Raw genomic sequence first — 115,343 nt, 5'->3', positions numbered from 1 at the left:
GTCATAAGTTTCATTACTGTATGTTCGATCTTTGGTCTCCTTTGTATGATGAAAATGGAAAAGCTTCTCTCTTTCGGAAACATACCATTTCAACTCATATTGGAGGAGATCGATTTGCGCGAAGGGCAATTGACTTTTTTTGGCGGGGCAGGCAAGTCGGGAGGCGTGCAGGTTTTATACGGCAAAGGTAAGCAGGCGGTTTTATTCGATTTCGGCGTAGAGCACAGCTCTCTGCTGTTCCCAAAGCAAACGACGCTTTACGAACCTGTTGGCGCAACATCCGGGCGTGAAATTCGTCAATTTTTGCTTGGCGGCATGACTGCGCCGCTGCTCAAGTTGTACGATCCTGAACAAATCAAAGGGATTGACCCGGCGATTGTGCGCCGTGTCTGGAATAATCGCGAGTTCCCGCAATATGAGCGAATCAACCTGTTTATCGGACATATGCATACCGATCATATCGGTGTGCTTCCTTATGCGCATCCGGATCTTCCGGTGTACATGAACCATGATTCCTATGCGTTATACCGCGGCATCGTGGCTGGCGGACATTATCCGGATACAGCGGCGCGCATTGAAGCATGCGAAGATCTAAGCGTCATCGATTTCGGCGAATTTACGATCCAGATTGTTGAGATGGACCATAACGCTACGGGAGCGGCGGGTCTTATTATCGAAAGCGGCGATCACAAAATCGCCTATACGGGAGACTGGCGGCGCCAGGGCAAGCATCCGGAGAAGATCGACCGGTTCATCGAGCTTTGCCGAAGCAAGCAGATCGACGTGCTCATTACGGAAGGGACGCGCCTACCGGCAGATCCCGCTGCCGTTCCTGCCTATCAGCAGCCGGAAGACGCATTGCTGAATGATTTTTCACAATTAGTAGGCGAAGCGGAAGGGTTTGTATATTTGCAAATGTCGCCGAGGGACCTCGAGCGCATGGCCAACATGATCGCCATCGCCATGGAGAAGGGGCGTAAGATCGTCATGGAATCGTCCCACGCGTTGATCTGGCATGCTGCCAATCGCGAAGGATTGCGCATTCTGGAAGGTCATCCGGCGCTGAACGCGACGATAAAAGTAATGGATGCTACGGTGACGGACGGCATGACGGTGCCTTACGAAACAGTCGCGCTGGAGGAAGTGGCTGAGCATAAAGACCAGTATTTGTACTTCTTCAAATTCCCGGATCTGGCCCAAATGATTGAGCTGGAGACGCTCGGCGGGCTGCAAGGCTGCTCGCATTTCATTCAATCCGACTACAGTGTGAAAGTAGATCACAAGGATGTCGCCAAATTTTTGAAATCGTTCGGCATTACCGGACATACCTTGAACAACGGGGGTCATGCTCATCCCGACGCGATCTCTGATTTAGTCGAGCGGATCGCGCCGAAAGCGGTTATTACGCTGCATAGTCCTCATCCGAGATCGCTTAATACGAGAGGAATCAAGGCCTATTTCCCGGAAAAAGGAGAGACGGTCTCCGTAGCCTCCATCATTGAAGCCGCATCCGTCGGTGCTGCGCAATAAGATCACGGCAGACAAGAAGTTCTTCTATAAGTAAGATTGCTGCTTATGCAATACATCGTTACTTTCATGCCCCTCAGAGGTTTCCTCTGAGGGTAATTGCTGTTGGACAATGCGGCATGGAGCCGGATCGTTCATTGGCGCCGAAATCGAAAAAACGGTTGACCTTAAAGTAACTTGAAGGTGTATGATATTTCCATCTTGATACATCATGGAGGCGAATATCATTGGACACACCTTATTTTAAATTTGACGGCGGATTTATTATGGTACCTTGGGACCGGTTTGACGAAGCAGTCGAGTGGTATCGCGACACCATGGGATGGCGATTGAACGGCACCGCTACGGGTCCGGTAGGGAGGAAAGCATTTTTTAAGCTGCCAGGCATGGGACAAGCGAACTTAAAGTCGTTTGAAAGCGGCATGGATCATTTTACAATGGAAGATTACGCCGAAGGCCATTGCCGTTTCTGTTTTCGAACAGCGAATTTGGAGCAAACGCTGCTTTATTTTACACAGCAAGGGGTCGAGATTTCAGAACCGGTTAATATGCCCGACGGAACCTGGGCTGCCGATATACAAGCATTTGGCGGGTCACGACTTACTTTATGTGAAGATCGCAAGCTAGAGGGCAAATATCCTGACTCACGCATCATCCAATATGCTGCGAAACCGCTATGGTTGGGAGTTCGTAATCTGGAGGCGGCGACGGTGTGGTACGAGCGCGTGTTAGGTTTTGCCCAATCCGATCACAATTTCAAAGACCGAGGGTTTGTATTGATGCGGGATGTAAAAGACGAATGGGACTTTGCATGGCTGGAACAAATTCCTTCAACATCAAAGTTTGTAAAAGCGAATCCCGGGGCCAGACTATACTTTCAAATTGAAGAACGAGCGGACTTTGAACAGACCCATTCGTGGTTGAAGGAACAAGCATTAGAAGTTTCCGAGATCGTCGGGGAACGTTGGCAAGGGTTTCATTTTTACGATCCGGACGGTAATCGGTTGAACGTTTGGAATTATTATTAATTTTGAAGGGGAGCGCCTATGCCAAAAAAATGACGATTCAAGTCTTCGCTGACCGGACCGGTCTCCCCTCCAGTACATTGCGTTATTATGAGAAGGAACGATTGCTGCTGGCGGACGTTCGTTCGCCCAACGGATATCGTCTGTACCGTGAAGACCAGATCCCCACTGCAGTAAAAATACATTCTTTGCGTCAAGCGGGCATTCAGCTGGCCGAGATTCGGGAGTTTCTTCATGCGGATACCGCACAGCAATGGGTGTGGATGAACAAATGGCGCAGTGATATTGACGCTAAACTATCGTTGCTCCACGCTGCCAAACAGTTTTTGTATGGTGTCGGCCCAAGGGATGAACATGTACGATTGGTGAAATGGGACGCTCCGGTCCAAATGGTATGGTTTCGTCATCAAGTGCAGCGGCAGTTGAATCCTTTTGCGCAAGTGATGGAACAGAGAGCGGCACAGATGAGAAATATAGGACTGCACGTGCAGGAGGCATTTGTTAAGCAAGAGCAGGTGACTGGCGACAATATGATCGGGAAAGTCGGTTTTCGACTTCGCGGAAAGGTTTCTTTTCCAGATGAAGAATTCAAATCTGCAGAGATTGAAACCATTGAGCCTACCCTGTTTGTTGTGTTGGATTGCTTGTCTAACGATCCGTACGCATGCTTTAGTACTATGCTTGTGTTGCAATCATTTGGCTATAAGCAGGTCGGCCCTAACATGGAACGCTATCAATTGCACGATAAATCGCATTATGAATGGATGATTCCAGTAGTTCATGGTTCAGCCGTACCGCCAAAAGAATCCGGTCGCAGGAGTGATGATGGAAATGGATGCAGGTAAGACGGTTTGTATAACGGGAACGGACAGAGGCATTGGATTGGCCTTGTCCAAAGGATTGCTGCTTGAGGGATATACGGTGTTTGCCGGCGGCATTCAGCAGGAGAACAAGGAACTCGACGACTTCGCGGTAGCGTTCCCGGGACGACTGCGGCGGTTCGTATTGGACGTGGGGAGCGATACGAGCGTTGGCGAAGCGGCGGAATTTATCCAAAGCGATACCGAGAAGCTCGACTTTCTCATCAACAACGCAGCGATTCTCGGTGATACGAAGAAAACGATCGCGGACGAACTCGATTTTGACGAAATACAACGTGTGTACAACGTATCGGCTCTTGGCGCAATCCGAATGTCGAGTGCATTGATTGGGCCAGTGATGAACGGCGGAAAGCTGATCGTGAATATTTCTTCGGAAGCGGGAAGCATCGGGAACAGCTTCCGTGAAAGCTGGTTCGGTTATTGCATGGCCAAATCCGCGCTGAACATGGGGTCCACCATCATCCATAACAGCATTTGCAAGGATGGCGGACGGGTATTGCTGATCCATCCGGGGTGGGTAAAAACGTCGATGAGCGGTACATGGAACGATGCCGGCACTTATACGCCGGAGGAAGCGGGAGCGAACATTTTGAAACGCATCGATGAATATAAGGATGAGATCGGGCCGCAGCCGATGTACATCGAAGCGGATACCGGAAAGTCATTGCCTTGGTAGCATGCATCCCGTTCGTTTAAGCAGGCACTCGCATCGGATCTCGAAATAGCAATTCAAAAGAAATGATGTATTCTAATGCATGATATACTAGAGAAGCAATCTATGGCTACTAATAATGACATCATAAGGTAAAAGAAAGGAGCAATACAGCAATGAACCAAGAGGTCGTCTCATTTATCGAAAGCCTTAATCAGCCATGGCAGGTTGAAGTTTCCAAACAACTTCGACAAATGGTCCATGAATCCATCCCGGGGGTGGAAGAACGGATTCAATACAAGAAACCGCATTTCCTGAAAAACGGGCATTACGCTGCAGTGATATCCCCATCGAAGGACGCTATTGCGTTTATGATTATGAATGCTACCGGTTTGGAAGTCCCGAAAAATTTCGAAGGTCCTGCCGAGCGAAAATGGCTCAAAATCCGTGAAGGGGACTCGCCTGACTACGGCTTGCTGACCCAACTTCTTGTACAAGCTTCCAATTCTCTTTAAACATAATAATGAGGTGCGGCAAGGCAATCGAAAGCATCCGGAGATGGCGGTAGTCATTCTCAGCGGTGCTTTTTTTGTTGTCAAAATGCGACATTAAAGCTCGGTGAAGGGTTGACTTTCGGCGCATATGTGATTAAAATCACAAAGGTAGACAGAAATTACAGAATGAAGGGATACTTGTGCCTTATTTGCGTTTCAAAGGATTTCAAAGTGAAGTATTGGAGAAACTGGCGCCGCTGGTTGTAGACGAATTTGCTTACATCGTCAAAATTCCGAAAGAAAAAGTCAAGATTGAGCTGCTTCCGATCAGGCAGATCACTAACTCGCCATTATCCGTGGAGATTCAAATGTTTCAAAGGGAGCAGGAGACCCATGATGCCCTCGCTTCGAGCATGAATCGCATTTTCCATGAGTTTGACTGCCAGCATGTTCATATTTATTTCGTTATTCTTTCTCCCACCCTTTATTATAAAGAAGGAAAACCTCTTAAAGTCATTCCGGATCATAACGATGAATGAAATTCCCCACTGCATCTGAACCCATATTGAACCCGACAATGGCGCCGCGGCCAAGTCGGGTTTTACGATCCCGGCACATGAACTGGCTGTAACACAGCCAGTTTGTTGCATTTAACTGCACAGTCACTAAGTTATCGTTTACAAATAAATATTCCTGATCCTTTGCTGATGTGGATCTTGCCATCGGATAGCTCCATTTTCCTATCGAGAAAATCTTTAAACTTTTCAGCACAACCCGGGTCCAGTATCATCTGACCGGAATCCATTCCATTCAAAGATAATACGTAATCGACAATGGCCTGAGCGTCCGTAACCAACAAAGCATCCTCGTACAGTGCAAGTTGAACATCCCCGAAAGCTTCCAGCAACTGTTCTTTGCCATTCTCCAAGGAAAAATGAGATTCAAGCGTACCAAGCACTTTATCGTATTTTGAATGAGGATCAAATTCGTTGACCATTTCCTTCAGCTCGAGCATATTGCGCTTACCTACCGTACTTGCGTAAAATGTCCCGTCAGGTTTGAGAATACGCTTGATCTCGAATAAAGCTTTCCCCCTGTTCTCAACATGATAAAGCATGTGGTTTGCGATTACGATATCGAATGTAGAGTCTGAATAGAGGATCTGTTCGGCATCTATTACCTCGTAATGAAAGTTCCTGTTTAGATTGGCAAGATTCATTTCAGCATCCTTTAGCATGCCCGATGATATATCTGTAATGGTAATGTTCCAATGCTCCGGAATTCGGTGGGCATTCGCCATCCACAGCAACCCATTGCCTCCGCCCAGTTCCAACACCTTGGCATGACCTGCTTGGTTTAGCTGGTCAAAAACCCAAAAAGGCCAAGGGTATTTGTTTGTACCAAAAGATTTGTGCAGGTGGATTCGAGCGTTGAAATTACCCGAGTTCGCATATTGATTTTGTTTAAGCTTTTCTTTATTCTCTGACATCATTAGGAGACACTCCTTCCGTTTTATCTGCTGCAATCCGCCAATCACTCATTGAGTCCGCCAAACGCAATATTTTGTCAGCAAGAACCTTGATTTCATCATCATTCCAATCCTTTAAAATGTGTTCTAATCCGTCGATACTTTTTTCGAGAAAATGCAACAGCGCTCCCTCACCAATCTCAGTTAAACGAATCAAACTGGATCGAAGATCTTTAGGGTCCGAGATAACGGCAATATATCCCGATTGTTTTAAAGATTGGATTCGCCGGGTGATGGAGGAAGGATTGAAGTCAAGCTCATTAGCTATGTCTGTTAGTCGAACTTGCTCCTTTTGCCTTATTAGCATAAGAATTTCAAACGTTACTCGATCCAAATCGGATCTTCGATTCTGTGCATGTTTAAATTCCTTTACTAGCCTTAACGTTCCATACGCTAACTTTTGAAGTTCATTGCGGTCTTTCGTCAAAGGGTTCACTTCCTAACAAAATTTTCAAATTATGATCTCATTTTATTATATTTGCTTGCACAAAGCAAATAAAAAAGTAGGGCTAATCGTTCAGGTAAACACGCAAGCCACGATTTCCCTTAGTCATCGCAAAATCTTATTCTTGCAAGCGGTTAACGCCACAAAATTGGATAATTTACCAATAATTTTTATTCTGTTATTATGTACGGTATACCGTACATTCCGGAATTCGCGCTGACGGCATTGTGAAATCATAATGGAAAGGTGGGATTCAAATGACAACAACCAAGAAATTACCAAGGACAACTGCCACGGAATCTATCAAACAGTCGGGTCATGAACAGGTGGTTGAATATTTGAGCAATCTCGACCATCCGCTGAAAATGGAAATAGAGGAAGTACGTCAAATCATTTTAAGCGCAAATACACAGCTTAGCGAGCATATTAAATGGAATGCACCGAGTTTCTGCTATAAAAATGAAGACAGAATCACATTTAATTTGCATGGCAAAGGATTTTTTCGGATCATTTTTCACTGCGGAGCCAAGGTAAAGGAAAACAGACGAGAAGGACCGTTATTTGACGATCACACCGGGCTACTTGCGTGGGTTGCCGTTGACAGGGCCGTTGTCAAGATTGTTGATATGAACGATGTACAAGCAAAAAAAGATAGGCTCACCGAACTTGTAACGAAGTGGATCGAAGCGACGGGGTTGTAGAAGGAGATCGATGAATTGCAATTGTTAGCGAAAGAAATCAGCAGTTATAACGAGATTTCAGTGTATGAAACGACAGAGTTGTATGGGGAGATGGGAAAGTTTCGCTTCTTGCAGTTTGCAGACGGTGCCGTACAAGGCGCCTTGGACATAAAACATCCGGATCGTATCGTGCTCGAATACCCGAGGGCTATCATTCATTTACTGGAGAAAAACAATCCGTCCCTTGAGAATGTATTTGTCATCGGGCATGGGACGGGAACGATCGCCGGACATTTCCCGGACAAGCGATTTACCGTTGCCGAGATTGATGCACAAGTGGTGGAGTTGAGCAGGCGATTTTTTAACTACAGCCAAAATAACGTCGTTACTGGAGACGGCCGCCAGCTTTTGGAGAAGGAAGCGCCGAATACGTTTGATTTCATCATATTGGATGCTTTCTCCGCGAAAGGGACGCCGATGCATCTGGTAACAATAGATTTTTTTACTATGGCGAAGGAAAAGCTCAACGCCCGCGGAGCCGTCGTCATGAATCTAATGGGCAAGAGCAGAAACGATAAGCTAATTAACGCGATCCATACGACGCTTAAAGCCGTATTTGCGGAAACGAAAGCGTTTTCTCCTGAGAGCGCAGGTGCGTCCGACTTGCGAAACATTATTCTCATCGGCAGCGATCGTGCGATTGATTTAGAAATTAAACAGATGGCCGGGTTCATAGAGATCGGATTGGAACAGGGTCATACGATCGTAGACCGGGACAACGGACTACATGGATAGGCCAGTGGTTACACGGATTTTGCCTGTGCCGCATTTCCAAAGAGGATTGAAGTCGACTTATGTCGAAGTCATTGAATCATACCTATTATTTCCAAGATGGAGAGTGAAGTTCATGAACGTTCGAGGCATAGCCCATCGCGGCTACCCGACATTATTTCCGGAAAATACGTTATCCTCATTCCAGGCCGCATTGGATGCGAATTATACGCATCTGGAATTGGATGTGCATCTGAGCAAGGACGGCATTCCTGTCGTTATCCATGACCCAACCGTTAACCGGATGTGCAATGACAAAGGCAGGGTTAAAGAATATACTTTGGAGGAGCTGAAGCGTTTCACCGTTGGAGAACGGGAGACGATTCCGACGCTTGATGAGGCGCTTGCGCTGTGCAAGGGCCGTATTTCGGTTTTTCTGGAGCTGAAGCAAATCGGGAAAGCTTATGAGGGCATAGAAGAAAAAGTGCTGGATGTGATCCGCCGCCACGATATAACGGATCAGATCATCGTCACCTCCTTCGACCATTATTCGTTGATGAAAATGCGAGAGCTTGATTCCGGTATCGACATCGGTCTAATCATGGGCTGCTTGTCCCCAAGCGTATTCCCTTTCATGAAGCAGCTTCGTTCGCGATACCTCTGGATGTCACACAAGCATTTGACAAAAGAGTATGTGCAAGAGTGCCTGGTAAATAACATTCAAGTGATCGCGAACCCCATCGACACGGAAGAAGTAATGGATAAATTGCTGCGGCAATTTCCATCTGCTTTAGCTTCGACGAACATGCTGGAGCAATGGCAGCAATTTTATATGCAGAACCGGGACACGCTTGGGTAGTTTTGTATCCTTACGGAACGGATTTAGTAATAATCGTTCTTTGCATGCAAAGTGAAAGCTTTAAGAGATTGTACTGCTACGATGACCAAGGGGGCCGTATGCCCCTTGACATCAAAATCTAACAATGTTATATTTCTGAATGTGAGTAAAATATGGAAAGGAGGTTGATCCGATTTGAATCGCCGCGAGCGGCACAAGCAGGAGCTTCGGCAGCGAATCATTGCAGCGACGAAGGAGATTGCCGACAGGGACGGATGGAAGGGCATAACGATCCGGAAAGTCGCAGAACAGATCGAGTACAGCCCGCCGACGATTTACGAGTATTTCGAGAACAAGGATGCGCTGCTATTCCAACTGCTGAAGGACGGCTTTCACCTGCTCTATCTCGATTTGGCAAAGGCGAAGGCGGAAAACAACGAGACGCCGCAGCAAACGCTGTACGCGATGGCCAAAGCGTATTGGGCTTTCGCTTTCCGGGAACGTGAGTTGTACGAAATCATGCACGGACTTGCGGGCATTTCGTTTGGGACGCAAAATACACCTGAAGAGCCGGTGAGGGTATTTTTCATTCTGCGAGATGCCATTGAAGCGTGCATGAACGTGGAAACGAAGGATCTGGATGGCGAAGTCGATTTATTTTGGAGCAACTTGCACGGTATGATTTCGCTGACGATTCAGGGGCGGATGAAAGGCGGACAGGAACGCGCCGAAATGCTCATCGACCGGATGGTGGAACTGTATGTAAAGGCGTGGGGGTAAACCCCCGTTTTTTTAGAAGTTAAATCTAACAACGTTATATAATTGAACAAAATAGAAATTCCACAAACAATAACTTAAAAGGTGGTTATGAACATGAATGTTTTCATCGTTAACGCACACCCAAATCCATATAGTTTCAACGCTGCTGTCCGCAGCGTACTGGTCGACAGCCATACGAAAGCTGGACATCTAGTGCAGCATTCCGATCTGTACGAATCCGCCTTCGATCCGACGCTTACGGGGCAAGAGCTGCTTGGCTCATTCCAAGGAGGAGAGGCGCCTCGTCATCCAAACGGCGGGACGGAGTGAGCGCAACCTGGCTTCCCGAAGGTTGGAGCAGGCGATGAAGCTGATCGTCAAAGAAGGCATTCTGGATGTCGGCATCGATGTCGTAGACCATGTATTCCTTTATTTGGTGAATACGGCAGATGAAGTTGCACGGGAATCGATGCTTCGGCAGGTCGCCGGACTTGCCGAAAAGCTGGACTTCCCTAAGAGCGGATCTATTCATAATTAAAGGTCAGGCATTCTCAAAATCAGAAGGGGGCGTAACCATGAATTTGTATATTACTTTGTAATTCATCCACATCATCTCCGCCGTAATTGCGATTAGCTCCATCGTCGGTTCTCCATTGATCATGAGTGGCGTGCGTACCGCAGAGCAGGCCAAGTTTGGGTTAGCAATGCAGAACAAATTGGCCATTTTGCCGAAGATCGGCGGCTCGCTACTGCTGTTGAGCGGGCTGGCGCTCGGCTTGATGAATACGAGCCTGTTTCGGGAGCTGTGGTATGTGGCCTCGATTGCGATATTCTTCCTCATTCTGATCATCCTCGCCGTCTTCCTTCCTGCAGGCATCAAGCACCAGCTAGCGCTGCTGCAGCAGCAGACGTATGGCGATGCGCTGCCCGACTCGTACCGGCAGAGCCGCAAGCGGTCCGCGAGGTTGGAAGGCATTGCGAATTTTGCCGTTTTCCTCTCGCTTATACTAATGGTGTTCAAGCCGTTCTAACCTGACACGGGTACTCGGGCTAAATATCTGGATCACATGAAAGGGTTATGAAAGAGGAAACTTTTTTGATATATTAAAAAAATTATAGAATTACGGTGTATTGAAACATCAGGTTTAGTTGAACTTGATGTTTTTAATTTTTGGCTATGTTAAACTAAACTGTCAGCTGATCGGAAAATTGAAGAGGAGTGCTCTAAACAATCCAAAACTTGAGAGTCTAGGTGGGGATTGCCCGGCGGCGGAATGCATGCAGGCGAGTCGATCGAGGAGACTATGATTCGGGAAGTGTACGAGGAAACCGGGTTGGAAGTGAAGCAAAAAGAGCTATATACGGTGTACAGCGGCTCACGAATGAAGTACAAGTACCCGGATGGAAACGAAGTCGTATTTGTTATGTTCATTTTTCATGCTGAGGCAGACTTAACGGGAAAGCTTGCGGCGGACAATAAAACGCTTATTTATGTTGATGAAAGCCGGGAATCGTTAAAGCTGGAATTTAAATTTATTGAGGAAATCAATATCGAGGAGATCAGTACGGTACAAAGACCGGTGTTCGAAGACTTGAAAAAGGGAGTCACGACACTATTAAGAACTTGATTTTTTTCACCAATTTTAATCCAAGAAGGGGACGGAAACATGACGATTTCGATTAAGCTGCCAAAAGAAGAGAAGGAACAAATAATTAACAGCGTAAAGAATTATTTTGAAGAAGAACGATCCGAAACGATCGGTGATTTAGGGGCGGAACAGATCATTGATTTTATGATGAAGGAGCTTGGACCGTACATCTACAACAAGGCAATAAGTGACGCTCGGGCGTTAGTAAATGAAAAAATGAATCAGATGGATGACGAGCTATATATGTTTGAAAAGCCGATTCAAAATCGCAGAAGATAGCGCTGCCTTCCAACATGATGCATTGTGCAAGCTATATCGCGACGGACGATTGCAAGCAAAATAATGATCGGTTATAATTAATAAACCGACCGGTCAGTATATTTAAATTATCATTTCGAACAACGGAGCAGATCAAATGGCAAGACCTGTGGGTCAAGGTGAAAAAACGAAAAAGCTCATTGCGGAAAGAGCGAAAGTTCTTTTCGAACAAAAAGGGTACGCGGCCACTTCAATGGAAGAAATTCGAGAATGTACCCAGACCAGCAAAGGCAGCATCTACTACCATTTTAAGAGCAAGGAAGAGTTGTTCTTGTATGCGGTTGAGGAATCCTCCAAAGCATGGCGGAGCTTATGGGAGGAACAAGCGAATAAGGTAGCGACAGTGCGAGAAAAGCTGTATTTGCTTGCGCGCTACTATGCTACGGATATGCAAAATCCGCTGTCGAAAATCGTTCCCGAATATATAGCCTCGGAGAAGATTGAACATATGATGAAGGAGAAAATCATTCGTCTCATTCAGCCTGAGTACGACGTCTTTCATCAACTCATCGAAGAGGGCATACGTAAGCAAGAGTTTGAAAGCAGTAAAAATGTAGAGGACTTATCCTACATTCTGTATGGTACACTTACGGGATTGAGTATTACGCAATTTTTCGGATATAGCGAAGAAAGGTTTTATTTCCTCTACGAGCAAGCGATCGATGTGTTCCTTCACGGGATTTCCAGACAGTAACCCCTGAATTGCGGTAGGGGTTATATTTTCAAACATTAATAGACCGAACAGTCGGTTTACTAATTCAATTGAACCGTTCCTGCCGGATAATAATTGACAGTGGAGAGGAAGATATTCGATGTACTTGTTGCCCAAGCATCAATACGAAAATGTAAGGCCGCTCTTTGAACCGTTCACGCATCAGCTCATTTCGAAATCAATAATGGCCGGCAATACGATCGGAACGATTTACGTCGATCATGTTGAGGAACCGAAGTCTGCGGTCATGAACGGAATCGACTTTGAAATGCTGTTTGCAGGCGATCCGGGGAACGAAGATTTCAATAGAACGTTCGGGGATATGCTGGAGCGGGAAACGATTTCCGCAATGAAGGGAAGACGAGTACCATACATGAATATGTATTATGAATCCAAACAATGGAAGCAAGCTATCCAGCTCGTGATTGCGAGCAAGCAAAAATTAAGCACGGTGAAGAAGCGCTTCTATACGATGGATTCGACAAGCAATGTGTCGCCAAAACAATCGCTGAACGAGAATGCTTCATTGAGGCTCATTGACGGTTCGCTGTTAAACGATCCATCGATAAACAATGTAGACCAAGTTATGCAATGGATCCATGTGGCTTGGCCATCGAAGGAACGATTTTTGGAGAAAGGAATCGGTTACTGCATCGTAGAGGGGAATACAATTGCCAGTTGGTGCTTGTCGTTATTTGTAGACTCAAAGCATCATGAACTTGGATTGATGACCGATGAAGCGTATCGAAGAAAGGGCTATGCCAAAGCTGCAGCTTCAGCATGTGCCCGTCGCTGTCTCGATGACGGTAAGATTCCGCACTGGAATTGCGATGATCATAATAAGGGCTCCATCCATGTAGCCGAGTCGATTGGATTTAAAAAGGAGCGAGAATATGACGTCTTTCAAATCAACGTTGATTCAGAAGACGAGTAAATCGAAGTAACTCATATCGCTGCGGTTAAACAACGGTGTCATCGAACGGATCAATGCAGCATTCGAATCATAATTACCATAAACCGTTCGGGAGGGCTGGACGGTTTTTTTTCATGGGTATAATTTGTTTGAGCTTCCGGATCAAGGTATTTCAACCGAAAGACCCAAAATATTCCTGTCGGTCGAAGAATATGGTAAGGTAAATTATCACTTATGTTCACGATAACGAACATGATCTGGGGAGATCGGAGCAGCTAAAACCATCTGTCGCGTTGACTATCAAGAGAACGTCGCTTCTGCACGGGGCCAGATTCATAGGAGGTGACGTATCTGAATACGATTTGGACCATTCGTACCAAGCAGTGGGCCTCTAGCCAATCCGGAGGTGATCGAATGGAAAAATTGGCGAGCCGCATTGATATTCTGCAGTCGGAGTTGCCCAAGATGCTGCAGCGGGACGGAGCCGTTGTATATATTGGGTGAGGAGTAAAGTATAGCAAGGTCCATACTTGCGATTTGCTGCTGAACGAATATTACCATTACCAATATTTGTAGGTAATGGTATATTTATTTTACGAGCTGGGACGTATCCTCAGCTTGTCCGCTGGTCAGAATGTCGTATCAGTTGGACAACATCAAGCACCACCAGCTAATTTGTATACACATGAAGGAAGAATTCTAGATGCTGATTAAAAGAGGTCAGGGTCTAGGATCGCAATTAATAAATTATTTGATTAGACATGTAACCGAAATAGGATTTAAACGGGTGTCATTATTAACAGTCCCGCCTGAAGTAAAGCCGCTATATGAACATACCGTCAAGTTTTATGAGAAACACGGATTTATCGTTAGTAAACGATACAGCGAAATATGGGGTAGTGGAGCGATTGAGATGTCCAAGAATCTATAGCATACAATTCAAGCTACTAGAAAAAGGATGGACGACATATGATCTTGGATAAACCATGATAAAGGGAGGATCTTATGGGACTCCACCAAAAACCATTTGTAATAACCATTGCCGCCGTCTCAGGTGGCGGAAAGACAACGGTAACGAAACGCTTAGCAGAGACATTAAGCCATTCGAAAGCTCTATATTTTGATGCGTATGAATTTGAGGGTGAGCCCGATGATATATGTGAGTGGGTTGAGCAAGGGTCAGATACCAGTGTGTGGAATTTGTCGCCGTTAATTAACGATTTACAGTTTTTGCTTTCACGCCATGAACCGTCACTGGACTACATCATCGTTGACTATCCATTTGGCTATTTGCATGAAGGAATGAAAAAATTTATCGACTTCACAATCTTTATCGATACTCCGTTAGATATGGCTATGGCAAGGCGGATCCTGAGAGATTATACCGACAGTTCTAGTGAGAATATTAGAAACCATATGAAGCATTACTTAGCTCGAGGAAGGTTTGCATACTTAGATATGTTAAGAACGACTAAGCCTAATTCAGACTTCGTTATTGATGGTTCTTTACCGCTTGATGCCATTGTAAATACGATATCAGAGGAAATAAAAAGCAAGTGTAAACCATAATAAGAGGGAAGTGCCCAAATGGAAAATAATTTAGCTGAGCAGAACATTCAAGAACGCCCGCTAGGCGTTGTAGGACTTGGCGGATGGATGGTATTAGTTCAAATAGGTATATATGGTAGTTTATTGTTGTTGCTTGTTCAAATTTATAATTATTCCATCCCGTCCGTAAGTCCCGAGATATGGAAAAATGTAACTTCGAAAACCTCCGAATTGTATCATCCGTTGTGGGGAGCATTGATTATATTTGAATTAGCGTTTAATGTATTATTTTTTCTATATACTATCATTATCCTTATAAATCTTTATCAAAAGAAATTGATACTACCCAAGTTAATGATCATTTATTATAGTACTTCTCTTGTTGTTGGAATCATTGACTATTTGCTTGTACTTCAAATTCCTATGGCTAGTGAAATGCAAGATGCAGGCCAATTAAAAGATATCTTTAGATCAATCGTTACTTGTTTAATCTGGATACCGTATTTCGTTAAGTCTGAGCGAGTGAAAAATACTTTTGTAAGATAATAGCTGCCGTTTGGATGGTCGTTATTATGGTTGAAATCAATAGGTGTACGCCGAACCCCTAATGAGTAGAACTCATAGGGGTTTTTGCATGGCGAAACGGATGGCCTGACTGATCAATACAGGCAGTACGGAAATATGGTTTTCATGCTCATACTCTCGATACTCAACAGACAGATGCTCATTTCCTATCTCAGACAGCCGGCCTGCAAGAGCCTTGGCCTTCATATTGACCTAACTTTCATGCGATTTCTCGAGCTCTCCTGCCGTGAGCAATAGCCGTATGGTCTTATTGTCCTTCAGCAATTTTCTCAAATGATTGCCTTGGAACAGCATGATTCTTTTTTGCGTACGGGGGATGACGACGGATTGGAATGCAGAACGATCCATGAATAAACTCCCAACCAATAACTAGTAATATCTATTATTATACTTAGTAGATCTTGAGATTTACAACGAACTGTTCTCGAAATTAGAACGATTATGCTCGAACATTGAAAAATGAGTATTAAGCATTTGAAAACAATTTAACTCAATGCCGCGTTAAAATGGTATAATGTACCTTGCTTTTGTGCCGGCTAGCCCGAATTATGTGCATATGTTGCTAATCTACACCAAAGGACGTGAGCTGTATTTTGCTGCTATCATCGGATTCTATGCTCAGGCAGCCGTCTTTCGCGAAATTTTGGACCTCGCGAATATTGTCTTCCACCTCATTCCAGATGCTCTCCGTTGCGATCGGCTGGCAAATGTACGATTTGACCCGCGATGCGTTCAGTCTGGGTCTCGTGGGTCTCGCCCAGTTTGCGCCGATGGTGCTGCTTACGTTAGTTGTCGGCCATGTTGCGGATCGCTTCGACCGCCGGAAGATTGTTTTTTTGTGTCAACTCATTGAGGGCTTGGTCGCTGCTATTTTGCTGTTAGGCAATTTGGCCGGCTGGCTTGGTCGTGAACAAATACTGCTGGCTGCGGCGATTATCGGGGCTTGCCGTGCATTCGAAGGCCCTTCTTCCTCTGCGCTATTACCGCAATTGGTGCCAAAGGCGATCCTTCAGCAAGCCATTTCATGGAGTACTTCGGCTGGACAAACCGCCCAAATATTAGGTCCTGCCCTGGGCGGGCTGCTTTTTTCGTTAGGCGCCGGGTTCGTATACGTTACAGCAACGGTTGCGCTGCTGGTCGCGGCCACGCTCAGTATCTTCATTCGCATGGAGCAGAGCGTACGAAAGCTGGAACCGGTATCCCTGCGTTCCCTGTTTTCAGGTCTCGTCTTTGTTTACCGCAATCCGGTCATTTTAGGGACGATTTCGCTAGATCTTTTCGCTGTTCTGCTTGGCGGAGCGACGGCGCTATTGCCCATTTTTGCGCAAGATATTTTGCATACCGGTCCATGGGGGCTAGGGTTCATGCGGACGGCGCCGGCCGTCGGTGCATTGATGATGACGATTATTTTTGCGTATTATCCGTTAAAAAGAGCTTTTGGACCTACGCTCTTCGGGGCGCTCGGCGTATTTGGCATAGCGACGATGATCTTCGCCGTGTCCACGAACCTGATCGTATCGCTTATTGCATTGCTGCTCGTCGGGGCGTCGGATGTAGTCAGTGTTGTGATCCGGTCAACCCTTGTGCAAATGCAAACACCGGATGAAATGCGCGGACGCGTGAACGCTGTGAATTCACTGTTTATCGGGACTTCCAATCAATTGGGCGAGTTCGAATCGGGTACGCTGGCCGGATTTGTTGGAGCGTCTCGGGCTGCTTTCATTGGCGGTGTCGGTACGATCGTCGTGGCCGGATTATGGATGTATTTATTTCCATCGCTCAGGCGATTACGGTCTTTATCCGAGAAGCAGTAAGCCCGGGGTTGTACATAATTATATAACTTGACGGAAATATAACTGAAGGGTAATATAATTGCATGAACGAAGATAAACTGTTTGAAATATTGGCTGAACCGAATCGTAGGAAGATCCTTGATTATTTGCGTGCTCGTGAACGCTCTGTCGGGGAGCTTGTTGCTTTGTTGTCGCTTAGTCAGCCGGGGATATCGAAGCATTTGCGCATTTTGCGGCAAGCGGAGCTTGTAACAGTAAGGAAAGATGCACAGCAGCATTTGTATCGCTTAAACGCAGAGCCTTTGCAAGGAATTCACGATTGGTTTGAACCGTATCGGCAATATTGGACGAATAAACTGGATGATTTGGAAAAGCAGCTTGACGAAGAGGAGCAGTAGTACAATCCAGACCACTTGAACGGAGGAGAATCATATGTTAGCTGTAATACAACCAACCCCAGACGGATATTCGGCCCGTTTCGAGCGCCATCTGAAGCACCCCGTCGAGAAAGTTTGGTCTTATTTGACAGAGAACGATAAGTTGGCCAAATGGTTCTCTGAGTTAAAGGTCGATGATCTCCGGGAAGGAGGCGTAATTAAGTTCGATATGCAGGATGGTACATTCGAGGAACTTGCGATCATCGAGCTCAAGCCGCACTCCGTATTGGAGTATACATGGGGAGAAGGCCGCGTCCGGTTCGAGCTTTATCCGGAATCCGACGGGTGCCGGCTCATCCTTATCGAGAAGATCAACAAAATTACCGATCATACTTCCAAAGATCTTGCCGGCTGGCATGTATGCTTGGAGGTCGTCAGCGCATTGATGGATGGAAAAACAATCGAATGGCGGAAAAGCGAATGGAGTAAATGGCACGAAAAGTATATACAAGCTACCGGGGAACTTGCGAAAAGCTAATGATACCACTGTAACATGAATCCGCAATGCTTACTTCCAAATGTCCTAAAGCTACTAGGCACCGATCATTATAATACTTATCAGACGCAGAAGGGCTACCGACCGAAGTCGGCAGCCCTTCTGTGCGTTTCGCGAACTTACGGGTTCGGAAAGCGTTTCTTTTACAGACATGGTCGATACGAAGGCTTTGAGACTTATAGAATCGGTTGATCATTCAAAATGATGATAAAACGTATCTTTCATAGGATAATAAACAATGGTTCAGGCCGTATGAAAAGTTCAACATGAGCCGGCTTATGCATTTGTAACATCCTGAACATCCTCAATCGACCAAATGGGTTTGCGCTATGGATAATAATTTTCTTTGCATATATTTTATTGGTAACCATGAATTTAACGATTTCATATCCACTTGGTTTCCCAAAACCCAAATCATGATCAAGCGAGAGTGTATCGACTTTTGCCGAACTTATTAATTTAATACATGATTCAACAGATCTTGCTATTTTAAAGCCCTTCGGACATGGACGTACATCGTCTAAGTAAACATTAATCATTATTTTATCGCCTCTTCTCGGTTTACTTTATGAAGAGACAGTAAATAATTCTTGGACACAATTGATTGTCTGTATGTATGTCCAGTTCGGCAGATCGGCTTCGAGTGCTTAAAGATTTCGCAAATGCATTGACATAATCACCGTTTTAATGAATACTATTCCCATAGGAATTAAAAAGAAGGGCTGGGATACGATGCTTTTGCTGAAAGAGATTGTATGCAGCGTACTTATTTGCATCTCGATATATTGCTTCTGGAAGCAATTTGAACAGGACAAAGATGCTTTATTCGGCGACGGAATGCATTGAAACAAAGAAAAGAGCCGAACTCGTCGTTTCGAACGATTTCAGCTCCTGCCTTGGTCCGCACATCGATGCAGGACTAGTATAGTAAGAAAATAAGCAATTGACCTAATCCCGCCAATGCAATAAATCCAACGACGGCTACAATAACCGTATTTTTGCCGATTTTTTTGAAATCGCCGAGACTGATCGTTAATCCGAGCCCGGCCATCGCCACGGATAGCAAAAATACACTGAGATCGGTAAAAAGCTTCACGGCGAAAGAAGGCAGCACCCCGGTAGTGTTGACTAAACTCATGGCAAGAAAACCAAAAATAAACCAAGGCACCGGAAATTTATTCCATCGCTTGATACCGTCCCCATCGGCATTTGCGCTTCGATACAAATAACCGAGGATCAGGGAGACTGGGATCAGAAGGGCGACTCGTCCGAGCTTAACCAGTATGGCGGTTGAGCTGCCGACATCGCCGGCGGGGGAGCCTGCCGCTATGACATGTGCCAGTTCATGCAGCGTAGCCCCGGCCAATACGCCGTACGTATAAGGATCCAGAAGCATGTATGGATACAGGAAAATGTAAGCGATCGCCCCGATCGTTCCCAGGATGGCAATGCAAGCGACCGAGAGGGCGGTCTGCTCTTTTTTGGCTCCGATCAACGGTGCTACGGCAACGATGGCGGCTGCTCCGCATATTGCACTTCCAACGGCGACCAGTGCGGCTAGTGTTCGGTCCACCGACAAGCGCTTCCCCAGAAAAATCATAAAAGCCAATGTAAAGACAATAACGATGACATCCACCAGAACAACCTTCAGCCCGGCATCCGCAATTTGCGTCAGATTCAGCCGTATCCCCATCAGTATGATTCCGGCCCGAAGCAGAAATTTGCTGCTGAATGTAATGCCGGGCGCCGCATCCTTGGGCAAATCCATGACGGATTTCCAAACGACGCCGAGCATGATGGAAATGATCATAATCCCCATAATGGAGAACAACGGTAATTGAGCAATTCGGCCGGCCAAAACGGCGAGCGTGACGGTCAAGATGATTCCCTTGGGGAGCAGCTTCCATCCTTGAGGAGCATCGTTCATCTTCGGCACCGTAATCGATCCTGACGGAATATTGTGCAACTCAAACATCTCCCGGCTAGCGTTTATTTTGTTCCTTCTTTCCGAAGCCTCACTTGTCAGCCGCTTCAAAATTTCCGGAACGTTGAATATCAAGTAATAAAGCTTTCTCGACGCTCGTAAGATGGTCGAACATCCGCGTACGGGCAAGCTCGGCGTTCCTGTCCTTTAATGCCTCTGCGATAAGCATGTGTTCCTTCAGCGATTGCTCGACCCGGCCGGGAATTTTCATCGATTGCATCCGGCTCTGACGGAGTAGATCGATCAGATGGTTCATGATCCGAATGACCACTTCGTTGCCGGCCGCTTCCGCAATCATCAGATGAAACTGTTGATCCGAGTCGGACAGGAACGATTCGCGCTCCTCCGCAGTTGCAAATGACTGACGGACAACGGCTTTGTCGTAACCGTCTTGCGTCATGAAGCAGATCTGTTCCAGATAGGCGGAAGTCCCCTTAACGGCCGCTTTTGCGGCGCTTTCCGTTTCGATCATTTTACGGACGTCAAACAGCTCGTAAATCGTATCGGTTTGCAAAAATAACAATGCCGCCAAATTGTCCAAACGGTCGCTTTGCTCGGCGACAAAGACGCCGTTGCCTTGCCGAATATGGATAAAGCCCGTTGCGGATAAGATTTTGAGAGCTTCCCGGATCGTCGGCCGGCTGACATTCATCAGATCTGCGAGCTCGCGCTCGGACGGAAGCTTGTCGCCCGGTTTAAGCTGCTCGGAGACAATAAGTTCCCGAATCCGATCGACCACTTTGCGGGAAAATGTTTTGCGTTCTTCGTTGACGGACTTAAACATGGTTACGATTCCTACCTTCCGACATTGCCCGACATTCCCCGCGCTTGCCATCGCATTCGGCTGGCAGAAGAGGGGACCGGCTTCCATCCAATAGTCGGATGCGCAATAACGGCATCCAACTACTGATGATAGCATAGGACCGCCCGAAGAACATTAACATTATGCGCTGCGATACAATTTCGTCATGACAAACTCTTTGTGACCCAGCGCTTCAGCGGACGTCAGTCGTCCGTTTACGACACGGCACAGGTAGTCCATCAGCATGTCTCCGGCTTGCGCAAGATTGATTTCGCGCGAGAGCAGTCCGCTGCAGTCGACGTCGATATGCTCGCTCATGGCACTTACCGTCTTCGGATTCGCGCTGATTTTAATGACCGGCTCGATCGGATTGCCAATAATATTACCTTGTCCGGTAGGGAAGAAGTGGAGCACGGCTCCTCCGGCAGCCATGAGCGTAATGCATTCCGCAGCTGCGGACGAGGTGTCCATAAAATAGAGACCCGGCCCGTTTTGCGGCGCCTCGGCAGGCTCTAACGCACCGATCACCGGCTTGGTACCCGTCTTTTCGATGTTTCCGAGCGCTTTCTCCTCGATAGTCGACAAACCGCCGGCGATGTTGCCTTGCGTCGGCTGGGAACCAAGCAGATCGACGCCTTGCGATTTGATTTCGCTGATGTAGTCATCGTACATGCCCATAAATTTCTGCCGCACATCCGGGTTGATGCAGCGGTCGGCGATCAGATGTTCGCCGCCGGTAAGCTCGGACGTTTCGCCGAAAAAGACGGTAGCGCCCGCATCGACGAGCCGGTCGACCGCTTGCGCTACGGTCGGGCAGGAGCCGAGGCCGGTCGTCGTGTCGGATTCCCCGCATTTGATGCTGACCGTAAGCTCCTTAAATTCAATCGGCTCGCGCTGCAGCTCGGACGCCCATTGCACGAATTCCTTCGCTTTCCAGGAAGCTTGACGAATAATTTCGAGATCGCCCGTGCCTTCGATGGAAAAAGACGCCACCGGCTTGCCGGTCTGAGCAATACCGTCGGCAATGATTTTCGTCCAGTTGGGCTCAATTCCGATAATGATGCACGCTGCAACGTTCGGGTTGGAGCCGGTGCCGATCATGGTGCGAAAGTGCAGCTCGAGATCTTTGCCGTATTGAAGGCGGCCGTATGCGTGGGGGAGTGCCATAACCCCATGTATATTGCGGGCAACCGCCTCGCATGCCGCATTGGAAATATCGTCCACCGAAAGAATGATCACATGATTGCGGATGCCGACTTTACCGTTTTCCCGGCGATACCCGTAAAGTTGTTTCATCGTTACCACCTCAATGTTTTAATATTGTGCGTGTGAACATAGTCTCCGATTTGAATCCCGTCCGGCGCATAGCCGATCGGCAGGCCGTACTCCAGAACGGAACCGTTCGGTTCCAGACCGGCAATTGCAATTTTGTGGCCGAGCGGGATGGCGCGATTGGCCGTCACTTCAATGATCGAGTCGTCATCCATGTAGACGCCGATCACTTTTTCACCGATTTCGATATCTCTGGTAGCGACCCCGACATGGTCTCCCTTCTTGTGAATCAAAAACTTGTGCATCGCAAGAGCCTCCTTTTGTGCAGTTTATTGGTAAGTGGTATTACCAATTTGACCTGATTATAAAACATCATGATGAATTTTGACAACAATAATTTTCCAAATAAAATATTTAAAAAAATGTGAGCCAAAGCTATTGTCGATAATAGATCATGATGTTATTATATTTGTGATTTTCCTTTCCGAGAGGAGCTGAGCCCATTGAACTACTAGCATTCCAAATCATAATTCCATGGAGATGAAATGGTTCAAGGCGCGTTAAGTTCGTAAAGCAAGGTTTAATGATCGTTAAGGCTCGTAAAACAAAAGGGGGTTGAACGATGAACAAAAGGTTCAATGTTGGCGTGCTTTCGCTCCTGGCGGTTCTTGCATTAAACGGATGTTCGGGCGGAACGAAGGGAGCGGACGCGGGAGAACAAGTGGAGAAGCATGACCCGGTCACCGTAACCGTCGGCATACCGAATTCTTTCTTGAAGGTCGAAGAAATTAACCGCTACATCACGGAGCCGGTAAAAAAGAAATACCCGTGGATCACGGTTCAACAAGTGACGTTTGAGAAGGGAAGCAGCTTGACCGAGCTGGTCTCGGCCGGAAAAACGCCCGACATCGTCATTCACCACAACCTCGGCGGAATGCAGGAATATTTTGACATGGAACTCACGTACTCTTTAAGCGAGCTGATCCAAAAACATAAAATGGATTTAAGCAAGTTTGAACCGGAGGCGCTTGACGCGATCAAGGCGGCCGCACAGCGGGACGATCTTGTCGGAATCCCTTATACCCGACATTTTCCCGCCTTGTATTACAACAAAGACATATTCGATAAGTTGGGCGTTTCTTACCCCAAGGATGGCATGACGTGGGATCAAGTGTATGAGTTGGCCAAAAAGGTAACGCGCAAAGAGGACAATGTTCAGTTTCGCGGACTGGAGCCCAACGTGACGGAAAGACCGGCATCTCAGCTTTCCCTGCCTTATGTGGACCCTAAGACACACAAAGCGCTGATCAATACGGATCCATGGAAAAGAGTATTGGAATTTATGGTAAAGATCCATCAAATTCCGGGCAACCAGCAGATTACGTTCCACAAAGATGCCAACAGTTTATTCGTAAAAGATCGGACGCTAGCGATGCTGACGACGAACAATATTTTGTTTGACGGAAATTTACACCTCAATCCGGATTTGAACTGGGATATGGTTTCGTATCCGACTTGGCCGGAAGCGCCGGGTATCGGTTTTCGGAATGATGAGCACTTGATGATGATTACAAACACGAGCAAAAATAAGGACGCCGCCTTCATGGTCATTTCCACGGTCGTTTCCGACGAAGTACAGACGGATCTGATCAAGCAAGGACGGCTCAGCATTTTGAAAGACAAGAAAATCAGGGATGCCTTCGGGGCCAATCTGGACTTCATTAAAGGGAAAAATATGCAAGCCATTTACAAAACGATACCGGCCAAATCGTTCACTCCTACGAAGTACGATGTCACTGGCATGAACGCCATCAACGACGCGTTGAAAGATGTGGTAACGAACGGAAAAGACGTGAATACCGCATTGAGACAGGCGGAAGAGAAATTGAATCAGAAAATCGAACAGCAAGAAAAGAACAAATGAATGGAACGCTCGGAGGGGTTCTGCGCTGTACCTTCGAACAACAATGGCAGGTGCCGAATGGTTCCCGAAAAATTGGTGCTTGCGATAAAACAATGATCGAGTTGCTCAACAAGGAGGCTAACACACATGGCATCATATAACAAGGAACCTTTTGTAGAGATTGAAGGCTGGGAACATGCGGCATGGGACGGGTACGATTGCATTGCTCATGAGCTGCTGCGCAAACTGAACTCCCTTCAGGGGAAGTCGGATCGCGTGCTTGCGGTCGAGTGCTACCCTGGCGTAAGAATAGATGAAATCGTGAATGCGCTGAGTCCCGTTTTGCAGCCGGCGAGAATCATCTATGCCGAGCATGCGGCGAAAGAGAGGCTGCGGATCGATCGCATGTTGAGCCGGTACTTGACGGAGGATCGCGTATTCGGTTATATGGCCCCGTTTACGGTTCAAGACTTTTATGACGCTGACCGGTTAAGGCACATGCAGCAGCAGCTTCTATCCGATCGGGCAGGGCTGACGATGATCATAGGTACGGGAGCGGCACTTGTCGCCGAAGCGGATGTGACGGTCTACGCTGACTTGACCCGCTGGGAAATTCAGCAGAGGTACCGGTCGCAAGAGATCGGCAATTGGCTGGCGTCCAATCATGGCGAGGACATTCTTCGGAAATATAAAAGAGGATTTTTTGTCGAGTGGAGAGCTGCCGACCGGTTTAAGCGATCCATTATGCATCAATGTGATTATTATTTGGATACGAATACCAAAAACGACCCCAAGATGATCACCGTTGAGGCGCTAATGGACGGCTTAAAACAAACCAGTCGCAGACCGTTCCGGCTGGTGCCGTACTTTGATCCCGGCGTTTGGGGCGGACGATGGCTTGAGGAGCATATCGGGCTGAGTCCGCAAGAACATCCGTACGCTTGGGGATTCGACGGCGTGCCGGAAGAAAATAGTGTTTATTTCCGTTACGGTTCGATTCGCGTAGAGATACCCTCCATGAATATCGTGTTTTTCGAGCCGGCAGCGCTGCTGGGGGAATCGGTCTACTCGCGGTTCGGCGCCGAATTTCCGATCCGCTTCGATTTCCTGGATACGATCGGCGGTCAGCACCTGAGCTTGCAAGTTCATCCGTCTACGGATTATATAAGGAACAATTTCGGAATGAGCTATACCCAGGATGAGAGCTATTATATTTTGGCTGCCGAGGAGGGGGCCTCCGTTTATTTGGGGCTGAAGGAATCGGTCGATCGGGAACAAATGCTGGAGGAACTGGAGAAGGCGCAGCAAGGCGGACATTCTTTTCCTGCGGATGCGTATGTGAATCGTTTGCCGGCCCATAAGCATGATCATTTTCTGATCCCGGCCGGAACGGTTCATTGCTCATGCAGCGGAACGATGGTGCTTGAAATTAGTTCGACGCCATATATCTTTACCTTTAAACTATGGGACTGGGACCGCTTGGGACTTGACGGCAAGCCGCGACCGGTGCATCTGAAGCACGGGATGTCCAATATTCGTTGGGACCGGACGACGAAATGGGTGGAGGAGCAATTGGTCAACCCGGTTACAACCGTAGACGAACAATCCGGCTGGAAAGAAGAGCGAACGGGACTTCATCCGCTGCAATTTATCGAAACACGGCGCCATTGGTTCACGGAGCCGGTTCGGCATCCGGGTTTAGACTCCGTGCAAATGCTCAATCTGGTGGAGGGGGAGCAAGTGGTAGTCGAAAGCCCCACTAACGCATTCCCGCCGTTCAAGGTCGGTTATGCGGAAACGTTCATTATCCCGGCGGCAGCTGGAGCGTATACGATCCGGCCTTCAACGTCTGGGGACGGCAAGCCGTATGCTACGATCAAAGCTTATGTAAGAACGTGATCGGGCTGATAAGGGAGAGCTTATCATGGAGATAGCCATTGATTTTGGAGGAACGAATATTAAGCTGGGGCTTATAGATGGAGGTCAAGCCAGAGACCTGGCGACCCTGCCGGCTTATTCCGGCCAAGGGCTGCTGAAGCGGTTGCCCGCGGTGGAACAGGCGGTTCTCGATATGCTGAAGCGTCATGAAATTTCCTTGGATCAGTGCAGGGGCATAGGCCTTGCGATCCCGGGTATCGTCGATTTCGCAGCCGGTCAGCTCCTTTCCGTCAATAAAAAGTATGCGGATGCGATAGGGTTTCACTTCGCCGGGTGGGCGGCGGATACGTTCTGTCTGCGATCGGTTCTTGAGAATGACGCGCGGGCCGCTTTGATCGGGGAGGTCGCCCATGGGGCCGCTCAGGGGGAGCGGGATGTCGTCCTCGTCAGCTTCGGTACGGGAATCGGGACTTCCGCCATGATCGACGGGAAGGTGCTGCGGGGGAAGCATCATTTGGCGGGTATTCTTGGCGGGCATTTCGTCACCGGCGATATGGGCGTCTTGTGCAATTGCGGCAATGCTGGCTGTCTGGAGGCGCAAGCGAGCCATTGGGCCTTGCCCCGCCTGTTCCGCAGTCATCTGCATCACAGCTCAAGCGTGCTGAAAGAGCATGAAGACTTATCTTATTTGACTCTGCTTCAAGCCGCTGACGCAGGAGATCGGGTTGCTTCAGAGTTGGCAGAGCAGCTCATATTGCAGTGGGGGGCGGGTCTGGTCAATATGGTGCATGCATATGATCCCGAACTCGTCGTACTGAGCGGCGGATTAATGAAGTCGGCGAGCCGCGTCCTTCCGCAACTTGCCGCGTATGTTCACAAGCACGCTTGGGCGCCTTGGGGCAAGGTTCGTATTACGGCAGCGGCTCGTCCCGAGCTTTCGGTTCTGCTGGGGGTTTCGCATTTGTTGGGATAACAAAATATCCCATAAAAGATGCTCAACTGTATTGTCAGTATAACATCATGATGATACTATATTTATAAATCGCGGAAGAAAAGGAGATGGTTTCCATCCGTACTGCTTCAACACAACGCGTTGTACAACTATGCGAGGCAACGAACTTGCAGGGGTGGCATGAGGAGCAATAAAAAATGCCCGTCTGTCTATTGGATTATGCATACGAGTATACATGTAGTAATGAAAAAATCAGGAATGATGATCATTGGGAGGGTTACATATGGAACGAACAATTGCGGTGCAAACCCAGCTGTGGGGAAATTCCAATTTGGATAACGACTTTACTCCGATTTACGACGATGTCATTCGTGCAGGCTACGATGGCGTGGAGAGCCGGTTTACTGTGCTTCAGCAAAAGGAGAAGCTGCGCCGCTATTTGTCGGAAAACCCGTTGCAAATCTTCGCGCTGCACACTTCACCGAAAGCGTTTTACGATGGGGATATTAAGCCGGAGTTTGCCGAGCTGCTGAAGGACATGAATGGCTTCAGCATTCCGAATCTGCTGTTCAGTCCGGCGAAATACGAGACGATGGAGGAAGAGCGGGAATTGCTGCATATTATCGACCAGATGGGAGAACGGTGCGCCGACCGTGGGATCCGTTTATCGTATCATAACCACGCCTGGGAATTCGAGAAGTTCGGTTACGATTTGTTCGATGCGGTCATGGAATTCAAGCATATCGGCATTGCGCTGGATACGGGCTGGCTGTTCCGCGCCGGGTATCCGCTGGAGGCAACGGTCAACCGATACCGGGAGCGTATCGGATATGTGCACTTGAAGGATACGACGAAGGAACAGTGGAAGGAGCTCGGAACAGGCGACGCGAATGTAGCGGAAACGACCCGGATTTTAGATACGCTCGGGCTGGACGTATGGACCATCGAGCAGGACAACAGCAAGCTTCACCCGCTGGAAAGCGCAACGATCAGTCTGAATTATTTCAAACGGCAGTTCCAATCCTGAAACGTGCCGCATCCATGATCCAGGGGGAAACCATGAAACAAATTGAAACGGTACATGTCGTATTCAAAACGCATCTCGATATCGGATTTACCGATTTGGCACGCAATGTCGTCGATAAATATATGCGCTACTACATCCCCGGAGCGATTCTACTATCGGAACAGCTCGCTAAGGAAAACGGTCCGGCCCGTTTTGTATGGACAACCGGATCTTGGCTCATCCAAGAATATTTGCGGCAAGCGGACAATGAAGGACGATCCGCGATGGAGCGGGCCATTGCGAATGGGCATGTGACTTGGCACGGGCTGCCTTTCACTACGCATACAGAATTGCTTGACGCAAGCTTGTTCGAGTACGGCTTGTCGCTGGCGCAAAAGCTGGATGCGCGTTTCGGCAAACGTACGATAGCGGCAAAAATGACGGATGTACCCGGGCATACGCAAGCGATCGTCCCTCATCTGGCCCGCAGCGGCATTCAATTTTTGCAGCTCGGCGTCAATCCGGCGTCCAAAGTTCCCGGCGTTCCGCCGCTGTTCGTTTGGAGAGCGGCGGATGGCGCCGAAGTGATTGTGAATTACGGCAGCGGCTACGGCCGAGTGCTGGAAGTCGAAGACTTTGGCGACGCATTGGTGTTTGCCCACACAGGCGACAATATGGGGCCGCCGTCGGCGGACAAAGTAATCAGCTTATTCGCCGAACTTGGCGAGCGATATCCTCACGCAGAGATCCAAGCGTCCACACTGGACGCCTTTGCGGAGAAACTGGCAGCAATCAAACACCGGCTACCGGTAGTGACGGAAGAAATCGGGGATTCCTGGATTCACGGCGCTACTAGCGATCCGTGGAAGATGAGCCGTTACCGCGAGCTGCTGCGCCTGCGTAACCGATGGTTGAAGGAAGGAAGGTTCGACCTGTACGGGCAGGAGTACGCCCGTTTATCCGAAAGCTTGCTGCTAGTTGCCGAGCATACGTGGGGCATGGATTTGAAAAAATTTTTGCCCGATTACCGCAATTATTCTAAACCGTCATTCCAGGCTGCAAGGCAGGCAGATGTCGTGTCGGAAGACGCGGTCCCGGCCAAATACGGATATTTGAAAAACAAATCGGGCGTAACGCGGACTTATCGATATTTCGAAAGCTCGTGGCAGGAGCAGCGCGATTATGTGGAGCAAGCGATTCAAGCGCTTGATGACGAGAAGAAGTTTGAAGTAGCGCGCGCGTTCGCGGAACTGAAGCCCGTTATCGCAGAGATTCCGGAAACCCGGCTGCTGCAAGCAGGGAAGACATACAAGCTCGGCACGTTCGAAGCCGCTTTTGCAAGCGACGGCTCCATCGCGCAATTAAGAGACGGCAGCGGCAAATGTTGGGCAGACGACAGTCATCGGCTTGGCTTGTTCCAATACGAAACGTTCGGCGTGGCGCAGTATCATACGTGGTTCGAGCAATATGTTTCGAATCAACAGCGGACGCATAGCTGGGCGGATCCCGACTTCGGCAATCCGGGCATGGAATTGTGCGAACCGACGCCGACGGGAACCGTATACTCCCCGGTGCTCGTCTCATTGCAGCGTCAAGAGGAAAAGACGCAGGATATCGTCATTGCCGATCTGCGGTTACCCGATGAGGCGGTGGAGCTGCACGGGGGGCCAGTACAGCTGCGAATTCGTTATGCATTTAACAAGTACGACAGCCGCATCGAAACTGAGCTCGTCTGGAACGGCAAATCCGCTTACCGTCTGCCGGAAGCAAGCTGGTTTTCTTTTGCGCCGAAGGTAGACAATCCGAATCTGTGGAAGATGGATAAAATGGGAGAGGCCATATCGCCGCTTGAGGTGGTCCGCGATGGTGGGCGCAATTTGCATGCCGTTCTTACCGGCATAACCTATCGCGGCAGCGACGGCATGGTTCAGATCGAAACGCTGGATGCGCCTCTGCTCGCCCCCGGCAAACGAAGATTGCTTCAATTCGACAATTCATTCGCCTCCCTTGATGAAGGCATGCATTTCAATTTGCATAACAACATTTGGGGGACGAATTTCACGATGTGGTGCGAGGATGATCTAAAGTTCCGGTTCGCCATTATGCTGGAAAGCGCCAAAAATTTGAAGATTAACCTTTGAGCCGAAGCAAATTCGTGATTTGTCAGGCCATCCGCCTTCTTGGCGAAGTCGCACTGCGTAATTCGACCGTTCAGATCAGCCGGATAAAGCTGTGCAACTGCGAGGTGCCACTGTCCGCCTCACAGCGCTGAAATGTGCGTCAAGGGTTCGTGCGCGTTGGAAACAGCTGTACTGAATGGTCGGCTATTTGTGGCGAAATACAGAAATACGGTTTATGGGAGGTTCGGTAAAATTATGCCGATAAAATTCAAGAAACGGCTTCTTGATCGTGTGCCTTATGAAGCTTGCTCCGTATTTGACGTCAATAATGACGGAGCCCTTGATATTGTGTGCGGAGCATATTGGTATGAAGGCCCGCAATTCGACCGGAAGCATAAAATATGCGACATCGTCCCGTCCGGTAAAAATTATCACGATGATTTTTCCGATTTTCCGATGGATGTGGATGGGGACGGTTTTACGGATATGATTACGGGATCTTGGTGGAGCGGTGCGCTCCGCTGGCGGAAAAATCCGGGGACATCAGATTCAGAGTGGCAAACGCTGGACATCGATAAAAGCCGAAGCATCGAAACGATCCGGTATTATGATATTGACGGCTGCGGCGTTCCGGAAATATTTCCGAATACTCCCGGCGGACCCCAGTTGATGTATAAACTCGTCTGCAACGATCAAGGTAAAGGGACCGGAGCGTTTCGAAAAACAGTCATTCATGAAACGCAAAGCGGTCACGGTCTGGGATTCGCAGATATTAACGGCGACGGCCGCATGGATATCGTGCTTGCCGGCGGCTGGCTGGAGCAGCCGGCCGCTCCGTTCGGCGTTCCATGGACATTTCATCCCGAGTTTTCCTTGGGTACGGCCAGCGTGCCGATTCTTGGTTACGACGTAACCGATAACGGTCTGTGCGATCTTATCGTCGGCCAGGCGCATGATTACGGGCTCCACTGGTACGAACAAATGATAGAGTCGGATGGAACGAGACGCTGGATCAAGCATGATATCGACATGAGCGTATCGCAGTATCACGATATGATGCTGGTTGATCTGGATCTGGACGGCGAGCTGGAGCTCGTTACGGGAAAGCGGTATATGGCGCATGATATTGATCCCGGAGCGGAAGATCCGGTAGGCATCTATTATTTCAAGATCAAGAAGGGTGCATTCGAAAAGCACGTGATCGACTATGGACCGGCAGGAGAGGCGTCCGGCAACGGAATCTATATGTGGATTGAGGACATCACCGGTAATGGATATCCCGATATTGTCGCTCCGGGCAAAGAGGGCTTGTTTTTATTCGAAAACTTGGGGAGACAGGAGTGAGCGGTTATGGCTAAGCTAAAAATCGGATTTGTCGGCGTCGGCGGCATGGGACAAATGGCACATCTTTCGAATTATGCCGTACTCAGAGATGAATGCGAGGTCGTCGCGCTGGCCGAGCCGCGTCCGCAATTGGCGGAACAGGTTGCACGGCGTTACGGAGTACCCCAAGTTTTTGCCAATCATTTGGAATTAATCGAGCGCGCAGACGTAGATGCGATCGTCGCTGCGCAGCAATACCGCAATCATCATGCCATTATTCCGGATATATTGCGGGCGGGTATCCCTGTATTTACCGAAAAGCCTTTATCGCTCACGGTGGAAACGGGAGAGCATATAGTGAAACTAGGCGAAGAAAACCATACTTTGCATATGGTCGGATACCATAAAAGATCCGATCCCGCCATGGAATACGCCGGGAAGCTGGCGGAGGAATGGAGAAGCAGCGGAGAATTCGGCAAGCTCCGTTACATCCGGGTCACGATGCCGCCAGGCGGCTGGAAAGGGGGCGCCGATGAACCGCTTACTTCGAACGAACCTTTTCCTTCCATTCCAATGGAACCGGGGCCGGCGGATTTTACGGAAAACCAAGTGAAACAGCTGGACGCTTTTGTCAACTACTATATTCATCAGGTGAATGCGATCCGTTTCTTTTTGCAGGAATCGTATCAGCTTACGTTTGGTGACCGCAGCGGCGTGCTTATGGCCGGAGAAAGCGACAGCGGGGTGACTGTGGTGCTGGAAATGGCGCCGTACCGCACTTCCTTCGAATGGCATGAAACGATACAGGTTTGTTTCGAGAGAGGCTTTATTCGCATTGATCTGCCCGCCCCTCTGGCGCGTCAGGTTGCCGGCAAGGTAACGGTCATGCGGGATAACGGCAAAGGCCAGCCTTCCTATGTTCATCCCGTAATGCCGAACATGTCGGCCATGAAGAAGCAGGCCATGAACTTTATTGCTGCCGTTCAGGGGACTCGTCCTGCGCCATGCGCGGCGAAAGAAGCGCTGGAGGATCTGAAACTGGCGGAAAATTATATCCGGTACATGTCGCATCATTATGATTAAATAAGGGGGAGTGCTCTGCCATATCCAGACCTTCTTCATTTAATCAAGTACGAAAGTAGGCGTGGTCATTCGTGAGAACAATTGCGATCATTGGAGCCGGCCGTCAGACGGAGATGAGGAGTGGTTGGATGAGTAACAGTCCGTCGAAAGAGGAAGGGATGCAAGAGAGGAAGCCAAAAGCGATTTCTCGTCGAGACGCACTGAAGTACGTCGGTTCCGGGATCGCAGCCGGCGCCATACTCTTAAGCGGTGCCGGCTTTCTGAGTCGTAGCGGGAAAGCGTCCGATGAAACGAAACAACCGACTCCTAACCAAGTTGCAGGGGAGCCGATCCTTTTGACTGTGGATACGAGTTCTCGGGGCCATCGCATCCCGTCCGATTTCTCGGGATTGAGCTTCGAAGTAGGGCCGCTGGTCTCAGGAAACGCCGGCGTTGAAGGTTACCTGTTCAGCCCCGAGAATTCACAGCTAATCACGCTCTTTCAAAATATCGGCATTAAAAACCTGCGAGTTGGCGGAGGCTCCGTCGACCAACGAATTCCTGCCGGAACCGGGTCCGACGGCTATGCCGGGATCGATAACCTGTTTGCATTCGCGAAGGCGGCCGGTGTGAAAGTAATCTACACCTTTCGGATGCTGAACCCGGCTGCGAAGCCCGTCCCCAACCTGATTGCCGGTCAAGCTGCGATCGCACAATATATTTGGCAGCGTTACCAGCCATATTTGAGTTCTTTCGCCGTCGGGAATGAGCCCGACTGGAAATCGTATCATCATTACCCGGGCCACCCGAACGATCCGCTGATTTACGAAACCGTTCCCGGTGTGCCGGGGTCGGCGTATCCGTCTTATCTCGAGACATGGCGAGCCTTTGCGGACGCAATCCGCGAGCTTGCGCCGGGGGCGAAGTTCTCCGGACCGGATACGGGCGACTATGGAACGGGAACGTTTACGCCGGATCGGACAACCGGAGTCTCCTGGACGCAGCGATTTGCAGAAAACGAAGCGAATTCGGGACGGATCGCGGAAATTACCCAGCACTACTACGTCGGGGCAAGTCCCGGAGTATCAACGATTAAGCAGGCCATCGACAATATGTTGTCGCCCGATTGGGTCAACAAAACCGAGGTCGGGACCCAATCCGCCGGAACGGGGACGGCGGTCACTACTTACACGCCTTACCCATGGCTTTATTCGCAAATCATTGCCCCGATGCTCAAAGCTGGGATTCCGTATCGAATGACCGAGTCGAACGACTATTTGACCGGCGTTCCAGGAGCGAGCAACGCGTTTGCCTCGGCATTGTGGGCGCTGGATTACATGCACTGGTGGGCAGCGCATCAGGCGTCGGGGGTAAATTTTCACAATAAGCAGTGGATCTATACCTGTACCATCGTGATGGATCCGTCTGGAAATTTCCAGACCACGCCCAAAGGATACGGCATTAAAGCATTTAATCTGGGTTCGAACGGTTTCGTGATGCCTGTTACCATATCGAACCCGAATGCCCTCAATCTGACAGCGTATGCCGTTGGGGAGGGACATAATCTCTATGTAACAATCATCAACAAGACTCAGGGTGAAGAGGCGAAAGATGCAAGCGTGACGATAGTCCCGTCCGGCTTTCAGGCAAAGGAAGCTTCATCGACGGTGCTGGCGAGCGGAATACCGGGCGGCCATGCCTCGGTAAAGAACGCGATGCTTGGAGAGGCGACGATAAACAACAGCGGACAATGGAGCGGCACGTGGACGAAGCTGGATGTTGGGAAGCGCGGGAAGGTTACTTTGACCGTGCAGGCCATGACAGCCGCTATCGTCCGAATTCATGGTTGACAGTCATCGTGATTCGCATGGGTTGTGTTTGCGGAAGTTCGGCAGGTAATGGAACGGCACTCGATGGAAAGGAGAAGCGAAAGTGGATGCAGTCCGAATGAGTGAATGGCTGTTGATATTGCCGGTGATTTTTATAGGAAGTCTATGTCAGGGGTATTCGGGCATCGGCTTTGGTCTTCTTTCCGTAGGACTCATCACGCTGTACCTGCCTGTCAAGGATAGCACGCTGCTTATATTGGCACTGACTTGCATATTGTCCGTCTCCATCATGGTGCAGCTTCGAAACCATATTCGGTTAAAGGCGATGCTCTGGTTTTTAATCAGCGCTTTTATGGGAAGAGGGGTCTGCTTCGTTATTCTTGAACATTACGGGAACGCCGCCTGATGAAGAAAATACTCGGTGTTATTCTGCTGGTGCTGCGGATGATCTTCTCCCGCGCCGAATCAAGCTCTTGGATCGCTGAAAGCTATGCAGGCACATGGGGAGTGGCATTCCTCGGATCACTGATCGGTGGATTGTTTGCAGTAGGCGGACCTTTTTTCGTCATTTATTTTTTGGCCCGGTTTGCGGATAAGAAGGAATATCAGGCTAACTTGCAGCTTGCTTTTTTGAGCGCCAATTTGTTGACTTTAACGATGCACGGCTTTAAGGGGGATATTCCCGAATCGGTGCTCCGCTTTTTCCTGCCTTGCGCCGTTGCGGCTTTTCTTGGCGTTCTGATCGGTCAACGGCTGTTTCACCGTTTGTCGCAAGCATGGATTCAACGCATTGCCTACGGAGTCGTCTTTGTTTCGGGAGTGCAATTGTTGGTTTTGAATCCGGCGGCATGACATCGTTACGGTCTTTGAGGGCGGAATGCATGACCAATGCTTGTGTGGTAGTACGAGTGAAACAATAGTCGGCAAAGAGGAAGATTTTGTATTGACAGCGAATACACATCATTATAAGATAAACATAACATCATGATGTTATTATATATTATTCACAACCCGTTGAAAGAAAGAAGATGATTCCATTGACATTACACGTTGGTTTTATTGCCGTAGGCAGATCCACATTCGATGTCGAGTCGGCCAATCTTTATTTCGAGCAATCCAAGAAACTGCTGGAATCGCTGACGGATACGTGCACTTCTCCCGAATCGCTGCTTATGTCTCCCGAAGATACCGCACAGTTTGTCCAGAAAATGCTTCAGGAACACCAGCCGGACGTGCTTGTCGTACAGACGACCACATTCGTCGACGCCAGATTCATACAGGAAATTATGCATTTATCCGATCTGCCGATTCTGTTATGGGGCGTCCGGGAACCGCGGGTGGGCAACGGAACCAGGTTGTCGCTGAATTCCATGACGGGCGTCAATAATTTAAGCAACACGATTGTCGCCAGCGGACGCAAATTTGCGCTGCTGTTCGGAAATCCGACAGAGGAAGCGCTTGTTCGCGAGATGAGCGTTCAACTGCGCGTCGCGAAGCTGGTCGGACAGCTGAAGACGCTTAAGATCGGTGTACTGGGCAAGCATCCGGACGGCTTTTTCTTTTCGGCGGCCGAACCGAATCAGCTCGCTTCCATCGGGCCGCAGCTCATCGAACTCGATTTGCAGGAAGCGTTTCGCCGCGCAAACGAGATCCGGAAGGAAGAAGCGGAGCAGGCGATTGCTTCTCTTGCCGGGAAGGTGAATGCTCTGCAGCAAATACCTCAAGAAGGCGTAAAGAAGTTCGCCCGCTTCCAGACGGCGCTGCTTGAGGATCTTAAGCGGCAAGGTATCGGCATGGTTGCCGTGCGCTGCTGGCCTGAATTTTTTACCGATTTCGGCGCTGCTGCCTGTTCGACGGTGTCCTCTTTTATTGACTCGGGCATTATGGCGTCCTGCGAAGCGGATATCCATGGCGTAATGACGATGTACATTCAGCATCAACTGGCACAAAGCGCTCCTTATCTGGGAGATCTCGTCCATATTGATGAAAGTAAAGATTCCGGCGTGTTCTGGCATTGCGGCGCCGGCGCTTTTTCCTTGGCGCGACAGGATACCGGAGCCGTAGCCGGGCTTCACCCGAACCGGAAAATCGGATTCACGATGGAATTCGGGTTGAAAGCAGGGCGGGTATCCATCAATCGGTTAGGGCCGAACCCGTTCCGTCCGGGGACGTACCGCATGCTGATGCTGGACGGAGAAGCGCTCGACGAGCCGCAGAAGTTTTTGGGAACGAGCGTCGAGGTCGGCTTTAACCGCCCGGTGCTGCCGCTGTTCAAAAGCTTGATGAAGCATGGCTTCGAGCCGCATTATTCGTTGGTTTATGCGGACATCAACGAGGAAATGAAAGCGTTATGCGAATGGTTGGACTTTGAGCCGACCGTTTTATGAGAAAGGGTGTGGATGGTATGGCAGTTGCCGGCTTGCGCATGCGATACGACAAAAAAATTGCTGTCATCCAATCCGGTGGACCCACTGCAGTATTGAACAGCAGTTTATTCGGATTGCTGCAGGAGATCGGAAGAACGGACGAGAGGGCGAACGTGATTGGCATTCGTCAAGGGTTGACAGGACTTGTTAACGGCGATTTTTTCAATCTGGATTTGCGCCAATCGTTGGATTGGCTGCAATTTCAGCCGGGAGCGGTACTCGGCGCAGGTCGAATGGCTTTCACGAATGACGACCTGACCGCAGGAGTCGAGCATTTAAAACGTGCCGATATACGCGCTCTAGTGCTGCTTGGCGGCAACGGAACGATGGCCGCCGGCGACAAACTGGCTGTCAAAGCCAAGGAGATGGGGTATGAGCTGCAGGTGATCGGAATTCCGAAAACGGTGGACAACGACATTGTCGGAACCGATCACACGCCCGGATTTCCAAGCGCTGCCAAATTTGTAGCCCGCGCCGTACGGGATTTATCGACGGATTTGGAGGCAATGAAAAATTTCGAGCATGTGCGGATCATCGAGACGATGGGCCGCAACGTCGGATGGCTGACGGCCGCTTCGATTTATTATAAGGAAAGGATGGAAGACGGGCCTCATCTGGTATACGTTCCGGAGATTCCGTTCGATTCGGAAGCGATGCTGCGAGCCGTGTCCGATATTCATTCGCGTCTAGGCTATTGCGTTGTTGTCGTCAGCGAAGGCTTGAAAGGCAAGGACGGGCAGCCGATCATGATGAACGGCATGAAACAGAATACGCAGAGCAAAGCGCTCGGTGGCGTAGGAAGCGTACTCGCCGAATCCGTAAGTACCCGTCTGGGACTCGCTTGCCGGTATGAAAATTTGGGTATTTTGCAGCGCTGCGCAACCTTTGCCGTTTCGGAGCTGGACCGGATGGAGGCGGCCGCGCTGGGAAGGAAGGCGGCCCAGCTCATCTTGCGGGGAGAAAGCGGGATGATGGTGCGGATTGAACGTTTGGCGCATCAGCCCTATAAATGGGAGATCGGGAAAATTGCGTTCGCCGCAGTCGCCGGCAAGGAGAGGGAATTGGACAGCAAATATATATCGGCCGATGGAACGATCCATAGCGGTTACCGGCGATGGTTAGCCCCGTTTATGGATGCGACCAATCGCTATCGAACGATCATTCCGATATCATATGCCCAGAAGGAGGAAAACTCGTGAGGCGATTTTTCGCGAGAGAGCTGCTGGATGATGCTATGAAACGAAAATATGCCGTCGGCGCTTTCAGCGCCCACACGGCGGAAATGGTTCAGGGGATCATCGAGGCTGCCGATGAACAGCGGTCGCCTGTCATCATTCAAATCGGGCAGCGCGCCATACGCAACAGCGGTTTTGGAGCTTTGGTCAACAGTATTCGTTGGCACGGCTCTCATACGGATGTACCTGTCGTTGTTCATCTGGATCACGGCAAATCTTATGAGCAAGCCATTGAAGCCATCCAGGCCGGATGTACGTCCGTGATGTATGACGGATCGCATCATGATCTCGATGAGAACATAACCGTTACTCGCGAAGTCGTACGCGCCGGGCATGCCGCAGGAGTCCCCGTGGAAGGCGAGCTCGGCAAAATTCCCGGCGTCGAAGACGATTTGGCGGTAGACGACCGGGACGCTTTCTATACGAATCCCGAGCAGGCCTTGCATTTTTGGCAGGAAACGCAGGTAGATTCGTTAGCAGTGGCGATCGGTTCTGCGCACGGTCTGTACAAATCGAAGCCCGAGCTGGACATGGAGCGGCTGAAGAAAATCAGCGCGCTCACGAACATACCGATCGTGCTGCATGGCGGCTCCGGCATTCCGGACGATCAGATTCGTCAGGCCGTTGCGAACGGCATTGCCAAAATCAATGTGGACACCGAGCTGCGCAGCGCTTACACGCAAGGCGTACGCGAAGCGCTCGAGCAGTTCGGCGATGCATACGATGTGTTCCCTTTTGCGAGGACGGGAGCCGAACGAATGAAGCGGATCGTCGTTGACAAGATGCGCCTGTTCGGAAGCGCCGGAAAAGCTTGACAAGCAATCACAATAAGGTAAAGCAGGTGAGAATATGGAGCATTATCCGATTCTGATCGACGGCCGATGGATCAGCACGGAGGAAAAGCTGGAAGTTAAGGAGAAGTATTCCGGCAAGACGATCGCGACCGTTTCCATAGCATCCGAAGTGCTTGTAGAACAGGCGGTTGCAGCCGCACAGACCGCTTATCGGACGAATGCGCTGCCGCCGTACCGCCGGTATGAAATATTGAAGAGAACAAGTGAGCTTGTGCTGGCGAATAAGCAGCAACTGGGTCGGCTGATCGCGCAAGAAGTAGGCAAAACGTTGAAAGAAGCGGTTGTCGAGGTGGAACGAACGGCGCAAACGCTGGAGATTTCCGCCGAGGAAGCCAAACGCATCCATGGCGAAGGCATTCCGGTCGAAAGTTCGCCCGGCGCCGAGAACCGGCTTGCTTTTACGATTCGCGTGCCGGTCGGGGTCGTTTGTGCGATCACGCCGTTCAACGTTCCGCTGAACTTGGTGGCGCATAAAGTCGGACCCGCGCTTGCGGCGGGCAATGCGGTTGTGTTGAAACCGGCCAGCGTTACGCCGCTCATTGCCGTGAAATTGGCGCAGTTATTCGAGCAAGCCGGCTTGCCGCCGGGGTACTTGAACCTCGTGATCGGTTCCGGCTCTTCGGTAGGCGAGCAGCTTGCGCAGGATGAGCGGATCAATCTATATACTTTTACGGGCAGTCCCGCCGTAGGCAAGCAGCTGAAGCAAAGAACCGGGCTTCGCAAAGTGCTGCTTGAGCTCGGCAGCAACTCCGCCGTCATCGTTCACAAGGACGCCGATGTGGAGCTAGCGGCTGGGTTGACTGTCGGCAAAAGCTTCGGCAATGCCGGTCAAGTGTGCATCTCGGTACAGCGCATTTATGTCCACCAAGACATTAAGGAACGGTTCGTAAAAGCGTTTGTCCAGCGGACGCTCGCTCTCCGAACGGGCGATCCGTTCGACCCCGCAACCGATGTCGGCCCGATGATCAGCGAGAAGGAAGCGGTGCGTGCGGAACAATGGGTGCATGAGGCGCTGGAGGCCGGAGCCACGCTGGAATGCGGCGGAAAGCGGGATGGAGCTCTGTTCCAGCCAACGGTGCTGAGTCATGTCAAGGAAGAAATGAAGGTCACCTGTGAAGAGCTGTTCGCTCCGGTAGTCGGCATTAGCGAGTACACGGAATTGGACGAATGCATAGAGCGAATCAATCTGTCGCGCTACGGCTTGCAGGCCGGTATTTTTACTGCTAATCTGTCCACCGCGTTTCATGCTGCCAGGCGGATTCATGTCGGCGGGCTGATCGTGAACGATGCATCGCAATTCCGGGCCGATCTGATGCCGTATGGAGGCGTGAAAGAAAGCGGCTGGGGCAAAGAAGGTCCGAAGTATGCGATTGAGGAAATGACGGAGGAACGGATTGTCGTATTTAACTTGTAAACCGAATCCACAAGGAGATTGCGATATATGGGCGAGCAACCGGATAAACGATATCGATCCGATGCGCTGGAGCAGTTTTGCAGGAATGTATTCATCCGGTCGGGTTTTTCCGCCAAGGATGCGGCTGTCGCAGCCGACTCGCTGGTACGTGCCGATCTTGAGGAGAACGGCAGCCACGGCATAAGCCGGTTGCCGATCTATGTGAGACGAATTCAGGAAGGGCGAATTGCCGCTAAGCCGGATATTCGCATGCAGCATCACGGCAATATCGTCCATGTCGACGGCGGCAACGGTCTCGGGCAGGTCGTTTGCGTAAGAGCGCTGGAGGAAGCTGTTCCTTTGGCACGCGATGCTGGAATCAGCATGGTCTTGATCCGCGGCAGCAATCATTTCGGGACGGCGGCCTATTACTGCCAGCTAGCCTGCGAGCAGAAGCTTGCGCTTGTCGCCGTTACGAATTCCCCCCCGGGCATTGCCCCGTGGGGCGGGAAGAAAGCGTATCTGGGCACGAATCCGATCGCTTTCGGATTTCCGATTCGTTCCGGCCCTCCGCTCATCGTCGACATGTCATCGAGCGTGGTAGCCCGCGGCAACATTATTTTGGCGAATAAGCAAAACAAACCGATTCCTGAAGGATGGGCGATCGATGAAGAGGGCAGGCCTACGACGGATGCCGCTGCCGCGCTTCGAGGCGCCGTGCTGCCGCTTGGCGGGCCCAAAGGATACGCGCTTGCGATGGCGGTCGAAATGATGTCGGCGGTGCTGACGGGAGCGGCTTTCGGTCCGAGAGTCGGCAACTTGTATCAGGAACACGATCCACCGGCCGATGTCGGCCATGCATTCATCTTGATGAATATCGGCAAGTGGATGGAGCTGGAACCCTATTATGACCGAATGGATCTGTTCACAAGCGAAATCAAAAGTGCCCCGCTGTCAGCACAAGCCAATGAAATATTGATTCCAGGGGAACGCAGGCATCGGACCCGACTGCTGAATCAAAGCCGGGGCATCGCCCTTTCGGCAGAGGTCGCAAGCGAATTGCAGGCGCTTGGAGCTGCCTGCGGCACGGCATTTCCGGATGCGATCTAGAGGTTTCAAATGGGGGGATGAGCATGAAAATCGTCATTAGCGAATTGGATTGGCCGGACGGCGCGGAGCTGCTGAGACGCAAAGGATGGGAAGTTCGGTATGACCCGGAGGTGTGGAGGGATCGAACGCGGCTGCTCGCGGAGGTGGAAGATGCCGCGGCGTTGATCGTAAGAAATCAGACGAGCGTCGACGAAGAACTGCTTGAACGCGGCCATGGGTTGAAGGTGGTCGGACGGCTCGGGGTCGGACTGGATAATATCGACTTGAAGGCGGCATCAAGCCGGCAAATTCCGGTCGTATATGGCAAATATGCCAATGCGAATTCAGTTGCCGAATATGTTGTAACCGCCATTCTCAGTTACTGCCGTCCGCTGTTTAGAGCTTCTGCGGAAGTGAGAGAGGGGCGCTGGGACCGCAAACGTAATACAGGCACCGAGCTTTACGGCTCATCGCTAGGTTTGATCGGCTTGGGGGATATCGGACATCGGGTGGCGGTCCGGGCTAAAGCGCTCGGCATGAAGGCGATTGGCTATGACCCTTATGTAGGTGCTTACGATTTTGCCGTGACTGAGTCGGGGATTCGTCTTGCCGGTTTGGAACAAGTGTTGGAGGAAGCGGATTTCATCAGTCTGCATATTCCACTGACCAAACAAACCGCCGATTTGATTAACGAAGCGGCTCTGGAACGGATGAAACCCGGTGCGATATTGATCAATTCTTCGCGCGGAGGCATTGTCAACGAGCACGATCTGTACCGGGCGCTCAAGCGGAGCCGGATTGCCGGCGCTTTCCTTGACGTATTGGCGCAAGAACCGCCGGATAAGGAGCATCCGCTGCTGACGCTGGACAATTGCTGGATTACGCCGCACATTGCGGGACTGACGGAGCAATCGCAGGTCCGGACATCGGAGATGGTCGCCTCCGAAGTCATTCGCGAGCTGGAAGGAACCGCTTCACTATGCAGAGTGGCGTTAAAGTAAGAACGAAATGAGGTGGGGGGAATCCCATGGAAAGAGATGCAAGCAACGTGCGGTTGCAAAAGCTGAAAGAACTGGCGGCTGCGGAAAAGGCAGCGATCCTGATCACGCAGCAAAAAAATTTGAGCTGGCTGCTCGGCGGCCGATGTCATGTCAATATCGCATCGGAGCCGGGATGCTGCCAATACTTGGTGACGAACGATAAAAACGTCCTCTTCGTGAATAATATCGAAGCCAAACGGCTTGAAGAAGAGGAAGTCCGCAGCGATCTGTGGGAACAAACCGATGCAGTGGAAGTATGGGACTGGTTTAATCCCGGGAGCAGGGAGCAAAAGCTGCGTACGCATATTGCCGGGCGCGCTCCGCTCAAGACCGACGTCGAGTTGGAAGCTGTCTTCATGGAACTGCGAAGCGTGCTCGACGATGACCGCATCGAGGATTTCAAACAGCTCGGACGATTGACGGCCGAAGCAACCGAAAAGGCTGCCTTCGATGTGAAGCCGGGCGATACCGAATTTGCGATCGCCGGACGGCTTGCATATCGGTGCTATGAGAGAGGGCTGGACCCGATTGTCAATCTGATTGCGGCAGATGAGCGTATCTTCCAGCGGCGTCATCCGCTGCCGACGGGGAAGACGCTCCAATCGTATGCAATGCTGGTGGTTTGCGCCAGACGCAACGGGCTGATCGCATCCGCCACCCGATTGGTTCATTTTGGTGCCGTTCCCGAGCCGATTTCCGATAAAATGCGGGCAGTGGCGGAGATCGATGCGCGAATGATCGACGCGACAACGGAAGGGAAGCCGCTTGGAGCGGTTTATTCCGAAGCAATGCGTTTCTATAGCGAAGCCGGATACCCGGACGAATATCGTTATCATCACCAAGGCGGACTCACAGGCTACGCCACAAGAGAGAAACTGGCTACACCGCATGAAAAGATGACGATCCGGCGCGGTCAAATCTTTGCTTGGAATCCTTCGATTGCCGGGGTCAAGTCGGAGGATACGATCTATGTTGGCGCGAACGGCAGCGAAATCGTAACGCCGACTTTGGAATACCCGGGGATCGAAATCCATGTGAACGGAAAGACCTATGTTCGGCCGGGAATTTTGCAGCGATAATGAATCATGAATCCTACAACGAACGAAAAGAGGTTGATGTAGATGAAACGATTTAACATAGCGGTGATTGGCGCGGGAGATATGGGCAGAAACCATGTAAGAAGCTGGATTGCGGCGGGGCATCATGTCGTAACGATTTGTGACGTCGATCCGGAGCGACTGAACAAGCTGGGGCTTGAATTCAATGTGCCGAACTTGGTCGCCGATTATAAAGAAGCAATCGACGACTCGCAGATCGACATCGTTTCCGTCTGCCTTCCACTCGTTTTCCATGCACCTGTCACCGTCTATGCTGCACAGATGGGAAAACATATATTTTGCGAGAAGCCATTGGCGTCTTCTCCAGCAGCCGCCGATGAAATGCAGAAAGCGGTCGAGGCGGCGGGCGTCCAGTTCGGCGTCGGTTTTCAAAGAAACTTCTCCAAAGGCGTGGAGCAGGTCAAGCGTTGGATTGACGAAGGCAAGTTCGGCCGGCCAATGGTCATGTATTCCGATCTGCTTCAGGAAGTAAGACCGAAAGTGGCGATGCACGACCGCAACGGCAACCAAGGTCCGGTAGTCGATGCTTGCTGCCATACATTCATGATGTGGCAAACGTTCTTCCATTCGAAGCCGAAGAAAGTGTATGCAAGCGGCGGCATAATGGCCCAAGGAAGAGCGGAGATCGCTCATTTCGAGCAGCTCGCGATCGATACCGCCGTCATTACAGTGGAATACGAGTCAGGCGATATCGGTACGATCACCGTTTCATGGGGGCTCGCCAAAAAGTTCAAAATGAGAGGAAGGCCCGATCGTATATTCGGACCGAAAGGCGGGGCGGAAGGAAGCTTCAATAACTTCGGCATACCTGCGGTAAAAATCGAGCTGTTCGAAGGGGAACATACGGAAACCGTCGAGGTCAAGCAGCCCGATTTGTTCAAAGAGGAATTCCAAGCTTTCGTAGATGCCATCGTATCCGGCCAGCCGGCACCGGTCAGCTTCAAGCAGGGACGCGAAATGCTGAAGCTGTCGCATGCCGTACTGGAATCGATCGAAACCGGCAAAATCGTGTATTTATAATACAACCACTACATAGGAAACGGAGAATCGCATACATGAAGATCGGCTTTTATCATTCTTGTTACTTGCACTGGGATCTTCCGCGAACGTTTGAATGGGCCGCGAAGAACGGTTTCCATGGCATTGAACTGCACGGCGGTCCCCGATACGAGCATATCAATTGGACGGCGCTAGCGAACGGGCAGGGCTGCGGCGAGATCATCAAACTGCAGGAGAAATACGATGTCTCACTGTCGGGCATTATGTTCGGGGCGCTTCCTTTTTTGTCATCCGATTCGAACGAACGGAAGCGTGCGGTCGAAACGATCAAAACTTTGCTGAAAGCGGCGGCGAACATCGGCGTTCCGGTCGTATCCACATTTACGGGAAGAGATCCGCTATTGCCGGTGGAGGACAATTTGCCGCTCATCGCGCCCGTTTTTACGGAGCTTGCCGAGTTCGCCGAACGCCAAAACGTAAAGCTTGCGTTCGAAAATTGCCCGATGTACGAGTTTTGGCCGCCGGTGCACAATATTGCCGTCTCCCCGGCATTGTGGCACGAAATATTCGACCGGGTGCCTTCTTCCGCGCTTGGACTGAATATCGACCCCTCCCATCTGGTCTGGCAAGGAATCGATTACGTGCAGGCCGTGCATGACTTTAAGGACAAGATTGTGCTTGCTCAGGCGAAGGACACGGAGCTGCTACCGCACATTCAGCGGGTAGAAGGGATGATGACCTGCAAATGGTGGAGACACCGTATACCGGGGCAAGGCGCTGTGGACTGGAATCGATTCGTGACTGCGCTGCACGATATCGGCTATAACGGGATGCTCAGCATCGAGCACGAAGATCCAATCTGGACCGGTTCGGACGACAAAGTCGAAAAAGGCTTGCTGCTGGCCAAAAGACACTTGGAAATGTACGCCTAAATGGTTGGTCGTTGACCATGTAAATATAATGATGATATTATATTTGCGTAAGCACTTTAACCATTTTCTTGTCGGAGGCTCTTTATGACACGCAACGAACCGAAACCGGACCCGAACTTGCCGGTACCGCTTTACTATCAGCTCAAACAAATATTCGACGATAAAATCAAGAGCGGCGAATGGCAGCCGGGGCAGCTCATTCCGACGGAGAATGAACTTATATCGAAATACGAAGTGAGCCGGACAACGGTACGTGAAGGGATCACCGCCTTGGTGCACGAAGGCAAATTGCAAAAAAAACAAGGCAAAGGCACGATTGTATGCGCGCCCAAAATGGAAGAGCGCCTTGGGAGGCTGACCGGATTTGCCGAAGAAATGATTTCCAAGGGGCTCACGCCGGGAGCAAAATTGCTTGAGGTTAAAGAAATGATTCCTCCAAAGGCGGTTTTGGAAAACCTTACCGGCGGGAACGAGGAACATGTCCTGTATATTAAAAGAATTCGTCTGGCTAACGATGAGCCGATTGCCATCGAAAACAGCTATTGGCCGAAGGAAATCGGGGCTTTTTTTAAGGATAGCAATCTCGAGACGAGCGCCTTCTACTCGATTCTGGAGAAAAACGGCATTTATCTGAGAGATGCGGATGAAATCATCACCGCCAAAACGGCGACGAAACAAGAAGCTTCGCTTCTGGGCATTCATGAACGAGATCCGATGCTTCGAATGATCCGGACCACGTACTCGACGCTAGGTCACGCCATCGAATTCACGCGTACCGATTACCGTTCGGACTTGTACTTATATAGGGTACATTTGAAACGTTAATCTTTCATAAGACGGACTGCCTTTATGAGGCAGTACATTTATAAAGATAGTGATGATATGATATTGAATTTCATAATATACACGAAGGGGTGATACAAATGTTCAAATTTGCTGCACACCTGGAAATGAATTTTAGTAAAGGCGTCACCTTTAAGGATCGTTGGTTAACGGCGAACCGGCTTGGCTTTCAAGGCTGCGAGTTTGTGTGGAGGCTGCATGATTTGGCCGAGGCGACCGGCCTGAAAGCGCAAGCCCCTCTTGCCGTCAGCGTATTGGGCGGCACGACCGGCGGCACCGTCGGGGGCGGACGTCCCGTGCTCGTATGGCCTGAGGACCGGGAGCGTCTGGCCGCAGATGTCCAAACCGCCGTAAGTTACGCCGGAAGTCTGGAGTGCCCTAACTTGATCATGGTTGTCGGCAACCTGATTAACGGCTGGAGCATCGAGCAGCACAGGCAGGAAGCGGTGGCTTCCTTGAAGTCGGTAGCGCCGATTCTGGAGCAAGCGGGCGTGACGGCCGTCATCGAGCCTTTGAACAGCAAGGTGGATCATAAAGGCGTCTACTGCGACAACACGACCGAAGCTTTTAAAATTGTGGAAGAAGTCGGCAGCCCGAACGTGAAAATTCTTTATGATGCGTATCATATGCAGATCATGGAAGGCAACGTCATCAGCACGATTCGCAATCATAACGAATTCATCGGTTATTATCATATTGCCAAAGTGCCGGGCCGAGTCGAGCCGATCGGAGGCGAATTGAACTTCTACGCCATTCTGGAGGCGGTAGCGGGGACGGGGTACGAGGGCTTTGTCGGCCTGGAATATAAGCCTTCGGTGAGCGATGTTCAGTCGCTGGAAGAAGTGAAACGCCATTATCCCGAGTTTTTTTAATAGGAAGTTATAATATGCTGCAGGGAAGCGGTCTTCACACGGGCACTTTGCCAGAAGCCGGTGGAAAATACCGCTTTCGCAGCAGCTTATAAAAAGTGAATTGCAAGCGTTTACATAAACGAATAGGAGGAAGCACAATGAGTAAAATGTGGAAAGTTGCCGTTATCGGCGCCGGAGATATGGGCAGGCAGCATGTAAGAGGATGGACATTGGCGGGACATGAAGTCGTCTCCGTAACCGATATCGATGCGGAGCGCGTCAAACCGCTGGCGGCAGAATTCGGTATCGAACGAACCTATGCAGATTACAAAGAAGCGGTCGCGCAGCCAGAAGTGGAAATCGTCTCCATTTGTTTGCCGTTAAGCTTGCATGCACCTGTCACGATCTATGCCGCAGAGCAAGGGAAGCACGTGTTCTGCGAAAAACCGCTCGCCCGTAATTTTCGTGAAGCGGCAGCCATGGAAGAAGCCGTGAATAAAGCGAGTGTGCAATTCGGACTCGGCTTTCAGCGTAACTTGTCAAGATCGATCGGCGTGGTGAAGGATTGGATTGAAGAGGGCAAATTGGGCAGGCCGGTCGTCTGTCAATGCGACTCTGTGGCACAAATCAGGCCGAAACGGATTATGCATGACGCGAACGGAAATGCCGGTCCGCTGATGGATCTCGGCTGCCACTATTATGTCATGTGGCAAACGATCTTCCAATCGCTGCCGAAGACGGTTTATGCGCACGGCAACGTGATGGCCAAGGATCGCAAGGAGCTATCGCATATTGAGAAGCTCGCGATCGATACAGCTGCGGTCACCATTGAATACGAATCCGGAGATACCGGCATATTTACCGTAACCTGGGGCATGGCGCCCAATTTTAAAATGAAATCGTACCAAGATCGTATTTACGGCCCGAATGGGGGCATTGAAGGCGGTCTTAACAATAACCCGAAAAAAATAATGCTGTATGAGGAAGATCAAGTTACAGAGGTGCCTTTAGAATCGTATGCTTCACTGCATAAGGCGCAATTTGACTTGTTTGTCGATGCTTTGAATAACGGGAAGCCTGCGCCGGTCAGTTTTCAGGCAGGCCGTGAAGTGCTTGCGACGACGCTGGCTATTTTCAAATCGATTGAAACCGGCGAAGTCATCGATTTCGCATCCTTTTACAAGCAGCTTGTTTGAACCGAAGCAGCTCGGTTAGCCCGGTAAAACAGGCGCGACCCTTTCGATCCGCAAGGAGAGATGACGGCCGCGCCATTCCGGGAAACGAGTCGCACGCAGCATACCGCATCTCCACCTCGAGAACTCCATCGATGCAATAGTCCCCACGTATTAAACTGGTACAGACCGCCATTCCAACGCAGTCCCAAATCATATGAACCATCGGTTAAACGTAGATATTACCCGCACAGACGCTACCGCCAATCGCTTGCTAAGCGAGTACTGTTGTCACTATGAATCTGACAAACATGCCTCAATACCTGAAGTAGTTTGAATCAAAAGGATTGATTCGATACGAGCTGACATTAATCCCAAGCAGTGTTGTGATTGTTCAAACGACTGCAATTGTATGGGGGGTCATTTTGGGTGAGAAAACGGATCGCGGAACATATCGCTTCGGTGTCACTGATCGCCGTATTCGCTACAGGCTGCTTACATTCCTCCAACCCCAGCATGGGGAAATCGAATGTAATTGAAGGCAAGGAACAAGCGGTCGATGTCTCTAAACCGACCACGGTCAAAATCATGGCCGGCAATATGAACGATCAGCTTTTTAATTTCATGATCGCTGAACCGATGACCAAGAAATATCCCCAGATCACGGTGCAAAAGCTGCAAGGCAAGTTAAGCGAACTCATTGTTGCCGGGGAAACTCCCGATCTGATCACCGATTGGAATGGAGGCGTGCCGAGCTATCAGCAGTATGATCTGCTGACGGATATGACCGACCTGGTGAAAAAGCATAATTTGGACCTGGGCCGCTTTCAGAATGTGTATATCGACGCTATCAAAAGGTTTTCCGAGAAGGGGGAACTGTACGCTATCCCGTATTACGCCCAGTTGAACGCCTTATATTACAACAAGGATCTGTTTGACAAGTTCGGCGTGCCCTATCCGAAGGACGGCATGACTTGGGAGGAGGTCATTGATCTGGGAGCCAGAATGACTCGCATGGAAGGCGACGTGCAGATTCAGGGACTCAACTATGGCGGCGTTCAGCGATTGGCATTCCCATTCTCTCCCGACATCGTCAACGCCAAAACGGGCAAAGCGACCGTGAATAACGACGTGTGGAAAAATGCGCTGCAATATGCGTTGCGCATCGATTCGATCCCCGGAAATCGGGTGAACAAAGATTTCATGAAAGGGCAAGTGGCGATGTTCCCCAATGTGGGAGACTCGTTGCCGAATATCAAAAAAGCTGTGGAAGAAGGAACGATTTCTCTCGGTATCGCCCAATATCCTCAGTTCAAGGAAGCGCCCAATACGTACGGTATGGTCGATGCGCACTATATTTTTCTGACGAAGACGAGCAGGAATCAAGATGCGGCGATGAAGGTCATCGAGGTGCTAACTTCCGACGAGGTGCAAATGGCTGCAGCCAAAACCTATGCCCGGTTGTCTCCGCTCAAGGATCCGGAACTCCAGAAGCAGTTCGCCACCAAATTTTTGCCTGGAGTCGACTTGCAGCCGATATTTAAGAGCAAGCCTGCAGCCGGCCAAATCTTCTCCAAATATTACCCGCAATCGCGTGACATCGTCTTCGATGAATACAAGCAAGTCGCTGACGGGAAGAAAGACATTAACACCGCATTGCGCAGCGCGGAGGATAGAATCAACAAACTCGTCGCGGATGATATGGCGGTAACAAAATAAATGGGCGAACGATGACATCATCCGGCAAACGACTAGAGCGTGGATGATTCAAACGGCAATGTAATAAATTTCATCATGATGTAATGATGGGGGGGGGTTGATTGAATGAAAAAGGCAAAGTTGCATTTGACGGCAATCGTCGCGATTGTTTTGACTTTGTCCGGCTGTTCGCAAAAAACAGTGGAGACGGGTAGCGGCGATATCGTCAAATCGGCAGAGAAGCAGGAGCCGGTCACGGTTAAAGCGGATTTAAGCGGCGCTTATGTCGAAGTGTCTCATACGTTTATCGATCCGATCATCAAGGAGAAGTACCCGCATATTACGCTCGAGTACATGCAGTCACCTCCATCTTTAGCCGATAAGGTGGCGACGGGCGATACGCCCGATATCGTTTTTCAAAACGGCAGCTTACGGCCGGCAATGGACTTGAATCTTCAGTACGGCTTGAACGGACTGATCAAAAAATACAATTTTGATATTAAAAAGCTCGATACCGATCTGTTAAAAAGCGTGCAAGCTTTTGGCCGTAACGGCGAAATCTATGCTCTGCCATCGGACCGCAGCGTGCGTGTGCTGTTGTATAATAAGGATATTTTCGACAAGTTCGGTGTCCCGTATCCCAAGGAAGCCATGTCATGGGAGGAGATCATTGCTTTAGCGCGGAAGCTGACCCTTTCCGAAGGGGGTGTCAATTATCACGGGTTGGTCTTGGGAGATTTCGGTGTGATGAAATCGATGCTGGAGCTGCCATTCTTCGGAAAAGACGGCAAGGCCCAATTGAAGACGCCGGGTTGGGAGAAGATCGCTCAAGCCTGGAAGTCGCTCTACAGCATTCCCGGAAATTACGCGACGACGGGAGACCGTGATTTGTTCACGAAAGACCGCAACACCGCCATGATTATTACGAACTCCTCTTTCCTGTTGCGAAATCCGATCCCGGATTTGAATTGGGATTATGTCGTTTCGCCGACGTTCGATAATCATTTGATCATGGATAAACTGGGCGCCATGCTGACGATCGCTTCGTCCAGCAAAAATAAGGATGCCGCCTTTCAGGTCATTTCGCTTTACTTTTCCGACCCGGTGCAAATCGCAATCGCCCGTACGGCCTCACTGGTCCCCGGTTCCAATGTACCGGAAATCATAAAACAATACGGCGCCGATGTGCCGAGCTCAGCCGGTAAAAATTTGAAAGCGGATTTTAGCGGCAATGCCGCGACGAAAGTCGTCGAGCAGTACGATTATTTGGCCGGGCCTATTGTAAGAGCGGCATTCGCGAATATCGCGACCGACAAACAGGATATTAATACGGCGCTTCGCGAAGCGGAAGAAAAGGTGAATCAAAGGGTAGCCGAAGAAAAAGCAAAATAACCGGTCGAGGCAAAATAAGTTTGGAGGTAGGAACGATGGCGATTCCGAAAATAGCGATTCAGGCAAGATTATGGGGATTGGACCGGGTCGAGAGAGAACCGGAATCGGTTTTTGACGAAGTGCACCGCGCCGGATACGATGGAATCGAATGCAGATCCAAGATGTTGATCGAGCAGGAAGAACGATTGCTCCATTGCGCATCGGCGAATTCGATTTCGATTATTGCGTTGCATGCGAATCTCAAATCATTCGATACCGAAGACCGCAGGCAGGTCTTGGGCGATTTGCTGGAGCGTATGAACCGTGCGGGCAGCAAGTATTTATTGGTCAGCATGGGACGTATGCCCGAATATCGCAAATGGTTCGAATTGGCTTCGGAATTATCGGAGTATTGCTCCCAAGCACAGGTTCGGTTATGCTATCACAATCATGCTGGGGAATTCGAGAACGGTTATCGTTTTTTTGACGAACTGACGCGCACCTACAACGTCGATTTGGCCGCCGATCTGGCATGGGTTTATCGGGCTGGAACCAATGTGGAGGAGTTCATCGAACGGTATGCGGCACATATCAAGTATGTACATCTCAAAGACACGGCGGGAGAACAGTGGAAAGAGCTGGGCGAAGGGGAAGTCCCGCTGAGCCCGATTTTACAACGGGTACTGGCACTGAAACTGCCTTGGTGGACGGTGGAGCAGGACAGCACCGACCGGGCGCCTGCCGTAAGCGCGATCATGAGCCGGAAATACGTAAGTGACCAATTCGGATTTTAGTTATCGTATTAGCAGCTTATGTGGACATTCGTTTTCATCGAATGTCCATTTTTGTTTTTCTCACGATTCAAACAAAATCTCTCCCGTACGGGACAAGTCGTAACCTGAAATCGATTGAAACTCCTGCTTGAATACATCGGACTGTAAAATTTGCAATAGCGATTGAATCCAGTAATGGTTATTCGCGTTTTTAAGCATGACCAGATCATAACGTTCCCGAATCAAAGGGATAAACTCGATCTGTTTGACAAGGGAGGCGGTTTTTTCAATGCCTACACCGACATCGGCTTCATCTGAGGCCACTTTAGATGCCACTGCGAGGTGATTGATTTGTTCATTGTCATATCCGACCAACCGTTCGGGTTTGATCCCGTGAAGACGGAGCTGCTCATCTAACAGCACCCGGGCGCCCGAACCTTTCTCGCGATTCACGAATCGCAAGCCCGGCTGACTTAAGTCGGACCATTGTTTGAGCCCGAACGGATTTCCTTGCTTGACATATAACCCTGCATTTCTGAAAAGCAGATTGACGACCAAATAAGAAGAACCGACAAGCAGCGTCCGAATATAGGGGAGATTGTATTCGCCGGTATCTCCGTCCAAAAGATGGGTACTGACGATGTCGGACTCCCCCCGGTACATCGATATCAAACTGTCCAAGCTGCCGACAAAGGAACGGAGAGGCCGGATGCCAGGTATATTTTTCTCCATATGTTTGGCCAAAATATCCAGGCCGATGTCATGTCCGGTAATAACGATCGGGCGGTTTCCGTTCATGGGAGCGGATGAGAGGGAACGTAGGGGCTCATTGATCACGGCAGGGCGATCCGTAGTCGATGCCGCTCGGGTCCGCTGCTTATAAGCTTCCAGATCAGCGGCGTCGACTCGCATTTGCTTGCCGACCCGATAGGAGACCAGCTCGCCTTTTTTGATCAGATCATAAACGGTCAGTTTGGATATTTTCAACAGTTTGGCGATTTCTTCCGTTGTATAGGACATGTCACTGGACATATCGGAATCCTCCTAGTGGTTGCATGCGTCACATATAATTTATGCTTCATTATATCACAAATGGTTATTCCAAGTGGTATTCACGAATCGAGTTTACAATATATAGCAGGGTATGTATAATAATTATGTTTAATTATAACTAAATCATACAAAGGAGGGGAATTTATGTTTAAATACATTAAATGTAATGTGATTTTGTTATTTTTGTCTGTATTGCTCCTGATGGCAGGCTGTGGTTCCACGCAAAAACCGATTGCGGATGGCAATGCGAATGCACAAACCTCCGGCGCGGGCGCATCAAGTCCAAAACCAGCTGAAGCCGTACAGTTGACGGTGTCCGCTGCAGCAAGCATGACCGACGCGCTTAAAGATATTCAGAAGGCTTACGAATCGAAAAACCCTGCGGTTAAGTTGAATTTTAACTTCGGCGCATCCGGTGCACTACAGCAGCAAATCGAGCAGGGGGCGCCTGCCGACTTATTTCTTTCCGCCGCAGCGAAGAACATGAAAGCTCTCGTGGATAACCAATTGATTGATGCCAATCAACAAAAAAAATTACTGACGAACGAGCTGGTGGCTGTCGTTTCCGCTGATGGAAAAGCTTCGATCGGTAAGGTCGCGGACTTGTCCAAATCGGAAGTGAAAAAGGTTGCGATCGGTATACCCGAAAGCGTGCCTGCAGGAAGTTATGCGAAAGAAGCGCTCACGAACGAGAAAGTGTGGGACAGCTTGCAATCCAAGATGGTTCAGGCAAAAGACGTTAGGCAAGTGCTTCAATATGTGGAAACGGGAAATGCTGAAGTTGGATTCGTCTATAAGACGGATGCATTAACATCCCCTAAACTCAAAGTCGCTTTTACTGTCGATCCCAAAACGTACACCGTTGTTGAATATCCGGTCGGAATCGTGAAAGCAACGAAACATCGTAAAGAAGCCGAAGATTTTTACACGTTCCTGCAGTCCAAGCAAGCGATTGACGTTTTCGTAAAATTCGGTTTCTCGATTCTTAACTGATCGTGGCTGTCATGAATTGGCATGAATTTGTGACTCCGATCTGGCTATCGCTGCAAGTCGCGTTTGTATCGAGTCTTGTCGTTGTTGTACTCGGTGTGGGAACGGCGTGGCGGATGTCGAGAAGGTCGTTTGCGGGCAAGACGCTTGTTGAAACCGCGTTTATGCTGCCGCTGGTTCTACCGCCGACGGTGGTAGGTTTTGTGCTCTTAGTCATTTTGGGTCGAAAAAGTTGGTTGGGTCAATTCATTGAATGGCTTTTTGCTGCACCCGTCATCTTTTCGTGGTGGGCCGCCGTAATCGCTTCAATCGTCGTATCATTTCCGCTCGTGTATCAAACGATGAAGGTCGGGTTCCTGGCAGTGGATCGCGATTTGGAGGGGGCTGCGCGTTCGGCCGGGGCAAACGAATGGCAGGTGTTCCGTTATATCACGCTTCCGTTAACCGCCCCTTCATTCGTTTCGGCGTATATTCTCGGTTTTGCCCGCGGCCTTGGCGAATTTGGAGCAACGCTTATGATCGCTGGAAATATCCCGGGTAAAACGCAAACCATACCGACCGCAATTTACGTCGCGGTTGATTCGGGCAATACGACGATGGCATGGGCCTGGTCGTGCTCCATCATTATCATTTCGTTCGTCATACTGCTGTTTACGAGACAAAGAAATAGTCGATGATAAAGCAAACACAGTGGTTTTGAAATATAATCTAAAGGTAAACAACGAAATACGGGATCACAGACTGCACTATCATCTGTGAATCCCGTTTTATAATTTTTATGTATATGTGCTTATAGCATATTATCATTACCCAAATGCCAAATGATCCCTTATGATGACTAGAGGGCTTATTCGATATGCATCTCGAGTAGGAACAAGTAACGAGGGGGGAGAACGATGAGGAAAATTTTATTGACTTCTGCCGGATTTGCGACATCCAACATAACGGAAGCGTTTCTCGATCTGGTAGACCGAAGCCCCAATGAATTGACGGCTGTTATCATGACGACCGCGGCCGTCCAGCTTAAATCACATGCTCGGCCCTCCCTAAAGGCAAAGCAAGCGTTGGACTCGATGGGATTCCGTAAAGTGGAATTTATAGACATTGAATTTGAAGATGCTGATAAATTAAACAAATACGACGTCATTTGTTTGAGCGGGGGGAACCCATTCCACCTCTTGCATCATTTAAGACGGAGCGGAGCGGATCAGATCATAGAGAGTTTAAGTAAAAACGGCGTAGTACTCGTAGGGATCAGTGCAGGTACGGTGGTTTTAGGACCGGACATTCGAATTGTCGATTACTTTACTCCCCATCTTAATCACGTCGGTATGCATGATCTAACCGCGCTTCGATTGCATGAACCCATTACGTTTCCCCATTACGGCAGACACGATAAATTTCCGCATGATGAAACGATCGAAGCGAGAATTCAACAATTTGAATCGACGCATCAATGCGAGATTCTAAGAATTACCGATCACGAAGCACTTTACATCAACGGGGAGACTATGACGAAAATCTCTCATGATTGAAAGATGACCAGTTGATCTCCTAGCGACATATGCAGTAAAGTTCGTAATTTGTTGGGGGCGGTTTTGGTTCCAATGCTTACACATATCATAGGCATACGACGAACATTACATTTGCTTTGGAAAAGTTATCTCCCGGGCTGGATCATGTTAAGGTCATTGTCGCCCATGAATTCGGCCATGCAGCACATAACCTAATTTCAAATAACGCCGGGATCGACTGGACGCAAATTCATTGGGAAAGCCCGCTCGTTTGGCTTTTTCAAGAAGGTGCAGCTATACACTTCTCCCGAAAAACAGCAGGCGGTTTACATCCTTCCATATATTTCTCATACGATGAACAAGGCCAGGATTGGCTAGCATTTGCCGAATCCAACAGAGCAGAAATAAAAAAGGCGTTTGCCAAAAATTATTGTACCGTTCCGTCTAATTCTTTATATCGCGAGTGGTTTTCAATTAATGGCGGCAAAACGTTTGGCTACAGCAGATTAGCCTATTTTTTAGGCGATTGGTTTATGCAAGTCCAAATGCAGCAGCTCGGTGAAATGAACGCCGTTACTTTGTGGAAAGATTCTGATTTTGAAGCACAAGTGAAGCAATGGTTATTTCAATAGCTGAAGCTCCGATCTGTTTGTTCCGATGAGCTTCTTTTTTTAAATAGAGTGTACGTACTCAGACATGGATGGCTTACCTTTCCTCATATACTTCAACTGTTCAAGTTAAGCGTGAATGTGGAGGAGAGGGAGGGAAGAGACATCGAAGGCCATGAAAAATTTCTAAGTCGCTTGACCTCGTTTGAGGCGGATCTGACCCTGCTGTTGGCAGCCGTTCATTGCCGTCCGGACGGAGTGGAACTTCTCACTGACGAGCTGGATCGCCTTTGTGAATTTATCCTTTGTAAGGAGAATGAAGAGCGCTGGAAACAGTGGGGAAGCCGTGAAGATATAAAGCAATGTTCGGAAAAAATAAGGGAAATCTCGGCACATTCGTTATGCCTGGTCGAGAAAATGAAAGCTCTTCGTACATACACGGAGCAACGGGATGCAAACCTGTATTTTTCGCTTCTTTCCGCTGCCGTAAAGGAAGAGAAGGAATACGTTTGCATGGGCCCTAACGCCAAAGTCCTATTTATCGGTGCCGGCGCGTTCCCTGTCTCCGCATTGACCATGGCAAGAGAAACGTCGGCCGAAGTGCTGTGCACGGATATTGATGGTGAAGCGATTCGTCACGGGAACAAATTGGCGCAATTTCTCGGTTTGCAGGACTCCTTTCATTATTCGGACAGTCACTTGCGGAATCCTGAATTTCTAGCGGCGGCCACACACGTATTTATTGCTTCGCTGGTTCCGCAGAAACTGGAAATTGTGGAGGAGTTAACAGCATATGTTTCTTCCGATTGTAAAATCGTTGTCCGGTACGGGAACGGATTAAGATCTTTATTCAACTATCCATTGGATGTCGGCTTGTTAAGCGACTGGGAGGTAAAATCTCTACGCCGAGACAGGTGCATTTATGATACGATCATTCTGGAACACCAAAAGAACGTTGCAGGATCAGCCGTATAGCTGATCCTTATTTGTTGTTTTAGGCCAAACGAATCCGACCTTGACGCCACATACCTGCCGTGATCATACCTTATCAAGCGAATTGCACCACAAATCCAATCGTTGGAAATTTCTTCTATTCACATGTTACAAAATGTACTAAAATGCTTTTAGGAACATCTCATCATCCGAGCATGTACGGGCGAGATATCGATGATCATAGGCAGGGTGGTTCTCCCTTTGGAAAGACAGACTCATCCAAGGATTATAGGATATGGATTTATACATTGAAGCGTTAACATTATTGAGCTGATGCTGAGGTAAGCGAATTGATACAAAATGAAGCGCATATGCAAATGATGTGGATTTGCCGATGAACAGAGCCGCTTGCTCATACCTTGCAGGGGAGAAGCGCGGCCATAGGAGGACTTAATCGATGAAGCGGTGGTTTGTATCGATATGGTTAGTGTTACTTGTCGGAACGCTCAGTGCATGTTTGGATACACGGAAGGAGATCGAATCGCCTCTTCCGGTTGAAAAACCGCTTGGAACGGCGATCGACTTTTCGAATCAGAGCATCATCGAGAATACGATTGCCAAAGCGGACGGTCAACCGGTATGGCTCCTGCAGCGTTCATCCGGTACCGACATTGCCTTGTCGGGTACGCAAGGTTTCGTGGTTCGCAACCAAACGGGTCCTGCAAACGCCGCCTTGAAAACGGATGCTTTCATCCGGGAAGACAACTACATATTTGAGACATCGTTCCAGGTCGACAAACTGGGCGCTGCGTCGAGACCGGCAGTTGTGCTCATTCCGCGTACAAAAGATTTCGCGAAGAAACAATATTATGCGTTTCAATACAGTATGGAAAACGGGAGATTGCTGTGGAAGCTTATGAATACGGCTGCGCCGGCCGAATTCAACAATGCTTCCGATCCCAAGCGGGAAGCGCCTTATATTATGAAGTGGGGAAAAACGTATACGGCGCGCATCGTCATCAATAACGTAAGCGAGAACATCGTAACGCTTAATTTGTATGTATTCGACCCGGACGATCCCGAATCGGGCAAGAAACCGCTGATCAGCTATTTGGACAATTCCAATTACCGCATCATGAAAAACGCGGATGTCGGGCCGCAGGTCGGAACGTCGGGTTCAGCCGACGTACAGCCCGCAGTCACGTTCGGCGGGATGAAAGTGTATCCCTTCAGCGAATGGGATAGCTTGAAAGATAAACGTCCTGCAGCTTCAGCAGCTTTCGCAGCAGCAGCCCCGAGCGGCAATGTGCCCGCCGCGGGAAAGGATGCCTTGGCTCTGCCGGCCGTTTTCTCCGATCGGATGGTGCTGCAGCGCAATAAAACGATTCCGATCTGGGGTAAAGGAACGGACGGTGAACACGTGACGGTCCAGTTCGCGGGCCAGAAGGCGGAAACGACCGTAAAAGACGGCAAATGGAAGGTTGAACTTGCGCCATTACAAGCCGGCGGGCCATATGAACTGGTTGTGCACAATAATCAAAAACAGATTGTGTATAAGGATGTTCTCGTCGGAGAGGTCTGGGTTTTAAGCGGCCAATCCAATATGCAGTTTGTAATGAAAAGCATTGCCGATCCTGAGGATATACGTCAGGCCAATCATGATAAGATCAGGCTGTTCTCCTCAAGGCTTACTATGACGGAGCAGCCGCAATGGGATGTTCCCGGCGGAAGCTGGAAAGCCGCTACCCCGGAAAGCGTCGCCGATTTTTCCGCGACCGGTTACTATTTCGGGCTTGAGCTGCAGAAGAAATTGGGCGTACCGATCGGCCTTATCTCAACCGCGGTGGGAGGAACCGACATTTATATGTGGATGCGGCCAGACATCGTAAAAGAGTTCAGCTTTAAGGCCGAACCGAAGAGGCAGCTGCCTTCCTTGCTGTACAATGCTAGAATAGCCCCTTTGCAGCCTTATGGCATAGCAGGGGTAGCCTGGTGGCAGGGGGAGCAGAACGCATCGACCGGAGACAAAAATTACAGCGGGCTGTTTGCCGCCCTTGTGAACGATTGGAGAAAGCAATGGAATCAAGGCGATTTTCCGTTCATCTATGTGCAGTTATCCAGCTACAACAACACGAGATTTCCAGCGCTCCGGGATGAGCAACTGCTCACGTTATCCAAGACGGAGAATACCGGCATGGCAGTAACGATCGATAACGGCCAATCCGATAACATTCATCCGCGCAACAAGAAAGAAACCGGCTACCGGTTGTCGTTGATTGCCCGGGCGCTAGCTTACGGCGAAAAGATCGAGTACATGGGGCCGATTTATAAAGCAATGACCGTGAAGAACGGAAAGGCGGAAATTGAATTTACGCACATTGGTGGCGGCCTGATGGCGAAAGGCGAGCGGTTGAAAGGATTTAAAATGAGCGGCCCCGATTACCGCTTCGTCGACGCCGAAGCGGTCATACAAGGGGATCGGATAGTCGTATCCAGCGATAAGGTTCCTGCTCCCGTCGCTGTGCGCTATGCTTATGAAGGCTTTCCGGAAGTGAATTTATACAATAAGGAAGGACTGCCTGCAAGTCCATTCCGTACAGACCGTTCCGAGTAAATTCTAAGGTTGTTGAAGCTGTCGGAAACGATGGCCGGACGGGCGTCACAAATATCCAATACTTATCAAAGGTCCGCTATGGGATAGCGGATCTTTTTCGTGCAGCCGAATCACACGGGACAACAATCGACAATACAGTATATTAGCCCATTTTGATTAAGGAGATTTTTGGATGACAAAAAAATTAATTTTCGATTATATCGTCGTAGGAACGGGTCCTGCCGGATCCGTGATCGCGAAAACGTTAACCGATGATAAAAAAACGTCGGTTCTAGTTCTCGAATCCGGTGACAACAACGATAAGGATGAGCCGATCCGTAACTCTGAATTTGCGATGGAGCTGGAGGAACAATTTTTCGCGAAATACTTTTGGCAAGGAGAAGGAATTCCGCAAGAGAACGTTGATGACCGTTCATTCGAATGGACGACCGGACGACTGCTGGGCGGAGGGTCTTCGATTAACGGTGAACAATATGTACGACCTACTTCAGCTGTTCTTAAACAATGGGAAGCGCTATTAGGTCCGATTTGGTCACCTGAAAGGGCTACGAGCCGATTCAAAACATTAGAGAAGTACAACGGAAAAACCAATAATGCCAGGGTGCGCGGATTCAGAGGGCCAATAGATATAAGGCAAACTCCGGATCGACCGACATCGATGGCCGTTAAACTGACGACAGCAATCGAGAAAGCGACCGGGTTTCCGAAGATTCTGGATTATAACGATCCTAAAACGCCTCTTGGCCCCTTTACCAGATGGCAATTGTATCAGAACCCGAACGGTCGGAGGGAGAGTGCATCAACGGCTTTTCTTTCTGCGAACATCATGACTCCTGCAGGCCGCGGCGTTAACGGCCGGAAATTAAAAGTTTTCACTAAATGTACGGTTTTACGCGTGCTTTTTTCCGACATGCGTGCCGTCGGCGTGGAATTTCTTATTGAAGGCAAACAGACCCGGGCTTACGTACGAAAGAAAGTCATCATTTCAGCAGGCATTAACAGCGCTCAACTGTTGATGCTGTCTGGAATCGGACCGTCCAAAATGCTAAAAGACGCGGGGATTCCGGTCAAATTTCATAATCCGAACGTAGGGAAAAGTTTAAGAAATCATACGCTTAACTTTGCTGTTTTTTCCGCGAATCCCGACGATCGCGCTCATCCCACTGATGATCCCAATGCGCTTTATGCAGGAGGTGCTTTTTTGCCTAATCCCACCGGAACGAATCCTATGCGCCGGGCAGTTCAACTATTCGGAGTTGGTTCCGATCATACTTTAATGCTAGGCATCATTTACTTACGTCCCGCGAGCCGCGGTTCCATAAAAATTCAGAACAACGATCCTTTAAAAATTGTGTTGGCTGACGAAGGATTTCTCAAAAATTCGGAGGATATGGAACAAGTCAAAAATATTTTTAAAATTTACGTTAAAAATATTGCAGCGCAATTAGCATCCATCGATCCAACCTATCGGCTTATTTCGCCGTCTCCCGACGTAATCGACAACGACGCAAGGCTTGAACAATTTATTAAGGATAATTTCGAACATAATCATCATCAGCAAAGCTCGCTGCGCATGGCTCCTTTAAGCAAAGGCGGGGTTGTTGATCGCCGGGGAAACGTTCATGGGGTAAAGAGACTCGTCGTTGCGGATGCTTCCATCATTCCGTTCACGGTGGACGGCAATACTTCGGCAGCGGCATACTTGATCGGTTATACGATTGCTCGGCAGCTGTTGTTAGTAGATAAGAAGCTGCAAAAACGTAAGGAAAAGACGCGGCTGTACGAGTCCGACGAAGAATGAAATTCCATAAATATCTGGAATTCGCCTACCATAACGCGCTGAAGTACAATCCGTGGGATTGTACTTTTTTTATACCCCGAACCTTTCGCCAAACAGTCGACTACAAAATTCATGCGTGGGAAAATTGACTTATTCCCGAGCCGAAACGCAGCGGCAATACGATTTCCACCGGTTTCAACCTAATGTCTTGAACAAGTCGCGTTCGCTGCATAACAATGATTTCCTTGGGTATAGTAACCATATTGTACCGAGTCATGGGTCACAGTCTGCTTACACGTCATAGCCTTAGGAGGATAAGCAATGGGGACGGTAGATTGGAGCCGCGGCTTAACGGAAATGACGCTCGCTTTTCATATTTTGTTTGCGACGGTCGGCGTTGGCGTGCCTGTGTTCATTTCCATCGCCGAATGGTTGGGGATTGCAAAGAAGGACGTGCACTATTCATTAATGGCGCGAAGATGGGCGCGGGGGTTCGTCATTACGGTAGCTGTAGGCGTAGTTACAGGGACGTGCATCGGTCTGCAGCTCAGTTTGCTTTGGCCCGAATTCATGAGGCTGGCAGGCAATGTGGTCGGTTTGCCTTTGTTTATGGAGACGTTTGCGTTTTTCTTCGAGGCCATATTTCTCGGCATCTATCTGTATACATGGAACCGATTTTCAAATCCTTACCTGCACTGGCTGTTAACGCTGCCGATTATTATCGGTTCTACGGGATCGGCGCTTTTTATTACAACCGTCAACGCATTTATGAATACTCCGCAAGGGTTCACCTATGAGAGCGGGAACCTGACGCACATTGACCCGCTCGCGGCCATGTTCAACCCGGCTACACCTTCCAAAGTGGCGCACGTATTATTTTCCGCTTACTTGACGTCCGCTTTTCTGCTCGCCATGATCGCCGCTTTCGCCATGCTCAAAGGGCGAAAGGACGATTACTACCGGAAGTCGATTCGCTTGAACATGACCGTAGGGCTCGTTCTCGCGGTCGCTACGATCATTGGCGGCGATGCGTCGGCGAAGTTTTTGGCCAAAGAACAGCCGGAGAAGCTCGCGGCTGCGGAGTGGCATTTCGAGACTGGCGACAGAGCATCGCTCGTTGTCGGCGGTCGATTGAATCCGGAAACCGGCGAAATTTCCGGAGCCATTGAAATTCCTTGGGCGCTCAGTATTCTCGCAACCAATCATCCTGACGGAACGGTCGTTGGACTGAATGATTTTCCAAAAGACGAGTGGCCTCCGCTTTACGTGCATTATTTGTTTGATGCCATGGTCGGGATCGGTTTTTATTTGTTAGCCGTGCCGTGCCTTTTTCTGGCGATGCTGCTGATCAAGCGTTGGAACGCATACAACCGTTGGATACTAGGAGGCATTTTGGCGGGAGGACCGCTGTCCTTTCTCGCCATCGAGCTCGGATGGTTTTACGCAGAGGTCGGCAGACAGCCATGGATTATCCGGGGATATTTGCGCGTGTCCGATGCGGCTACCACGAACGCTCACGTTGACGTTACATTCTGGATGTTTGCCGTCTTGTACGCCGTGCTTGGTATCGTATGCCTGTTCGTATTGGCTCGTCTGTTTCACAATAAGCCGGCGGAGCTGGAACTGGAATTGCACCGCATCATCTTGTGAGGAGGTTACGGCATGTCCATCGAACAACTCGGAATTACCGTTCTTTGGAGCTTTTTATACGGCTATTTGATTGTCGGATCCATCGATTTTGGTGCGGGATTTTACGCTTATTACGGGCGGATGATCGGAAAGGAATCGATTATCGGGCCGGTCATTTCCAGGTATTTGTCCCCGGTGTGGGAAGTGACCAACGTGTTCCTTGTATTTTTTTTCGTCGGTATCGTCGGCTTCTTCCCGGAAACGGCTTACTATTACGGAACGGCACTGCTGATTCCCGGCAGCATTGCTCTCATATTGCTTTCCATTCGGGGGTCGTTCTACGCATTTGCGAATTACGGCGTGAAAAAAAATTCGTTCTACCTGCTTGCTTACGGAGCGACCGGCTTGTTAATACCGGCTTCCTTGTCCACGGTATTCACAATTTCGGAAGGAGGCTTTCTGGCCGTCAGGGGAAATGAAGTCGTCTTGCTGATGGAAGAATTGTTTTACAGCGCTTATTCCTGGGCGGTTGTGCTGCTTGCGATGTCCAGTGTGTTATTCATCAGCTCGACGTTTCTGACGTTTTATGCCGCTAGAGCGAAAGATGAGAATGCGCTGGAATTGATGCGCCGGTTCGCACTATGGGGAGGCATTCCTACGATCATCTCCAGCTTGTTTGTGTTTATCGCGCTGCGCAATCATAACCTGGAGCATTTTCAGCGTGCGCTGGACGTATGGTGGATGTTCGGGCTCTCGCTGGTCAGCTTTGCGATGGCGGTATGGCTGATTTGGAAGCAGCGATCGTACGGCATCGCCTTTGTAATGGTCATGCTGCAGTTCGCTTTTGCGTTTTACGGATACGGCATTTCGCATCTTCCTTACTTGCTGTACCCTTATTTGACACTGTATGGCGGCGTAACGAACCCGACCATGGGGCGAGCATTGGTCATCGTATTTATTGCGGGTTTCGCACTGCTCGTTCCGTCGCTCATTTTGTTGCTGAGATTGTTTTTGTTCAATGCCCGCTATGTGAAAGGGGAACTGGCATGAATGTATTCGATCGTCAGGACAAATGGCTGATGCGTCTTTGTTTCGGTATCGCCCTTGTGCTGCTGCTGTCGATAGTAAGACATTTCGTGTAATGCATATTGCTCCCACTCATGGCCGTCCGCTCATGAAACTTCGAATACGATAAAGCTATAGCCCTCATTCCCATCTGAAGGGCTCTTTTGTATGTATTCAAATGTTTCATTTATTTGAACATGGTCGGCTTATGCGCTTGGCTAGTGGATGGTGCCCCTCATATCATTCTCCTTTAAAGTAAAGCGTGAGGTTAACCTCATACGCAATGCTTGTTACTAATCATTCACTTATACCTAAGGAGGGTATTGTCATGATGAAAAAAAGTTTGCCGTTCATAGCACTTGTTACATTTTTACTTGCTGCCGCCTGCTCTAATTCCACTACCGAAACCGCCGTCCATTCCGGAGCGGTTCAGGTTGAAATTAAGCCGGTACAGGAAACACTGCACTCAGGCAAAGCCATTCTCATCGATGCGCTTGTTACAAAGGGCAGCGAGAAGGTGACGGATGCGGGGCAAGTGAAGTTTGAAATATGGAAGAAGGATCAAGAGAAGCGCAAGACGATCACCGCGGGACATTCGCATGATGGCAAATATCGAATCCAGACGATGTTCCCGGAAGCGGGAGTCTACTATGTAACGGCAGAAGTTTCGGACAAAGAAACATATGTTACGCCAATAAAGGAACTGGTCGTGAAAAACGTAACCGACAAGTAGGCTCAAGAGATACCCGCTTCATACAAAAAAAAGGTGAATGGAAAGGCTTGTATCGCAAAATACAAAGCTTTCATTCACCTTTTTCGTTTGTTTACCCGAGTACGGCCCGAAGCGAAGCTGCAAATTTGGCGATACCCGGGACGATTTGCTCCGCTTTGGGTCTAGCGAAAGTGATTCGCACATAACCCGAGTTCGAGCCGTAGACGCTGCCGGGTACAAAGATGACACCTCGTCGGATCGCTTCTTCCAACAACTTGCTGTCGTTCACCTCAGGGATCACTTTACACCATAAGTGCAAGCCTCCTTGTGGAACCGTGAAGCGGATCAGGTCCGGCAGCTCTTTCTGAAGCGCTTCTATCAATAGATCCCGTTTGTAGAGCAGCTGCATTCGCAAATTGCTCAAGTGAGGCTGAAAATAGGAGGAGTTTAAAAACTGTGCCGCAACCTGTTGAGGCACGACGCTAAGTCCGAAATCCATCTGTTGTCTCGCATCGGCTAGCCGTTCAACAACGGTATGAGGGGCGACCATCCACCCGACCCGCAGCCCGGATGCCGCGATTTTGGAGAAAGAGCCGATATAGAGGACCGAGCCGATCGAATCCATCGATTTGAGCGGCCGCGGCGGCGATCCATCATAAGCGGTCAAGCTGAATGGATCATCCTCTACAATCGGAAGTCCTAACTCGCTCGCAACATCGAGCAGCTGCTTTCGGCGCTCTTCATCAAGGAAGGTGCCTGTCGGATTCTGAAAATTTGGATTAATGAACACCATCTTGATGCGGTGTTTTTTATAGAGCGAATACACATCTTCCGAACGAACTCCTTTATGGTCGACGGGTAGCCGAAACAGCCGAAGACCGGCGGATTGAAACATGGGCAACGAATAGCAATACGAAGGATCCTCGATGGCCACCGCATCCCCGGGCGTTAGCAAACATTGTGTAATTAAATATAACGATTGTTGAGAGCCCGAAGTGATCAAGATCGATGATTCTGTCGTATGAATGCCCCGATATTGGCTTAAATACGCGACGAGTGCCTCCCGGAGCGGGGCAAATCCTTGCGGATTATCATAACCGAGATATTCGGTGTAATTTTTATCGATAATGGTATTGATCTCTTTCACGGGAGACAGGTCCGCGCCCAGCTCACCGCTGGCAAAGTCAATCAGCGTTTTGTCTTGCTGCAGCGCTTCCCGGATCCGGCGCAAAAAAAGCGGGTTTGGCAAAAAACTGCCGCCTTCTACATACCGATGCCAATTCGGAGTATGCTTCGGTGTGGCGCCCCATTTGTGCCGGCTTACCCGGGTTCCGCTTCCCGAACGGCTTTCGATAATCCCGAGCGCGCGAAGCTCCGAATAAGCAAGTACGACAGTACTCCGGTTAACCCTCAATTGTTCGGCTAACTTTCGTTCCGAAGGCAGCTGGCTTCCAGGCGGAAACTCGCCGTATGAAATTCTTCGTTCGATGTCATCGGCAATTTGCTGGTATAGCGGTTGGCTGCTGTCCCGATCGGGCTTCCACATGAAGATCACCTCCTAGCCGTGTGAAATAATAGATTCAAGTACAGGATGATTTCATCATAACATTCGGTTTATGAATGAAACGCCTTTTTCAACGTCATTTGATTGAAGAATGTATATCAATCTATTGAACATGGATGGTACTTTTGTTAACAAAGCGGATGGTTCCATTTCAGTAAAATTATGCTTTCTTTACCAGACAGACGATTGTTAGCAGTATATCCGTGTCAACCCTTGTTCAATCCATTTCGAATAATACGGACAAAAAGTGCTGTATATATATAGGCTATAGCACAATGAAACATTATACCTCGAAAAAGGAGGGGAATCCAATCGGTGAATCACTTGGAAAAAGCGTTCCCAGAAAGGAGACTTGGGAAAAGGTCACCGGAACCGCCAAATATACGAATGACATCGTCAGACCGGGAATGCTGCATGCCACTCTAGCCGTCAGCCCGCATGCTCATGCGAAAATAATATCGATCGATACGTCCGAAGCATGGAAAGTGCCAGGGGTGCGGGCGATCGTTACCGGACAAGATTATCCGGTTTTTACCGGTTCACCGCTGTCAGACCGGCCTCCCATCGCAATAGACAAAGTAAGATATTTCGGTGAACCCGTCGCTCTTGTTGTCGCAGATCAAGGGTATACAGCTGAGAAGGCGGCTCGCCTTATTAAAATGGACTTTGAGCTTCTGCCCGTCGTTCACTCTCCGGGAGAGGCTTACAGGCCGGATGCTCCGCTGATTCACGAACATCTTGCCTCTTACAAGCGGGATGAAGACGTCTATCCCGAACCGGGCACGAACGTCGCCAATCGCACCAAAATGCGCAAAGGGGATATGGAGGAAGGATGGCGGCAGAGCGATCATATCATTGATGTGCGCGTATCGCTGCCGCAATCGGATCATGCGGCCATGGAAGTGCGATGCAGCATCGGGGAAATTTTACCGGACGGTAAAGTAATCATTTATTCCGCATCGCAGTCGCCCTTTTTCATTCGAAAGTCGATCAGTGAATCGTTTCACGTTCCGCTTCAGCAAATTACCGTTCATACGCCGCTGGTCGGAGGGAGCTACGGCGGGAAAGCGGCGATCCAACTGGAATTTCTCGTATACATGGCTACCAAAGCGGTCGGCGGCAAAGCGGTGAAGCTGGTTAATTCCAGGGAGCAGGATATGATCACCTCTCCGGTACATATAGGTTTGGAGGCCACGATCAAGCTGGGCTGCAACCGAGAAGGGAAAATTATGGCTGCGGAAATATGGCATCTGTTTGACGGGGGGGCCTATTCCGATCGAGGAGCCGTCATGAACCGGGCTGGCGCCGTCGATTGTACGGGGCCTTATCGGATCGATAATTTGCACTGCGATTCCTTATGTATGTATACGAATCATCCTTACTCGACTTCGTTTCGAGGATTCGCTCATCCGGAACTGACGTTTGCCATTGAAAGAGCCATGGATACGATGGCAAATCGATTGGATATGGATCCTTTGGAGTTTCGATTGCTTAATGCGATTAAACCGGGGGATACCACGCCGACACAAAATTTGTTAGACCGAAGCAAGGTGGGTGATTTGCCGCAGTGCATCGAGAAGCTGAAGAATTTAATCGGTTGGGACGATCGCCCCCCAATCGAAATCGACGGTCACCTCATTAAAGCGAGAGGAGTATCCTGCTTCTGGAAAAATTCAAGCACGCCAACGGATGCCGGGGCGGGAGCCGTTGTATTGTTTCATCCCGACGGCAGCGTGAATCTTCTCTGCGGGGCGGTGGAAATCGGTCAAGGAACAAGGACGGCTCTTACGCAATTATTGGCCGAACGTTTGCGTATGGATGAGCGGATGATCCATATTTCTTGGGATGTCAATACAGAAGCCGATCCTTATTATTGGAAAACGGTGGCGAGCCGCAGCACGTTTTTAGTCGGGAATGCGGTGATGAAGGCTGCTGAGGATGCGATCGGACAGCTGAAGCATATCGCTTCCACTGTGCTGCAAGTGTCCCCCGAACAATTGGAAGTCGGAGAAGGGATGGTTTTCGTCAAAGATCGTCCCGATACCAGGATCGAAATTAAAAAAATCGCCAACGGGTATAAATTTCCGAATGGGAACACGATCGGCGGGCAAGTGATCGGACGCGGGAGCTATGCTATGCGCAATTTGACTTTGCTGGACCCGGAAACGGGAAAAGGCAATCCCGGGCCGGAATGGACAGTCGGGGCACAAGCGGTTGAAGTGGAAGTGAATACGAAAGATTACACCTACAAGATCGTAAAAGCGGCGACAGTCATCGACGCCGGCAAAGTAATCAATCCGGTATTCGCCCGAGGCCAAGTGACGGGCGCCATGAGCATGGGCCTCAGTTTTGCGAGCCGCGAAGCGTACCGCCTCGATCGAAGCGGGGCGATTCTCAACTGGCAGCTGCGTACCTACAAGTTGATCAGGTACGGAGAACAACCGGAATATGCGGTCGACTTCGTCGAGACGCCTCATGCGGAAGCGCCGTACGGACTGCGCGGCATCGGGGAGCATGGTCTGATCGGCATGCCTGCGGCACTGGCCAACAGCTTGTCGACCGCTGTCGGCGTAGACTTGAATCATTTGCCTTTAACGCCGGAATCGATCTGGAGGGCCGTCCATGATTCCGTTTGACTTTGAGTATTACAAGCCTGCATCCATAGAGCAGGCCGTAGAATGGTTTCAGCGTCTGCAAGCGCAGGGGAAGCATCCGATGTATTTCTCCGGCGGCACGGAAATCATTACGTTGGGAAGGCTCAGCTACGTTAGGCCCGGGGCGGTCGTCGATATCAAATCGATACCCGAGTGCGGCGTACTCGAATTCCGGCAGGATCGACTCATTATAGGGGCCAGTGTCACGTTATCGGCGCTATCCGCGGCAAACCCGTTCCCGCTGCTCAGCGGCACGGCGCAGGGCATCGCCGATCAGACGGCCCGTAATTCCATTACGCTGGGAGGAAACGTTTGCAGCGCATTTTATTACCGTGAGGCTGTACTGCCTTTGCTCTTGGCCGACAGCCGCCTGGTTGTGGCCGGACCGGGAGGGACGAGAGAAGTGTCCATTCATGACGTGTTCTTAGAGCAAATACGGCTTGCAGACGGTGAATTCGTTGTGCAGACGATGACGGATCGCGAATATGCGTCGCTGCCTTTCGTACATTACAAAAAACGGCAAATCGGTAACGTAGGCTATCCGCTCGTAACGATGGCCGCGCTCAAGAAAGACAATCGGATTCGCACCGCTTACAGCGGCGTTTGTTCTTTTCCGTTTCGTTCCGCCGCCATCGAACAGGCGCTCAATCATGCGTCTCTTCCCTTATCGGACCGGATTGCTCAAGCGATCGACAGGCTGCCGGCACCGATCCTGAGCGATGTCGAAGGAAGCGCCGCTTATCGCGGATTTGTTCTTAAGCAAACGATGGCTGATGCCGTAAGCGAATTGGAAGGAAGGTGAAGCATGCCAGCTTACGATGCCGCGCATTACTCTATACATTGTGAGGTTAACGGAGAGCGCCGGACGATTCGGGTCAGGGCAGCGGAAGTGCTTCTGCACGTTCTTCGGGCACAGCTCGGACTGACAGGCGCCAAACCTGGCTGCAACAACGGCGATTGCGGCGCGTGTACGATTTTGGTTAACGGGCTGCCCGTAAAATCATGCCTGATGCTCGCCGTGGAAGCCAATGGACAGCGGGTCACGACGATCGAAGGTTTGGACCGTACGCCGGTACAGCAAGCTTTTGCACAAAAACAGGCGTTCCAATGCGGATACTGCACATCCGGCTTTATCATGAATTGTCACGGCTTGTTGAACGCCCATCCGAATGCCGATGAACGATCGATTCAGCTATGGCTCGAATCCAACATTTGCAGGTGTACGTCGTATGAAGAAATCCATGAAGTGGTAAAAACGATCTTTACTCTGCATAACAATGCGAATATGTCATCGCCCGGGCGTTGAGGAGGGGGAAGCGTGGAGGATATTCATCGACTACTAGAAACGATTCAACGTGCCGATGGGCCAAGCGTGCTGGCAACGATTACGCATGTGGAAGGGAGTGCATACCGCAAAGAAGGGGCCTCGATGCTGTTTCTCGAAGACGGGTCGCAAATAGGGGTGCTAAGCGCCGGCTGTTTGGAAGCGGATCTCGCGGCCCGCGTGCCGGAAATATTGGAGAGGGGCGCTTCCTGCGAAGTTGTTTTCGATATGCAAGCATCAACGGCTCCGCTCTCCTGGGGGGAGGACTCCGGGTGCGGGGGCGTCGTTCATGTCATGATGGAACCGGTTGATGACGCGTTAAAGTCGCATTTACGAACATTGAAGGCTTGTTTGGACCAGCGAACCGAAGTCGTGCATTTCAAAAAAATAGGCTTGGATCGGTCCGTTTCCGAATACGGCTTCTTAACTGAAAAGCAGTATCGCTTCGGCGAATGGGGCGGAGACCTTCCTCAATCGCTGCTCGATTGGATGCATTGCGGCGAGGCGCGAAGAAGCGGCATGAACTATGTCTCTTCGATGCAATCCGAAGTGTACGTTCATACCTTCTATCCAAAGCCTCGTTTGTTTATTTTTGGCGCGGGACCGGATGCCCGTCCGTTAGCTGCGTTTGCGGCCGCTACTGGATTTTCCGTCATCGTGGCCGATTGGCGGGCGGCCTTATGCGACCGGCACTATTTTCCCGATGCAGAAGCGATCATCGCCGGATTTCCGGAGGAAGTCATGGAGCAGCTGCCCTGTACGCCTTACGACTGCGCCATCGTAATGACGCATCATTTTGGCCGGGACCGGCAGCTCGTTCGCCTGCTTTCGGACCGGGGGCTTTGGTACCTTGGCATACTGGGATCGAGAAAACGCGCCGAACGGCTGCTGCAGGGGGACATGGTGCCCGCCGAAGTTCATTCCCCTGTAGGCATGGCGATCGGCGCACAAGGGCCGGCAGAAATCGCGGTGAGCATTCTCGCCGATTTAATACGCACGTACCGGCAATTAAGAATGCGGGAGAATGTTGCTCATGAAGCCAAATAAGATAACGGGTATTTATTTGGCGGCGGGACGAAGTACGCGAATGGGTTCAAATAAGCTGAGGCTTCCTCTCGGGTCCATGAATGTGGGAAGCTATGGGCTTGCCGCCGCTGTACGCTCCATCCTGGATCATGTGCTCGTTGTTTCGGGTAATGAAACCGCGGATTGGATTCACAGCGATTTATACCGCGATCCGGTCCAGCGAAAATGGTCCGTAATCAACTGCCCCGACGCTGATATGGGGCAAGCGCACTCGCTGCGGTGCGGTGTACAGGCTGCAATATCGTTGGAATCCAGCGCCGTGATGATCTTGCTGGCGGATCAGCCGCTCATTTCTGCAGCAATGATCGATGAGCTGCTCATTCATTATCAAAAGGAACGGTCGGCGAACAGCGGCACGGCTTACGCCGCTTCGCGCTATAACGGACTTGCGAGGCCGCCGGTTATATTCGATAGGCGCATATTTCCGGATCTGTTGCACTTGCAAGGCGATCAAGGAGCCCGATCGATGATCCGAAATGAAACGGCGGGCACCTACGTCGACTTCGCCGACACTGATTTATTCACGGATGTGGATACGGAGGATGACTACGCATTGTTGCTGGAAAAAACGGGATTTTTGAAATCTTGAATGATTTGTTCGGCATTCATATACAAAGCAAGCGGGTATTGTTCTTTATCCATTGGATGAGGCGCTTTGATTTGCAAACCAACGGCATGCGGATCGTAGGCGGACGTTTTCGGAGCCTCCAGCAGCCCTCTCCACTCTTTTACATAGGCTGCCAGGTTGTTCAAATGACCGGTCCAAACGCGTTGATCCTCATGCGTAAACAAGCTGCTCTCGGACCATTTCGTAAATACGCGTATCATGTCCGATAAGTTGGCAAACCCTTGCCGAAGCAGCTCTAATTTGTGATTCAGATCATGCAGTGTATGACGTTTCTTGTGGGCGAGCGGATTGTAATTCAAGCTTTGACCCGCTTTCTCCAGCTCCGTCGTCGTCTTGTGCAGCTCCTGGAATAACGTTTGCAGCTGCGTCGTCATCAATCGGGCTTCGTTCGAGGAGCATCCGCCTTTTACCCATTGTGCAGTGCGATAGAAATGATCCGTTAAATGATCCGCGAACTGGCTCATCTTTTTTTTCGCTTGCTGGACGGAATCGGGTGGGAAAATGAACAATTGGAATAGGACGGCAACGAACGCTCCGGTGATCGTATCGCGAATGCGATCAAACGGGTAGCTTGGCATTTTGCTTTGAAAATACATGACGAGCAAAATGCTTAGCGCAACCTGGATCATGACCGCATGATCCCATTTCATCCATGCGACGATCACGGCGCTGGCAAAAAGCAGCAGTCCGATGCTCCAGCCGCTTAAGCCGACATAGGGAGCGATCGAAGCCGTGAACAGGACGCCTGCTATGGTGCCCAGGATGCGCTGCCATGCGAATTGCACGGATTTTCCGACCGTTGCTTGAATGGACAGGATGACCGTAAGCGGAGATAAATAAGGATGTTTCGATCCGGCAAATTCGGCAATTTCCCAAGCGAATGCGGAAGCGACCGGGATTTTCCAAACAACGGCGTGCGTAGCGATGAAATCTACGATTTTGCTTTTCAATACGCTGTAACTCCTTCTGTCCGCGACTCTCGCATGAGCCATCATTTTCTTGCATTGTTTTCCAGATATTATGTTAAAGATCAATATGAACTATTATTCCCACACTTTTCAATAAAAATTTTCAAGAGCTGTCTTTTAACCAATATGGGCATTCGCACATATGGTATGAAGAAAAGATACTTTGGGAAGGAGCTTCGGTATGTCCAACGCGTTTGTTGCACGTTCATTAGATGAAACGAGATTTTGGTCGCGCATTATGAAGGAGCATTCGCTCTTCCTTAGACTTGGTTTTCGCTGTGAGGATACCCGACTGATCAATGAAGCCAATCAATTTTATGCCATATTCGAATCGATCGAGAATAAGGCAAATTCATTTTCGATTGGTACGGACCCCCAGACGATCACAAGGTTTAACGAAGAAGTCCATAATGCGGTTTCACACATCTGGGTGTTTAAGAGAAAGGTGCTTGATTTGATACTGCGCTGCCAGCTTCCGGGGGCGAATAATTTTCCGTTGCTGGTCGATCATGTAAGCAGGGAAGCCAATTATTTCAGAAACCGGTTGGCGGAATTAAATACGGGGAGATTGGAGCCGCTGCCAGACGCCATCATCGACGAAAACATATTTTTTCTAAGAATCATGGCTGATCACGCCAAGTTTATTAGTCATCTGCTTGATCCTTCCGAACGAAAGCTGGTTGATCAAGCGAATCATTTCAGTAACGAGTTCGACCAATTGATATTTCAAGCAAGAGATTTAGATTCCATGCGTCCGCAATCGCAAACTGCACCACTTCTGGACCAGTTTCTTGACCAGAACCGTGTTTCTGTCAAATCATTGCGAGATTTCAAAAAAACAGCGCGAGAATTAATCGAAGCTTGCCGCGTGAAAAGCATTATTCATCCTTTGCTAGCTGACCATGTTTTTCGTGAAGCTGAAAGATTTTTACACATTATCGATATGTTTGAAAACAGTTTGTCAGGGAAGCCTCTGCCTCCTCCTCAAAGCATGGTTATCAGCGATCATTCATAGCGGCTGATACCCCGTCTCGAGCCGGCAAAGATATTGCAATAAATCAGCAGCAGACTGAGGTTATCACGCCTCGGGCTGCTGCTTCATTTTTAGGTTTATCCGCCTTCTTTTCGAGCAGAAGCAGACAAGACTGCCGCTGTAATGGTCATGGGATAAGACAGAATATTTTTAACATTATGTCATTTTCGTACAGGAATTTTATGGTTCTTGTAGAATCTTATCGTACGTGGAATCAACGGCCGATTATATTTGGTGCAGCAGACTCGGCCCACTTGCATTCCCGGATTTGCAAACAAACCATTTTTGGGAGGTGTCGCATGAAGGTAAGAGTAGCCGTTTTATTCGTATTGCTCCTGTCATTGACAGGTACGGGGTCGCTGTTCGCAGCTGACCAACCGGCAACGGGCGGCAAGGTGACGGTTCAAGTGGACGGGAGGGAAATCGTATTTCCGGACGCCCAGCCTTACTCGGTCACCGCCAGCGTATACGTCCCCGTCCGGATCGCCGCCGAAAACATGGGGATTCCCGTCTTTTGGGATGCGAAATCGACAGCGGTTCGTATCGGGGAAGGAGATGCCGCGTTCACGTTTAAGCCGGAAGCATCTGCGAGCGGCGGCAAGCCGTTTCTGAAGGATGGCCGGGTCTATGTCGATCTTGCCTTTATCCAGGACAAGCTGGGGGCCGGCGCGGTATGGAATAAGGAGAAGATGAATGTTACCGTTACGACCAAGACGAATGTGCTGAAGGGCGTTCAGCTGTTCAAGCAATCGATGGTCAAGCTTACCGGAAAACAGATCATTTATGTCGATCCTTACAAGGTGGACGGCGAGCCGAAGGATGGCGACATTATTTTTATCACACATACGCACGGTGATCATTTTAGCTTAAATGAAATCCGCAAAGTTGCCAAAGCCGATGCAACCATCGTATTCCCGGCCAATGAGCTGGACAAAGTGGCTGATGCCGGATTCGGCAAAGTCGTCGGCGCTGTTCCAAACGAAGAGGGAACCGTAAATGATATTTCTTATAAAACGGTACCGGCGTACAATACGAAAACGAGCAATCATCCGAAAGATCGCCAGTGGGTAGGTTACATTATTACAGTGAACGGAGCGTCGTACTATATGGCCGGCGATACGGATCTGATTCCGGAGATGGAAGACATCGACGCAGACGTTGCCTTCCTTCCGATGGGCGGTACGTTTACGATGGCTTATGAAGAAGCGGCCAAAGCAGCCAATCTGATTCGTCCGCGCATCGTCATTCCGTATCATTATGCAGATGTCGTCGGCACGCGCGACGATGCACTGAAGTTCATCGATTTGATTGAACCCGGCATTACCGCCATATTGATGAAAGAGTAGCGCGGCCGATCACGCTCATTGCAACTAATCGAGCGAACAGGAGGAAGCTGAAATGCGATATAGGAGTTTGGGCACTAGCGGTTTGCAGGTTTCGGTTCTTGGATTAGGTACGAATGCGTTCGGCGGGCGCGCGGACAAAGAGACGTCGATCCGCGTTCTGCATCATGCCGCGGCGAGTGGAATTAACTTCATTGATACCGCGAATATATACACCGGAACGAAGTCCGAAGAAATTATTGGCGAAGCGTTCGAAGGGCGTCGCCAAGATATCATTCTGGCAACGAAGGTGGGGATGAAACGGGGGCAAGGACCGAACGAAAGCGGCTCCTCGCGTTACCATATCATCAAGGAGCTGGAAGGAAGTCTGCGCCGTCTGCGTACCGACTACATCGATTTGTACCAGATTCACGCTTTCGATGCAAAGACACCGCTGGAAGAGACGCTTCGCGCGCTGGACGATTTGGTCAGTTCCGGTAAGGTACGATATATCGGCGCATCCAACTATTCGGCATGGCAAATGATGAAGGCACTTGCGATCAGCAAGAGCGAAGGATTGAATCCGTATGTCACCGTGCAACCGGGCTATTCGCTTGTCGATCGCGGAGTCGAAAGGGAGCTGGTGCCTTTCTGCGTGGATCAGGGAATCGGCATTATCCCATATTTTCCACTCGCGGGAGGCATCCTGACGGGCAAATATTCCGGGGGCTCCGTACCGAGCGGTTCGCAGCTCGAGAAAAATCCGAACTTTGCCCAGCGGATGGATGCCGAACGGATGGAGCTTGGCGACCGCGTTGTCCGGATTGCGGCGGAGATCGGTACGACGGCTACGGCGCTTTCGCTCGCATGGCTGATGCACAAGCCGGCCGTCTGCACGGTTATTGCCGGTGCGACCCGCGAATCGCAAATAGACGATAACCTGAAGGCGGTCGAGCTCGAACTGCCTGAGCATGTGTTGCAGGAACTAAACGACGCAAGCGAACAGTTTGTATACGCAAGACCGTTTGGCAGCGGCGGACGCCGATAAACGGTTGCAATGGAAGCCTGAGCGATCAGGCTTTTTTCTTTGCCGAAAATCCGTAAAGCTTGCTTGATCGCATGATCAAAAAATGAGCGCTATACGCTTAACGAACGAGCTATTGTTAACATCCCGATTGACAAAAAAACCGTCCGGACGGTATAGTGATTGAGGGTGATCTTTATGAATATCAATTCAAAGTATGATCGTGTCTTAACGGCCGCTTCCGACATCGTAAAAGAGCGCGGCGTCGAGAAGCTTACGCTTGAAGCGGTCGCCAAAGAAGCCGGCGTCAGCAAAGGCGGCTTGCTCTACCATTTTCCGAATAAGGAAGCTTTGCTTGAAGGGTTGGTCCAATATTTAACGAGTGATTTTGCATCCGACGTTCAACAACGTGTAGATAACGCAACTGCGGACAACGGGAAGTGGAGCCGCGCTTACATTGAACAAACGATCGAAGATATTAAGGAAGAGAGAGGGATCAGCGCGGCGCTTATTGTTGCGCTTTTCGCCAACCCGGATCTATTGAGTAATCTACAAGAGCAATATGCAGTCTGGCAAAAAAACTTCGAAAACGACGGCATGGATCCTGTGAACTCGACGATTGTCCGGCTGGTAGCCGACGGCATCTGGTTCTCGGAAGTGTTCGGTTTAGGGAAGCTGGACGTGGAATTACGTGAAAAAGTCGTTCGGAAATTGATCAATATGACCAAGTAGGGAGGCTGCGGCCTTTGAATTCATTTGTATTACTCGCGACCGCGATCGTTTGTGAGGTATTTGGCAGTTCGATGCTTAAGGTTTCGAACGGATTTAAGAAGTTGCTCCCATCTGTCGGTGTAATCGCAGGAATGGGTCTGGCTTTCTACTGCCTTTCCTTAGCGCTCACAACGATTCCTCTGGGTACCGCATACGCGATTTGGTCAGGTGCGGGAACGGCTTTAACGGCACTGGTCGGCGCGGTCGTTTATAAAGAAAAATTGAATGTAACAAAAATAACGGGTTTGACCCTCATCATTGGCGGCGTTTTTGTGATGAAGCTTACAGGCGCCTCACATTAATCCAAGACGGATCGGAGGTCGTATGTTGAAAGGTTATATTGCACTAGGCTTGGCCGTGATTTTCGAAATATTTGGTACGACCATGCTTAAAATGTCGGAAGGTTTTACAGATCCGTTTCCTTCCGTCGGCGCCATTGCAGGGTTTGGTTTGGCATTTTATTCCTTATCCGTTAGCCTCCGGACGGTGCCATTAAGTTTAGCTTATGCCATATGGTCAGGCGTAGGCACCGTCGTTACGGCGCTGATCGGCGTGGCGATTTGGGGAGAAGCATTCGGTGTCTTTACGCTGGCTGGCATCGTTGCCATTGTTGGAGGCGTAGTACTATTAAACGCCCCGGATCGTTCGGAAAAAGCATTCAAACGAAGGTTGAACGGGAAGTGATAATGAAACGAAGACGATGGAAAGGGGCGGCCGAGATGCTGCTCTTTTTTTGTATGCGTAGAAAGGGTACAGGGCATGGCTTGAAGAATTTTTATAAAAATATTCCTTACGATGTCCAAAAATGAAGACAACGCGCATCAAGCTGTATAGATGGGAAAGGAGGGTGCAATGCAGGAGCCGTTCTATGACAATAACGATGCAATTCGGCAGAAGACACTGGCGGATCGTGCGCGTTCAGGGGATTCGGGAGCGTTCAGCGAGCTGGTCTGCCTGCATCGGGCAAGAATTCTCGGAGTGGCGAAAAGGATCATTCACGATGCATCCGCCGCCGAAGATGTCGTGCAGGAAGCGTTGGTTCAAGCATTCCTGCATATGAACCGATTGGCCGATCCGGATCGCTTCACCCCGTGGTTGAACCGGATTGTGCGAAACCAGGCTTTGATGAAGCGCAGAAAAGACGTACGTTTGGCGCGGGAGTCGACGTTTACCAGCATGTCCGGCAAGCATGGCACAGAGGCCGATGCCGAAATGAATTGGGATGGACTCGACGATTTGTTGTACCGAATGACCCGTACCCGCAATCGGGATGAAATAGCCGCGCCAGAAGCCGAACTGATGCGGAAAGAGTTTTACGAAGCGTTGCGAAATATGCTCCATAGTCTCTCGCAACGGGAGAAAGAAATGTTCGAGGCGCATTTCTTCAGTCAGCTGAATCAGAAAGAAATCGCGGACTTGCTCGGGATGACGGAGGGCAGCGTCTACAAATCTTTATCCCGTCTGAAAAAGAAGGTAAGGGAAGAACGGGTTCGCCATGATTTGCGCCATCGGATTATCGATTCGGACGACGCGCGCGAACGCCTGGCGAAGATGATGCTGCCTTTCCGTGCCGGAGCCGATTCATGGCAGTCAGGCGGATGTTCGATAGCGGAGTGTATGCATCGGATTGTTCGCTTCGCTGGAAATACCGAAAGCGGCATTACCGATGTGATGGGGTGGACCGGGCTTGCGTTCCGACTCAATTTGGAGAGGGAACGAATCGACGTGTCCGGACCTTCCATGTATTTTTGGGAGCCGGTGTTCGAAGCGGGATTGAACCGTCTAGGCTGTAAAATGGAGCATATCGGCGACGGTGGCACCGAGCCTTCCGCCTACCTGCTAGGAGAGGCTGTCGCGATCGCCAGAAGGTCCATCGCAAGCGGCGTGCCGGCCATTGCATGGGATTTGAACGGGCCGGAATTCGGTCTGCTCCACGGCTATGATGACGACCAGATGCTATTTTCCGCAGCTGCGCCGGGCTCGGCAGCGATGACGCTGCCCTACGACAAGCTTGGGCGCGGCAAGGACGGCGGGCTGTTCGTTATGGCTTTGAGCAAGCGTGCCGATGTCCAAGAAGACGAGTTCCCAAGGCTTGTGGCGGATATGATCGCTCATGCCTACGGAGAGCGGACGTTTCCCGGTTACGTGACGGGACTGAACGGATACAACGCCTGGATGGATGCATTTCGGAACGGTACGGTGGATCCAATCGGCAATGCGTATTGCCTCAGACTGGCTTTGCATGCCCGGGAACATGCGGTTCGGTTTTTGCGAGGCCGCTGCCTCGCCTGGAAAGGCGACCTTTCGCGGCTCGCTTTCGATGCGGAAGGTCACTACTACGCAGCGGTACATGCACTAGCACAGCTTGTGGAAAAGTTTCCTTTTCCGGGCGGAGGAGATCCATTCGAGCGCACAACGAGGAATGAAACGGAGCGCTTGCTGCAGCAAGTCAAATATTGCGAGGAAGCGGGCATCGAGGCGCTTGACCGTCTGGCACGCTGCTACTCAACATGAGGAGGGGATTATTGGCTATGAGTCACTCAGAGCTAATGAAAGAACGGGAACAAGAAATTTCCATTCCGGTTTACAGCCGAGGAAAGCAGGTCGATACGCTGGTCGCCGTATCCGGCAGTCAGCCTGTACGAATAAAGGAAGGCATGCAGTTTACCGATTCGTTCGGCATTCACCCGGCACAGACGACAAGAGAGTATGGAACGCCGTTGACCGTTGAAGCAACGCTAATGACGGATAGCACGAACATAGTGCTGCAGTTTGCGAAAGGCGAAGTGATTTTGAACTGGGACCGCAGGGAGGATATGCTCCGCGTCCGTCATCCGGTTACCAAGCAGCCCTTTGACTTGCCGGGCAAAGGCGCTGTTCCTGCAGGACGTTGGCACCACCTCGAATGGATTATTGCGGAAGACGTTATGCGCGTATTAGTGAACGGCGAGGAACGGTTTGCGCTGCTTGGGAATTATCGGGGTTTGCAAGGTAAAATAGGCGTTCGGACCGGTTGGCGCGCCAATCTGTCGGTCGGCTCGTTGCATATCGAGCAGCATATTGGGGCGGAGGAACCGACGACAGGAACAGATTATCGCGCTGTCCCTCATCTCAGCTCATTCATAGGATGTATACTTGGCGCCATGAGTTATTGCAACCGATATGCGGAGGAGATCGAGCTGCTCGGAGGGATTGGCTATTGGTTTCGGCCGATCTTGCCGCAGGAGCCGCTCGATAACCGGTTTTCTGCCGAGGTCCAGGAGCTTCTCAAGCCGTTCGGTTTGGAAGTACGATACTTGGCTGCCTATGAAGAGACCGAACTTGATGTATTCCAATTCATTGAACAATCGTTGGAGGAACGGCAGGCGCTATTCGGTTATTTTGGCGAACAACGGGGTTACGCGGCAGTTATCGGAACGGAGAGCAACAGGCTGCGAAAGGCTTCTCCGGTTGGTGATATTGAGATGACGGATATGAAAGATGTCGTCGAATTGTTTGCCGTACGGCCAGATATAGAAGCGTTACCGCGTGAGAAAGTGATGACTGCGTTCCGATGGGCAGCGGAGCATGGGAAGAAGAGCATGAGCCACCTCGAATCGGCCTGGCTAGCAGCCCTTGAAACTACGGAAGCGGCCTCGTCGCAGCTTCAGGCCGCGGCCCTCGCCGATCGAAGGAGGCAGGCTGCATTGTATTTGCGCAACTGCCTGGAAGCCGTCGGTGGAACGACGCTTGCGGAGCAGCTGGAATCGGCGGCGCGATCCTACGAGCTGGCCGGCTCAACCTGGAGCACGGCTGCTGAGCTTCTGGCAGCCGATACGCCATCCGAAGCCGGCGGGTTTGTTTCCAAAGCCGTAGCGGCGGAGACGGAAGGCGCACGTGTTCTGGGTGGAACGGCAGCCGCCTTGGCCGGTAAAAAGCGGTTGGAGGGGCTGCGGTATTGGGGCTACAGCTGCATCTCGCAGCACAACACCTTTAAAGGGCTGGCTGACTATTACCGCATACCAGGTTCTGACGCATGGATTTTGGGAGCAAGCGGCCGGCCGTTCGCGTTCGCGGTGCATGAGCGGGTAAACGTTCACGATATTTGCTTGCCTATCCCGGAGCATCATTTCATTCGCTTGTTCGCTAACCTTGGACTCGCAATCCATGGGGTAGAAGGGGCAGGCAAGGATGAGGCTTACCGGCGAATGCTGGAATCCGCTTGGGATCAAGCACGCGCTGCAATCGACGATGGCTCGGCCTGCTTCGGCCGTTCGGTTGACTTTGACCGCGGCGAATACTCCATGATCGTCGGATACGATCAGGACGGGTATTATACGCACGGCTGGCACGGACCTTCCCGCAAATCCATCCCATGGAACATGTACGGACTCGGACAATGCCCGTGTCTGCAATGCACGACGCGGCGTACGGATTGGCGGACGGAAGGTCCCGTGAAGTCGGTATGCCTGTGCGATACATGTCAGAGAACCATTAAATACGGTCCCGCACTACAACCCCAGTCCGAGGGGGAAGTCCGGCTGTACTGGGCGAAGCTTTCAGACCCGGCAGATGACTGGACAATTGTCCGTGACGCATTGCAATTTGCGATAGCATACGTTGAGCCGGACGGTCCATGGGCGAGTCCCGAAATGCACACCGGGATACAAGCTTATGACCGGCTTATCCGTGCGCTTGAGAAAGGAACGATGGACGGCTGGTATATGGGGCTGCATGCGAACGGCTGGCAGGAATGCCGGAAGCTTGTTCTGGAATTTTTACGCGAGGCGAAACGCAGAGTTGGCGGCGGACCGCAGCTTATGGTTGCGTTCGATGCGGCGATCCGTGAAGCGGAACGGCTGCAGCGTTGCTTTGCGAAGCTATACGAGATGTTTCCTTGGATGCAGCCCTTTGGCCCGATTCCCGATACGGAAAGACGTTATGCCGGAGCAGAGCTGATGAGAGAAGCGCGCAAGCATGAAGCCGCTGCGATCCGGACATATCGCGAACTGCTGCAATGTCTGGATCAAGAGCACGTTGCCCGCACCATTTGAAAGGCGCAGGTGGCGGTCGGCAGTTCTCACCAGTGACAGCCGGTTCGGCAATTAATAAATGAATTGACAGCATAATTACAGGTTTATATAATCTTCGGCAAAGGGTGAAACCATGACGTACCTTGTTCCATTCCGGGATCAGGTACGTCATTTCATATGAATGCCGAATTTCAGCCAATGCGAGGGGAAATAATCGAGATCGGCATCGTAAAGCTGGAGTACATGGAAGGGAAATGTGTTAGCAGCAAAACGATTTTCTCCAATATGCTTCGTTAACGGAACCCGAAAATAGTCTAACGGTGAAAGGGAGAGTACTATGAATAACGCAAAGCTGATTGCCCAGTTCCGATACCTAACGCGAAATACGAAATGGGAACAAAAAGAGCGCATCGACCTGCAATTCAACAATCATCACCCGCAAGGTATGATTCGAATCGGTGATTTGTTTTATTTGTCTTCAGTTGAACTGATTGAACGCCCGGTGAGGTTCAATCGGTCTGAAGACCGATATGACCGTACGCCCGGACGCGGAATCGGCCACCTGTTCATTTTTGACAAACACGGACAGCTGGCTGGGGATATGGTTTTGGGGGAAGGGGACATGTACCATCCCGGAGGAATTGATTTCGATGGCCGGCATCTTTGGGTGTCTGTTGCGGAATACCGGCCGCATAGTCAGTCCATCGTTTATAAAGTCGATCCTGCCACCAGGAAAGCAGAACCATCGTTTCGAGTCGCCGATCATATCGGTGGAGTCGTACGCAACGGTCAAGAGGGAGAATTGATCGGGTATAGCTGGGGCTCGCGCAAGTTTTATAAGTGGAGCCCGGACGGACAACTGCTGCAAGAAAAAGAAAACCCGAGCCATTTCATCGATTATCAAGACGGTCGATACGTAGGCGAAGGGAAGATGATTGTGAGCGGCATCTCCGAACTGCCGGAATTTGGGGGCCGCGGATCCAAGCGGTTCGAGCTGGGGGGCCTAGCCTTAATTGACATCAATACGCTGGAGACGGTACACGAAGTCCCTGTCCTGGCGCAATCTCCTCAAGGCCATGTGATTACCCGCAATCCGGTATTTTTGGAAAGCGCCGGTCAAGGAATACGTCTTTATGCCGTACCGGATGATGATCACGGATCATTGCTTGTATATGAAACGAGCCTATAGAAATGAGATCCGCGCGAGTCTAACGAATGGACAATATTTTACTGTTCTTTCGTTATATTTTACGGTTGAACTTCACTTTTTCTGCGAATATGCTTGGTTTATCCTTACATATCGAATGCATGGGGTGAGCAGGTTGGAGCGTTACAAGGACTGCTATTATTCAATCGCAGAAAGCCGGCTGACGATCGGCAACGATGGCATCGAGAGAAGCTGGGAGCTGGCAGGCGGCATTTTGTACACGAAGTCGATATTACATAAACGCTCTAGCGACGAATGGATACGTCCGGATGCCAACTTACCGATGTTCCGGCTGCCCATTGAGCTCTCCGGTGAACAACCGCAAGTCGAAGTGACTAGTCGATTGGACGATGATGCGGGCATCGGGAAAGAACATATGATCGTATCGTTGGTGCTGACGTATGTGTCGCACAAAATCAGGATGGATACGAGAATTTATCCGGGAACGGCCATAATGCGGCATACGATTGGTGTGAAAACGGTTCGGGTGAACGTTCATGCAGCCGATCAAGGTAACGATACGGGAATGAACGGGGATCGTATCGAGGAACAATATCGCAAGACGGTGCATGATGGAAACCAAGCCGCTCCCGTTCAGTTGGATGCGAACAGCAAACCGAAGAATGCCCCGCCGGGAGATCACATCGACGCTTTGGCCATCGACGAAATGCATTGTTCATGGGTAGCGGTAGCGCTGCGCGATCGGACGGATACGAATAATAATGTCGTCAGCGAAGATAGCGGGCTGCTGTATCCGAACGAACGCAAATGGTTGGAGGGAAATTTGCTCCGCTTAAAGAAAACGATGAGTGACAGCGGACTTTTATGGTTAAAGGAGTCGCCGACCCGCTTCGGCCAATTGCATTACGGCGAAGGCGATTACCGCATGATGGGAAAGCAGCTGTATATGGCAGGGACCGGCTTACGCCCGGAAGAGCTGCGATCGGACGAATATGTTTACACTTACGGTTCCGTCGTCGGTCTCTTTCAAGGCGGCGACTATGACGCCTTCTCCTTGCTGCATCAATACCATCAGTGCTTGCGCGAGTGGAAATCAGATCGGGATTGCTTCATCATGAGCAATACTTGGGGAGACCGTTCCCGGGACGGTCGGGTCGGCGAAGCATTCGTACGGTCCGAGCTGCCGGTTGCAGCCGCTCTGGGCATTACGCATTACCAGATCGATGACGGCTGGCAGCAGGGGATCACGAGTAATTCCGTCGAGCCCGGCGGAACGTGGGGAGATTATTATTCCCGGGACGGGAACTTCTGGAGCGTACATCCGCAGCGGTTCCCGAACGGACTGGAGCCGGTCGTTGCCATGGCGGACGAATACGGCATACAGCTCGGTCTATGGTTCTCGCCGGACTCCAGTCAAGATGGTGCCCATTGGGAGCGGGATGCGGACCAATTGCTGGACCTCTATCGTCGCTACGGCATATGCTATTTCAAATTGGACGGGATCGAGATTCGAAGCAAGCGGGGAGAGCGGAACCTGCTGAACATGATGAGAAAAGTCGTTCGCGAAACGTCTGGCGCCGTTTATTTTAACCAAGATACGACATCAGGTATGAGGCTCGGTTACTACGGACAAACGCAATATGGCGGGCTGTTTCTCGAGAACCGGTATACCGATTGGACGAATTACTACCCTCATTGGACTCTGCGAAACTTTTGGATGCTGAGCAAATACGTGCCCGCCCAAAAGCTGCAGATCGAATTTCTTAACGTCGAGCGGAATACCGAACGTTACAAGGATGATCCGTTAGCTCCGTCCCGGTGCGGGATCGCATATGCGTTTGCGGTCACGATGTTCGCCAACCCGCTGGCGTGGATGGAAGTTACCGGACTGAACGAAGCGAATCGGCAACTGCTAAGCGCTCACATCCGAGCGTACAGGAACGTGCAGGCACATTTACATTCAGGCCACATCGTTCCGATCGGAGAAGAGCCTTCCGGTACAAGCTGGACGGGGTTCCAATCGATTGTGAACGATAAGGAAGGATACGTACTCGTTTTAAGGGAATGGAACGGGAGGGAAGAGGGGAGATTCAAGCTGCGGAACGTCTCGGCGACGCGATTGGAGATGCAATGTATCATCAGCTCGCAGCACATGGAAGCTTCTTTCGCTGCGGAAGGCGAAGTCCTCGAACACGAGAAGGACCGCATCATGTCCATCGACGGAAGCCACGGTGATATCGCCTGTAAGTTGAACCAACCGTTCGCTTTCGCTCTTTATCATTATTCGATTGCCGACGCTTAATTGGCCTTGGCTATACGACGACGAAAAGTTAGGGACTTTTCCGCAATGAGCGGAGAGTCCCTTTTAGCTCATAATGTGCAAATAATCGGCGGACAAATCGGACTTCCTCTCGCGAAATTCCGTCGGAGTAATGCCTACCAGTTGATGGAACACCTTTCCGAAATAACTCGCATTGTCAAAGCCCGTCTTCATCGCAATTTGCGATATCGGAATGTCGGTATGCTGCAAAAGCCGAACGGCCTCCTCGACCCTTAATTTACGCAAATAATCGATAGGCGTGGTGCCCGTGAACTTGCGAAACGTTTTGCATAAATAATGCTTGGACAGCTTAGCTGCATTTGCAATTTGATCCAGCGACATCGGTTCCCCATAGTGACCCTCGATGAATTTTTTCGCCAGACGCACAGGCTCCGGCAAATCGCTGGATTGATGCTTCTCGCCTTCGGACAGCCGCAGCAGCGTAAGGAGCCATTCATGTACGCGGATCGACATATCGTATTTGGAATCGGCGAATTTCTTGGCTGCGACATCGTTCAGCAGCTTTTGCAATAGCAGGATCGAATCCGAATCCGGTTTGATGGCTGCCACCGGGCCGAACGTTTGCACGAAATGCTGCCAATAATGGGAGCTTCCCTGGATGTTTAATTTAATCCATATGAATTCCCACGGCGCGTTAACCGAAGGATCGTAGTAATAGCGATGCGCGCTTGGAATCGTGACAAAAAAGCCGTGATAACGAGGCACCTTGTACGTCGTATTCCCCAGCTCCAGTCTGCCCTCGCCGGACAATGTATATTGGAACAGCAGTCCGTGACCGTCCCGATCGAGCCCGTCAAAGCTGTACCCCGCATTTTGCGTCGATTCCCGGCCAATCGTCTCAATGAGATGCAAATACCGGCGCGCCCCTTCGGAATAGCGAAATCCGTAGCTATGATGCACAATATTTTACCATCCTTTTGCTATATATTACTGTTGAAATGAGCGAAATGTGGAAGTATGATTTGCCTATCCAATATATGCCACAACAATATTATAACAGTGGAAGGGGCGCGAGAACAGATGATCCGTAAAAACGAGTATATTGATAACGCTTACAAAGGAATGCCGAAACCGAAGATGCAGCCGAGAAATAGGCTTCCCGTTTCCTTATTTCTGATAGGCGCGATCGCGTTATTGAGCTCCTGCAGCAGCGCCAATCCCACAGACGCGAGCCGGACTACCGTCAGCGATGAACCGGTTCATCTTACGTTTTATGCCAGACAGACCATTTCTGAAGAGGATTTCAAACTCATTTTTACGGAACCATTGAAGAAGCGTTACCCGCATTTGACGTTGGAAAAAATCGACGCGGCCAAAAGCAAAATCGAGGATCTGATTGCTGCCGGACAAACCCCGGACATTATATTTACTTATGGAGCCGATTTGAAAAGCCTGGAGCCGCTTCATTTTTTATCCGATCAGACGCCGTTCATCAAGCAGCAAAATATCGATATCAATCGGTTCGATCCGGTCGTGGTGAGCGCAGCAAAGGACGAAAAGGGACTCTATGCCCTGCCGCTCGCCGTACAATTCAATGCATTGTATTACAATAAAGACATCTTCGATAAGTTCGGGGTTCCTTACCCGAAGGACGGCATGACCTGGGACGATACGATCGAGCTGGCCAAAAAAGTGACAAAGATGCAGGACGGCGTCCAATACCGCGGGTTGGACCCCGAAAGCTTGAACCGGATGTCGTTCTCCAAGTCGCTTACGTATTTGGATGCCAAAACGGAAAAGGCGGCGATTGGCAGTGCGGAATGGAGAAAAATGTTCGAAATGATGTATGCGATCTACAATATCCCGGGCAACAAACCGCAGGATTTGAAAAAGTCCACCAGTGTGTCGGCGTCGCTTGACGCTTTCGCCAAAGAAAAAGTGGTAGCGATGTGGCCATCCGTCAATGTGCTTACGAATCTGATCGAAGCTGAGAAGCAGGGGGTGAACTGGGATATGGTTCAGTACCCGAGTTATAAAGAATCGCCAAACGTATATGGAACCGTCGATGCGCATTTCATGCTTGTGACGTCGACCAGCAAACATCAAGCGGAAGCGATGAAGGTGATCGCCCTCGCGACGTCCGACGAAGTCCAGACGATCAGCGCCAAACAAACGGGGCGATTTACGCCGCTTGCCAGCGATCAAGTAAAAAAACAATTTATGGCCGGCAATCCGGGCTTGAACGGAAAACATATGGATGCCATCTTCAAGAGCAAGACCGCGCCGCCGCAGCAATTTACGAAATACGAGGGCGGAGCGAGAAATTTTGCGTACAATGCGCTGGTCGATTACGTGGAAGGCAAAGTCGATTTGAATACGATGATCCGAAACACGGAGGAAGCGATCAATCAATATGTCGTTACGCAAAAAGCAGGCGAGAAGAAATGAGCGGCCTTCAAGCATAATGTGGTACAATGCAGTAAAACGCGTACAGCATTCCAGGAAGGAGAGGCCGGATGACTGCAGTCACCAATGAATCTGCTCATACTAGACTCATACTGCTTGATATATTGCGAGGCTTCGCCGTTTTGGGCATCTTTTTCGTGAATATTCCGGATATGGTGGGCAACGGACTTGCTTTCCGCTCGTCCTTTACCGGTGCCGACGCTTTGCTGCGGCTGTTCTATGATATGTTTTTCCAAACGAAGCTGTACACGATCTTTTCTTTCCTGTTCGGCGCAGGCTTTACGATCTTTATGCAAAACGCCGAGCGCAAGGGGCTCCCGGCGAGGAGGCTGTTTCTGCGGCGCCTGTTGGTGCTGCTCGTCATAGGGCTGCTTCACGGCGTACTGCTTTGGTTCGGGGACATTTTGACCTCCTATGCATTATTGGGTCTGCTGCTGTTTCCCTTTTACCGAAGATCGATCGCTACGCTCATCGTTTGGAGCTTGATTCTTCTAGGTCTGTTTACTTTGCTCATCTTATTTCTTTATGCATGGTCGCCCTTTGGCGCGGCCAGCCCGCGCACCTTCACCCAAATTCCAGCCTTGCAGCAAAGGCTGGACTACCTGCTGAACATCGGACTGCTGAACAACCTTATTTTCAGCTTTGAGGTGGTTGGCCTGTATTTGGTCGGCATCGTTGCCGCCAAGAAGCAATGGTTTTCGGGTTCCTTTCATGTAACCGCGGTAAGAAGTTTGCAGTTCGCAGCGCTGGTCGTTTCGGTATTATTGTTTATCCCGATGGTGCAGTACTATATTTCAAGTCCGGTCTATAACACATTTGCGGTATACCACTTTACTTATTTATCCGGTAAAAGCATGGCGATCTTCTACATCTGTACGCTGGTGCTGGCGGCAAGACGATGGGGAAGCGAGCGGTTTCGAGGTTTGGCGGCTGTCGGCCGGCTATCGCTCACCGTATATTTGCTGCAGTCGATCATAACGGCCGGATTCGTTGCCGGATTCGGACAGCGGATAAGCCAGGCGCCGCTCTGGTTGGAGATGATTTACGCAGTGATCATGACGGTGCTGTTCATTGTTGGCAGCAAGGCATGGCTGAAGCGTTACAGGATGGGTCCTGCCGAATGGCTGTGGAGAGCAGGCACCTACGGCTTTGTTCCGGCACTGCGACGGTCCGAAGAACGGTCAATGTCGAAGCCGATGTCCCTGTAGCCCGGCACATATATGAATACGCAAGAGCTCCTGCTCCCCATTATGGCAGGAGCTTTTTCTATGGAACCGCGGCTTCGTCTGACATCCCTTCAACAGGCTTGCCTCTGGCAAGTAGAAGTACAGCTTTGGCACGCATGATACATTTTTCATCGACATTGCGATGAACCCGATAGAGGAGGATATACAATGACCATTTTAGTTACAGGTGCTACAGGGAACGTAGGCCGTCATATCGTCGATCAGCTTGTCCATTCAGGGCAGCGCGGTCGCGCGCGCTCGCGCAACCCGGCAAACGCAAATTTCCCGGAAGGGGTGGGGTCTTACCGAAGAACAAGCGCGGGTGCGCATGCGGAGAAAGGGAGCTCAGGAAGATGTCATCGATTTCGTCCTCGGCTGGCATGCAAATGAATATATTCATATATCCATTAGAAACCGCGCCATGCGCGGTTTTTTCCGTTCTGCAGAAATCATCAGCGACGCTCACGCATTAAGGCGAACCACCAAGTGCTGAAACGCCAAGATAAAGCCCCCCGCTTCCAAATCTTGCTTACAGCCGGCCATACTTAGAGGGAGCGTGAAACCTTCAAGCGTACATTTTTCGGGACAAATGCCTATAAAATGGGCGCATGCATCAGTAACAAATGCGGAGTTACACCATAAATTGGAATCATGTGCAAAACAATTCGAGTCTTTTACCTCAAGAGTCAGTTGCCCACTAGAAAATAATGGAGGAGATTTTATCATGAATGAATTCCAGAATGATCTTCAACAATTAAACGTTTCCCAGTTTCAGGCCAGCGAAATGACTCCCTGGCACCAACAAAGCCAGTACCCTGCAGGTCAGTTCCCCGTTGGCGTGAATCCGGTGGATCCATCACGGCTATGCGTTGGTTTCGGCGGTTTTTGCGTCGGAGTTTGCGGTGGCTTCTGTAGCGGTTTCGGCGTTGGTTTCTGCGCAGGCTCCTGCGTCGGTTTTTGCAGCAACTGCGTCGGTTTCTGCGGCGCTTTCAGTTGTGCCGGCATTCGCTGCGCCGCTTTTCGCTGCGGAGGCATACGTTGCGGTGGCTTTTGCTCCCATCGTTGCCGTTAATTGCTGCTTCAAGATTTACGCAAGAAACGTGCCCCCGTACAGCAATTGCTGTCGGGGGCATTTACTTGTTTACGGGATAGCATGTGGGACGAATTAACGTACATATAATAACGAATAGAAGGTCCATACATTGGTAATCCGCGTCAAATTGGAGGTGTAAGATGACAGGCTTAACTCCTGCTGCACGTCTGAAAGTAAAGGAGGATACGTTCTTTCTCCCGGTTCCGAACAACGGTGTGTACTTCCGAAATAATGTAGGGACGTTTCAGTTGGAAGGCGAGATGATCGACCGGTGGATTGAAAAGCTGTTTCCCATGTTCAACGGGGAGTATACGTTGGCGGAGTTGACGGAAGGATTAACGCAACCGTATCGGCAACGGGTTTATGAGATCGCAGATGTTTTATACCAAAAAGGCTTTGTCAGGGATGTAAGTAAAGACCGTCCGCATCAATTAACGAGCGGGATTATCCAGAAGTACGCTGCGCAAATCGCCTTTCTGGAAAGCTTCGGCGATTCCGGCGCGTACAGGTTTCAATGTTATCGGCAGACGAGCGTATTGGCGGTCGGGTCGGGCCCGTTGTTTGTTTCGCTGGTTTCCGCATTGCTGGAGTCCGGACTGGCTTCACCACACCTATTGATCACGGATGAGGTGCCGACAAACCGGGAGCGGCTCGCGGAATTGGCGGAGCATGCCCGCCGTACCGACCCGGATGCGGCTGTTCACGAGATTAAGATGCGGCAAGAAGGAGCAGACGGCTGGAGAGAAGCCGTACGGCCCTACCAAGCGATTCTTTACGTTTCTCAAGAGGGCAATCTGGAACCATTTCGGCTTCTTCAGGCTGCTTGTATAGCGGAGGAAAAGATTTTGTTGCCGGCCATGTGCCTGTATCAGACGGGAATGGCAGGTCCGGTTATTCATCCGCAGTCCAAGGGGGGCTGGGAATCGGCATGGCGTCGGGTCCACCAACCCGCTGTTTATAAGGACCCGGAGCTGCATTGGTACTCTTCCACAGCAGGAGCCATGCTTTCGAACGTGATTACGTTTGAGCTGTTCAAGACGGTTACCGGACAATCCGAGTCTAGAAACTTGTTTTTTCTGCTGGATTTGGAAACGTTGGAAGGAAGCTGGCATTCGTTCATTCCGCATCCATTCGTTCATGGAAGCGAAGCACTGCAGGCGGTACATTTATCCAGGCTTCAACTTGATGCGCTTGACAGGGACGAACAAAGCTCGAGCATTCATGCATCCAACCGATTGCTTGCTTATTGGAGCGGTCTGACATCGCCGCAATCCGGCATATTTCATATTTGGGAAGAGGGAGATTTGAGGCAGCTTCCGCTGTCCCTGTGCCGCGTCCAGGCGGTCGATCCGTTATCGGAAGGTCCTGCCGAACTGCTGCCGGCGCTGATTGGTTCCGGCTTGACGCACGAGGAGGCGCGGCGGGAAGCTGGATTGATCGGGATTGAAGCATATGTATCGCGTTTGGCCGAAAGGCTCGTTCGCACGAATGAAATCGTCGGCATCGGCGCAGGGGAAACGGCTGCGGAAGGAATTATTCGCGGCTTGCAAGCCCATCTGGCCAAGCGGCTGGCAATACAACTTACAGTAAGGCAGCATGCTGTTACTCGAGTACGATTAAACAAGGTAGAAGATGAACGGTGCCGGTATTATTTGCATGCTTTGACCACCATGAGGGGAGCACCGGTCATTGGTTTGGGCGAGGCTGTATCAGGATTCCCGGTCGTATGGGTCGGCACCGGCGATGGTTGGTTCGGCAGTATCGGCTTAAATCCAAAGCTTGCACTTGAGAATGCGTTGAAGGCAGCCCTGCTGAGGATACAGAGCGGTTCCGGTCACAATGCGGTTCACGTGCTGGAAACTTCGGCTGTAAGGCTTGCGGGAGAAACCACGGTCGACCTAGCGGTTCCTTCGAGCGAAAAAGACGCGCAAGCCGCTTTACAGGAAGCTTTACAAATCTTGAACAATAACAATACGAAGCTTTATGTAGCGAATTTGGCCGTAGAGCCGTTTTTGAAAGAAGAGCTCAAAGGTGTGTATGGCGTCTTGCTGCGAGAGGGGGAATCCCGGTGAACAAAGTAGTGGCCGTCATCGGAGAGGGTGGGTTAGCGGATCTTGTCAGTTATGAGTTGACCGCCCAATGCCGGATTGTACGACTGAGGGATTTCAAGGAAGGCGTGCCGGAAACGGTCGACTTTGCCTTGGTATTGCACGATGCGTGGCATCCTTCCGTTCATAGGGAAGCGGAAAAGTTGCTTCGGCAAGCAGGCATTCCATGGCTTCGCGGCTATGTTGCGTTCGGTGAAGGTGTGGTCGGACCGATGGTTCGACCCGGTTTGTCCGGCTGCTCGCTTTGCGCCGACACCCGGCGTCTGTTGGCAGGGCGTGACCGCAAGGAGATGTGGATACTGGAGCAGCGTCTCACGGAGTCAGGGGGCATTTCGCACGACGCATGGGCATCGCGTGCCGGTTTAAGCCAGTTAGCGCACCTGCTCGTGGCGGATACGCTGAGGGTGCTTCAGGACAAACGATCCCGCTTGGAACAACGGATCGTATTTCTGGACATGAGAACATTGGGCTGCACCAACCACTTTTTTTTGCCGGACCCGTTATGTCCGGTTTGTGGTGATTTGCCCGACGACTCGCCGGAGAGAGCCTGCATCACGCTTCGACCGAGTCCCAAGAGCGGAAAAAGCTTCCGTTCCCGTTCGTTACAAGACCTTGCAAGCTTTCTTGTGCAAGACTACTTGGACTATAAATGCGGTTTCTTGAATGGCAAAATGGTTGATCTGCTATCGCCTTTTGCCGATGTGAGCGTAAACCTGCCGCTGTTTGATCAGGACGAGGCAACGGCGGGACGAACGCATTCGTACGCGGATAGCGAACTTACGGCGATCATGGAAGGATTGGAGAGATATTGCGGCATGGCGCCTCGCGGAAAAAGGACGACGGTTCATGATAGTTACCGAAACGTGGCGGATCATGCGCTTCATCCTGTTACGGTCGGCTTGTATGCGAAAGAGCAGTATAATCTGCCGAATTTCGCTTTCCAGCCGTTTCATCCCGACGAGCCGATGGACTGGGTATGGGGATACTCGTTTGAGCGGCAAAGTCCCATATTGGTTCCGCAGCAGCTTGCCTACTACAGTTCGAGCTGCGGACATGGATTTCTGTATGAAACGTCCAACGGCTGCGCTTTGGGTGGAAGTTTGGAGGAGGCTATTTTTTACGGCATCATGGAAGTGGTCGAGCGCGATTCGTTCCTGCTGACTTGGTATGCGCAGCTTCCGCTCCCCCAGCTTGATCCTTATTCTGCAGGCGATTCGGAATTGGAGCTCATGTTGAGCCGCATGCAATCGGTAGCGGGTTTTGACGTTCACTTGTATAACGCGACGATGGAAAATGGAATTCCAAGCGTGTGGGCGATCGCTAAAAATCGAAAGTCTACGGGAGTAAACCTCATTTGTGCTGCAGGGGCTCATCCGGACCCGGTTCGTGCCGCGAAAGGCGCGGTTCATGAACTATCGGGGATGACGCTCAACCTTGACGGGAAATTCGAAGCGAATCGGGCGCGGTATATGCAGATGCTTCATGACCCGACATTGGTACGCGGAATGGAAGATCATTCCATGCTATACAGCTTGCCGGAAGCCGAGGAGCGATTGCATTTTCTACTGAAACAAAACAGACCGCCGCGGGCATTTCAGGAGGAATTCGGCCAGCACCCGATGCATCCGGACTTGACTGATGATCTGAAGGATGTGCTTCAAGCATTTCAGAGGCTGAATCTCGATGTGATCGTAGTGGATCAGACCACGCCCGAGTTGCAACGAAACGATTTGCATTGTGTAAAAGTGCTGATTCCGGGAATGCTTCCGATGACGTTCGGCTATCATCTGACTCGTGTGACCGGGCTGGACAGAGTGTTAACGGTACCGGCGCTGCTTGGATATGCCAAGGAGCCGTTGGCATTCGAGCAGCTCAATCCATATCCGCATCCGTTCCCTTAATAGGGCTGAGGGGGAAAAAGGAGATGACTCCGGAACAGTTTCTTCGCAGTCTCCATGCGGATACGTACGAATCCAAACCGCCGGATTGGGAAATCGACTGGGCTGACGCGCCGCTTACCTATAAGCTCTATCGCCGCCTGCCGGTCATTCCGCTATGCCCGGAAGTGCCGTTAACGCTGCGCCGCGATGGACCGCCGCCTTCGGGTCCCGATCTAGAGACCGTCGGATACATGCTCTGGCATGCATATGGTGTAGCCCGATTAAGTCAATACCCTCTGGATCGTTCCGCTAATCCGTCGATTGGACCGCTGCAGATGTACCGGCGGTTTGTCCCTTCCGGCGGCGGACTGTACCCGAACGAATTGTATATTTACTTGAAGACGACGGAGGCTCCTAACGGCGTTTACCATTATGACGCGGCGCATCATCGTCTGGTACTGCTTCGAGAGGGAGTTTTTGATTCATTTTTGTCACGGGCACTCGGTAACCGATGTGATATATCCGGCTGTTTTGGAGCGGTTTTTGTATCGGTTATGTTTTGGAAAAATTTTTATAAGTACCATAACTTCGCTTATCGTTTGCAAGGATTGGACACGGGGGTGCTGATCGGCCACCTTCTTGAATCAGCAAAGCGTTTCGGCTTTGAATCGGGCGCATATTACCAGTTTCTGGATCGAGCGGTCAACCATCTGCTAGGCGTTTCCGATCAGGAAGAGAGCGTGTATGCGGTCATTCCGTTATCGACAAAGCCCACGGCCGCATGGTTTCGACAAGCGACGGTTGGAATGGAAGCCGATTCTGCGATACAGCTTTGCCGCGAGCTGCCTATGGTTCGGCATGAACACTACGTACGGTCGCAAAATATAAAAGAGTATCCGATGCTCATCCGGATGAATGAAGCGTCCATGCAGGATGCAGCAGCATCGTTTCGACAAGCGGGTAGGGCGACCCATGCGGATACCGGTATTCAAGCGGCATATATGCCTTTCGTAAAGCGATTGTCCTGTGACCTGGCCTCATATTGCCGAAGCCGGTATTCGCCGGAATCGGATTTCGTACTCCGCCGGGTGTCACAGCAGGACCTGGCGGCTTTGTTACAAGAAACGACCGCTTCTTTCTCTTCGGTATACAGCGATTTGAATAGTCCAGGAGAACATCCTGCTTCGCGTTTGTCTTTGTACTGCAGTGTGTATAACGTTGAGGGCGTACCGGACGGCGCCTATCGTTATGACGGCACAGCCCATATGCTGCGCCGCGTGCTTCCGGGAGATCACCGGCTGCGGCTGCAAAAGGGAATGTCGTTGGATAACGTCAATTTATTTCAAGTGCCGCTCTGTTTTCATGTGGCAGGAGATCGGAATTACAACCAACCCGAATTAGGCTATCGCGGATACCGTATTCAACAGATGGAGGCAGGGATGCTTGTACAAAGACTGCTATTCGCGGCGTCGGCCGTCGGCATGGGAGGACGGCCGCTGCTCGGGTATGATCCTGCGGTTTGCGACGAACTGTACAATCTGGCGGACCAGAAAAAAACGACGCTGATCCAGATTCCGATCGGTCACTATCGCGGGCGTCCTCGTTTGGAAGGGAGCCTGCATACTTAGATGATTTAAAGTATGCTTCATTGGTTAACGAAACAAAATAGGTTTGCATAGCCATGTGAAAAGCTTGAGAAATCAAGCTTTTTCATATTTGCGGACGTTTCTGTTCGCTAAAAACAATCCATCGCCAGGTGCTGGCTGGCAGCAGATGATGTTGATCATACGATATTTGTTGTTGCCGGAAAAGTTTTTTGTGCTTGCACCTTACGTAACGTCATGATTTATAGTAAAGTTACCGGTAAACAAGCTAGCGTTGAAGAAGGAGTTGATTATGAAACGTAAATGGAAAGTAGGCGACCTCGCCAAGCTGACGGGGCTCACCGTGCGAACATTGCGATTTTACGATCAAATCGGCTTGTTTTCGCCATCCGACCAGACCGAATCCGGCCACAGGCTGTACAATGAATCCGACATTTCGCGTCTGCAGCAGATTTTATCGCTCAAGGAGCTCGGCTTATCGCTTGAGGAAGTCAAGTCCGTCTTGGCCGGGGAGCAGTATAGTCCGCTTGAGATTGTTACCTTGCAGATGGAGCGGATCAAGGAACAAATGAAGCTTCAGCACAAGCTATTGGAGCAGCTTGAACATGTGTCCGAGCTGATGCAGGGGAGGGCGCCGCTCACGGTTGAAGATTTCACTAGGCTCCTTCAAGCGATGAAGACCGGTCAAGAGAAGCTGGTCGTCGAGCGGCGGATGAGCTGGGAGCACCGGCTGGACATGCTCGGCACTTTTCTTGCCGAAGAAAATGAGTAATGAACCCAAGGAGGATTATCCATGATTGAACGATTCGTCAAACACGCTACCTTCGTCATCGAACGAACGTATCCAGCTTCGCCTGAAAAGGTTTATAACGCTTGGTCTGACCCATCCGCCAAAGGGAAGTGGTTTTCCAAGCCCGAAATCTTCGAATTTCGGGTAGGGGGGCGCGAATACAGCGCCGGTGGGCCTCCGGAAGGACCGGTCTTTACCTTCGACGCTTGTTATCAGGAGATCATCCCGGAACAGCGGATCGTATATACCTACACCTTGGATTCGAACGATACACGCATGTCCGTGTCGATCACAACGGTCGAGCTTATACCGACGGAGGGCGGCACGAAGTTGGTCTTCACCGAGCAAGGCACATTCTTCGACGGGCACGATACGCCGGAAATACGTGAGCACGGCACGAACGTAATGCTTGACGCGCTGGGCAAATCGCTTTAAGGAGGTTTGAGCGCATGTTACCAATGATAAAAGATAATGAAATTATATCTGCGCGAGAATATGATGTGCCGCGGGAGCTTGTTTTTCGAGCTTGGACTGAGCCGGAGCAATTGGCCTACTGGTGGGGGCCGAAAGGCTTCACCAATACGTTTCACGAGTTCGATTTGAGGCCCGGAGGCTCGTGGCGCTTCGACATGCACGGACCGGATGGCGCAAACTATCCGAACCATAGCGTCTTTGTCGAGATCGTACCTATGGAGCGGATCGTGCTCGATCATTTGTCCGGACACCAATTTCGGGTGACAGCGACCTTCGAAGAACTTGGCAGTCGCACGAGAGTCACATTCAGCCAGCTTTTTAAGGACACGAAGGAGTTCGAACAGGCCAAGCCTTACTGCGCCAAAGGCAACGAGCAAAACCTCGACCGATTGGGTGCGTTGCTTGCTGGAATACCCCCCCGGTCTTTGAATCAATAGTGCCACAAGCTGCCCTAGGTGAACTGCGCCTCTTTTGTTAGTTGTGTCTAACAAATGGGGTGCAGTTCAATACCGGCTGCTTTTTCTATTCCGTGGCTTCGGCATAATATCGTCCATTTAGAATTATCAGCGAAGCCGAACCATTCTGATGCTTCAAGAAAAGCTTTCTTCATGGCAGCTTCTCCAGCTTTCGTGCCGTTCGGAGATCGCATATAGAATTACGCTAATGGAAATGGTATTATTTTCTATATTACTCCGAAGCTTATAAAAGGGAGAGGGGCGTAACGCTATTATGAAATTCGTAGTCATATTTGGACCGCAGGCAGTGGGCAAAATGACCGTCGGCCAGGAGCTCGAAAAAATTACGGGTTTGAAGCTTTTTCATAATCACATGAGTATTGAAGCGGTTGCTCCGATTTTTAGTTACGGCACGGAACCCGGGAGACGATTAGTCAAGCTTTTTCGCCAAGCGATCTTTGAAGAAGTAGCGAATAGCGACATGGATGGCTTAATATTTACATACCTTTGGTCATTCGACCAACAGGCTGACTGGGACTATATAGAAAGCATTTGCCGCATCTTCGAATCGAAGGGCGGTATCGTTTGTTTTGTTGAACTGGAAGCAGAACTGGAAATAAGACTGGAGCGAAATAAAACGCCGAACCGGCTAAATCATAAACCTACAAAAAGAGATATTGCATTTTCCGAACGGGATCTGTTAAACAGGATGGCGAAAAGTCGGCTCAACTCTTTTGATGGGGAAATCCAGAGAGACCATTATATAAGAATCAACAATGCAAATTTGAGCCCGGAAGAAGTTGCAAGCATGATTAAGCAAAGATTTTCATTATAGACGACTTGTAATCGTAAGACATGAGCTGCACTTGAATATGATTCCTGACATAAGGTCAATTTAATGGTAGCGAATTGAATAAGGGAGATGTGTTCTATTGGACTTGGAAGAACTGTTAAAAGAACTGTTTAGCTCGCAGCAGGATTGGCATGTAAAAACCAGTGAAAATACGTATGTTGTCGTGCCTGATCATAACGAAGAAATTGATGATGAAGAATAATGGAAAGAGAGGGCCGACTAGCCCTCTCTTTTTTCACTTTTCGCATAAATGATATGGAACGGTAGCCACGACTACGTCCTTTTCCTTTAACAGTCTGGATCGGATTCGGTATGCCGACTGATTGTGCAGCAATCTTTGCCACCATTTCCTCGGTACGAATTGGGGTAGAAGGACCATAATCGTCTGCTTCTCCTTGACATGTGTATCAATCCGTTCAATAAATTCCACCAAAGGCTTGACGATGGTTCTGTATCTGGAGTGAAATACTACCAATCGCACCCCTGGATTCCACTGCTCCCATTTTTTCTCCATTTTGTCCTCGTCTTCTTCGGTAAAGGAAATATAAAAAGCGATGACATTTGGCGAAAGCGTCTTTGCATACGAGATCGTAGAGGCAACCACGCGATGAATCCCGGCGATCGGAATGATGATAATCGATTCTTTATGCGGCAAAGGCTCCTCTATATTGATTCGAAGCTGGTCAGCGACATCTTCGTAATGATCGTAGATTTTGGTTATAAGCCATAACAGTATCGGTGTTAATACAATCACGATCCAGGCGCCTTGCACAAACTTTGTAATGCAAAAAATAACGAGAACCGCAAACGATACAAGGGCGCCTATTCCGTTTATAATCAACCGTCCCTGCCATCCCTTTTGTTTTTCCTTCAGCCATTTGCGAACGAGGCCGCTTTGAGCGAGCGTAAACGATAAAAATACCCCGATGGCATAGAGCGGGATTAACGCATCGGTCTTTCCTCGAAACGCAATCAGCAGGATGGAAGCCAAAATACCTAATGTTACGATCCCGAAGTGAAAGGATAGACGGTCTCCCCGGTTAGCGAACATGCGCGGAAAGTTTTTATCTTGAGCCATGATCGATGCCAAGATCGGAAACCCGTTAAAACTGGTGTTGGCGGCAAGCGTCAAAATCATCATAGTTGCAATCTGGGTTGCATAATAAATGATTCCGCGTCCGTAAGCACTTTCCGTAACCATGGAGAGAACGGATGTATGTCCTTTTGGGTCCGGCGTGATGCCGTAGGCCATCGTTAAAACCGTGACGCCTCCGAATATGATCGCCAGCAAAATCCCTAGACAAACCAAGGTTCGCTTGGCATTGTCCTTGGAAGGCGATTTAAAATGAGGCACCGCGTCTGAAATCGCCTCGATGCCGGTGACGGCGGAACATCCGGATGAGAAGGCTTTTAACAAAACAAACAAGGTGAGCCCTGTAGGCACGGAAGAAGGGATCACATGAACGGCTGACGCATGACTGGCTCCCGTAAACAAATCGAAAATGCCTTTGCCTATTAACATGAGTAAACAAAGAATAAAAAAATAGGTGGGGAAGGCAAATACGGTTCCGGATTCCGAAGTACCTCTCAAATTGATCCAAACCATGAACCACACAAGAAATACGGCAATCGGTACAATATAAGGAATGGCCGCCGGAAACGCGGACGTAATAGCCTGCACCCCGGCCGAAATGGACACCGCCACCGTCAAAGTGTAATCGATTAATAAGGACACGCCCGTCAACCTTCCGAAAGACATGCCCAAGTTTTCTTTGGAGACCATATAGGCTCCGCCGCCTTGAGGATAAGTTTCGATAACTTGTCTGTAGCTGATGACCAGAATGGTAATCAAAAGGATGATGGCTATCGCAATAGGGAGCGAGAAACCATAAGCCGCCGCGGCTCCAACAGCTGCAAGAGCGATCAAAATCTGCTCCGTACCGTACGCTACAGATGACAAAGCATCCGAGGATAAAATCGGCAAAGCTTTCCACACGGGCATCTTTTCTTGTTCCAACTCATTGGACTTGAGCGGCCTGCCGAATATCATTCTTTTTAAAGAATCTGCTGCCATTCCGTGCACCTCGATTAAGAATGATTTTCGTTAACCTAATTCCAAATTCCTGTTTAATATATCCAAAAAAAAGCACAAAAAAACACAAGGTTAGAGTCTTGTGTTCATCATCTCACCTTCTCACGAAACGCTTACGAGGTTAGCTGTCGGATTAGGGTTGTGAGAAGCGTACCCTTCCCATGCTTATGGCATAGGATTCACCCCGGTAGTCGGGTCCCCCGTTTTTCTTAAAGAAAATTCAGCGTTATTCAATTTGTAAGTACGAATTGAATATTACTTTCTTATTCAACAAAAGTAAACCGAGTTAAACATGGCTGACCGTCAATTATTTTATCCAAATCCGTAAAATAGCGTTTACATCCATACACAGGTTTATTATCCTTTGTATTTTAGCGATTTGCTTTAATTATTGAAAATATTTGTGCTGATGCGCATGAAGCGAGTCGAATCCGGACAGCGTGGATTGCCTGCCCGATTTGCTACAAACGTGAGGCGATATTCATGCATCGAAATTAACATGCATGCTGCGGGATACAACGAATTTCACTGTAAATCTTGGATTGACGATGTTCGCTAGCTATGCCATAATCGAATTGGAACCGGTTCCATAAATGTGCAAGGAGAGTTGATTCGGATTGGGTAACATAGCTGTAGTTGGCAGCATTAATCTGGACATTGTCAACCGCGTTCAGCAGTATCCTATTCCCGGCCAAACGATCAAGAGCGGGGGGACGGAGTACAATTACGGCGGCAAAGGTGCGAATCAGGCTGTCGCTGCTGCCCGTTCGGGAGGCCATGTAATGATGGCGGGCGCCGTCGGTTCCGATTCTTTCGGCGGTGAGCTGCTGGCTGCTTTACGACAAGAAGGCATTGATGCGGATCTGGTCGTCCGAAAGAGCGGCAACTCCGGCATGGCGTTTATTACCGTGGACGCTTCGGGTCAAAATCAGATCATTTTGTCCGAAGGAGCCAACGGAGACGTGGTCACGGAAGATGTTCAGCCGCTATGGGCCGCGTAAGATGTGACAACCATACTTCTGCAAAATGAAATTCCATGGGCTTCGAATCTCAGCGTGATCCGGCAGGCGAAAGCCGAAGGGATTCGCGTAACGTTCAACCCGGCCCCGGCGCTCCCGATTCCCGGTGATGTGCTCAAGCTAATCGACATGCTAATTGTCAACGAATCCGAAGCGGAGTTCATTACGGGGCGGGAGGTTGGCAGCAGAGCCGAGGCGGAATCTGCAGCAAGTGCATTGCTAGCCGGCGGCGCAGGCGAAGTGATCGTTACGTTGGGATCGCAAGGCGCGCTGTACATGGGGCAAAAAGGGGATCGCTTCTATACGCCGGCTTGCCCGGTAAAGGCGGTCGATACGACAGCAGCCGGGGATACATTCATCGGAGCCTATACGGCACGAATAAGCGCCGGGAGTCCGATCCCGGAGGCGCTGCGGTTCGCTTCCGCTGCAGCCGCCCTAAGTGTGATGCGCAGGGGAGCCCAATCCTCTATCCCGACGCTTGAGGAGATAACAAGCTTTTTAAACGCAGAATCATGAGTTTTGTGCGAGTGAAATGTACGGATTCGTTTTTTGAGTGATGGTTAGGAGATAGATATGGATCAGAAAAAAACGAAAATTACGATCGATGACGTGGCAAAGGAAGCCGGAGTGGCCAAGTCTACCGTATCGAGGATTATCAATAACGCGCCCGGGGTAAAACCGATCACGAGGCAGAAGGTAAACCGGGTTATTGAACAGCTGGGATTTACGCCTAATATAATGGCTCGAAGCTTGAAAACGAATTTACGCAGACAAATCGCACTCGCGATAGACGACATACGCAATCCGTATTATCCAGAACTGGCGTGGGCGGCGGAGCAGGTGGCCAAACAAAATGATTATCGGCTTGTGTTGATCAATCATTACGGAAATCCGTCCGAAGAGCTCGCGGTCATAAGGGAAGTCAACGATATGCATGTAGACGGTATCGTTCTGCTTTCCATCAGCCACCCGAAAACGTTGAATTCGCTCATTAAGAAAGCGACCGTTCCGGTCAGTTTAATCGGCAATTACGGCGAAGAGATGCCGGCGGATACAGTAGGGCTGAGCCGATCGGAAGGGTACTTGGCAATGGATCACCTGATTCGGATCGGCAGAAGGCGAATTGCGTATGCGGGTGGCCCGATCACGATGCATCGGGGATCGCGTTACAATGCTTACGAGAAGTCGCTTGCCGCGAGTTTTATGAAACTTGATCGTTCCCTTGTGTTTACCGGCGAAAGATTATCTCTCGAAACCGGAATGGAAGCCGCGCAATATTTTTACCGATTGAAGGAACGGCCGGATGCCGTGTTCGCGGCCAATGACCTGATCGCCATCGGCGTCATTCAAGGTCTTATGGAGCTGGGATTGCGGGTTCCGGAAGATGTCGCCGTCGTAGGAATCGACGATATCCCTTGGTGTATGCTGACGAATCCGAAGGTAAGCTCGGTTTCGAATTTAGTGGCGGAAATGGGCCGCATCGCGGTCGAGCTGCTACTGAAACGGATCGATCAATCCGACGAACCGTTTAAGAAAGTAAAACTGGAACCAAGGTTGATTGTTCGGGAGTCGACGGTGAAATCAATCTGAGCACGCGAATAAACAATGTTTGCCTTGTCTGCTGAACCGGACAGGGTAAACAACACGCTATATGTTGAAACAGAGCTCTCATTGCTATAATGAATACAGAAAAGAGTTCTGAACGAACACAAATGGAATCGGTTCCAGCGAGAAGGGACTGTATGCTTTGAATATGAAACGATATGTTGATCGTATCAACGAAAACATCGTTGTTGCAACAAAATAAAACCGGTTCCAAAAATGCTATTTTGGTTCCAAACATTCAATCGGTCAGTCATCGAAAGGTAAGAAGAAAGGTGGAGTAAGCAATGGTTATGCAGCAGGATTACGTCGAACGAGTATATGCCGGATGGCTTGGGAAAGTCATCGGCGTCCGGCATGGGGGCAATATTGAAAATTGGACGTACGAACGAATTGAACGCACGTTTGGCGAAGTAACCGGCTATTTGCACGAATTTAAAAACTTTGCGGCTGACGATGACACGAACGGGCCGATGTTTTTCCTGCGAGCGCTGGACGATTACACTTGCGGCCCGGAAATCACGGCTGAACAGATGGGATTGACTTGGCTTAATTACGCTCCGGACGGCCATGGCTTTTACTGGTGGGGCGGCTACGGCAAGTCCACCGAGCATACCGCCTACGTCAACTTAAAGAACGGCGTTATGGCGCCGCGTTCAGGTTCCATCGCACAAAATGGGCATGCGGTTGCCGAACAGATCGGCGGACAAATTTTTATTGACGTCTGGGGGCTGATTGCGCCCGGAAACCCGAAGCTTGCCGCGGAATTTGCGGAGAAAATCGCAAGTGTGTCTCACGACGGAAACGGAAAGTACGGCGGGATGTTTATCGCCGCATGCATCGCCGCAGCCTTTGTCGAGAAAGATATTCGACGCATCATCGAAACCGGCCTTGAAACGATTCCTACCGATTGCGAATATGTCCGGATGACCCGTGCGGTCATGGACTTTCATCAAGCGAACCCCGATAACTGGCGGGATGCGTTCCATTATGTCAAAGCTCATTTCGGTTACGATAAATATCCGGGTCACTGCCATATTATCCCGAATTCGGCGGTTATTATTTTATCGCTGCTGTATGGCGAAGGCGATTTTTCCAAGTCGATCAACATTTGCAATATGTGCGGCTGGGATACGGATTGCAATGTGGCGAACGTCGGAACGATTATGGGCGTCCGCAACGGCTTGGAAGGCATCGATGCAAGTTGGCGGAAGCCGATCAACGATTTCTTGTGCTGTTCGAGCGTGATTGGGTCGTTAAACATCCTGGATAACGTATGGTGCGCGACCTATATCGCGAGACTCGGCTATAAAATTGCAGGTGAACCGGTCCCGGAAAGATGGGCAGCAATTATAGAAGAGAAGGGAACCCGCTTTCACTTTGAATTGCCCAATTCCACCCATGCGTTTCGCACATCGACGGACGATTCCCTGCATGTGACGGCCTTGATCGAAAATACGGAAGAAGCGGCTGCTTCAGGGAGTCGATCGCTCAAAGTGCTGTTCGATAAAACGCAAGGAGGCGTCGGCTACCGGGTGTACCATCAAACGTACTACCGTCCGCATGATTTTAACGACAGTCGGTACGACCCGAGCTTCTCGCCGATTTTATATCCGGGGCAATCGATGGAAGCGATGGTGATGGTTCCGGCGGCCGGGCAGCAAGTGAAAGCGCGGCTGTACGTGAAGGACGGCCATTCGGGCAACGATTATTACGGTGAAGCGGCGGTTCTTACTCCCGGCGAATGGACACGGCTTGAATTTGCCATCCCTTCTTTAAGCGACTGCTGTCTGGAGCAGGCGGGGATCGAGTTCATCCCTATGGCGGGAAAAGGCCCGAAGGGACCTAGTCTCGTAGCCTACGTGGACGATTTCGTGTTCGGCGGGAAACCGAACTACGCCATCGATTTTGCCAAGGAGCGGCTCGAGAAATGGAACGGGCTGCATATCGAGGTAAGCCAGATGACCTATTTGCGGGGAATTTGGACGTTAGAGGACGGCGAACTGAGCGGTAGCTTTTCCGGCGAAACGGCGGAATGCTATACAGGTAAACTGGATTGGGACGATTATACGTTCGAAGCCGTTGTCGTTCCGAAGCTTGGTGAGCATCACCGCATCAATTTCCGCGTGCAGGGAGGGATTCGTTCCTATGCGGTAGGACTCGCGCCTGACGGGAAGCTGGCCCTTTACAAAAATGAGAACGGGTACCGCACATTACGCGAGGCAGATTTGGATTGGCAGAACGAGAAGGCGGTAACAATCGTTGTAAAAGCGCAAGGCAACCGGTTTGAAGTTTCGGCAGACGGCGTGCCGCTTATGGATTATGCCGATGAAGATCGTCCGTACTTGACCGGGATGATCGGATTTTCCAATGCCGAAGCAAGCCATACGCATTATCGCGGTTTTTCGCTAGCGAGCATGTAAAGGACGGATCGTTTCGCATTGGTACGTTCATGTCTTGTTTCAAACAGATTTGGAAGGGAGTTATCCGCCATGAGCCAACCGAATATTGTTGTCATTTGCAGCGACCAGCACCACCCTTTAATTACCGGGTACCGCGGACATCCGTTTATCAAGACGCCTCATCTGGATCAGCTCGCTGCGGAAGGTACTCATTTTACTAGCGCTTACAGCAATTGTCCCGTATGTACGCCGAGCCGCATGAGCTTTATTACAGGCAAATATCCGCATCAGATCGACAGCTGGTTTCTCGGCTGCCCGCTGGACCGGAATGAAATGACGTGGTCGCGCAAGCTGCACGAAGCAGGCATGCCGTCGGCGATGTTCGGAAAGATGGATTTTTTGCGGGAAATATCAGGACGGCGGGTTTACGGAGCATAAAATCATCAAGAAGCGGCCGGCGTTCAAGCCATACCCACGGACGACACCGCTGTATTCGCGGCTGGAAGGGCATGTGCGCAAAGACAAGCGGGCGCATATCGTGAATGCCGGCGTACGGGAAGACGTGGTGACGGATGGCGATACCGGGTACAACAAAGATCTCGGTTTCTACGATCATGACCGGGTGGTGACCGAATGGGCCATCGATTATTTGAAGCGCAAGGGCGGGGAGAAGGAAGACCAGCCTTGGGCCATGTACGTCGGACTGATGTTTCCGCATTGGCCCTATAAGGTTCCGCAGCAATATTACGACATGTATTACCCGGACAACATCGTCATGCCGCATGACGCCCATTTTCCGAACGACGGGCTTCACCCGCAGGTTCGCAATATGCAAAATGCGCTTGGTCTCGGCACCATTACGGAGCCGATGCTGCGTAACGTCATCGCCGCGTATTACGGGATGATCACAGCGCTGGATGACCATGTGGGTAAAATTATCGCCGAGCTGAAGGCGCAAAATTTGTATGATATCACCTACATCGTCTACATGTCGGACCACGGGGAAAATCTCGGGGAGCACGGATTATTTTACAAGCAGTGCAGCTATGAAGCCTCCGTGGGCGTGCCGCTGATCGTAAAAGGTCCCGGATTGCCGAGCGGACAGCGCATCGACCAGCCCGTGACGCTTGTCGATCTGTACCCGACGCTTATGGACATTGCGGGACTTGAGACGGAGCCGGATCGGCCGGGTACCAGCTGGCTGCCCTTAATCAAGAACGGAAGCCGAAATCGCGAGGAATTTGCCTTCTCGGAGTATCACGGCAATTTCTTCAAGCAGGACTGGTATATGCTCGTCAAGGACGGCTTTAAGTATACGTGCTATGTGAACGATCGACCGTCTTTGTTCAACTTGATAGAAGATCCGCAGGAGATGCATGATCTGGCGACTGATGGGCGTTACGGCGACAAGCTGAAGCAGTTTGAAGCGCTGCTGCGCACCATCGTCGATCCGGAGGAAGCATCGCTGCGTGCGAAATCGGATCTCGGGTTGATCGGGAAGGACGGTCAAGATTATACGTTGACGATGACGGATCCCGAGTGCAAGGAGTTGATCCGGCAAGGCGTATTCCAGGATGAGCTTGAATTTCCGAAGTGGGAAGACGATTGAAGCGTTGTTCTAACGGATCATAGGTGCATGTATCGCCATAAAAGGGGAGGAGTCCGAAAAAATGACGACGGAAATGAGAGTCGCATTGTTTTTGGCTGGTTTGTCGATAGTGCTTGTCGCAGGATGCTCCACGGATGAGAAAACGGGAAAAACCGATACTCCAAAGGCGGAAACCGTAAGCAGCGAACCGCTGACGCTATCTTTTCTGCAAACTTCCGCAAAAATGACCGATGACGAATTCAAGATGTGGGTCGCCGATCCGGTGAAGAAAAAATACCCGAACATTACGTTGAACTTGGTTCGCGAGGACAACCCGGATAAGCTCGCGGAGCTCATCTCCATCGGTAATTTGCCGGATATTATATATGCCGGGCCGGTAACCGCCGCCAAAATCGTGGAGCTGGAAGCCGCGCAAGATTTGAATGATGCGGTGAAGAAAAATAACGTCGATTTGGGGAAATTCGACCCGGCGGGGATCGATATCGCCAAGCAGCTTGCGGACGGCGGCAAACTGTTCGCTCTTCCGCTCGGCTTCAACTTCTCCGTGCTGTATTACAATAAAGAAATATTCGACCGGTTCGCCGTTCCTTACCCAAAGGACGGCATGATGTGGGATGAAGCCATTGAGCTGGCCAAAAAACTGACCCGGATGGACGGCGGCATACAATACAAAGGTATTGCGATCGACGGCAACATCAACCGGCTCGGGGAACAGTTGGGACTGCCGATGGTCGATGCAAAAACGAACAAATCGGCGCTGCAAACGGAGGCATGGAAAACGGTATTCGACACGTACCGGAAAATCGGGCAAATCCCCGACAATTGGCTGGAAAATCCGCAAAGAATTCCCGCATTCCAAAAAGACAGAAACTTGGCGATGCTCGCCGGTTTAAGCGCAAGGCTTGGCGAATTTGAACAAATGGTGGGCCAAGGGCAGGCGATGAACTGGGATATGGCGACGCTGCCGACGTTCCCGCAAGCGCCGAAGAACGCTTTCGGAGGAGGCATCTTTTATTTGATGATGTCCTCCAAAAGCAAGCATCAGACGGAAGCGTTCCAGGTGCTCAAACTGCTCACTGACGACGAATCGCAAACGATGTTGAGCAAGCAAGGCCGCCGGAGCAGCTTGAAAGATCCGAAATACAGCCAAGTGTTCGGGGAAGACCTGAAATCATTGAAAGGAAAAAACAAAGAGGCGATCTTTAAAACGGCGCTGGCGCCGCAGCCGCCGACTACGAAATTCGATGACGCCGCGTTCAAAGAGCTGGTCGCCGGCGGAAATCAGGTCGCCAAAGAACCCGGAGCCGATGTGAATACCGTCATCCGTCAAACCGATGAGAAAATTAACAAAGCGATTGAATCGTTATTAAAGAAATAAATATCATTTGTTCGGGGAAGGGGAGTCGGCGCACGGAATGCCAAAAATGATACTCGCCTGGATGATGCTGTTTGCGATTCTCCTGCCGGCTTGCGATGCGGGGAGCCCTGCTGCGGCAACCGATCCTCCAGCCGCTCCCCTAACGGAACAGAAAGCAGGGGATTCCAAGGTGATAACTTATCCTGGTCCTGAACAAGCGCCCGATTCCCCTTTTTATTCGGTTGCCGTTCGGCAGGGGCAGGAGCTTAAGGACAGCTTCACCTATATTAGCAAAAACCAGTTTCCCAGGGTGAATATTTATAGCGAAGATACGTCATGGACGACGTTTTCCTTTTCCGGCAAAGTGACTGTGGTCGTTACAAGCAAAGATAACAAGCCGATCCAATCGTGCAGCATTTTACCGTCGCACCTCGGGATTAAACCGAGAATCAACGGCCATCAGGTTGAGTTCGATCTAGACGCTCCGGCGAAGCTTTCCGTTGAACTCAACGGTCAAATCAAGCATCCGCTGCTCGTGTTTGCCGATCCTCCCGAAACCGAGCCTGTGCCTAAGCCCGGACCGAATGTGCTTTACTTTCCGCCGGGCGTTCATGACGTCGGAAGAGTGGAGCTGAAGTCGGGTCAAACCGTTTATATCGCCGGCGGCGCTTACGTGAAAGGTTATTTTGACGGCGGCACGAACAAGACGGATATTACGATCCGCGGCAGAGGCATTTTGTCGGGCGAGGCTTACGAACACAAGGCGCACCATATGATTGAAATTATGGGCAATCAGACGCGCAACATTCGCATCGAGGGCATCACGATCATCAATTCTCCGTGGACGCATATCCGCATGTGGGGGCAAAACAATACCGTTCGCAACGTGAAAATGATCAGCTGGTATTACAACACCGACGGGATTTTGCTGGGCAGCGATTCGTTAATCGAGGACTGCTTTTTTAAGCTGAACGACGATGCCGTCAAGCTGTACCATTCCGGAATCGTCGTTCGCAATTGTGTATTGTGGCAATTAATGAACGGCGCTCCTTTTCAACTGACCTGGAATGTGTCCGTACCGACAAGCAATGTGCTTGTCACGAATTGCGATGTCATCCGCGTCGAGCATTATAAGGATTGGGACAACAGAGCCGTCTTTAATTCGATCCATGGGGGCACCGGGCATCTCAGCAACTATGTGTTTCAAAATATGACGATCGAGAACGCGAATTTTCGGTTCGTCAAACTCATTTTCTTGAAAACAAAATTTAATGAGGAGCAAATCGGTTACGGTAACATCTCCGATATAACGTTCAGAAATATTAACATCATTAATGAAATGAAGGAAAAAAGCATCCTGCAAGGTTATGACGCCGAACACGGTATTCGCAATGTTACTTTTGAAAACGTCACGATCAACAACAAGCCGTTAACGATCGACCGGTTCGAAGTGGATAGTGCTTCCGTCAAAGATGTGAAAGTGATTCCAGGTTATGGAGGTTGAAATGGAATGAGCAAAAAACCGAACATACTGCTGATCATGTGTGATCAATTGCGGTTCGACGTGCTCGGATGCTACGGCAATAAGCAGGTGCAAACCCCGAATATCGACCGACTGGCCCAAAGGGGGATATGCTTCGACCGGGCGTATAGCCAGACGCCGGTATGCGTTCCTGCCCGCCACGGACTTATCGCCGGGCAGCATCCGTTCGAGCTCGGACTGCTCAAAAACGAACGGCTGGCCAAAGAAATAGCCCACCCGCTGCCCGAGCTCATTCGGAAGCAAGGGTATTATACGTGCGCGGTAGGCAAAATGCATTTTCAACCGGTACGGAAACACTACGGATTTGATCGCATGTATTTGTCCGAAGAGATTCCGACCCATATCGAGAACGACGATTATTTGCAATTTTTACGGGAGCAAGGATACGGACATGTGATCGAGCCTCACGGTAAACGAAGCGAGCTGTATTACGTGCCGCAAATCTCGGAGCTACCCGAGCATCTGCATACGACGGCCTGGACAGCCGATACGACGTGCCGGGTCATCGGCAATAACCGGAATCGACCGTTCTTCCTGTTCACGTCTTTCATCAAACCGCATCCGCCGTTCGACCCATGCATGCCTTACGACGAAATGTACAATCCCGAGCAAGTTCCGAAGCCGGCACGCAAGGAGCATGAGCGAACCCCGGACGATTACGCAATCGACGTCATGAACGATTACAAAGTGAACGGGATCGACAGCCTCAGTATGGAGGAAGAACTGAAAATGCGAGCCTATTACTACGGCTGCGTCTCGCAGGTCGATAAACAAGTCGGCCGCATTCTCGATAAGTTGGAATCGTGCGGACTGCTGGACGACACTTTGATCATATTTACATCGGACCACGGCGAGATGCTCGGGGATCATTACTCCTATGGCAAACGTACCTTCTATGAAGCTTCCGCCAGAATTCCCCTCATTGTCAGCTGGCCTGCGGTACTGCCTCAAGGAGAGCGGCGGGATCATCTGGCGCTGCTGCAGGATATTTACGCCACATTGATTGCGGTGTCGGGCGGAACGGTGCCGGAATCATCTTCGGGTCGCAATCTCATACCGGCCGCCACGAAGGAGCAGGAGCCGTCGCGAGCTAAAATATTCGCGGAGGTCGGCAGAGGCAGGGTCATGAAGATGATGCTGCGCTGGGGCGATTATAAATATATTTACCACACCAACGGCGGCAAACAAAATTTGTACGATCTACGCGCCGATCCGGACGAATGGACGGATATTGCAGCACATCATCCCGAACTTTGCCTCCATTGCCAGAAGGAGATGGTCGAACATTACCGCTCATACGGTTTCGCAGAAGCATTGGACGGAGACCGGCTGGTCCGATACGAACCGAAGAGGCACGAACCGCAGGGATTTCTCGATCAATCTCCCCGCTGGCCGCAAACGGTCGTGGACGAAGATTAAGACGCGGGTGACCGGTTAGTAGTATTACTATTGCTCGGCGGCCTGTGGTATTGAAATAAACAAAACCAGTCTAACACTTAATGGTGTTATGACTGGTTTTGTTTCATCTCATACAACGCGACATGTCAGCCTCACATAATACGCAAAGCAATCTTTATGTATTAAAAACGGATAATATTCCCAGATGCGACTGCTGATCTAACCTCGTTTTGCCTATGCTTCCTATGCAGACGATTCGCCATACACACTTTTCTTAATGATTTCCTCAAGTTCCGCTTTTTGAGCCCGGTATTGATGCGGCAGCAAACTTCCATCCGCAAGACGCGAATCCAGCTGAGCTGTTAATTCGGCAACTTGGAGGTTGATAATGTTGTCTACATCCGCTTGATTGCCCGCTGCAATGTCGGCGAGCGATTTTCCTTCGAGCAAAGAATCGTACAACTCTTCATCCGAAGAAGCGCCGAGTACACGCAGGAAATCATCTTTGGCTGCAATCTGTTTGTTGTGGCTGTCAATTCTCTCGAGAAGGCTTTGAAAAGGGCTTGCAGCGGCTTCCTTGTTCCATAACCCCATGCCGGCGGTAATGGTAAGTACCATCGTGCCGACGATCAGAATTCGTTTCGGACTTATGATCACATACATGGTATCATCCTCTTTTCCATTCTTCCTGGTATATTCATGTTCTACGAATAGAAGGTAGTATGTATATTTTTTAACCGTTAACAGTGTACCATGAACCACAGGTTTCCGCTTTGGACCCGTGTAGTGTTTTATCCCCGACTTAGGTCTAGGATTGTTGCGACTGCCACTGACGCAGGCAAGTTAACTTGGTTACAAATAAAGGAAATTGAAACGCAAATAGAGAAAAGTATCAAAGATGCAACGACAGTCAGCCATAGGAGGGGAACATGCAGGAGATTTGATTCTAAATCAATGGCCGATTTTTCTGTATACACGGGAAAGGTGATTAGCGGCTCGGGGAGGTTCTTTGTGGGAGAAGTCATTTTATTAAGAGGACGGCCGGGCGTCGGGAAAACGACAATATCCGATAGACTGGGTCCAATGCTAAATGTCCCTATCATTCGTAAAGATGATTTTTACGATGTCATCTCTGATTATAACGATAATCATGAACAAAGAAACAAAGTATCGTACGGGATCTTGTTTCGCTTGTTACAAACGAATGCCAGTACGAATATGCGGTACATACTTGATTTCCCTTTCAATAAAGAAGAGGAAATGAACCATTTTAAGTTATGGTTGGAAAGCCGCGACTATGGTCTGAAATCGATTCTTTGCACTTGCAGCGATGAGAAGATTTGGGCTGAACGTTTTAATAAACGGAAATCGAATCCGCTCCCAAACCAATTGATTACTGATTTTGACGAGCTTAAAAGTTATTATAAAGTCTTAAGCATTCAACCGATGGATGGAGAGCTTGTAATCGATACGGTGGAATCTATGGATTCGATTATGGATCAGATTAAAGTTTACTTGCAACAGAGAAAGTGTAATTCTATACGAGAGGATGAAGCCAGTGAATACGATGAATAACGTGTTATCCGACCAAGCGCTCGAGTGGGTCATCCATGCTGTACATCCTGAAGCGAACGTGCTCTCGATACGGCGGCTTCATGGAGGGATTTCCTCGCTTGTTCACGGAATTCTTCTTAAAGTGAATGGAGAAGAGAGAAGCGTCGTGCTGCGGCAGTTCGACAATGCGGAGTGGGTACGGGAGCAGCCTGATTTGGCTCTTCACGAAGCTGAAAGCTTACGTCGGGCCTCTCAATGCGTTGGCGTGCAGACGCCGAAGCTCATTGCATTCGATGAAACCGGAAGCGCGTGCGGCGTGCCGGCGCTGCTTATGACCCGATTGGAAGGCAGCGTTGTATTGGAACCGCCGGACACAGTACGATGGGTGGACGGCATGGCCGAAGCGCTCGCGCGGATTCATAAGGTTGAAGCTGCCGATTATTCTCGGACGTTTGCACCGTACTGTGATGCCGCATCACTGGATACGTCATCTTGGTCCGAATATCCCGCCCAATGGCGCGCTGCTGCCGACATCGTGACGGGACCCCGTCCGTTTGTCATTAATCGTTTCATACACCGGGACTATCACCCGGCGAACGTGCTATGGAAAGGCGGAGAGGTGAGCGGTGTCGTCGATTGGGTCAACGGTTGTGTCGGCCCGGCCGGCATCGATGTCGGCCATTGCCGTGTAAACTTGGCGCAACTTTACGATGTACAAACAGCCGACCAATTTCTTTCTTCGTATCAAAAGTATGCAGGAGATTCCTTTGTCTATGATCCTTACTGGGATCTTGTCACTTTGATCGACTTCGCTTATTGGCCTCCTGAGGTATATAAAGGATGGACAGACTTGGGCAAAATCGGATTAACGACAGAGATCGTAGCTGAGTGCCTGGATCAATATTTGTTGAGTATATTAAAACGTATCTCGTAGCGTTAGTTGGACTTATGTAATAGAAACACGATAGAATCAGCTAGCGAGGTTGCCGTGGAGACCGGCAGCCTCTTTGCGTTAACTTCGTATTTTTCACATATTTACATGGGAACAAATGTGCGATATGATATTTGGGTAAATATTCCAGTTGCTGTTTCGCATCTACTTTGATAAGGGAGCAAGCAAAGAAAACGGCAATAACTTTGCAAGTCTTGTAATATGCCAAAAGATGGAGGAATTCAAAATGAAGCTTCGCTATGGGAACGCAGCGGAAGCGGGTATGTGTGAATCCCGTATTTCCAAGCTGGAAAACTTGCAGGAACAATGGGTGGAACGAGGAGTCGCGCCGATCATGATCTCGCTTATCGCCCGAAAAGGAATTATTGTAAGCCACAAGCTTTTTGTTGATCCGGATTATGACAAGAGCTATGGACCGATGAAATTGGATACGATATTCCAATTGGCTTCGATCTCCAAGCCGGTTACCGCCTCGGCTGTAATGCTGCTAGTTGAAGAAGGAAAAGTGGCGCTCGAGCTGCCAGTTCAGGACTATATACCGGAGTTTACCGGTGAAAATAAGGAAAAGGTTCTTGTTCACCATCTAATGACCCACACGTCCGGCATCGCCGAAGACTGGATCTGGGAAATGGCGAATAGCGGCAGCGCTCACGTGGATATGGAACAATGCCCGAACAATTTGCATCCGGACGTATACAAGTATTTAACGACAGGTCATAAGGCTCCGCTTAACTTTTATCCCGGCTCTGAGATGAATTATTGCGGTTATGGCTTTTTGCTGTTAACGGAAATTATTCGTCGTGTGACCGGTCAAAACATACACGAATTCGCTACCGAGCGCATGTTCCAGCCGTTAGGAATGAACGATACCTACTATATCGTTCCGCCGGAGCAGTACGCCAGAGTCGCGAAGCATCCCCCGAATGCGCCGTTTCCCCGTTACGCAGACTATGAAAATGTAATTAAACCAATGGGGGGCAGCGGGCTTTGCTCCACCGTCCATGATATGGCGATTTTCGGACAAACTTTTTTGAACAAAGGCAGTTATGACGGCTTCCGACTGCTGAGCAAGCTCGGCGTCCAAAAGATGACAATGAATCAAATTCCAGGCGTATCCTCCAGATTGGATGGCGAATTCTTTAAGGAAGCCTGTTGGG

At 50.1% G+C, this 115,343-nt stretch carries 109 protein-coding genes, 1 pseudogene and 1 riboswitch (1 of these 111 only partly in view); of the genes and pseudogenes, 95 read left to right on the top strand and 15 right to left on the bottom strand.

The features are described from left to right. Positions 1 to 114 precede the first annotated feature (114 nt). From ACFQI7_RS01685 to ACFQI7_RS01660, 6 genes are all read left to right on the top strand, one after another. Positions 115 to 1,530 carry an MBL fold metallo-hydrolase gene (locus tag ACFQI7_RS01685; RefSeq protein ID WP_218096668.1) on the top strand — a complete coding sequence of 472 codons (1,416 nt, stop codon included), beginning with the start codon at positions 115 to 117 and terminating at the stop codon, positions 1,528 to 1,530. Positions 1,531 to 1,754: 224 nt separating this feature from the next. After that, positions 1,755 to 2,555: a VOC family protein gene (locus tag ACFQI7_RS01680; RefSeq protein WP_218096667.1), complete on the top strand. Its 801-nt coding sequence runs from the start codon at positions 1,755 to 1,757 to the stop codon at positions 2,553 to 2,555. Beyond that, positions 2,540 to 3,397 carry a helix-turn-helix domain-containing protein gene (locus ACFQI7_RS01675; protein WP_218096666.1) on the top strand — a complete coding sequence of 286 codons (858 nt, stop codon included), beginning with the start codon at positions 2,540 to 2,542 and terminating at the stop codon, positions 3,395 to 3,397. Before ACFQI7_RS01680 ends, ACFQI7_RS01675 begins: the two co-directional genes overlap by 16 nt. Next, a complete protein-coding gene (locus tag ACFQI7_RS01670; protein ID WP_218096665.1) occupies positions 3,384 to 4,109 on the top strand; it encodes an SDR family NAD(P)-dependent oxidoreductase in 726 nt (241 codons plus the stop codon). Before ACFQI7_RS01675 ends, ACFQI7_RS01670 begins: the two co-directional genes overlap by 14 nt. 152 nt (positions 4,110 to 4,261) lie before the next feature. Further along, the gene (locus tag ACFQI7_RS01665) at positions 4,262 to 4,600 is read left to right on the top strand and encodes a DUF1801 domain-containing protein (RefSeq protein ID WP_218096664.1); all 339 of its coding nucleotides are present in this window, start codon (positions 4,262 to 4,264) and stop codon (positions 4,598 to 4,600) included. Between the two features lie 179 nt (positions 4,601 to 4,779). After that, entirely contained in the window at positions 4,780 to 5,118 is a 339-nt protein-coding gene (locus tag ACFQI7_RS01660; protein ID WP_218096663.1) for a DUF1904 family protein, read from the top strand. Positions 5,119 to 5,249: 131 nt separating this feature from the next. Here the strand turns inward: ACFQI7_RS01660 and ACFQI7_RS01655 are convergent, their stop codons facing one another. Together ACFQI7_RS01655 and ACFQI7_RS01650 are read right to left on the bottom strand one after the other, a co-directional pair. After that, entirely contained in the window at positions 5,250 to 6,071 is an 822-nt protein-coding gene (locus ACFQI7_RS01655) for a class I SAM-dependent methyltransferase (protein ID WP_218096662.1), read from the bottom strand. Next, positions 6,055 to 6,534 (bottom strand): MarR family winged helix-turn-helix transcriptional regulator, encoded by a 480-nt coding sequence (locus ACFQI7_RS01650; protein ID WP_218096661.1) that lies wholly within the window; start codon positions 6,532 to 6,534, stop codon positions 6,055 to 6,057. Before ACFQI7_RS01650 ends, ACFQI7_RS01655 begins: the two co-directional genes overlap by 17 nt. A 275-nt stretch (positions 6,535 to 6,809) precedes the next feature. Here ACFQI7_RS01650 and ACFQI7_RS01645 point away from each other — a divergent pair, with 275 nt between their 5' ends. From ACFQI7_RS01645 to ACFQI7_RS01580, 14 genes are all read left to right on the top strand, one after another. Beyond that, positions 6,810 to 7,253: a DUF1801 domain-containing protein gene (locus tag ACFQI7_RS01645; RefSeq protein ID WP_218096660.1), complete on the top strand. Its 444-nt coding sequence runs from the start codon at positions 6,810 to 6,812 to the stop codon at positions 7,251 to 7,253. 15 nt (positions 7,254 to 7,268) lie between these two features. Beyond that, positions 7,269 to 8,027 (top strand): spermidine synthase, encoded by a 759-nt coding sequence (locus tag ACFQI7_RS01640; RefSeq protein ID WP_230414582.1) that lies wholly within the window; start codon positions 7,269 to 7,271, stop codon positions 8,025 to 8,027. 112 nt (positions 8,028 to 8,139) lie between these two features. Further along, entirely contained in the window at positions 8,140 to 8,862 is a 723-nt protein-coding gene (locus ACFQI7_RS01635; RefSeq protein ID WP_218096659.1) for a glycerophosphodiester phosphodiesterase, read from the top strand. 174 nt (positions 8,863 to 9,036) lie between these two features. After that, a complete protein-coding gene (locus tag ACFQI7_RS01630) occupies positions 9,037 to 9,621 on the top strand; it encodes a TetR/AcrR family transcriptional regulator (RefSeq protein WP_218096658.1) in 585 nt (194 codons plus the stop codon). Between the two features lie 93 nt (positions 9,622 to 9,714). Continuing rightward, positions 9,715 to 9,930: an NAD(P)H-dependent oxidoreductase gene (locus ACFQI7_RS01625; RefSeq protein ID WP_218096657.1), complete on the top strand. Its 216-nt coding sequence runs from the start codon at positions 9,715 to 9,717 to the stop codon at positions 9,928 to 9,930. Further along, the gene (locus ACFQI7_RS01620; protein WP_218096656.1) at positions 9,875 to 10,138 is read left to right on the top strand and encodes a hypothetical protein; all 264 of its coding nucleotides are present in this window, start codon (positions 9,875 to 9,877) and stop codon (positions 10,136 to 10,138) included. Before ACFQI7_RS01625 ends, ACFQI7_RS01620 begins: the two co-directional genes overlap by 56 nt. A gap of 64 nt (positions 10,139 to 10,202) precedes the next feature. Beyond that, positions 10,203 to 10,631: a DUF2269 family protein gene (locus ACFQI7_RS01615; protein WP_218096987.1), complete on the top strand. Its 429-nt coding sequence runs from the start codon at positions 10,203 to 10,205 to the stop codon at positions 10,629 to 10,631. A 228-nt stretch (positions 10,632 to 10,859) separates the two neighbouring features. Continuing rightward, positions 10,860 to 11,228 (top strand): NUDIX domain-containing protein, encoded by a 369-nt coding sequence (locus ACFQI7_RS01610; RefSeq protein WP_230414580.1) that lies wholly within the window; start codon positions 10,860 to 10,862, stop codon positions 11,226 to 11,228. 39 nt (positions 11,229 to 11,267) lie between these two features. Beyond that, a complete protein-coding gene (locus tag ACFQI7_RS01605; protein WP_218096655.1) occupies positions 11,268 to 11,528 on the top strand; it encodes a DUF2164 domain-containing protein in 261 nt (86 codons plus the stop codon). A gap of 136 nt (positions 11,529 to 11,664) precedes the next feature. After that, positions 11,665 to 12,261, top strand: a complete 597-nt coding sequence (locus ACFQI7_RS01600) for a TetR/AcrR family transcriptional regulator (protein ID WP_218096654.1) — start codon at positions 11,665 to 11,667, stop codon at positions 12,259 to 12,261. Between the two features lie 118 nt (positions 12,262 to 12,379). Beyond that, on the top strand, positions 12,380 to 13,213 hold the full coding sequence (locus tag ACFQI7_RS01595) for a GNAT family N-acetyltransferase (RefSeq protein WP_218096653.1): 834 nt from the start codon (positions 12,380 to 12,382) through the stop codon (positions 13,211 to 13,213). Positions 13,214 to 13,895: 682 nt separating this feature from the next. Next, on the top strand, positions 13,896 to 14,123 hold the full coding sequence (locus ACFQI7_RS01590) for a GNAT family N-acetyltransferase (protein ID WP_218096652.1): 228 nt from the start codon (positions 13,896 to 13,898) through the stop codon (positions 14,121 to 14,123). A gap of 74 nt (positions 14,124 to 14,197) precedes the next feature. Then, positions 14,198 to 14,761 (top strand): nucleoside/nucleotide kinase family protein, encoded by a 564-nt coding sequence (locus tag ACFQI7_RS01585; RefSeq protein WP_377516545.1) that lies wholly within the window; start codon positions 14,198 to 14,200, stop codon positions 14,759 to 14,761. 18 nt (positions 14,762 to 14,779) lie between these two features. Next, entirely contained in the window at positions 14,780 to 15,286 is a 507-nt protein-coding gene (locus ACFQI7_RS01580; protein ID WP_218096650.1) for a DUF2569 domain-containing protein, read from the top strand. 231 nt (positions 15,287 to 15,517) lie between these two features. Here the strand turns inward: ACFQI7_RS01580 and ACFQI7_RS01575 are convergent, their stop codons facing one another. Next, complete coding sequence (locus ACFQI7_RS01575; protein ID WP_218096649.1) at positions 15,518 to 15,673, bottom strand: hypothetical protein; 156 nt, start codon at positions 15,671 to 15,673, stop codon at positions 15,518 to 15,520. A 245-nt stretch (positions 15,674 to 15,918) separates the two neighbouring features. Here ACFQI7_RS01575 and ACFQI7_RS01570 point away from each other — a divergent pair, with 245 nt between their 5' ends. From ACFQI7_RS01570 to ACFQI7_RS01560, 3 genes are all read left to right on the top strand, one after another. After that, positions 15,919 to 17,139, top strand: a complete 1,221-nt coding sequence (locus tag ACFQI7_RS01570; protein ID WP_218096648.1) for an MFS transporter — start codon at positions 15,919 to 15,921, stop codon at positions 17,137 to 17,139. A gap of 62 nt (positions 17,140 to 17,201) precedes the next feature. After that, positions 17,202 to 17,516 carry an ArsR/SmtB family transcription factor gene (locus tag ACFQI7_RS01565; RefSeq protein WP_218096647.1) on the top strand — a complete coding sequence of 105 codons (315 nt, stop codon included), beginning with the start codon at positions 17,202 to 17,204 and terminating at the stop codon, positions 17,514 to 17,516. A 34-nt stretch (positions 17,517 to 17,550) separates the two neighbouring features. Next, the gene (locus ACFQI7_RS01560; protein WP_218096646.1) at positions 17,551 to 18,033 is read left to right on the top strand and encodes an SRPBCC family protein; all 483 of its coding nucleotides are present in this window, start codon (positions 17,551 to 17,553) and stop codon (positions 18,031 to 18,033) included. A gap of 239 nt (positions 18,034 to 18,272) precedes the next feature. Here ACFQI7_RS01560 and ACFQI7_RS01555 read toward each other — a convergent pair whose 3' ends face one another. The 5 genes from ACFQI7_RS01555 to ACFQI7_RS01535 all read right to left on the bottom strand — a co-directional run bounded on the left by ACFQI7_RS01555 (position 18,273) and on the right by ACFQI7_RS01535 (position 22,414). Further along, positions 18,273 to 18,590 (bottom strand): cyclic-phosphate processing receiver domain-containing protein, encoded by a 318-nt coding sequence (locus ACFQI7_RS01555; RefSeq protein WP_377516544.1) that lies wholly within the window; start codon positions 18,588 to 18,590, stop codon positions 18,273 to 18,275. Between the two features lie 380 nt (positions 18,591 to 18,970). After that, positions 18,971 to 20,026, bottom strand: coding sequence for a YeiH family protein (locus ACFQI7_RS01550; protein WP_218096985.1), 1,056 nt, complete (start codon positions 20,024 to 20,026; stop codon positions 18,971 to 18,973). Between the two features lie 40 nt (positions 20,027 to 20,066). Next, positions 20,067 to 20,819, bottom strand: a complete 753-nt coding sequence (locus tag ACFQI7_RS01545) for a FadR/GntR family transcriptional regulator (RefSeq protein ID WP_218096645.1) — start codon at positions 20,817 to 20,819, stop codon at positions 20,067 to 20,069. A gap of 159 nt (positions 20,820 to 20,978) precedes the next feature. Next, positions 20,979 to 22,133 (bottom strand): UxaA family hydrolase, encoded by a 1,155-nt coding sequence (locus tag ACFQI7_RS01540; protein WP_218096644.1) that lies wholly within the window; start codon positions 22,131 to 22,133, stop codon positions 20,979 to 20,981. 2 nt (positions 22,134 to 22,135) lie between these two features. Continuing rightward, positions 22,136 to 22,414, bottom strand: a complete 279-nt coding sequence (locus ACFQI7_RS01535; protein ID WP_218096643.1) for a UxaA family hydrolase — start codon at positions 22,412 to 22,414, stop codon at positions 22,136 to 22,138. Positions 22,415 to 22,731: 317 nt separating this feature from the next. Between ACFQI7_RS01535 and ACFQI7_RS01530 the strand changes: the two genes are divergently transcribed. From ACFQI7_RS01530 to ACFQI7_RS01410, 25 genes are all read left to right on the top strand, one after another. Beyond that, a complete protein-coding gene (locus tag ACFQI7_RS01530) occupies positions 22,732 to 24,033 on the top strand; it encodes an ABC transporter substrate-binding protein (protein WP_218096642.1) in 1,302 nt (433 codons plus the stop codon). A gap of 126 nt (positions 24,034 to 24,159) precedes the next feature. Continuing rightward, positions 24,160 to 25,911: a class I mannose-6-phosphate isomerase gene (locus ACFQI7_RS01525; RefSeq protein WP_218096641.1), complete on the top strand. Its 1,752-nt coding sequence runs from the start codon at positions 24,160 to 24,162 to the stop codon at positions 25,909 to 25,911. 25 nt (positions 25,912 to 25,936) lie between these two features. Next, positions 25,937 to 26,863: an ROK family protein gene (locus ACFQI7_RS01520; RefSeq protein WP_218096640.1), complete on the top strand. Its 927-nt coding sequence runs from the start codon at positions 25,937 to 25,939 to the stop codon at positions 26,861 to 26,863. A 262-nt stretch (positions 26,864 to 27,125) separates the two neighbouring features. Then, entirely contained in the window at positions 27,126 to 27,869 is a 744-nt protein-coding gene (locus ACFQI7_RS01515; RefSeq protein WP_218096639.1) for a sugar phosphate isomerase/epimerase family protein, read from the top strand. Between the two features lie 32 nt (positions 27,870 to 27,901). After that, entirely contained in the window at positions 27,902 to 29,989 is a 2,088-nt protein-coding gene (locus ACFQI7_RS01510; RefSeq protein ID WP_218096638.1) for a DUF5054 domain-containing protein, read from the top strand. Positions 29,990 to 30,223: 234 nt separating this feature from the next. Next, positions 30,224 to 31,312 carry an FG-GAP repeat domain-containing protein gene (locus ACFQI7_RS01505; RefSeq protein ID WP_218096637.1) on the top strand — a complete coding sequence of 363 codons (1,089 nt, stop codon included), beginning with the start codon at positions 30,224 to 30,226 and terminating at the stop codon, positions 31,310 to 31,312. A 6-nt stretch (positions 31,313 to 31,318) separates the two neighbouring features. Then, positions 31,319 to 32,374 (top strand): Gfo/Idh/MocA family protein, encoded by a 1,056-nt coding sequence (locus ACFQI7_RS01500; RefSeq protein WP_218096636.1) that lies wholly within the window; start codon positions 31,319 to 31,321, stop codon positions 32,372 to 32,374. 128 nt (positions 32,375 to 32,502) lie between these two features. Next, positions 32,503 to 34,203 (top strand): hypothetical protein, encoded by a 1,701-nt coding sequence (locus tag ACFQI7_RS01495; protein ID WP_218096635.1) that lies wholly within the window; start codon positions 32,503 to 32,505, stop codon positions 34,201 to 34,203. A gap of 97 nt (positions 34,204 to 34,300) precedes the next feature. Next, the gene (locus ACFQI7_RS01490; protein WP_218096634.1) at positions 34,301 to 34,588 is read left to right on the top strand and encodes a hypothetical protein; all 288 of its coding nucleotides are present in this window, start codon (positions 34,301 to 34,303) and stop codon (positions 34,586 to 34,588) included. After that, positions 34,588 to 35,034, top strand: a complete 447-nt coding sequence (locus ACFQI7_RS01485; protein ID WP_218096633.1) for a sulfite exporter TauE/SafE family protein — start codon at positions 34,588 to 34,590, stop codon at positions 35,032 to 35,034. Before ACFQI7_RS01490 ends, ACFQI7_RS01485 begins: the two co-directional genes overlap by 1 nt. A 185-nt stretch (positions 35,035 to 35,219) precedes the next feature. Beyond that, positions 35,220 to 36,569, top strand: coding sequence for a hypothetical protein (locus tag ACFQI7_RS01480; RefSeq protein WP_218096632.1), 1,350 nt, complete (start codon positions 35,220 to 35,222; stop codon positions 36,567 to 36,569). Between the two features lie 17 nt (positions 36,570 to 36,586). Continuing rightward, a complete protein-coding gene (locus ACFQI7_RS01475) occupies positions 36,587 to 37,807 on the top strand; it encodes a diphosphate--fructose-6-phosphate 1-phosphotransferase (protein ID WP_218096631.1) in 1,221 nt (406 codons plus the stop codon). Further along, the gene (locus tag ACFQI7_RS01470; RefSeq protein WP_230414578.1) at positions 37,804 to 38,658 is read left to right on the top strand and encodes a class II fructose-bisphosphate aldolase; all 855 of its coding nucleotides are present in this window, start codon (positions 37,804 to 37,806) and stop codon (positions 38,656 to 38,658) included. The genes ACFQI7_RS01475 and ACFQI7_RS01470 overlap by 4 nt, the downstream gene beginning before the upstream one ends. 34 nt (positions 38,659 to 38,692) lie before the next feature. Continuing rightward, positions 38,693 to 40,111, top strand: coding sequence for an aldehyde dehydrogenase family protein (locus ACFQI7_RS01465; protein ID WP_218096629.1), 1,419 nt, complete (start codon positions 38,693 to 38,695; stop codon positions 40,109 to 40,111). A gap of 27 nt (positions 40,112 to 40,138) precedes the next feature. Continuing rightward, positions 40,139 to 41,200, top strand: a complete 1,062-nt coding sequence (locus ACFQI7_RS01460) for an Ldh family oxidoreductase (RefSeq protein WP_218096628.1) — start codon at positions 40,139 to 40,141, stop codon at positions 41,198 to 41,200. Positions 41,201 to 41,223: 23 nt separating this feature from the next. Beyond that, on the top strand, positions 41,224 to 42,180 hold the full coding sequence (locus ACFQI7_RS01455) for a hydroxyacid dehydrogenase (RefSeq protein WP_218096627.1): 957 nt from the start codon (positions 41,224 to 41,226) through the stop codon (positions 42,178 to 42,180). 26 nt (positions 42,181 to 42,206) lie between these two features. Next, positions 42,207 to 43,298, top strand: coding sequence for a M24 family metallopeptidase (locus ACFQI7_RS01450; RefSeq protein ID WP_218096626.1), 1,092 nt, complete (start codon positions 42,207 to 42,209; stop codon positions 43,296 to 43,298). 42 nt (positions 43,299 to 43,340) lie between these two features. Continuing rightward, positions 43,341 to 44,357: a Gfo/Idh/MocA family protein gene (locus tag ACFQI7_RS01445; RefSeq protein WP_218096625.1), complete on the top strand. Its 1,017-nt coding sequence runs from the start codon at positions 43,341 to 43,343 to the stop codon at positions 44,355 to 44,357. Positions 44,358 to 44,392: 35 nt separating this feature from the next. After that, positions 44,393 to 45,268 (top strand): sugar phosphate isomerase/epimerase family protein, encoded by an 876-nt coding sequence (locus tag ACFQI7_RS01440; protein WP_218096624.1) that lies wholly within the window; start codon positions 44,393 to 44,395, stop codon positions 45,266 to 45,268. An 84-nt stretch (positions 45,269 to 45,352) separates the two neighbouring features. Further along, positions 45,353 to 46,093 carry a GntR family transcriptional regulator gene (locus tag ACFQI7_RS01435; protein ID WP_218096623.1) on the top strand — a complete coding sequence of 247 codons (741 nt, stop codon included), beginning with the start codon at positions 45,353 to 45,355 and terminating at the stop codon, positions 46,091 to 46,093. Between the two features lie 98 nt (positions 46,094 to 46,191). Next, entirely contained in the window at positions 46,192 to 46,983 is a 792-nt protein-coding gene (locus ACFQI7_RS01430) for a hydroxypyruvate isomerase family protein (protein ID WP_218096622.1), read from the top strand. Positions 46,984 to 47,120: 137 nt separating this feature from the next. After that, the gene (locus tag ACFQI7_RS01425; RefSeq protein ID WP_218096621.1) at positions 47,121 to 48,158 is read left to right on the top strand and encodes a Gfo/Idh/MocA family protein; all 1,038 of its coding nucleotides are present in this window, start codon (positions 47,121 to 47,123) and stop codon (positions 48,156 to 48,158) included. 405 nt (positions 48,159 to 48,563) lie between these two features. Beyond that, positions 48,564 to 49,853 carry an ABC transporter substrate-binding protein gene (locus tag ACFQI7_RS01420; protein ID WP_218096620.1) on the top strand — a complete coding sequence of 430 codons (1,290 nt, stop codon included), beginning with the start codon at positions 48,564 to 48,566 and terminating at the stop codon, positions 49,851 to 49,853. A 105-nt stretch (positions 49,854 to 49,958) separates the two neighbouring features. Next, entirely contained in the window at positions 49,959 to 51,224 is a 1,266-nt protein-coding gene (locus tag ACFQI7_RS01415) for an ABC transporter substrate-binding protein (protein WP_218096619.1), read from the top strand. Positions 51,225 to 51,259: 35 nt separating this feature from the next. Next, positions 51,260 to 51,997 carry a sugar phosphate isomerase/epimerase family protein gene (locus ACFQI7_RS01410; RefSeq protein ID WP_218096618.1) on the top strand — a complete coding sequence of 246 codons (738 nt, stop codon included), beginning with the start codon at positions 51,260 to 51,262 and terminating at the stop codon, positions 51,995 to 51,997. Between the two features lie 60 nt (positions 51,998 to 52,057). Here the strand turns inward: ACFQI7_RS01410 and ACFQI7_RS01405 are convergent, their stop codons facing one another. Continuing rightward, the gene (locus ACFQI7_RS01405; RefSeq protein WP_218096617.1) at positions 52,058 to 53,008 is read right to left on the bottom strand and encodes a helix-turn-helix transcriptional regulator; all 951 of its coding nucleotides are present in this window, start codon (positions 53,006 to 53,008) and stop codon (positions 52,058 to 52,060) included. A gap of 165 nt (positions 53,009 to 53,173) precedes the next feature. On the opposite strand from ACFQI7_RS01405, the gene modA reads away from it, so the two are divergent. From modA to ACFQI7_RS01355, 10 genes are all read left to right on the top strand, one after another. Then, complete coding sequence (gene modA, locus ACFQI7_RS01400; protein ID WP_218096616.1) at positions 53,174 to 54,022, top strand: molybdate ABC transporter substrate-binding protein; 849 nt, start codon at positions 53,174 to 53,176, stop codon at positions 54,020 to 54,022. A gap of 11 nt (positions 54,023 to 54,033) precedes the next feature. After that, positions 54,034 to 54,696, top strand: a complete 663-nt coding sequence (gene modB, locus ACFQI7_RS01395; RefSeq protein WP_377516543.1) for a molybdate ABC transporter permease subunit — start codon at positions 54,034 to 54,036, stop codon at positions 54,694 to 54,696. A 219-nt stretch (positions 54,697 to 54,915) separates the two neighbouring features. After that, positions 54,916 to 55,554, top strand: coding sequence for a Type 1 glutamine amidotransferase-like domain-containing protein (locus ACFQI7_RS01390; protein WP_218096615.1), 639 nt, complete (start codon positions 54,916 to 54,918; stop codon positions 55,552 to 55,554). A 116-nt stretch (positions 55,555 to 55,670) separates the two neighbouring features. Further along, entirely contained in the window at positions 55,671 to 56,165 is a 495-nt protein-coding gene (locus ACFQI7_RS01385) for a hypothetical protein (RefSeq protein WP_218096614.1), read from the top strand. 117 nt (positions 56,166 to 56,282) lie between these two features. Beyond that, positions 56,283 to 57,116, top strand: coding sequence for a nicotianamine synthase family protein (locus ACFQI7_RS01380; RefSeq protein ID WP_218096613.1), 834 nt, complete (start codon positions 56,283 to 56,285; stop codon positions 57,114 to 57,116). 415 nt (positions 57,117 to 57,531) lie between these two features. Then, positions 57,532 to 59,688, top strand: coding sequence for a sialate O-acetylesterase (locus tag ACFQI7_RS01375; RefSeq protein WP_218096612.1), 2,157 nt, complete (start codon positions 57,532 to 57,534; stop codon positions 59,686 to 59,688). 172 nt (positions 59,689 to 59,860) lie between these two features. Next, complete coding sequence (locus tag ACFQI7_RS01370; RefSeq protein WP_218096611.1) at positions 59,861 to 61,489, top strand: GMC family oxidoreductase; 1,629 nt, start codon at positions 59,861 to 59,863, stop codon at positions 61,487 to 61,489. 300 nt (positions 61,490 to 61,789) lie between these two features. After that, positions 61,790 to 63,118 (top strand): cytochrome ubiquinol oxidase subunit I, encoded by a 1,329-nt coding sequence (locus tag ACFQI7_RS01365; RefSeq protein WP_218096610.1) that lies wholly within the window; start codon positions 61,790 to 61,792, stop codon positions 63,116 to 63,118. 12 nt (positions 63,119 to 63,130) lie between these two features. Continuing rightward, complete coding sequence (locus tag ACFQI7_RS01360) at positions 63,131 to 64,147, top strand: cytochrome d ubiquinol oxidase subunit II (RefSeq protein WP_218096609.1); 1,017 nt, start codon at positions 63,131 to 63,133, stop codon at positions 64,145 to 64,147. 343 nt (positions 64,148 to 64,490) lie between these two features. After that, positions 64,491 to 64,895, top strand: coding sequence for a FixH family protein (locus tag ACFQI7_RS01355; RefSeq protein WP_218096608.1), 405 nt, complete (start codon positions 64,491 to 64,493; stop codon positions 64,893 to 64,895). 91 nt (positions 64,896 to 64,986) lie between these two features. Here ACFQI7_RS01355 and pdxR read toward each other — a convergent pair whose 3' ends face one another. Further along, the gene (gene pdxR, locus ACFQI7_RS01350; protein ID WP_218096607.1) at positions 64,987 to 66,420 is read right to left on the bottom strand and encodes a MocR-like pyridoxine biosynthesis transcription factor PdxR; all 1,434 of its coding nucleotides are present in this window, start codon (positions 66,418 to 66,420) and stop codon (positions 64,987 to 64,989) included. A gap of 293 nt (positions 66,421 to 66,713) precedes the next feature. On the opposite strand from pdxR, the gene ACFQI7_RS01345 reads away from it, so the two are divergent. From ACFQI7_RS01345 to ACFQI7_RS01325, 5 genes are read left to right on the top strand one after another with little or no spacing between them, the layout of a single operon-like run. After that, complete coding sequence (locus tag ACFQI7_RS01345) at positions 66,714 to 69,074, top strand: xanthine dehydrogenase family protein molybdopterin-binding subunit (protein ID WP_218096606.1); 2,361 nt, start codon at positions 66,714 to 66,716, stop codon at positions 69,072 to 69,074. Continuing rightward, positions 69,061 to 69,894, top strand: coding sequence for an FAD binding domain-containing protein (locus ACFQI7_RS01340; RefSeq protein ID WP_218096605.1), 834 nt, complete (start codon positions 69,061 to 69,063; stop codon positions 69,892 to 69,894). Before ACFQI7_RS01345 ends, ACFQI7_RS01340 begins: the two co-directional genes overlap by 14 nt. A gap of 3 nt (positions 69,895 to 69,897) precedes the next feature. Then, positions 69,898 to 70,398, top strand: a complete 501-nt coding sequence (locus tag ACFQI7_RS01335; protein ID WP_218096604.1) for a (2Fe-2S)-binding protein — start codon at positions 69,898 to 69,900, stop codon at positions 70,396 to 70,398. A gap of 12 nt (positions 70,399 to 70,410) precedes the next feature. Next, positions 70,411 to 71,463: an XdhC family protein gene (locus tag ACFQI7_RS01330; protein WP_218096603.1), complete on the top strand. Its 1,053-nt coding sequence runs from the start codon at positions 70,411 to 70,413 to the stop codon at positions 71,461 to 71,463. Then, the gene (locus ACFQI7_RS01325) at positions 71,450 to 72,091 is read left to right on the top strand and encodes a nucleotidyltransferase family protein (protein WP_218096602.1); all 642 of its coding nucleotides are present in this window, start codon (positions 71,450 to 71,452) and stop codon (positions 72,089 to 72,091) included. The genes ACFQI7_RS01330 and ACFQI7_RS01325 overlap by 14 nt, the downstream gene beginning before the upstream one ends. Here ACFQI7_RS01325 and ACFQI7_RS01320 read toward each other — a convergent pair. Next, positions 72,049 to 73,080, bottom strand: coding sequence for an FUSC family protein (locus ACFQI7_RS01320; RefSeq protein ID WP_230414577.1), 1,032 nt, complete (start codon positions 73,078 to 73,080; stop codon positions 72,049 to 72,051). The two genes, ACFQI7_RS01325 and ACFQI7_RS01320, sit on opposite strands and share 43 nt — an antisense overlap. 199 nt (positions 73,081 to 73,279) lie before the next feature. Between ACFQI7_RS01320 and ACFQI7_RS01315 the strand changes: the two genes are divergently transcribed. The 10 genes from ACFQI7_RS01315 (at position 73,280) to ACFQI7_RS01270 (ending at position 85,730) form a co-directional block, all read left to right on the top strand. After that, entirely contained in the window at positions 73,280 to 74,113 is an 834-nt protein-coding gene (locus ACFQI7_RS01315; protein ID WP_218096600.1) for a DUF2935 domain-containing protein, read from the top strand. A gap of 317 nt (positions 74,114 to 74,430) precedes the next feature. Continuing rightward, the gene (locus ACFQI7_RS01310) at positions 74,431 to 75,477 is read left to right on the top strand and encodes an MBL fold metallo-hydrolase (protein WP_218096599.1); all 1,047 of its coding nucleotides are present in this window, start codon (positions 74,431 to 74,433) and stop codon (positions 75,475 to 75,477) included. 52 nt (positions 75,478 to 75,529) lie between these two features. After that, on the top strand, positions 75,530 to 76,501 hold the full coding sequence (locus ACFQI7_RS01305; protein ID WP_218096598.1) for an aldo/keto reductase: 972 nt from the start codon (positions 75,530 to 75,532) through the stop codon (positions 76,499 to 76,501). 174 nt (positions 76,502 to 76,675) lie between these two features. Next, a complete protein-coding gene (locus ACFQI7_RS01300) occupies positions 76,676 to 77,209 on the top strand; it encodes a TetR/AcrR family transcriptional regulator (protein ID WP_218096597.1) in 534 nt (177 codons plus the stop codon). Between the two features lie 14 nt (positions 77,210 to 77,223). After that, positions 77,224 to 77,550 (top strand): DMT family transporter, encoded by a 327-nt coding sequence (locus tag ACFQI7_RS01295; RefSeq protein WP_218096596.1) that lies wholly within the window; start codon positions 77,224 to 77,226, stop codon positions 77,548 to 77,550. A gap of 25 nt (positions 77,551 to 77,575) precedes the next feature. After that, on the top strand, positions 77,576 to 77,932 hold the full coding sequence (locus tag ACFQI7_RS01290) for a DMT family transporter (protein WP_329958198.1): 357 nt from the start codon (positions 77,576 to 77,578) through the stop codon (positions 77,930 to 77,932). A 168-nt stretch (positions 77,933 to 78,100) separates the two neighbouring features. Next, positions 78,101 to 79,762, top strand: coding sequence for an RNA polymerase sigma factor (locus ACFQI7_RS01285; protein ID WP_218096594.1), 1,662 nt, complete (start codon positions 78,101 to 78,103; stop codon positions 79,760 to 79,762). A 17-nt stretch (positions 79,763 to 79,779) separates the two neighbouring features. Then, positions 79,780 to 82,281, top strand: a complete 2,502-nt coding sequence (locus ACFQI7_RS01280) for a LamG domain-containing protein (protein ID WP_218096593.1) — start codon at positions 79,780 to 79,782, stop codon at positions 82,279 to 82,281. Positions 82,282 to 82,597: 316 nt separating this feature from the next. Beyond that, positions 82,598 to 83,449 carry a DUF6454 family protein gene (locus ACFQI7_RS01275; RefSeq protein ID WP_218096592.1) on the top strand — a complete coding sequence of 284 codons (852 nt, stop codon included), beginning with the start codon at positions 82,598 to 82,600 and terminating at the stop codon, positions 83,447 to 83,449. Between the two features lie 133 nt (positions 83,450 to 83,582). Then, positions 83,583 to 85,730, top strand: a complete 2,148-nt coding sequence (locus ACFQI7_RS01270) for an alpha-galactosidase (RefSeq protein WP_218096591.1) — start codon at positions 83,583 to 83,585, stop codon at positions 85,728 to 85,730. A gap of 63 nt (positions 85,731 to 85,793) precedes the next feature. Here the strand turns inward: ACFQI7_RS01270 and ACFQI7_RS01265 are convergent, their stop codons facing one another. Next, positions 85,794 to 86,669, bottom strand: a complete 876-nt coding sequence (locus ACFQI7_RS01265) for an AraC family transcriptional regulator (RefSeq protein WP_218096590.1) — start codon at positions 86,667 to 86,669, stop codon at positions 85,794 to 85,796. Between the two features lie 120 nt (positions 86,670 to 86,789). On the opposite strand from ACFQI7_RS01265, the gene ACFQI7_RS01260 reads away from it, so the two are divergent. From ACFQI7_RS01260 to ACFQI7_RS01250, 3 genes are all read left to right on the top strand, one after another. Continuing rightward, positions 86,790 to 88,157 carry an ABC transporter substrate-binding protein gene (locus ACFQI7_RS01260; protein WP_218096589.1) on the top strand — a complete coding sequence of 456 codons (1,368 nt, stop codon included), beginning with the start codon at positions 86,790 to 86,792 and terminating at the stop codon, positions 88,155 to 88,157. Positions 88,158 to 88,225: 68 nt separating this feature from the next. After that, positions 88,226 to 89,383, top strand: coding sequence for a DUF418 domain-containing protein (locus tag ACFQI7_RS01255; RefSeq protein WP_218096588.1), 1,158 nt, complete (start codon positions 88,226 to 88,228; stop codon positions 89,381 to 89,383). A gap of 186 nt (positions 89,384 to 89,569) precedes the next feature. Continuing rightward, positions 89,570 to 89,791 (top strand): NAD-dependent epimerase/dehydratase family protein, encoded by a 222-nt coding sequence (locus ACFQI7_RS01250; RefSeq protein ID WP_377516542.1) that lies wholly within the window; start codon positions 89,570 to 89,572, stop codon positions 89,789 to 89,791. Positions 89,792 to 90,263: 472 nt separating this feature from the next. On the opposite strand, the gene ACFQI7_RS01245 is transcribed toward ACFQI7_RS01250, so the two are convergent. Continuing rightward, entirely contained in the window at positions 90,264 to 90,485 is a 222-nt protein-coding gene (locus ACFQI7_RS01245; protein WP_218096587.1) for a hypothetical protein, read from the bottom strand. A gap of 149 nt (positions 90,486 to 90,634) precedes the next feature. Between ACFQI7_RS01245 and ACFQI7_RS01240 the strand changes: the two genes are divergently transcribed. From ACFQI7_RS01240 to ACFQI7_RS01205, 8 genes are all read left to right on the top strand, one after another. After that, complete coding sequence (locus tag ACFQI7_RS01240; protein WP_218096586.1) at positions 90,635 to 92,566, top strand: putative thiazole-containing bacteriocin maturation protein; 1,932 nt, start codon at positions 90,635 to 90,637, stop codon at positions 92,564 to 92,566. Next, on the top strand, positions 92,563 to 94,503 hold the full coding sequence (locus tag ACFQI7_RS01235; protein ID WP_218096585.1) for a TOMM precursor leader peptide-binding protein: 1,941 nt from the start codon (positions 92,563 to 92,565) through the stop codon (positions 94,501 to 94,503). Before ACFQI7_RS01240 ends, ACFQI7_RS01235 begins: the two co-directional genes overlap by 4 nt. A gap of 23 nt (positions 94,504 to 94,526) precedes the next feature. Continuing rightward, entirely contained in the window at positions 94,527 to 96,110 is a 1,584-nt protein-coding gene (locus tag ACFQI7_RS01230) for a SagB family peptide dehydrogenase (protein WP_218096584.1), read from the top strand. Positions 96,111 to 96,378: 268 nt separating this feature from the next. Beyond that, positions 96,379 to 96,858: a MerR family transcriptional regulator gene (locus ACFQI7_RS01225; RefSeq protein ID WP_218096583.1), complete on the top strand. Its 480-nt coding sequence runs from the start codon at positions 96,379 to 96,381 to the stop codon at positions 96,856 to 96,858. 21 nt (positions 96,859 to 96,879) lie between these two features. Then, the gene (locus ACFQI7_RS01220; protein WP_218096582.1) at positions 96,880 to 97,311 is read left to right on the top strand and encodes an SRPBCC family protein; all 432 of its coding nucleotides are present in this window, start codon (positions 96,880 to 96,882) and stop codon (positions 97,309 to 97,311) included. A 14-nt stretch (positions 97,312 to 97,325) separates the two neighbouring features. Then, positions 97,326 to 97,787 (top strand): SRPBCC family protein, encoded by a 462-nt coding sequence (locus tag ACFQI7_RS01215; RefSeq protein WP_218096581.1) that lies wholly within the window; start codon positions 97,326 to 97,328, stop codon positions 97,785 to 97,787. Positions 97,788 to 98,079: 292 nt separating this feature from the next. Next, positions 98,080 to 98,640: a DEAD/DEAH box helicase family protein gene (locus ACFQI7_RS01210; RefSeq protein WP_218096580.1), complete on the top strand. Its 561-nt coding sequence runs from the start codon at positions 98,080 to 98,082 to the stop codon at positions 98,638 to 98,640. Positions 98,641 to 98,737: 97 nt separating this feature from the next. Then, positions 98,738 to 98,860, top strand: a complete 123-nt coding sequence (locus ACFQI7_RS01205) for a hypothetical protein (RefSeq protein WP_268966790.1) — start codon at positions 98,738 to 98,740, stop codon at positions 98,858 to 98,860. A gap of 33 nt (positions 98,861 to 98,893) precedes the next feature. On the opposite strand, the gene ACFQI7_RS01200 is transcribed toward ACFQI7_RS01205, so the two are convergent. Further along, on the bottom strand, positions 98,894 to 100,732 hold the full coding sequence (locus tag ACFQI7_RS01200) for an APC family permease (RefSeq protein WP_218096579.1): 1,839 nt from the start codon (positions 100,730 to 100,732) through the stop codon (positions 98,894 to 98,896). A 112-nt stretch (positions 100,733 to 100,844) separates the two neighbouring features. After that, a riboswitch (cyclic di-AMP (ydaO/yuaA leader) is annotated at positions 100,845 to 100,986 on the bottom strand. Between the two features lie 381 nt (positions 100,987 to 101,367). On the opposite strand from ACFQI7_RS01200, the pseudogene rbsK reads away from it, so the two are divergent. The 8 genes and pseudogenes from rbsK to ACFQI7_RS01160 all read left to right on the top strand — a co-directional run bounded on the left by rbsK (position 101,368) and on the right by ACFQI7_RS01160 (position 111,701). Next, a pseudogene (gene rbsK, locus ACFQI7_RS01195) lies at positions 101,368 to 102,285 on the top strand (ribokinase). A gap of 57 nt (positions 102,286 to 102,342) precedes the next feature. Beyond that, on the top strand, positions 102,343 to 103,359 hold the full coding sequence (locus ACFQI7_RS01190; protein ID WP_218096578.1) for a LacI family DNA-binding transcriptional regulator: 1,017 nt from the start codon (positions 102,343 to 102,345) through the stop codon (positions 103,357 to 103,359). A gap of 299 nt (positions 103,360 to 103,658) precedes the next feature. Next, the gene (locus ACFQI7_RS01185) at positions 103,659 to 105,794 is read left to right on the top strand and encodes an ADP-ribosylglycohydrolase family protein (RefSeq protein ID WP_218096577.1); all 2,136 of its coding nucleotides are present in this window, start codon (positions 103,659 to 103,661) and stop codon (positions 105,792 to 105,794) included. A gap of 69 nt (positions 105,795 to 105,863) precedes the next feature. Further along, the gene (locus ACFQI7_RS01180) at positions 105,864 to 106,211 is read left to right on the top strand and encodes a sulfatase-like hydrolase/transferase (RefSeq protein ID WP_218096576.1); all 348 of its coding nucleotides are present in this window, start codon (positions 105,864 to 105,866) and stop codon (positions 106,209 to 106,211) included. Positions 106,212 to 106,284: 73 nt separating this feature from the next. Then, entirely contained in the window at positions 106,285 to 107,382 is a 1,098-nt protein-coding gene (locus tag ACFQI7_RS01175) for a sulfatase-like hydrolase/transferase (protein WP_218096575.1), read from the top strand. Positions 107,383 to 107,443: 61 nt separating this feature from the next. After that, complete coding sequence (locus ACFQI7_RS01170; protein WP_218096574.1) at positions 107,444 to 108,760, top strand: ABC transporter substrate-binding protein; 1,317 nt, start codon at positions 107,444 to 107,446, stop codon at positions 108,758 to 108,760. A 37-nt stretch (positions 108,761 to 108,797) separates the two neighbouring features. Then, positions 108,798 to 110,243 (top strand): glycosyl hydrolase family 28 protein, encoded by a 1,446-nt coding sequence (locus ACFQI7_RS01165; RefSeq protein WP_218096573.1) that lies wholly within the window; start codon positions 108,798 to 108,800, stop codon positions 110,241 to 110,243. A 6-nt stretch (positions 110,244 to 110,249) separates the two neighbouring features. Beyond that, positions 110,250 to 111,701 (top strand): sulfatase family protein, encoded by a 1,452-nt coding sequence (locus ACFQI7_RS01160; protein WP_218096572.1) that lies wholly within the window; start codon positions 110,250 to 110,252, stop codon positions 111,699 to 111,701. A 222-nt stretch (positions 111,702 to 111,923) separates the two neighbouring features. Here the strand turns inward: ACFQI7_RS01160 and ACFQI7_RS01155 are convergent, their stop codons facing one another. After that, positions 111,924 to 112,343: a hypothetical protein gene (locus ACFQI7_RS01155; RefSeq protein ID WP_230414575.1), complete on the bottom strand. Its 420-nt coding sequence runs from the start codon at positions 112,341 to 112,343 to the stop codon at positions 111,924 to 111,926. Between the two features lie 348 nt (positions 112,344 to 112,691). Here ACFQI7_RS01155 and ACFQI7_RS01150 point away from each other — a divergent pair, with 348 nt between their 5' ends. The 3 genes from ACFQI7_RS01150 to ACFQI7_RS01140 all read left to right on the top strand — a co-directional run. Then, positions 112,692 to 113,255, top strand: a complete 564-nt coding sequence (locus tag ACFQI7_RS01150) for an AAA family ATPase (protein ID WP_218096571.1) — start codon at positions 112,692 to 112,694, stop codon at positions 113,253 to 113,255. Next, the gene (locus ACFQI7_RS01145) at positions 113,248 to 114,168 is read left to right on the top strand and encodes a phosphotransferase family protein (RefSeq protein WP_218096982.1); all 921 of its coding nucleotides are present in this window, start codon (positions 113,248 to 113,250) and stop codon (positions 114,166 to 114,168) included. The genes ACFQI7_RS01150 and ACFQI7_RS01145 overlap by 8 nt, the downstream gene beginning before the upstream one ends. Positions 114,169 to 114,412: 244 nt before the next feature. Continuing rightward, positions 114,413 to 115,343 carry the 5' portion of a serine hydrolase domain-containing protein gene (locus ACFQI7_RS01140; RefSeq protein WP_218096570.1) on the top strand. Its footprint extends 224 nt past the window's final position, so 931 of the gene's 1,155 nt are visible here — the first part of the coding sequence; it begins with the start codon at positions 114,413 to 114,415; its stop codon lies beyond the right edge, outside the window.

The organism is Paenibacillus allorhizosphaerae, assembly GCF_042659105.1.
Classification (GTDB): Bacteria; Bacillota; Bacilli; order Paenibacillales; family NBRC-103111; genus Paenibacillus_G; species Paenibacillus_G allorhizosphaerae.
The sequence above is the reverse complement of the archived record's forward strand: the minus strand, read 5'-3'. Positions and strand labels throughout refer to the sequence as shown.

Coding starts and splice junctions, on each gene's coding strand:
- ACFQI7_RS01170 (WP_218096574.1), top strand. CDS start 107,444: ATGACGACGGAAATGAGAGTCGCATTGTTTTTGGCTGGTTTGTCGATA.
- ACFQI7_RS01475 (WP_218096631.1), top strand. CDS start 36,587: ATGGCAGTTGCCGGCTTGCGCATGCGATACGACAAAAAAATTGCTGTC.
- ACFQI7_RS01185 (WP_218096577.1), top strand. CDS start 103,659: ATGGTTATGCAGCAGGATTACGTCGAACGAGTATATGCCGGATGGCTT.
- ACFQI7_RS01180 (WP_218096576.1), top strand. CDS start 105,864: ATGAGCCAACCGAATATTGTTGTCATTTGCAGCGACCAGCACCACCCT.
- ACFQI7_RS01495 (WP_218096635.1), top strand. CDS start 32,503: ATGAGTAACAGTCCGTCGAAAGAGGAAGGGATGCAAGAGAGGAAGCCA.
- ACFQI7_RS01515 (WP_218096639.1), top strand. CDS start 27,126: ATGGAACGAACAATTGCGGTGCAAACCCAGCTGTGGGGAAATTCCAAT.
- pdxR (WP_218096607.1), bottom strand. CDS start 66,420: ATGTGGAAGCCCGATCGGGACAGCAGCCAACCGCTATACCAGCAAATT.
- ACFQI7_RS01550 (WP_218096985.1), bottom strand. CDS start 20,026: ATGTTTGAGTTGCACAATATTCCGTCAGGATCGATTACGGTGCCGAAG.
- ACFQI7_RS01510 (WP_218096638.1), top strand. CDS start 27,902: ATGAAACAAATTGAAACGGTACATGTCGTATTCAAAACGCATCTCGAT.
- ACFQI7_RS01360 (WP_218096609.1), top strand. CDS start 63,131: ATGTCCATCGAACAACTCGGAATTACCGTTCTTTGGAGCTTTTTATAC.
- ACFQI7_RS01415 (WP_218096619.1), top strand. CDS start 49,959: ATGAAAAAGGCAAAGTTGCATTTGACGGCAATCGTCGCGATTGTTTTG.
- ACFQI7_RS01430 (WP_218096622.1), top strand. CDS start 46,192: ATGTTCAAATTTGCTGCACACCTGGAAATGAATTTTAGTAAAGGCGTC.
- ACFQI7_RS01625 (WP_218096657.1), top strand. CDS start 9,715: ATGAATGTTTTCATCGTTAACGCACACCCAAATCCATATAGTTTCAAC.
- ACFQI7_RS01165 (WP_218096573.1), top strand. CDS start 108,798: ATGCCAAAAATGATACTCGCCTGGATGATGCTGTTTGCGATTCTCCTG.
- ACFQI7_RS01545 (WP_218096645.1), bottom strand. CDS start 20,819: ATGTTTAAGTCCGTCAACGAAGAACGCAAAACATTTTCCCGCAAAGTG.
- ACFQI7_RS01440 (WP_218096624.1), top strand. CDS start 44,393: ATGAAGATCGGCTTTTATCATTCTTGTTACTTGCACTGGGATCTTCCG.
- ACFQI7_RS01200 (WP_218096579.1), bottom strand. CDS start 100,732: ATGGCAGCAGATTCTTTAAAAAGAATGATATTCGGCAGGCCGCTCAAG.
- ACFQI7_RS01255 (WP_218096588.1), top strand. CDS start 88,226: ATGACTGCAGTCACCAATGAATCTGCTCATACTAGACTCATACTGCTT.
- ACFQI7_RS01575 (WP_218096649.1), bottom strand. CDS start 15,673: ATGGATCGTTCTGCATTCCAATCCGTCGTCATCCCCCGTACGCAAAAA.
- ACFQI7_RS01225 (WP_218096583.1), top strand. CDS start 96,379: ATGAAACGTAAATGGAAAGTAGGCGACCTCGCCAAGCTGACGGGGCTC.
- ACFQI7_RS01580 (WP_218096650.1), top strand. CDS start 14,780: ATGGAAAATAATTTAGCTGAGCAGAACATTCAAGAACGCCCGCTAGGC.
- ACFQI7_RS01555 (WP_377516544.1), bottom strand. CDS start 18,590: ATGATTAATGTTTACTTAGACGATGTACGTCCATGTCCGAAGGGCTTT.
- ACFQI7_RS01560 (WP_218096646.1), top strand. CDS start 17,551: ATGTTAGCTGTAATACAACCAACCCCAGACGGATATTCGGCCCGTTTC.
- ACFQI7_RS01665 (WP_218096664.1), top strand. CDS start 4,262: ATGAACCAAGAGGTCGTCTCATTTATCGAAAGCCTTAATCAGCCATGG.
- ACFQI7_RS01260 (WP_218096589.1), top strand. CDS start 86,790: ATGATCCGTAAAAACGAGTATATTGATAACGCTTACAAAGGAATGCCG.
- ACFQI7_RS01275 (WP_218096592.1), top strand. CDS start 82,598: ATGAATAACGCAAAGCTGATTGCCCAGTTCCGATACCTAACGCGAAAT.
- ACFQI7_RS01590 (WP_218096652.1), top strand. CDS start 13,896: ATGCTGATTAAAAGAGGTCAGGGTCTAGGATCGCAATTAATAAATTAT.
- ACFQI7_RS01190 (WP_218096578.1), top strand. CDS start 102,343: ATGGATCAGAAAAAAACGAAAATTACGATCGATGACGTGGCAAAGGAA.
- ACFQI7_RS01215 (WP_218096581.1), top strand. CDS start 97,326: ATGTTACCAATGATAAAAGATAATGAAATTATATCTGCGCGAGAATAT.
- ACFQI7_RS01340 (WP_218096605.1), top strand. CDS start 69,061: ATGATTCCGTTTGACTTTGAGTATTACAAGCCTGCATCCATAGAGCAG.
- ACFQI7_RS01635 (WP_218096659.1), top strand. CDS start 8,140: ATGAACGTTCGAGGCATAGCCCATCGCGGCTACCCGACATTATTTCCG.
- ACFQI7_RS01345 (WP_218096606.1), top strand. CDS start 66,714: ATGAAACATTATACCTCGAAAAAGGAGGGGAATCCAATCGGTGAATCA.
- ACFQI7_RS01525 (WP_218096641.1), top strand. CDS start 24,160: ATGGCATCATATAACAAGGAACCTTTTGTAGAGATTGAAGGCTGGGAA.
- ACFQI7_RS01505 (WP_218096637.1), top strand. CDS start 30,224: ATGCCGATAAAATTCAAGAAACGGCTTCTTGATCGTGTGCCTTATGAA.
- ACFQI7_RS01600 (WP_218096654.1), top strand. CDS start 11,665: ATGGCAAGACCTGTGGGTCAAGGTGAAAAAACGAAAAAGCTCATTGCG.
- ACFQI7_RS01390 (WP_218096615.1), top strand. CDS start 54,916: ATGAGGAAAATTTTATTGACTTCTGCCGGATTTGCGACATCCAACATA.
- ACFQI7_RS01565 (WP_218096647.1), top strand. CDS start 17,202: ATGAACGAAGATAAACTGTTTGAAATATTGGCTGAACCGAATCGTAGG.
- ACFQI7_RS01325 (WP_218096602.1), top strand. CDS start 71,450: ATGAAGCCAAATAAGATAACGGGTATTTATTTGGCGGCGGGACGAAGT.
- ACFQI7_RS01445 (WP_218096625.1), top strand. CDS start 43,341: ATGAAACGATTTAACATAGCGGTGATTGGCGCGGGAGATATGGGCAGA.
- modA (WP_218096616.1), top strand. CDS start 53,174: ATGTTTAAATACATTAAATGTAATGTGATTTTGTTATTTTTGTCTGTA.
- ACFQI7_RS01300 (WP_218096597.1), top strand. CDS start 76,676: ATGAATATCAATTCAAAGTATGATCGTGTCTTAACGGCCGCTTCCGAC.
- ACFQI7_RS01485 (WP_218096633.1), top strand. CDS start 34,588: ATGAAGAAAATACTCGGTGTTATTCTGCTGGTGCTGCGGATGATCTTC.
- ACFQI7_RS01520 (WP_218096640.1), top strand. CDS start 25,937: ATGGAGATAGCCATTGATTTTGGAGGAACGAATATTAAGCTGGGGCTT.
- ACFQI7_RS01210 (WP_218096580.1), top strand. CDS start 98,080: ATGAAATTCGTAGTCATATTTGGACCGCAGGCAGTGGGCAAAATGACC.
- ACFQI7_RS01530 (WP_218096642.1), top strand. CDS start 22,732: ATGAACAAAAGGTTCAATGTTGGCGTGCTTTCGCTCCTGGCGGTTCTT.
- ACFQI7_RS01595 (WP_218096653.1), top strand. CDS start 12,380: ATGTACTTGTTGCCCAAGCATCAATACGAAAATGTAAGGCCGCTCTTT.
- ACFQI7_RS01155 (WP_230414575.1), bottom strand. CDS start 112,343: ATGTATGTGATCATAAGTCCGAAACGAATTCTGATCGTCGGCACGATG.
- ACFQI7_RS01645 (WP_218096660.1), top strand. CDS start 6,810: ATGACAACAACCAAGAAATTACCAAGGACAACTGCCACGGAATCTATC.
- ACFQI7_RS01490 (WP_218096634.1), top strand. CDS start 34,301: ATGAGTGAATGGCTGTTGATATTGCCGGTGATTTTTATAGGAAGTCTA.
- ACFQI7_RS01585 (WP_377516545.1), top strand. CDS start 14,198: ATGGGACTCCACCAAAAACCATTTGTAATAACCATTGCCGCCGTCTCA.
- ACFQI7_RS01425 (WP_218096621.1), top strand. CDS start 47,121: ATGAGTAAAATGTGGAAAGTTGCCGTTATCGGCGCCGGAGATATGGGC.
- ACFQI7_RS01410 (WP_218096618.1), top strand. CDS start 51,260: ATGGCGATTCCGAAAATAGCGATTCAGGCAAGATTATGGGGATTGGAC.
- ACFQI7_RS01365 (WP_218096610.1), top strand. CDS start 61,790: ATGGGGACGGTAGATTGGAGCCGCGGCTTAACGGAAATGACGCTCGCT.
- ACFQI7_RS01370 (WP_218096611.1), top strand. CDS start 59,861: ATGACAAAAAAATTAATTTTCGATTATATCGTCGTAGGAACGGGTCCT.
- ACFQI7_RS01450 (WP_218096626.1), top strand. CDS start 42,207: ATGGAAAGAGATGCAAGCAACGTGCGGTTGCAAAAGCTGAAAGAACTG.
- ACFQI7_RS01230 (WP_218096584.1), top strand. CDS start 94,527: ATGACTCCGGAACAGTTTCTTCGCAGTCTCCATGCGGATACGTACGAA.
- ACFQI7_RS01540 (WP_218096644.1), bottom strand. CDS start 22,133: ATGAAACAACTTTACGGGTATCGCCGGGAAAACGGTAAAGTCGGCATC.
- ACFQI7_RS01240 (WP_218096586.1), top strand. CDS start 90,635: ATGACAGGCTTAACTCCTGCTGCACGTCTGAAAGTAAAGGAGGATACG.
- ACFQI7_RS01405 (WP_218096617.1), bottom strand. CDS start 53,008: ATGTCCAGTGACATGTCCTATACAACGGAAGAAATCGCCAAACTGTTG.
- ACFQI7_RS01465 (WP_218096629.1), top strand. CDS start 38,693: ATGGAGCATTATCCGATTCTGATCGACGGCCGATGGATCAGCACGGAG.
- ACFQI7_RS01220 (WP_218096582.1), top strand. CDS start 96,880: ATGATTGAACGATTCGTCAAACACGCTACCTTCGTCATCGAACGAACG.
- ACFQI7_RS01160 (WP_218096572.1), top strand. CDS start 110,250: ATGAGCAAAAAACCGAACATACTGCTGATCATGTGTGATCAATTGCGG.
- ACFQI7_RS01250 (WP_377516542.1), top strand. CDS start 89,570: ATGACCATTTTAGTTACAGGTGCTACAGGGAACGTAGGCCGTCATATC.
- ACFQI7_RS01310 (WP_218096599.1), top strand. CDS start 74,431: ATGAAGGTAAGAGTAGCCGTTTTATTCGTATTGCTCCTGTCATTGACA.
- ACFQI7_RS01500 (WP_218096636.1), top strand. CDS start 31,319: ATGGCTAAGCTAAAAATCGGATTTGTCGGCGTCGGCGGCATGGGACAA.
- ACFQI7_RS01375 (WP_218096612.1), top strand. CDS start 57,532: ATGAAGCGGTGGTTTGTATCGATATGGTTAGTGTTACTTGTCGGAACG.
- ACFQI7_RS01355 (WP_218096608.1), top strand. CDS start 64,491: ATGATGAAAAAAAGTTTGCCGTTCATAGCACTTGTTACATTTTTACTT.
- ACFQI7_RS01305 (WP_218096598.1), top strand. CDS start 75,530: ATGCGATATAGGAGTTTGGGCACTAGCGGTTTGCAGGTTTCGGTTCTT.
- ACFQI7_RS01285 (WP_218096594.1), top strand. CDS start 78,101: ATGCAGGAGCCGTTCTATGACAATAACGATGCAATTCGGCAGAAGACA.
- ACFQI7_RS01535 (WP_218096643.1), bottom strand. CDS start 22,414: ATGCACAAGTTTTTGATTCACAAGAAGGGAGACCATGTCGGGGTCGCT.
- ACFQI7_RS01460 (WP_218096628.1), top strand. CDS start 40,139: ATGGGCGAGCAACCGGATAAACGATATCGATCCGATGCGCTGGAGCAG.
- ACFQI7_RS01605 (WP_218096655.1), top strand. CDS start 11,268: ATGACGATTTCGATTAAGCTGCCAAAAGAAGAGAAGGAACAAATAATT.
- ACFQI7_RS01435 (WP_218096623.1), top strand. CDS start 45,353: ATGACACGCAACGAACCGAAACCGGACCCGAACTTGCCGGTACCGCTT.
- ACFQI7_RS01315 (WP_218096600.1), top strand. CDS start 73,280: ATGTCCAACGCGTTTGTTGCACGTTCATTAGATGAAACGAGATTTTGG.
- ACFQI7_RS01670 (WP_218096665.1), top strand. CDS start 3,384: ATGGATGCAGGTAAGACGGTTTGTATAACGGGAACGGACAGAGGCATT.
- ACFQI7_RS01455 (WP_218096627.1), top strand. CDS start 41,224: ATGAAAATCGTCATTAGCGAATTGGATTGGCCGGACGGCGCGGAGCTG.
- ACFQI7_RS01655 (WP_218096662.1), bottom strand. CDS start 6,071: ATGATGTCAGAGAATAAAGAAAAGCTTAAACAAAATCAATATGCGAAC.
- ACFQI7_RS01145 (WP_218096982.1), top strand. CDS start 113,248: ATGAATAACGTGTTATCCGACCAAGCGCTCGAGTGGGTCATCCATGCT.
- ACFQI7_RS01335 (WP_218096604.1), top strand. CDS start 69,898: ATGCCAGCTTACGATGCCGCGCATTACTCTATACATTGTGAGGTTAAC.
- modB (WP_377516543.1), top strand. CDS start 54,034: ATGAATTGGCATGAATTTGTGACTCCGATCTGGCTATCGCTGCAAGTC.
- ACFQI7_RS01280 (WP_218096593.1), top strand. CDS start 79,780: ATGAGTCACTCAGAGCTAATGAAAGAACGGGAACAAGAAATTTCCATT.